Origin of the sequence: Pseudolabrys taiwanensis (genome assembly GCF_003367395.1) — a bacterium.
GTDB classification, from domain to species: domain Bacteria; phylum Pseudomonadota; class Alphaproteobacteria; order Rhizobiales; family Xanthobacteraceae; genus Pseudolabrys; species Pseudolabrys taiwanensis.
Genome location: NZ_CP031417.1, coordinates 4852844 through 4965552, shown reverse-complemented (window position 1 = coordinate 4965552; position 112709 = coordinate 4852844). Strand labels below are relative to the sequence as shown.

The following is a 112709-nucleotide window of genomic DNA, read 5'->3' as shown; positions in this document are numbered from 1 at the left end:
CCTTGTCGGCATGCTCCTCTTCGCCGCGCATCTCGCCTGGCAGGTCATGCGCCTCGACATCAACGACCCGGCGCATTGCCTGATGCTGTTCAAGTCGAACCGCGACGCGGGGCTGATCCTGTTCGGCGCGATGCTGCTCGACGCCGTCGTCTAGGCGACGCTCGAGCGCGTTGACCTGGGTCAACATCCCCCGCGCCAACGCACGTCATCATCGCGCTCGCTCTTCCCGCGTCCGAACGGACCGGCTTGTCAAGCAAATGGGAGGACGACCATGCCCGGACGGTTATCCGCCGGTGCGGCTATTGCCGCGCTATTCTTCCTGATTCACGCGTTCGCGCCCGGCGCCGCACGCGCCGAAGTTTGCTCCTGCGATCCTTGTCCAGGCGCGGCCCGCTGCGCCGACGGCTGCTCAGCCGTGTGCAATCTTGAAACCATGAAGTGTTCGAAGGCTTGCGGCAAGGCGACGTCCAACGCCGTCCGCGCGCTCAAATCGAAACAGCCGGTCGTCATCCGGAAGAAGTAACCGCGGCGCTTCGGCCGGCTCTAGTACGAACCGGTCATCCGGTCCTGGCCGCGCGTGGTCTTGCGTGCCGGCTTGGACGATCCGCCGAACAGGTTGGAGAACCAGCCGCCGCTGCTCTTGGCGGCCTTGGGCGCTTCCGGCTCCGGGACCGAACCGGTGGTGTCGTCGTCCTCGTCGGCGACGAAGCCGTCTTCACCCGGATGCGCTTCCGGCAAGCCCTTGATGAGGTCGCCGATCGAGATCTGCGCTTTGACCGAGCCGGTGTAGTCGCCCTTGCCCTTCGCGGCGTAGATCGCGCGCGCCTTGGCGGCGACGATCTCACCCGGAATGGCGTTGGGCCGGCACGGCCGGCGGCCCGACGCGCGGCGCATCAGGTCGACATGGATGTGGTTGTAGTGCGCGGCGTTGTAGCCGGGCGCCAGCACCGTGGTGAACGTGTCGCAGGCATAGAGCTGCACGTCGTGCAGGAAGCCCTGCTCTTCCGGCGTGCCGCGCCAGCCTTTCATCACCGAGATATGCCGGCCGTCGGCCAGCGTGAAGCCGGCGATGTCGAGCGCGTTGCCGAAGGCATGCTCGGAGATGTGGTTGGTGCCGGCGCCGACCATGCCGCGGCACGAGTAAGCGGAGATCTGTTTGATTTCGACCACCGGCTGGCCGAACCAGCGCATCGCCGCCGGCTGCACGCCGCCACTGACCCAGCGGTCGAGCGCCGACACCAGCGGGCAGGCAAGCGTCGCGGTGGGCTTGAGCGTGGCCGAGGGCGCCGGTCCCAGCGGCCGCTGTGGGCCGAGCGCCGGGCGCTGCTGCGGCGGCTGATAGACCGGCGCGTTGTAGGCGGGCTGCGGCCGCGGCGCGGGCTGACGGCCGCGCCCGGGCACCACGGCATCGTCGGGAATGTCGTCGGGCTCGCTCGCCTCGGGCTCCGACTCCGGCATGACCTGGGACGGCTCGGGCTGGGCGACGCCCGGCGGCGAGATCGACATCGGCTGGCCGGCGGGCGCCGTCGTTTGCGGCGCGTCGATGCCCTGCGGTCCGGGCACCCAGCGCATGCCCTGCCCTTCGATCGGCGGCGGCGCGGGCCGGCTCGGCGGCGGCGCGTAAGCCGGCTGGCTCGGCGGAAAATTCGGCATCGACCCGCGCGGGATCGCGCCGGGCGGGCGCAGTTCCTCGCCGGCATAGCCGATCGCGGCATTGCCTTCGCCGAGCGCCGAGACCTTGAGCGGGAAATCGGCGCCGCACATGCCGGGGCCTTCGATCGGCGAGATCTGCACGACCCCGCTGCCGATCTTCACGGCTCCCGACTTCAGGCAGCTGACCTCGGCTTGATGGCGCCAGGATGCGCGCTCGCCATAGTTCAAGAAGCCGCGGCCGCATCCGGCCACGGCCAGCAAAACGCTCAGCCCCGCGAGTGAAAGCCACGCACCACGCTTCATACTCGCGAAAATGCGAGCGTTACCGTTAATGAGCTATCAACGTTGATTGGGTGCGAATTTGTTAAGGCTAAGAAAGTGTTGACGCGCGCGCCACGGCGGCGGCCATGGCCAAATGAAACGACGCGGAAGCCGTTGTCCGGCTCCCGCGTCGCGACGTTACGCCAAGTGTCTGCTTGTTACTGCGAGGCCTTGATGCCGAGCGTCTGGCCGATACGCGCCACGGCGTCGCGCTGATCCTTGAGGTCGCCGGCAAACTCGTCCGCGGTGCCCGGATTGACGACCTGGCCGGTGAGGCTGAGCTTCTCGCCGACCGCCGGGTCGGACACGATCTCGCGGATGTCCTTGGCGATGCGCTGCTTCGCCGCATCGGGGAAGCCCTTGGCGCCGAGCAAGCCGACCAAGCCGTCGAACTCGAGCGAGGGGAAGCCTGCTTCGCGCGCGGTCGGCACGGCGTCGAGCGCCTTGGCATGCTGACGGTTGGTGAGCGCGAGCACCGTCACTTTGCCCTGCTGCACGCGCGGACGCATGATCGCGTAGGCGCCGACATAAGCTTGGATGCGGCCTTCGGCGAGATCGTTGATGGCCTGCACCGTGTCCTTGTACGGAACCTTGGCCATGTCGAGCTTCTCGGTCTTCAAGAACGCGGCGAACATCAGGTCGTTGGCGCCGGTGACCGAGGCGTAGTTCAGTTTACCGGGCGCGGCTTTGATCTTGTCCGTGAGCTCCTTCACGGTCTTCACGCCGAGTTCGCTCGGCACGCCGAGCGTGATCAGCGTGTTGGTCACGCGTGCGATCGGCACCAGGTCGTCCTGCCTGTAGGGCAGCGAGTCGTGCAGCAGCGGATGCGCGGTGAACGTCGACGCCGGCGCGAACAGAAGCACGTGGTCATCCTTTGCACCGACGACCGCGTTGATGGCGACGATGGCATCGCCGCCCGGACGGTTCTCGACCACGACCGGCTGACCCCAACGCTCGCTCAGCTTGTCGGCGAGCAAACGCGCGGTGATGTCGACGCCCGAACCCGGGCCGAGCGGGATGATGAATTTCACCGGGCGTGTGGGCCACGCGGTCTGCGCCTGCGCGGGCATGGCAACGGTGGCCGCAACAGCCGCGCAAGCGAGCGCAAGAAACGAGCGACGCAAAATGTTCATGAAGTCCTCCCCGACCTGTATTCCGGATTAAATGTTGCCGCACCAATAGCCGCCGTTTTGCGGTGCCGCAATACGGATTCTAATGCCGCGACAGCGAGGCACGTCCGAACGCACAGAGCTGACCCGCAATTCGGCGCATGCGTTTTTGCTGGAGCTTGCTGCCCACCATCGGAGAATAGCCCACTGGTCGACGCCAATCAGGCAATGAACGGAGTCTCTTTCCGCAGTGCACACACGTTTTGCACTGCCGTTTCCGCAGGCATGCCGGTTGATTTGCGCCGAGCATCAAGCAGTTGCCGGCGCCATACGCGGAACGCATGACGTCGGACGCATTTTTCCAGCGCCGAAGACTTAATGCGTTTCGGACCGTTGGCGCGGTGTGCTAGCTTTTAACCACGTCAACAAGGGAGGCGCTGCCGTGGACCTTGCCTTGAAACTGAATGTGCTCGCTGTCGCCGCCGTGTTCTGCTTCGTCGGCGCCGTGCTCTTCGGAGCCTTCTGAACCCGGAGCGCGAGATCGCTCCGTTTTTTTGCGCTCGGCGGCAGACCGAACACCACAGGCGCGCAGGCTTGGATGCGGACTCGATACGCTGCTACTTCGAGTTCGGGCCGATGTTACTGCACCTCGATCGCGCGCCCACGTCCGCTGCCGCCGACCACCACGCGGTTTCGACCTGATTTCTTGGCCTGATAGAGAGCCTCGTCGGCTTCCTCGACAACCGAAGCATGGCCGGCCGCTTCCGCAATTTCGACGACGCCGATGCTGATCGAGGTCCGTATGATCGTCCCATTAAAGGGTATCGACAGCGCGGCGACCGTCTCCCGGAGTCGTTCTGCGATTTCCTGCGCTTTGGCGGCGCCGGCTTGCGGCAATAGAACCAGAAACTCCTCGCCGCCGGTACGAAAGACCTTATCGAACGGCCGCACGTTCGTTTTCATCGCAACCGCGACGGCCCGGAGCACTACATCACCGGCTGCGTGTCCAAGTTCATCATTGATCCGCTTGAAATGATCGATGTCCACGGCAAGCAGCGCGGCCGTCTCGGCGTGCCGCTGCATACGGGCTTGAATATCCGAGAAACTCTCTTCAAACGCGCGACGGTTACTGAGCCCGGTCAAACTATCTTTGTGGGCAAGCTCGTCGAGAGCGGCCTCCGATTCACGAATACGGCCGATCATGTGATTGAACTCTTCGGCGACGCGGTGAAGCTCAGGCGGTAGCTGAATTTCGATGCGATGGGTGCGATCGCCTTCGGCAAATCGCGCCGCGCCCTCGACAAGACGATCCACGCTTCTGGACAGTATTCGGCCGATAATGATGACGCCTAGCGCCACGGTCAGCAACGAGATGGCGCCGGCGATTCCGGCGAGCCACAACGACCTCTCATAAGAGCGCACCGCGATATCGTGATCTTCCTCGATCCTGCCTGCGATGCTCGCGTAGACCGCGGCCAGTTTGTCGTTCGCTGCGGCCACCCCGCCATGATACCGTTGCAACGTGGCGTTTTTCTCGGCGTCACCTGCGCCGTGCACCACTGAAATCAGTTCCGTGGCATGGCGCTCCGCAGCGGTCCATTCGTTACGGGCGCGTTCCAGGCTCGCTTGAACGGCCGGCTCACCGCGCAGGGCGTCACTCAAGGTCGTGAAGCTTGTCTCAATTTGTGTCCGCAGGCTTCGGTAGGCCGAAAGGTGAACCGGGTCGCCGTCTTCGATGAACTCATCGACCGGCGCCAACGCCTCCCAAATCATGATGCGGAGTTTCTGCACCGGAATGATCTGCTGCCGCTGGCGGGAAGTGACGTCGTGGAACGGCACGATGACACCCCAGTTGAGCAGCAAATAACCGCCGGACGCCGATAGAACAATCGGCAGAAGGGCGATGAGCATACCGAGGCCCACCCAGAAGCGCAGAGACTTGGTCTTCAATAGCCCGATCAATGTCGGCTCCGCACATGAAAGTCAGGCAATTAGATATAAACGGCCCTCGTTTCTGAAACGCAAATGAAGCGGGCAAGCTGGTTAGCTCGCAGTAAACCCGGGAACACCTGCGGATCAAGAAAGACCCGCAAAGCGTCAGCCAGTGGCGAGTGGGAGCTACTGCTAAGCCGCCGCCTCGCTCGGCGTTGCGTTCGGGTTGTAGTTAAGGACCGGCGCCAGCCAGCGCTCGGTCTCTTCCACGGTCCAACCCTTGCGGCGCGCATAGTCCTCGACCTGATCGCGCTCGATTTTGCCGACGCCGAAATAGTCGGCGTCCGGATGGCTGAAGTAGAACCCGGATACCGCCGCGCCCGGCCACATCGCGAAGCTCTCGGTGAGCTTGACGCCGATGCGCTCGGCATCGAGCAATTCGAACAAGGTCGCCTTCTCGGTATGATCGGGCTGCGCCGGATAACCGGGCGCGGGACGAATACCGCGATACTTCTCCAGGATGAGGTCGTCGTTGCTCAGCGTCTCGTCCGCCGCATACCCCCACAGCTCCTGTCGGACACGCTGGTGCATGCGCTCGGCGAACGCCTCCGCCAGACGGTCGGCCAAGGCCTTCACCATGATGGCGGAGTAGTCGTCATTGGCCCGCTTGAAGCGATCCGCCACTTCGTCCTCGCCGAGACCGGCGGTGACGGTGAAGCCGCCGATGTAATCGGCCAAACCGCTGTCGCGCGGCGCGACGAAATCGGACAGCGCCGTGTTGTTGCGGCCCTCGCGCTTGGAAAGCTGCTGACGCAGCGAATGCAGCACCGTCAGCGTCTTCTTGCGCGTGTCGTCGGTGTAGACGACGATGTCGTCGCCTTGCGCGTTGACCGGCCAGAAGCCGACCACCGCGCTCGCCTTGAACCACTTCTCGCTGACGATACGGTCGAGCATCGCCCGCGCGTCGTCATAGAGCGAGCGCGCGGCCTCACCGACCGTTGCATCGTTAAGGATCGCGGGGAAGCGACCGGCCAGTTCCCAGGTCTGGAAGAACGGCGTCCAATCGATGTAATCGACGAGCTCCGCGAGCGGGTAATCGTCGAACACGCGCGTGCCAAGGAATGATGGCTTCGGCGGCTGATAGGCGCCCGACCAGTCGAGCTTCACCGCGTTGGCCCTCGCCGCGGTGAGCGGCAGGCGGGCTTTGTCTTCCTGCGCGCGCGCATGCGCGGCGGCGATCTTGGCGTATTCGCCGCGCACCTCGGCGATATAGGTCGGCTTCTGCTCGGACGAGAGCAGCGCTTGCGCTACGCCGACCGCGCGGCTCGCATCGGTGACGTAGACGGTCTGGCCGCGGCGATAATTCGGATGGATCTTCACCGCCGTGTGCACGCGGCTCGTCGTGGCGCCGCCGATCATCAAGGGCAGTTCGAAACCCTGACGCTCCATCTCGGCCGCGACATGGCACATCTCGTCGAGCGACGGCGTGATCAGACCCGACAGGCCGATGATGTCGGCGCCCTCGGCGCGCGCCACTTCGAGGATCTTCGCCGCCGGCACCATGACGCCGAGATCGATGACCTCGTAGTTGTTGCACTGAAGCACGACGCCGACGATGTTCTTGCCGATGTCGTGCACGTCGCCCTTCACCGTCGCCATCACGATCTTGCCGTTCGACGACGAGTGATCGCGGCCATCCTTCTCCTGCTCGATATACGGCAGTAGATAAGCCACGGCCTGCTTCATCACGCGCGCCGACTTCACCACCTGCGGCAGAAACATCTTGCCGGCGCCGAACAGGTCGCCGACCACGTTCATGCCGCTCATCAACGGCCCTTCAATGACGTCGAGCGGCCGCTTGGCGTTGAGCCGCGCCTCCTCGACGTCGGTCGCGATGTACTCGGTGATGCCGTGCACCAGCGCGTGCGACAGCCGGCTCTCCACCGGCTTGTCGCGCCAGGCAAGATCCACTTCCTTGGCCGCTTGGCCGGCGCCGCGGAATTTGTCGGCGAGTGCCAGCAGCCGCTCCGCCGCATCGGGACGGCGGTTGAGCACGACGTCCTCGCAGGCTTCGCGCAGTTCGGGATCGAGCTCGTCATAGACCGCCATCTGACCGGCATTGACGATGCCCATGTCCATGCCGGCCTTGATGGCGTGATACAGGAACACCGAGTGCATCGCCTCGCGCACGCGCTCGTTGCCGCGGAACGAGAACGACAGGTTCGACACGCCGCCGGAGATATGTGCGTAAGGCAGGTTCGCGCGGATCCAGCGCGTCGCCTCGATGAAGTCGACGCCGTAGTTGTTGTGCTCCTCCATGCCGGTGGCGATGGCGAAGATGTTCGGATCGAAGATGATGTCTTCGGGCGGAAAGCCGATCTGCTTGGTCAGGATGTCGTAGGCGCGGCGGCAGATCTCGGTCTTGCGCGCGAAGGTGTCGGCCTGCCCCTTCTCGTCGAAAGCCATGACGACGACGGCGGCGCCATAGCGGCGCACGGTCTTGGCGTGTTCGATGAACGCCGCCTCGCCTTCCTTGAGCGAGATCGAGTTGACGATCGGCTTGCCTTGCAGACACTTCAGGCCGGCTTCGATCACCGCGAACTTCGAGGAGTCGACCATCACCGGCACGCGGGCGATGTCGGGCTCCGACGCGATCAGGTTGAGGAAGGTGATCATCGCCTGCTCGGAATCGAGCAGGCCCTCGTCCATGTTGACGTCGATCACCTGCGCGCCGTTCTCGACCTGCTCGCGCGCCACCGTGAGCGCGGCGGTGTAGTCGCCGGCGGTGATGAGCTTGCGGAATTTGGCCGAACCCGTGACGTTGGTTCGCTCGCCGACATTGACGAACGGAATCTCGGGCGTCAGCGCGAACGACTCCAGGCCCGACAGGCGCAGTTGCTTCGGCACCTCCGGCAGCGCGCGCGGCTTCTTGCCGGCCACAGCCTTGGCGATGGCCGCGATATGATCGGGCGTGGTGCCGCAGCAGCCGCCGACGACGTTGACGAGACCGGCCGACGCGAATTCTTCGAGCAGCTCGGCCATGAACTCCGGGCTCTCGTCGTAATAGCCGAACTCGTTGGGCAGGCCGGCATTCGGATAGGCGCAGACGAAGGTGTCGGCGATGCGGCCGAGTTCGGCGACATGCGCACGCATTTCCTTGGCGCCGAGCGCGCAGTTCAATCCGATGGTGACCGGATTGGCGTGCTGCACGGCGTTCCAGAAAGCGCCCGGCGTCTGGCCGGACAACAAGCGGCCGGACATGTCGGTGATGGTGCCGGACAGCATCACCGGCACGTCGACCTTCAGCTCGTCGCAGATCTCGGCGATGGCATAAATCGCCGCTTTGGCATTCAGCGTGTCGAAGATGGTCTCGATCAGCAGCAGGTCGGCGCCGCCGGCGATGAGCCCGCGCACCTGTTCGCCATAAGCGACGCGCAGCTGATCGAAGGTGATGGCGCGATACCCGGGATTGGAAACGTCCGGCGAGATCGACGCGGTGCGGTTGGTCGGACCGAGCGCGCCGGCGACGAAGCGGCGCTTGCCGTCTTCCTTCTCCGCGAGCACGGCCGCCTCGCGCGCGAGCTTGGCGCCCGCCTCGTTCAGTTCGTAGACGATCTCCTCCATGCCGTAGTCGGCCTGGGCGATCGTCGTCGAGGAGAAGGTGTTGGTCGAAACGATGTCGGCGCCGGCGCGGAAGTACTTGAAATGGATTTCACGGATGGCGTCCGGCCGGCTCAGATTCAAAAGGTCGTTGTTGCCGCGCACCTCGCGGTTCCAGGCGTCGAAACGCGCGCCGCGATAGCCTTCCTCATCCAGCTTGAGGTCCTGGATCATGGTGCCCATGGCGCCATCGAGCACCAGGATGCGCTGCTTGAGCGCTTCGGTCAGGGCGGCGCGTACGTTGGACTTGGACGTCACGACAACAACTCCACTCAAGCGGCTTGTTCCACCGCCGGGCGCATGCCGAGCAGGTGGCAGATCGCGTAGACGAGGTCGGCGCGATTCATGGTGTAGAAATGGAAGTGGGTGACGCCCCGGTCGACGAGGTCGAGCACCTGTTCGGCCGCCACCGCGGCGGCGATCAGCTTGCGCGTCGCCGGATCGTCGTCGAGGCCGTTGAAGCGCTCGGCGAGCCAGTTCGGCACCGTAGCGCCGGCGCGCTCGGCGAAGTTCCTGGCCGACTTGAAGTTCTGCACCGGCAGGATGCCCGGCACGATCGGGATATTGATGCCGCGCGCCCGCACGCGATCGAGATAACGGAAGTAGAGATCGTTCTCGAAGAAGAACTGCGTGATGGCGCGGTCCGCGCCGGCATCGACCTTGGCCTCGAGCATGTCGATGTCGGCTTCGATGGTCGGCGAATCCGGATGCTTCTCGGGATAGGCCGAAACCGACACGTCGAAGTCCGGCGCGATGCGCTTGATGCCGGCGACCAGGGCCGCCGAGGTCTCGTAGCCTCCCGGATGCGCTTTGTATGCGGCGCCCGCGCCTTCCAGCGCGTCGCCGCGCAGCGCCACGATGTGACGCACGCCGGCATCGTGATAGTTGCGCACGATGCCGTCGATCTCCTCGCGCGTCGCCGCGACGCAGGTCAGATGCGCGGCGGGCGTGAGCGGCGTGTCGGAGAGGATGCGCTTGACCGTCGCATGCGTGCGCTCGCGCGTCGAACCGCCGGCGCCGTACGTGACGGAAACGAAATCGGGCGTCAGCGGCGCCAGGCGCTCGATCGAGTCCCACAAAATCTTTTCCATCGCCTCGTCCTTCGGCGGGAAGAACTCGAAGGAGACGTTGAGATGGCGCGGGTCGCGCTTATGGCGACTGAGACGGATTGGAGCATTCATGTTCACGCGACCTCTCGCCGAATGGGCGCCACCAATGTGCGCTTGTCGCGTGCGAGCCACAGCGACACGGCGATCTTTCCTTCACTACCCGGCTCGGGGCTGAGCGACTTGTGCAGCACCGGCTCGAGGCCGGAGGCCGCCATCCATTGCGTCACCGTCTCCGGCGCGAAGCCGAGACGGCGGTGCGCGAACTGTTCGCGCAGGAATTCCTGTTCGTGCGGCGCGAAGTCGACCACCAGCAGGCGCCCGCCCGGACGCAGCACGCGCGCGGCTTCCTTGATGGCGCGGCCGCCATCGTCGAGGAAGTGCAGCACCTGATGCAGGATGACGACGTCGAACGAGTCGTTGGCGATCGGCAGATCGTAGAGATCGCCCTGCCGCACGCTGCAATGCTTGAGGCCGGCGCGCTCCAGCCGGTCGCGCGCGAGCAGCAGCATGTCGAGCGACAGGTCGAGGCCGAGGCCGCGTTCGACGTGCGGTCCGAACAACTCCAGCATGCGGCCGGTGCCGGTGCCGAGATCGAGCAGCGAACGGAACGGCTTTTCGGCCAGCGCGTCCTGGATCGCGGCTTCCACCGCTTCGTCGGCGACGTGCAGATTGCGGATGCGGTCCCACTCCACGGCATGAGCCCGGAAATAGGCCTGCGCCGCGGCGGCGCGCGCCTGCCGCACCGACGCCAGGCGCTCACGGTCGCGGGCGATGACGGGATCGGCGTGGTTGAGCTTGTCGAGCAGGGCGTGGGCGAGCTCGGCGCCGCCGCCATGCTCGGCGAGGCGGAAGAACGCCCAAGTGCCCTCGCGGAAGCGCTCGATCAGCCCGGCCTCGACCAGCAGCTTGAGGTGGCGGGAAATGCGCGGCTGCGACTGGCGCAGGATATCGGTGAGGTCGGACACGGTCAGCTCGGCCTCGGCCAACAGGGCGAGCACGCGCAGGCGCGTTTCCTCGCCCGCGGCCTTCAGCGCCGCATTGAGAGCCTCGAATCCGAGCCGGCCGGTCATCACCTTCCCAATCGAAAGGCCGCCCCTTGGGCGACTTCCCACTATATAAAGATATCTTTATACCTTGATCAAGAGGTCAAGCGGGCGAATCTCGAGAAAATGGGTCGGTGCCAGCGAACCGTCCCGGAGCCTGCCCCCTCTGCGTTCGCGGCCTGTTTTGCTAGTGTTCTCATCCGTTAACGCGACTTAGTGGCGCTCAGGAACCAGCGATGAACATTAAGGAAGAATTCGGCATCCGCCCCGGCGAGAAGGCGGTCGAACTGCCGGCCCAGCCCGACGCGGGGGTCTATTTCATCGGCCGCATTCACACGCCCTGGCGCGCGCGCAAGGACTGTCCGAAGAACGCCCGGGGTTCGGACGCGGTCTGCACGGTCGCGCTCGACCCGCGCTTTGCCGACGGCCTGAAGGACGTCGGGAGCTGCAGCCACCTCGTCCTCCTCTACTGGATGGACAAGGCGCCGCGAAACCTCGTGCTGCAGTCACCGGCCCATTACGGCACCCAGCGCGGCACCTTCGCCCTGCGCTCGCCGGCACGGCCGAACCCAATCGCCATGAGCGTGGTGAAGCTTCTCGGGATCGAGGGCCCTACGCTCAAGGTGGTCGGTCTCGATTGCCTCGACGGCACGCCGCTGCTCGACATCAAGCCTTACTTCGCCTCGGTCGACAGCGCCCCCGAGGCGACGGTCGGCTGGCATCGCGACAGCAAGTAACGGCGGGTCTGGCCAGTCGTCGGCTGCGCCGCGAAACGGTATCCCGGCGCGACGTAACGCCGAAAAAGCCCTGGTGTTCCAAGCGGTTTCGCGCATTTGAGGGTTCCGTGATCAGGAACCATTGAACCTGTCCGCCGCTTCTCTCGACAAATGCGTAACTCAGTTGTCGAGGGTGCCATGTCCTCCTACCGCAAAATTCTAACCGCCGGTTCGTTCGCGCTGATCTCGGCCGCGTTCTTGAGCGGCCCCGTGCAGGCGCAAACCTTCTTCCCGTTCCTGACCCAGCCGGAGCCGGCGCAAGCCGCGCCGCAGCCCCAGGTCGAAGAACAGGCCGCGCCGATCGAAGACGAAGACGCGCAGCTGCCCGCGTACCTGAAGCGTCAGATCGTCGATTACAAAACCACCGAAGTGCCGGGCACGGTGATCGTCGATACGCCGCACACCTATCTCTATTACGTGCTCGGCAACGGCAAAGCCCTGCGCTACGGCATCGGCGTCGGCCGCGAGGGCTTCACCTGGTCCGGCGTGAAGCAGATCACCCGCAAGGCGGAATGGCCCGATTGGTATCCGCCGGCGGAAATGATCAAGCGCCAGCCTTATCTGCCGCGCATGACCAGCGGCGGCCCGGGCAATCCGCTCGGCGCGCGCGCTATGTATATCGGCAGCACCGAGTATCGCATCCACGGCACGAATTCGCCGTCGACGATCGGCAAGCAGGTGTCATCCGGCTGCATCCGTCTGACCAACGAAGATGTGATCGACCTCTACAACCGTGTGCAGGTCGGCGCGAAGGTGATCGTGCTGCCGCAGACGGTCGAGGCCAAGGCGAAGGTGCGCAATCAGCAGGCGCAGAATGAGCCGCAGCCCATTTCGCCCGAACGCGTATCGATGACGCAGTCTTATGCGCCGTCCGCCGAAAGCGCGGCGGCCCGCGCCTGGACGACCATCCGCTGATCTTACTTATCTGAATCCTCCAAGACTTCAGCCCGGCCTCGCGCCGGGCTTTTTTTTGTTTTTCAGCCGTCATCCCGGCGACCGGCGCGCAACCCGGGCCACGACGAGCCGCCCGCCGGCTGGTGGAAAACCGTGGCAAACCTGCCGCTTTCGCGGGGTGATAAAAGGACCGCACATCGGGCCGGGCAAATTTTTGTGATGCTGCCGATCACTTTTATCGGATAGCGGCGCCGGCGAGCTCCGGCTATCGTCGCGCGCTTTTCCGACGGAGGGTCTCGATGCGGATTGCGATCATGGCGGCCGGCGCTGTCGGCGCCTACTACGGCGCGCGGCTGGCGGTGAAAGGACACGATGTCTTCTTCATCGCGCGCGGCGCCCATCTCGACGCTATCAAAAAGAACGGGCTGAAGATCGAGAGTGTGCATGGCGATCTGCATCTGCCCAAGCCGAACGTCACGGACGATCCACGCACGATTGGCCCTGTCGATGTCGTGATCTTCGCTGTGAAATTGTGGGACACCGAACAGGCGGCCGAACAGACCAAGCCGCTGATCGGCCCCAACACCCGCGTCATCACGCTGCAGAACGGCATCGACAGCGTCGACCGCGTCGGCGGCATTCTCGGCCGCGACAAAGTGGTGGGCGGTTATGCCTACATCGCCAGCACGATCAGCGGGCCGGGCGTGATCAAGCATACCAGCCAATTCCATCAATTCCGTTTTGGCTTTGCCGACAACCGCCCCGATGCGACGCTCGACGCCTTTGTCGCCGCCGGCAAGGACGCTGGACTCGATCTCGGCCTGTCGACACATATCGAACGCGAATTGTGGGAGAAGTTCATCTTCCTCACCGCCATGACCGGCGCCACGGCGGCCTTGCGCTCCGGCATCGGCCCGATCCTCGCCGATCCCGACACCAAAGCGTTCTTCCGCCAGCTCATGCAGGAGGCGCTGGCCGTCGGCAAAGCCAAGGGTGTCACACTCGACCCGGCCTATATCGACGAGCGCATGACGTTCGTCGAGACGAAGACCGTGCCGACGATGAAAGGCTCGATGGCCAACGACCTCGATCGCGGCGGCCGGCTGGAACTTGACTGGCTCTCGGGCAAAGTGCGCGCGCTCGGCCGCGAGTTCGGCATCGCGACGCCGGCAAGCGAGACCGTCTACATCGTGCTCAAATTGCACCGCATGGGCACGCAGCACTAGGCGACATCAATTCAGGTTGAACCGCGTCGTACTCCGCTCATTCGCGCGCAAACGGGAATCCGCGCTGGTCCCCACTTTCGCGGAGACCAGCGGAGACAAGCCAGACTCGGGCAACCGCCCGCACAACACGGGTCCGGCATTTGTTCACACTTGAGAGTGACCGCGCGGCTCGCTACTTCAGCCGCTCGATGATCTTGTTCTGCACGGTCGGATCGTTCTGCGCCACCTGCAGGATCTTCGTGTATTCCTCGAGCGACAGCCCCTGATCGGTGACGGCCTTGGCCATCGCCTGCTGCGCCTCGTCGACGATGCGCTTCTTGTCGGTCGTGGATGCCGCCGCCAATTTCTCTTCGTAGCTCTGCCGGACGGCGGTGACGCCTTTAACCGCCGCCGCCGTGGCAGCGAGCTTTTGATCCGGTATATCGGCGGATGAGCCAGGCGATGCGGCCGCTGGCGGAGAAGCTGACGGCGATTGGCCCTGCTGGCTTTGCGCGTTCGCTGCGGACAGCGAGAGAGCAAAGGCCGCCGTTAGCGCAAGAATAGACAAAGAGGAACGCATGCTCGTTTCCTTTTCACGTGGCGCGAGATAGTCCGGCGTCGAAGCGGGGCGAAACGGACGCAACAAAATCGTCACCGCTCCTGCACCCCGTCGGCAGTGAGAACTTGCGGCGCACCGCGACCACGCATCACATCCGGTCGCGGCACGCTCGTACTCGATGAGGCAGAGAGCTAGTTGTGGCGAGCTTCGCCGAGCGACACGACAACGTCCGTCGCTTCGGGCGGATGAGGCGCCAGCTGCGCGTTGCCGCCGTCCGTCCAGTTGGCGAGAGACACGACCACGCCGAGCTGGCCGTCCTGCGCGCCTTGAGCAGGTTCAACGATATTGAGCCCGCCGCCGTCGATGAAATACGTATGATCGCCAAACAGCTGCGTAAGCTGCGGCATCACCGGATGATCGGCCGGAATGGCTTCCGACGGAAACTGACGTAGGGTTCGCTCGATTTGCATGGAGTTCAGCTTCATCGGGCTCTCCTCGGTTAGAGATTTTCATACACGCGGTGAGTCACACGGGAGTTCGTCCTCCCGATCCGATGTAGCTGGGACAGCACCATGCTCGATCAAGGGGGCGCGACGCATTCTCCCTCATTGCCCTGTAATGACCTCGCCTCTGACACGATGCGGACACCTGTTCGCGATGACGTCGATCATGGCGCGCACGAACGACGAACAAAAAAGTCCCGCCGGCGAACCGGCGGGACGTCGACGCGTCGCCAGACTGCGTCAGTCGTACTTACTTCTTGGCGTCCGAGCCGGCCGGCTTGGTTCCAAGGGTCTTCGAACCGGAGTGCGTGCCGCTCGCGCCCGAACCGGTCGTGCCCATGCTGCCCGAATTCATCGAGTCGCGGCCCATCGTGCTGCCCTTCGGCGTCGCCTTCGTATTGCCCGTCTCGGCACCAGCGCCCTGATCCGTCGGCTGCTGCGGAGTCGGGTTCACGCTCGGACCTGACTGGTTCGCCGGAGCAGGCGCGCTCTGCGCGAAAGCGATCGCCGGCGTCACGATCATCGAAGTGGCGAGAACAAGCGTCGAGAGTTTCATAGTGATAGCCTCCCTGTGTGCAATCAACATGAAGCAAACTCACGCGTGCAGTCGTCGGTTCCGAACATATATCGCATGCGTCAATGTCGAACGGCGCAATGGGAACTCGGAACTGGCGCGGCGCGCCCGATATCCTTAAAATTTGCCGGCACTCGAATCGGGGGACATGTCATGCGCGGCTTGCTCGAGCAGATCACCTACTTCGCGACCGCGCCGATACGTTGGTTCGGACGATCGCGCGCGTTCCGCCTGCTGTTCGTGGCCATCGTCGTTCTCGGCGGCTCGTTCATGGCCGCGAACTGGGCGCTCGATTATTTCCTGCCCGAGAGCCAAACCAAAGAGGTGCTCGCGAAAGTGCCGGCACCGCCGCCATTGCCGCAGATCGCGCGCGCGTCGCAAGTGATCGCGCCGGTCACCATTCCACTCGCCGTGATCCGTCAAAGTCTCGATAACACCACGCCGCGCGACTTGGCGGGCAAGAACGACAATCCTGTCAGCAATCTTCTGTCCAAGGCCGATATCGGCATCGCCATCTCGCGCGGCGCCATGGCCGTGACCGGCAAGCCCAACGAGATCACCATCACGACGCCGCTCAACGGCACGTTGAGCATCACCGGCCAACTCGCGACGCAGGCCGGCAACTTGGCCGGCACCATCTCCGGCCTGCTCGGCCAGTCTCTCGGGAAAGAAGTCGGCAATCTGGCGGGCAATGCGCTCAATCAGCGCGCCGACATCCGCGGCCAGGTCATCGTGCGGTCGAAGCCGGCGATCACCGCGAACTGGCGTCTGGAGCCGAATCTCGCGGCGCAACTCGCGCTCAGCGACAGCGCCATCTCGATCGCCGGCATCAAGATCAACACGGCCGGCGAAGCGCGCTCGTTCATCGACAAAGCCGTCAACGACCAAGTCGGCGCGTTGCAGAACCGCGTGCGCAACGATCCCTTCATCGAACAAGCGGCGCGCGAGCAGTGGACGCAGATGTGCCGCTCCATTCCGCTCGGCGGCGGCGCGACCGGTTTGCCGCAGTTGTGGCTGGAGATGCGCCCCGTGCGCGCCGCGGCGGCGCAGCCGCAGGTCGATGCCCGCAATCTGACGCTGACCATCGGCGTGCAGGCCGAAACCCGCATCGTGCCGGCCGCGACCAAGCCGTCGTGCCCGTTCCCGGCGCAGCTCGATCTCGTGCCGCCGATGGAGAACGGCAAATTGTCGGTCGGCCTGCCGATCGACGTCCCGTTCACCGAGGTGAACAAGCTGCTGGAGGCGCAGCTCAAGGGTAAGCACTTCCCGGAAGACGGCAATGCCCCGGTCGACGTCGAGGTCAAGCGCGTGACGCTCGCGGCCGCCGGCGACCGGCTGTTGATCGCGTTGCGGGTGAACGCGCGGGAGAAGAAAAGCTGGTTCGGTTTCGGCGCCGATGCCAGCGTGTTGATCTGGGGTAAGCCCGTGCTCGACCAGAAGCAGCAGATGCTGCGCCTGACGGAGACTTCGCTCGCTGTCGACTCCGAGGCGGCGTTCGGCCTCTTGAGCGCGGCCGCGCGTGCCGCCGGTCCCTATCTGGAAAAGGCGTTGGCCGACAACGCGGTCGTCGACCTGAAGCCGTTCGCCGCCGACGCCAAGAAGAAGATCGGCGAGACCCTGGCCGAATTCGAGAAGAACGGCGGCAACGGCGTCAACGTCAACGCCAACATCAACGACCTGCGCCTCACCGGCATCGCCTTCGATGCGAAGACGCTGCGCGTGATCGCCGAGGCCGACGGCACCGCCAAGGTCGCGGTGACCAAGTTGCCTGGGATGTGACGTCCGGCGCCGCGCACGCGGCACCGGATTATGCTCTCCGGCTAATCGATCACGCCGTATAATTACGACGAGCGAGTGGGTCTGCGGCATCGAGTTGCTGCCGCTCGTGCCGTAGCGCGACGACGACGCCTGCGCATCCTGAATCATCTTCAGGAAGTCCCGCATCAACGGCGCCACGCCGGTGTCGGTCGAGCTGCCGCTCTTCAACCGTGGCACCGGCGAGACCGACTGCATCGATGAAATCGAAGTCATATTCCGATACCTTCGCGGCGCCGGACATGCGCCGGCGCGCCGCAAAGAAACCGCGTTCGTGGTCGATGGGAACGTGTGTCGCCGGACCTCATTTGTTTCGCTTTGTAACGTGGCAAGAACTGGAAACATTCGGATACAATTCGTCCCGCGCACGCGCCCCGCTTCGCCGCTATCCGACATTGCATGAGCAAACAGCCCCACATTCTGGTCGTCGAAGACGATCGCGAGATCAGCGCGCTCGTTGCCCGCTATCTGCGCACCAATGAATGCCGCGTGTCGCTTGCCGCCAACGGCCGCGAGCTGGACCGTCTGCTCGACGGCGCCAAGGTCGACCTGATCGTGCTCGACCTGATGCTGCCCGGCGAGGATGGGTTGTCGCTGTGCAAGCGGCTGCGCGCGCGCTCGCCCGTACCGATCATCATGCTCACCGCCAAGTCCGACGAAGTCGACCGCATTCTCGGCCTGGAAATGGGCGCCGACGACTACATGCCCAAGCCGTTCAACCCGCGCGAACTTCTGGCGCGCATTCGCGCCGTGCTGCGGCGCGCGGCCGGCACCACCGCCGAGCCCACCGCCAACGGCGCGCGCATGCTGACCTTCGTCGGCTGGCAGATCGATCGCCTGCTGCGCGAGGTGCGCAATCCGGCCGGCGCGCGCGTCGCGCTCACCGACGCGGAGTTCGGCCTGTTGCAGGCCTTCTGCGACCGTCCGCAGCGTGTGCTCTCGCGCGATCAATTGCTCGAACTCACGCAAGGCCGCACCGCCGCCGCCTTCGAGCGCAGCGTCGACATTCTGGTCAGCCGCTTGCGCCGCAAGATCGAACCCGATCCGCAGGATCCGAGCATCATCAAGACCGTGCGCTCCGGCGGATATCTGTTCACGCCGGCCGTGGAAACCGCATGAGCGTCATCCGGCCGCGGTTCTTCAACCGCATCGGCGGGCAGATGGCGGTGGTCGTGCTGCTGTCGCTGATCACCATCCACGCGGTCGCCATCACCGCTTTCTACCTGAACCGTCATTTCGAAGGCGAACGTCCCCGTGACGAAAGCCCCGGCCAGTTCGAAGCTCTGGTCAAGCTGGCCGCGGCGGCACCGCGCGGCAGCGATCGCGACGCGGTCATCGCGCGCATCGTCCGGGCGTTTCCGCACCTGAGCATCACGCACAGCCAGGCCGGGCCGCACGTTGAATCGGGGTCGGGCGAGGACCCGCTCGCCCGATTTGTCGAGGAGCGTCTCGGCCCAGGCTTCCACGCGAACGTCCGCCATGCCGATGGCGCCCGCCAGATCTTCATCAGCTTGCCGGACGGCGACGGCATTTCCGCGCGGCTTTCGCCACCGCCGCAACGCCAGCCGTTCCTCGGCAGTCCGCTCGGCCTCACGGTGCTGTTCATCGTCGTCAGCATGTCGCTGCTGCTGTTCTGGGCGACGCGGGCCTTGCGCACGCCGCTTTCCGGCTTCGCGCAAGCCGCCGAGAGCTTCAGCCTCGACCGCCACGATGCGGCATTGCCGGAGCGCGGGCCGGAGGAAATCCGCGCCGTCGCGCGCGCGCTCAACCGCATGCGCGACCGCATCCGCAAACTGGTGGACGACCGCACGCGCATGCTCGCCGCCATGGGCCACGATCTGCGCACGCCGATCACACGGCTGCGGCTGCGCAGCGAGTTCATCCCCGACGAAGACCTGCGCAAGCAGATGCTGGCGGACCTCGACCAGATGAAGGCGATGACCGACGGCGTGCTGTCGTTCCTGCGCGACGGCCACGCGCACGGCGCCATGACCACGATCGACCTCGCCAGCGTACTGCAAACGGTGTGCGATCAGTTCGCCGATATGGGCCATGCCGTCAGCTACGCCGGGCCCGACCACGCGACCGTCGCGGCGCGGCCCGACGATCTGCAACGCGCTGTGAGCAACCTCGTCGACAACGCCGTGCGTCACGGCACCACCGTCGTGGTGCGGCTGACCGCCGGCGGCGACGGCGCCACCATCACGGTGGAAGACGACGGCCCGGGCATCGACGATTGCCGCAAGCCCGTCATGCTGGAAGCCTTCGTGCGCGGCGAGGAAGCGCGCACGATGGACGACCGCACGGGCTTCGGCCTCGGCCTGTCGATCGCCCGCGCCATCGCCGAAGCCCACGGCGGCGCGCTGTCGCTGCACGACCGCGTGCCGCATGGGCTGATCGCCCGCATCACGCTGCCGGCGGCGCTCAATGATGCAGCGCGTTCTTGAGCTGCTGCTTCGACATCTTCGAGCGGCCGGCGATGTGTTCGCGCCGCGCGCGATCATAAAGCTCGTCATAGGTCGGGCCGCTCGCGCGTGAACGGGCGCGGGCGGCGCGCTTGCCCTTGGCGGTGCGATGTCGCGCCTCTTCGCCGCCCATGGCGCGACTGCTCTCGCGCCGGCCGTGTGCGCCGACATGCGACCTGCCCTCTTTCTCCTGCTGCGCAGTCGCGCCGCGCGCTTCCTTGCGCTCGGTCCGCGCCAGGTGTTTGCGGTTCTCGCGCTCGCTTTCAAATTTCGAGGCGCCCGCCTCGTTGAGCGCGATGGCGATCGCCTGGCGGCGGCTCTTCACCTTGCCGCCTTTGCCGCCGCGGCCGCTTTTGAGCTCGCCGTGCTCGAACTCATGCATGACGCGCCCCATGGTCTTGCGTTGACGCGGTGTCGTTTGAGGCATCGGATTCCTCCGCTGGTGATACGTGTGGTTTATCTGATGTGCGTGACCCGCGAGGCGCTGCGCGCGACATCGGGCGGTCTCAGGTTGAACGCATCCGAAACGGCCGCTGTTCCACCGAAACCCGGCCAAGCCTGCGCCGAGCCTGCGCCGAGCCGGCACCTAGCCCGCACCATGCCGCGCGCATGCGGCATCGCCCGTATTCTTGGCGGCGCCGGGTACGCCGTAACCTTTGGGAAGCTTCTTCCTCCCTCACCGCATAGCGAGGGGATGGAGCGCCGCATGGCGCACCGTGTCGTGAGACCGCCGGCGAAGGCGGCCGCGTGCCTTGCGATCGGCACGCTCGCCACGCGGCGCTCCACCTGCGGCGATTTCTGTCTTCGGGTCCGCGCTTCAGCCGCCACCGCACCGATCCGCGAAGAAGCGCTTTGGCCTTTGGCCAGCCTTCTCACCGTGGACGCCAGTTCGGCTCATCGCCTTGTCGCGCCGCGGGCTGCGGATGTGGTCGGCGGCGGTTGCTAGCAGGCTCCCTGCGCAGGAGTCGTAGTGCTCCCAGGTCGGGTCCCGAAGCCTCCCGGGTGCATGCTTGCGAGGCACGCACGCGGGCGCCGCACTCACCGGACGCCGGGTTGCCCCGCCTTCCGGCCCCCATGCGCGATGCCTGTTCTCCGGCACCGCGCCATCGGGCTGCTCCACCTCAGGATCGCCTCTAGAAGCGCCCCTCACGAGCAGGCGAGAGGAATTTAGGCATAGACCGTTATAGGTCGTCAAGGATTATTTTCTTGTGGTCGCGCCAGCGGGAAGGCGCGCCGATCGCGTCCTGCCGAAGGTGGCGCACGACGCACCGATGAAGTGCGCTCAAACTTCTTCACTTGTCACGCGCCGCGCCGCGCCGATCATCCCCCGTCAGCACAGCGCGGAGCATGAACATGACGAAGATCGCGGCCCGACATCTCCTGGTCATGGCTTTCGCGGCAGCGCTCGTCGCGCCGGCCGCCGCACAGGACGCGCCAAAGCTCAGCGTGCCCGCCGCGCTGCGCAACGTGCGCTACTGCGAGATCATCGCCGTCAGACGCGAGCGGTTGACGCTCAATGTCGAGGTCTACAACACGCTGGGTCTGAACTTCTGCCCGGCCGAGGCATGGGGCAAGCTGGACGCCAAAGCGCTGGCGAAGGAGCGCAAGCTCACCGCCGTCAAGCTCAACGGCCCGCGCTATTGGACGATCGACATGATCGAAGCGCAGGGCGCGACGGCGAGCGGCAAAATCGAGCATTTCGGCGGCGTGCCGATGGTGCTGCGCGCGACGCTGTCGACCAAGCTCTGGCAGGGCTCGGTCGGCGACAAGTTCTACACGCCCAACGTCGTCAAGCGTACGACGGTGTTTCACTATCGGGCCGGCCGCCCGGTCTACGAGCTCGTCTCGCCCAAGGGCGAGGTCTACATGATGCAGTCCTACGCGCAGATCGTGGATGCGACGCTGACGATGGACGATTTGCCCAAGCTCGGCGAGCGCCTGAAGCTGCCGAAGGGCTGGACGTTTCGCACGCGCGTGTTGACCGACGACTATGCGCTGACGGCGGACGGCACGGCGTATGTGATCAATGACGAGATGTATAATTCGTATCAGCGGCAGACAAAGTAGCAGACAATGCGCCTAATATGCACGCGCAGAGGATTGCCTAATGGATTGCAACCAGGACCTATCGCACGCACTCGACGCAGCAATGACGATTCAAAATCCTACCGATTACCTCAAGCGAATTGAAGAACTCCGGCAGCAATATGACCACGGGATAACGATCTTGCCTGATGGTGCAGGACGCCTCAGAAATTTTAACTGTTTTGCTTATGCATTCGGCATTTGGGATCATAGCGACTTTATTACGCTTGTGGAGGAGACACTAAAAGGCGCCATCATGAATTCAAAATTTGTATTGTCTGAATTGGCACAAGGATATTTGACCGAGATCGCGATCGCCGACGTTCAAGTTGGTGATGTAGTCCTATATTTCACAGATGAAGCACTAACCCATGCAGGCAAAGTCGTCGCAACGGACAACCGCATAAGAGTCCATTCCAAATGGGGACCAAGCGAGGCGCATGCGCATGGTCTTTATGAGGTGCCCCACGCGTACGGCACGATCACACGTTTCTTTAGGCCGCCAAATCCAGATGAAATCTTGGATCGGCTCTACGACGCCACCTAGCTCGCAGGGAGGGTTGGCCGAAGGCATAACCCGCCGCTCGGCGGACACATAGCGGATTTCGCTTCGCTAATCCGCCCTACTGAACGCGAGCCTCGCCACGCCGTCATTTTGCCGGGCTTGACCCGGCAATCCATGAGGCCACGCCGCGAATTCGACCGTAAGGCTTATTATGTTGCGGCTCATCATGGATGCGCGGGTCAAGCCCGCGCATGACCGTGGGGAGAGGCCGAACGCAATTGCAGGCGCAGTTCGTAGGGCGGTTAGCCGAAGGCGTAACCCGCCGCTCGGAAACACACAGAATGACGCGGCGGATTACGCTTCGCTAATCCGCCCTACGCCGGTGGACGCAAGCGCAGCACCAAACCGTTCCGTTTGCTACGAACCATTCGGCGCGTTACGCTGCGCCGCGCGGCCCTTGGGGCCGCCCTTTGCGACCGTTTGGAATGAGGAGTTGAGCCATGGCGCGCCTGCGGCATTTCGCGATCAGCGTAAAAGACGTCGAGAAGTCGGCCGAGTTCTACGAGAAAACCTTCGGCCTGAAACGCGTCGGGCGCGATGACATCGAGGAGCTCGGTTCCGGCATCTATCTGACCGACGGCGTCATCAATCTCGCGCTGCTGCAGCTCAAGGACCCGAACGCACGCATGGGCGTGCACCACTTCGGCTTCCAGATCGACGATGCCGACGCGACCGCCAAGAAGATCGAAGAGAACGGCGGCAAGTTCTTCTTCAATCTCGGCGACGCCAAAGAAGGCAACTTCGAAAGCAAATACAAAGACCCGGAAGGCGTGGTGTTCGATATCTCCGAGCACGGCTGGCTCGGCACCGACAGCTACAAGGCGTCGGCGTAGCTCGCGGCTCGTAGGGCGGGTTAGCCGATTCGTCCGCCGAAGCTCGAAGAGCGAAGGCGGAAGGCGTAACCCGCCGCCCACCGAGACGCGCCGAATGAAATGGCGGATTACGCTTCGCTAATCCGCCCTCCGGCCGAAATCTCACGCCTTCTTCAAGAACTCGGTCCGCAGCACCAGGCCCTTGATCTTGTCGGTGCGGCATTCGACCTCGTCCGGATCGTCGGTGAGGCGGATGTTCTTGATCACCGTGCCGCGCTTGAGCACCGACGAGGCGCCCTTCACCTTCAGGTCCTTAATGACCGTGACGGTATCACCGTCGTTGAGGATGGTGCCGTTCGAGTCTTTGACCTTGATGTCCATGAGCGCTGGGTTCCTTGATTAGGAACCGGGTATAGGGCGCGCCAGGCACGCCGGGCAACCCCTTCGGTATGCAGGAGAGAGGAAGCGTGATCTTGCCGAGCAATTAGGCTCGTCGCTATTCGGCCGCTTCCGGCACGTAGTGCAAAACCAAGAGCTCGGAGCGCGGAAACGGCTCGACCGCGTAGGCGCGACCATCATCGCCGCTGAATTCCACCAGCAAGGTTTGCGCGTCGAGGTCTTCGACAACAGTGCCGACCTGGCCACGCGCCAACCCGGCCGCCGGCCGATCGGTCAACAACGCCACCACGTCAAGTACATGAGCTGTTCGGTCCTGGTTCGTCATCAAAGCACCCAGCAGGTCACGAAGCGCGGCGCCTGCTCATCGGTTCGCAGTATCCAGAGTGTTCTTACCACAATCCGCCGATCGTGTCGCGCCACCGCGACATCGGCGCGCCAGCGGGTTCCGAAGCTGTCTTTACCAACCTCGGCCGCATCAGCAGTGCGCACTCCTGCCAGCAACGCAAGTCGAAGCCACGCCGCCTCATTGGCCCCGATACCCAACGCCTCGCCAAAGACACGCGCCTTGTGCCGCCCGCGCGTATGTGTCGAGCTCAGGCAATAGTCTTCCAGCTTGGTGAGATCGAGAATGGCGCGCTCGGCATGCGGAAGACGCGCCATGATTCATCAAGACTGGCCGACACCGTGGCCTTTAAGTGCAGTCCCAATCTCGTCCAAAATCACCGGGTCGTCGATGGTCGCCGGCATGGTCCAGGGATCGCCGTCGGCGATCTTCTTGATGGTGCCGCGCAGGATCTTGCCCGAACGCGTCTTCGGCAGACGCTGCACGGTGACGACGAGCTTGAACGCGGCGACCGGCCCGATCTTCTCGCGCACCAGCGCGACGATCTCCTTCTCGATCACATCGGGCGCGCGCGAAACGCCGGCTTTCAGCACGATGAAGCCGCACGGCACCTCGCCCTTGAGCTCGTCCTTGATGCCGAGCACGGCGCATTCGGCGACGTCCGGATGCGACGCCAGCACTTCCTCCATGCCGCCGGTCGAGAGGCGATGGCCGGCGACATTGATGATGTCGTCGGTGCGGCTCATCACATAGACGTAGCCGTCCTCGTCCTTGAAGCCGGCGTCGGCGGTTTTGTAGTAGCCGGGGAATTCCTCGAGATAGGCCTGCGTGAAGCGCGCGTCGTCCTGCCACAAGGTCGGGAAGGCGCCGGGCGGCATCGGCAGCTTGATGACGATGGAGCCGATCTTGTTCGCCGGCAGCTTGTGGCAGCCTTCGTCGACGACGTCGATCTCGTAGCCCGGCATCGGCACGCAGGCCGAGCCGTAACGCACCGGCAACGCGCCGAGGCCGACCGGATTGCCGGCGATGCACCAGCCGGTTTCCGTCTGCCACCAGTGATCGATCACCGGCACGTGCAGCAGGTCCTCGGCCCACTGGATGGTCGGCGGATCGGCGCGCTCGCCGGCAAGGAAGAGCGTGCGGAAACGCGACAGGTCGTAATGCGACAGCTGCTTGCCTTCCGGGTCTTCCTTCCTGATGGCGCGGAAGGCGGTCGGCGCGGTGAACAGCGCGACAGCTTTGTGTTGCGCGATGACGCGCCAGAAGGCGCCCGCATCCGGCGTGCCGACGGGCTTGCCCTCGTACATGATCGAGGTGCAGCCGTGCAGTAGCGGCGCGTAGACGATGTAGGAATGCCCGACCACCCAGCCGATGTCGGAGGCGCACCACCACACCTCGCCGGGGTCGATGCCGTAGAGGTTCTGCATCGACCATTTCAGCGCGACCATGTGGCCGCCATTGTCGCGCACCACGCCCTTGGGGATGCCGGTCGTGCCCGAGGTGTAGAGGATGTAGAGCGGATCGGTGGCGGCGACCGGCACGCACTCGGACGTCTTGGCGTATTCGACCGCGTGCTCCCAGGTCTTACGCCAGTCGTGATCGCGGCCTTCGACCATCGTCGCTTCGCATTGCGGCCGCTGCAGGATCATGCAGGCTTGCGGCTTGTGCTTGGCGAGATGGATCGCCTCGTCGAGCATTGGCTTATACGGCACGACGCGCGCGCCCTCGATGCCGCAACTCGCGGACAGGATCACCTTGGGCTTGGCGTCGTCGATGCGCGTCGCCAGTTCCTTCGCCGCGAAGCCGCCGAACACCACCGAATGCACCGCGCCGATGCGGGCGCAGGCGAGCATGGCGAACACCGCCTCCGGCACCATCGGCATGTAGATGATGACGCGGTCGCCCTTCTCGACGCCGAAGTCGCGCAGCATGGCGCCCAGCAGCTGCACCTCGGACAGCATGCGGCCATAGGTGAAGGTCTTCACCGTGTCGGTGACGGGGGAATCGTAGATCAGCGCCACCTGGCCGTTGCGGCCGCCCGCGACGTGGCGGTCGAGCGCATTGTAGCAGGTGTTACAGGTGGCGCCGGCGAACCAGCGGCCGTAGATGCCGGCGTCCTTGTCGAAGATCTTCGTCGGCTTCTCGTACCAGTCGATGTCCGCCGCGGCCTCGGCCCAGAACACCTCGGGGTTCTGCCGCCAATGCGCGTAGACATCGGGATAGCGGCTGGCGAGAACGTCCATTTTTTGTTTCCTCCTACGCTTAACCCGTCACCCTGAGGCGCCCGCCGAAGGCGGCCTCGAAGGGCGACGGCCCCGGCCGTTCATCCTTCGAGGCTCGCTTCGCTCGCGCCTCAGGATGACGGATCGAAGTTCGATTGTGTCGTGGCCGGCATGCGCAAACAAGGCTGGCGCCTGGCGCGGCCTTGGGCTTTGATCCGGCGCAAATTTTGCTTCCATACCGACTGTCATCGCCCGCGGAAGCGGGCGATCCGGTAGCCACCACGGCCGGGGGCTATCGGATTCCCTGATTTCGCGGGGAATGACGGCCAAGAGTTATCCCTCCCGTGACCATCATCACCGATCCCCTGTTCTATGCGCTGGCCATTCCCGCCGTCGTGGCGCTCGGCCTGTCCAAAGGCGGCTTCGCCGGCGTCGGCCAGATGGCGACGCCGCTGGTCGCGCTGGCCATGCCGCCGCTCGAGGCCGCCGCCATCATGCTGCCGATCATGATCGTGCAGGACGCCACCGCCGTCTGGGTGTACCGCCGCGAGTACAACGCCCGCATCCTCAAGATCATGATCCCCGGCGCGCTCGCCGGCATCGCGCTGGCCGGTCTGCTCGCGTCTTATATTTCCGACTCCGCGGTGCGCATCTTCATCGGCGTCACCACCATCCTGTTCGTGCTGTATTCATGGATCGGCCCGAAGAAGCTCGCCGAGGAGACCAAGACCGCCAGTGTGCCGGCCGGCGTCTTCTGGGGCGCGGTGTCGGGCTTCACCTCGACCATCTGCCAGGCCGGCGGCCCGCCCTATCAGATGTACGTGCTGTCGCAGAACCTGCCGAAGATGGTGTTCGTCGGCACCACCGCCATCATGTTCGCCACGCTCAACTGGGTGAAGGTCATCCCTTACGCCGCGCTGGGGCAATTCTCCTCCGTCGGCCTGATGACCTCGCTGGCGCTGCTGCCGCTCGCCATCGTCACCAACCAGCTCGGCTTCTGGCTGGTGCGGCGCACGCCGCAGAAGGTGTTCTATCAAGTCACGATGGTGCTGATGCTGCTGATCTCGATCGAGCTGACGCGCGAGGGCGTGACCGATCTGTGGCCGCGCTGACGCGGCTTGACGCCGCCGCCCGCGCTCCGACAATGCGCGCATGCTGAGTCTCAAGCCGGTCGTCGCCGCCCCCGCCCCTTGTCCGATCTGCGAAGCGCCCGCGCCGCTGTTCGGCGTCGTCGACTTCAACCGCAATTGCGAGATCCCGGACGGCGTCAAGCTGCCGCTCGCGGGCGCGCCGGTGTATTACCGCCGCTGCACGGCGTGCGGCTTCCTGTTCACCGACGCCTTCGCCGACTGGAGCCACGACGACTACAAGGCGCACATCTATAACGACGGCTACGCGGCGGTCGATCCGGACTACCAGGTGTCCCGTCCGCGCGGCAACGCCGCGCTGGTGATCAAACTGTTCGGCGACGACCGCGCCAACCGCCGCGTGCTCGATTTCGGCGGCGGCAACGACTTCCTCTGCGCCGCGCTGCGCGAGGCCGGCTTCGGCGCCGCCGTCACCTACGATCCCTTCGTGCCGGAGCACGCGGCGCCGCCCGAGGGCACCTGGGACCTCATCACCTGCTTCGAGACGATCGAGCACATGCCCGACCCGGTCGCCGGCATCGGCCTCATCGTCGACAAGCTCGCCGATCCGGGGCTCGTGCTGTTCTCGACGCTGCTGCAGCCGGCGGACATCGAAACGCGGGGCGTCGGTTGGTGGTATGTCGCGCCGCGCAACGGCCACGTGTCGATGTTCAGCCGCGACGCCATGATCAAGGCTTTCGCCAAACACGGCTGCCAGACCGGCTCGTTCAACGAGAACATGCACGTCGCCTTCCGCACCCTGCCCGACTACGCCAAGCACTTGTTCAAATAGCGCGCGCGCCGACCTGCATGACAACGGCCGATTTGCCCGTTAGCCTTCCCCGCAAGAGGGGACCTCAACGATGGCGACGACGCCTTACGATATCGATCTCGACCGCAACCCGGCCAATTACCAGCCGCTGACGCCGCTCGGTTTCCTGGAGCGCGCGGCGTCCGTGTTTCCGCAGCACACGGCGATCGTCCACGGCAGGCTGCGCCGCTCCTACGCCGACTTCTACGCGCGCACGCGGCGGCTCGCCTCGGCGCTGGCCAAGCGCGGCATCACGCGCGGCGACACCGTCTCGGTGATGCTGGCGAACACGCCGGCCATGTTGGAGGCCCATTACGGCGTGCCGATGGTGAAGGCCGTGCTCAACACGCTCAACACCCGGCTGGATGCCGCGATCATCGCCTTCTCGCTCGACCATGCCGAGGCGAAGGTGGTCATCACCGACCGCGAATTTTCAAAGGTGATGGCCGACGCGCTGGCGCTGTGCAAAGTGAAGCCGCTGGTCATCGACTACGACGATCCGGAGTATGCCGGTGCCGGCGAGCGGCTCGGCACTATCGAATACGAGGATTTCCTCGCCGAGGGCGAACCCGATTTCGCGTGGTCCATGCCGGACGATGAATGGGACGCCATCACGCTCAATTATACGAGCGGCACCACCGGCGACCCGAAGGGCGTCGTCTACCATCATCGCGGCGCGCATCTCCTCGCCGTCGGCAACATCGTCACCTGCGCCATGGGCAAGCATCCGGTGTATCTGTGGACGCTGCCGATGTTCCACTGCAACGGCTGGTGCTTCCCGTGGTCGATTTCGGTCGTCGCCGGCACGCATGTGTGCCTGCGCTATGTGCGCGCGGCGGCGATGTACGACGCCATCGCCAGCCACAAGGTGACGCATCTGTGCGGTGCGCCGATCGTGATGGCGACCTTGCTCAACGCCCCCGACGCTGAGAAGAAGCCGTTGCCGCACACGGTCGAATTCTTCACCGCCGCGGCGCCGCCGCCGGAAGCCGTGCTCGCCGCGATGAAAGAGGCGGGCTTCAACGTCACGCATCTCTACGGGCTGACCGAATGCTACGGGCCTTCGGTGGTCAATGACTGGCATGACGCATGGGACGCGTTGCCCGCCGCCGAGCAGGCGGCGCTGAAGTCGCGCCAGGGCGTGCGCTACGGCGCGCTGGAAGCGCTCGACGTGCGCGACCCGGAGAGCCTCGCGCCCGTGCCGCGCGACGGCACGACGCTGGGCGAGGTGATGATGCGCGGCAACGTGGTGATGAAGGGCTATCTCAAGAACAAGGCGGCGACCGACAAGGCCTTCGACGGCGGCTGGTTTCACACCGGCGATCTCGGCGTCATGTATCCCGACGGCTATCTCCAGCTCAAGGACCGCTCCAAGGACATCATCATCTCCGGCGGCGAGAACATCTCGTCGATCGAAGTCGAGGACGCGCTGTACAAGCACCCCGCGGTTCTGGCGGTCGCGGTCGTCGCCAAGGCCGACGAGAAGTGGGGCGAAACGCCGTGCGCCTTCGTCGAGCTCAAGGTCGGCGCGCAGGCGAGCCCCGACGAACTCGTGCAATGGTGCAAGAAGCATTTGGCCGGGTACAAGGTCCCGCGCCATGTGGTGTTCGCGGAAATCCCGAAGACGAGCACCGGCAAGATTCAGAAGTTCAAGCTGCGGGAAATGACGAAGGGGGTGTGAGGCGAGACCGCCCTCTAAGGAAATTACTTACATAATCTAATTATATGGAGTCACATATGACTGCAGCTACTCCACTTGCACGCCTAGAAAGGATTAGCCTTCGAACTGCCTGGCCAAATGAAGCATCCAATTTCACGCCTTGGCTAGCGCAAAAAGAGAATCTCGATCTCTTGGCAGAAAAGATAGGCATCCCGCTGGTCCTCGAAGCGGTAGAGAAACAGGTTGGGCCCTTTTACGCTGATATTCTTGCAAAGGAGCCGGACACCGAGAGATGGGTAATAATTGAGAACCAAATCACGCCTACCGATCACCCGCATTTAGGTCAACTTCTGACGTACGCCGCTGGTTTGGACGCTCGTACGATTATATGGATCGCGGAAGAGTTCCGAGAAGAGCATCGAGCCGCAATTGATTTCTTAAATCGCGCAACAACGGAGGAATTTGCTTTTTTTGGTGTCCAGGTTGAGCTTTATAAAATTGGCAACAGTCCCTATGCTCCCGATTTCTCGATTGTGGCGAAGCCAAATGACTGGAGCAAACGTACTCAGACTGCAAAACAAGCGGCGTCCGAGGCAGAAAACGAATCTCAACGCGCTTGGAGGGAGTATTGGGGCGCGCTCATTGCGGCAGCAAAAGATCGATACGCCGCGCTAGCTGAACGTAGTCCATACCGTAGCAACTGGCAGACATTCGAAACCATTCGAGGCGGCAATCCGAGCTTTGTTCTGAACGCAAGCTTTCCTTGGGATCGCAGTCTTCGCTTAGAGATCTACATAGACAAGTCGCTGGCAAAAACTGCATTTAAATCTTTGCGCGAGCAAAAGGACAAGATTGAAAAAGAGTTCGGATCTCCGTTGGCATGGGAGGAGTTGCCCGACGCTCAAGCGTCAAGAATTGCCCTTTACATGCCAGGCGACGAAAAGCGGAGGGATAGTGGCGACTGGACAAAGCAGCACGAATGGCTTTTGACGTGGGCCCCCAAATTAAGTGCTGCCGCTCGGCCGTTTATTGCCAGTCTTCAATTTCCGGACTTTTTGAAGTAGCGATAGGCCGGCACGTAGTCAGGTGGCGCGAGGCGAAACCCGGGACTGAGAACAGTTGCTCACACCTCGCCCGCGCCCGTCATGCCCGGCCTTGTGCCGGACATCCACGTCTTAAGCAGCAAGGCGTGGATGGCCGGGACATAATGGCGTTTACACCCGTCTTCGACCGGCTATGCCCGGCCATGACCACGGTGTGAGCGCCCCGCCTCCGCGAAACCTGTCACGGTCGGCGCGGCGCGCCGACCCATTGGCTCCATGCGGGCGACGAACGAGCTGCATCGCTTAAGCCGCTTCGATCCTGCAGCAAACCTCACCCCGTCCTCATCCTGAGGAGGTCGCGCAGCGACCGTCTCGAAGGATGGGGCGGCCCATGGTTCGAAACGCGCTCCTTCCGAGCGCTCCTCAGCATGAGGCCGGGAGAGGCTTTGCGTCCGCTTCTACTCGCCGAACGGCCGCGTCGAGCTTCCGCGCATCATCTGATCGAGCATCCGCTTGTGGCCGCGTCCTTCATTGGCGTGCTGGTTCGACCAGCGTCTGCGGCAATCGTCGTACTCCGGGGAACCGGGCTGCAGGCCGGACGAGCGGCAGTTCGCGTCATCGGCCGCCACTTGGTCCGCCGCCGCCGCCTCCAGGTTCGCCTTCCGCGTCTCGTCGTATTGCGCGCAACCGGCAAGAGACGTCAGAACCACGAGCGCCACCGCAAACCGCATGCCAAGTCTCCTTGCACTTCACCTGATCACTCAATCACTCACGCGCACCGGCCGCTGCAAACGCGGCAAGGGCATGGCAGTCCCCTCTCAAGCAACAAGCAAGTAGCCTAAAGGGAAGCGCCCGTGAAATCCGGGCCATCTATCGGTCATCCCCGGATTACGCCGCGCGCACCCCGGCCGCAATCCGTTGCCGCCGGCGTGCCGCCTTCAAATCTTCTCCCCGGGATACACGCCCCACAGCTGCGTCTGGCGGACAAAGCCATCCTTGCCCTTGACGCGGACCTCGCACCACCGGCCGTCGCATCCTTCGACGCTGACGAGGACTTTGTCCTGCAGTTGCGCGACCACCCGCGCGGCCGACGCGGCGCGGCTGCGCAACGGTGCCGTCTTGCCATGCTGCCAAGGCGCGACGAGCGCGGTGCGGCGTCCGGAGAGGAATGCGCCGAGGATCCAGCCTTCGCTGCCGTCCCAATCGCGGACGCGGCGCCACTGTCCGAACTCCGCCGTCACCTCGACCGGCACGAAGCGGCGCACGAAGGTCCATTGCAGCGGATAGCGCACGCCCGGACCGACGCGCACATTCGCCGGCTTCGACTTGACCGAGACGAAGCGTGGAACCGGCAGTCCCGTGACGTTGCCGATCCACAGCGCGCCGGCCATGGCCGGACCACCGATGAGACAAGCCACGATGGCCAGAGGGCGTGCGGATGAATGAAGCGACACTGTTCCTCTCGCCGGAGCGCGCCGCCCCCAGCGCGTGTTGCCGCAACGTTCGGGTTGCCACCGGCAATGCGAATATCCTACAGCGGATTCGGCGCGACGGTAACCCGAACCGATGAAGGCAACACACATGCTTTTAGAAGAACGGATCGCCCGCGGCGCGTCGGCCCTGCTGATCGTCGTCGCGGCCGTCGCCTGCGCATCGCCCGCCTTCGCCGCCGAACCCGCCGCCTATGTGCTCGATGCGACGACCGGCCGCGCCCTCTATGCGCAGCATGGCGAGAGCCGCCGCTATCCGGCATCGCTGACAAAAATGATGACGCTCTACCTGCTGTTCGGCGACCTCGAACGCAAGCGCGTCTCGCTCGACACGCAGTTCCGCGTTTCCAAGCACGCCGCGGCACAGGCGCCGGTGAAATTGTGGCTTAAACCCGGCGACACGATCTCGGCCAGCGACGCCATTCGCGCGCTGGTGACGATCTCAGCGAACGATGTCGCCGCCACGATCGCGGAAAATCTCGCCGGCAGCGAAGTCGCGTTCGCGCGGCGCATGACGCGCACGGCGCGCCAGCTCGGCATGCGGCACACGCAGTTCCGCAACGCATCCGGGCTGCCGGCCAAAGGACAAGTCACGACCGCGCACGATATGGCGCTGCTCGGCGCCGCGTTGCAGGCCCGGTTCCCGGCATACTATCGCTACTTCAAGACGACGCGCTTTGCCTATCGCGGCCGCGTGTATCGCGGTCACAATCATCTGTTGAGCCGCTTCAAGCACGTCGACGGTATCAAGACCGGCTTCACGCGCGCGTCAGGCTTCAACATCGTGACCTCGTTCCGCCGGCACGGCCGCAAGATGATCGTCGTCGTCATGGGTGGCCCGACCTATCGGGCGCGCGACGCACGCGCCGCCGGCCTCATCAAGCGCTATGCGGGCCGCCTGCGCCGCGACAAAGGCTATTTCGCCTCGTTGATGACGGGCGTGCGGCGCGCCGACGCGCATCCGGCAAAGCCAAAGCCGCAGACCGTCCAGGTAGCGGCCGCGGGCGCCTTCAGCGTTCGCGTCGCCGATGTGGTGTCGATCCGCGTCGGCGCCTTGCCGACGCGTGACGCGGCCGAAGCGCTGATCGCCGCGACGAAGCCGGTGGTGAGCCGTCTCCTCGATGGCGCCGAGGCGCAGACCAAACGCGTCGAACGAGACGGCAAGACTTACTTCCGCGCCGCCTACGCCGGATTTGACGATGTCGACGCGGCGAACAAAGCCTGCGCGCTGCTGAAGCGGCACGACTTTTCGTGCTACGCGGCGGTGCGCCCGGCGGCCGCGACGGCGGCGAACTGAGGCGCGATCCGCGGCCAGCGCGGCAGCCGTCTCGCATTGACCGGCACAGTCGTGGCACACTGACGCGCGCGGCCTAACCCGGGCATCGCCCGCCGGTGCGCCGACAACAGCGAAGACAGCATGCCCGACATCCTCATCACCGACGACGGCCCGGTTCGCGTCATCCGCATGAACCGGCCGGAGAAGAAGAACGCGCTGACGCTCGCCATGTATGACGCCATGGCGGAGGCGATCGAGACCGTCGCGAACGACGCCGCCATCCGCTGCCTCGTCATCGCCGGGCACGAGAGCGTCTTCTGCGCCGGCAACGATCTCAACGACTTCGTCGCCATGGCGCAGGGCGGCGGCGGGCTCGGCGCGCCGATCCTGCGTTTCCTGCACGCGCTGGCGCGTTGCGACATCCCGGTGGTGGCGGCCGTCAACGGCGCGGCCGTCGGCGTCGGCACCACCATGCTGCTGCATTGCGACCAGGTGATCGCGGGCGAGAGCGCGAGTTTCTCGACGCCTTTCGTCGGCCTCGGCCTCGTGCCGGAGGCGGCCTCGAGCCTGATCGCGCCGCGGCTGATGGGCCACGCGCGCGCTTTCTCGCTGCTGGTGATGGGCAAACGCTTGAGCGCGACCGATGCCAAGGACGCCGGCATCGTCAACCTGGTCGTGCCGCCGGCCGCGGTCGATGGCGAGGCGCTCACCGCGGCGCGGACAATCGCGGCCTTGCCGGCGGAGGGCGTGAAGATCGCCCGCCGCCTGATGCGCGGCGCGCCGGACGAGATTGCGGCGCGCATCGACGCGGAAGCGGACGCGTTCAAGAAACGTCTCGGCTCGGCCGAGGCGCAGGCCGCCTTCGCGGCGTTTTTCAGCAGGAAGCGCTGATGTCGTCCCGGGCGAGCGCACGCGAAGCCCGGGACCCATAACCTCCGCGCTATCGATAGGTTGCGGCGTATGGGTCCCCGCGTTCGCGGAGACGACAGCGTTGAAGGTCGGCGCGAGGCTTACCGCCCGTCGCGGGCGTAAGGGTCGAACAGGTTGTTCGAATTGTAGCGCTGGTTGAAGGAGCCGCCGCCGGTGCCGGCGCCGCCGAAGAACTTGATGGTCGAATCGCCCGACTGCACGGTGCTGTTCGGCGTGCCGAAGCGCGACGCGGGGATATCGTGCCGCGACGCCGCCGGGTCGAGATCGACATAGCCCTGGGCGTTCCCGGCATTGCCGTTCTGATCGGTGAAGGTGAACGCCTGCGCCGCGCCGGCGGTAAACGCCAGCGCGCCCGCCGCGACGAGACAAAGCCGACCGAAGCGCTTCATGGAACCAACCCCGCGAAATCCGCTCAGGACCAAATCACAGCCGAACAATATGGCCGGACGGCGGCCTTGACCAGTCCTGTCCCCGCGACGTTTCGCGCCCCTATTCCACCTTCAGACCGAGCTTTTTCACCAGACCGCCCCACTTCTGGGCCTCACTGGCGATGTCGGCGGCATACTCCTCCGGCGTGGAGGCCAGCGGATCGCCGCCCTCCATGTGGATGCGCTGCTTCACCTCGTCGGTCGCCACCAGCTTGCGCAATTCCACACTCAGTTTGTCGACGATCTCCTTGGGCGTGCCGGCCGGCGCCAGCACGCCGTAATGCAGCACCGCGTCGAAGCCCGGCAGGCCGTTCTCGTCGAAGGTCGGCACGTCCGGCAGCAGCGAGAAACGCTTCTTGCTGGTGACGGCAACGACGCGCAGCTTGCCCGCCTGAATATTGCCCAGCGCCGGCGGCAACACGCCGAAGGCGACCGGCACGTGGCCGCCGAGCAGGTCGTTCATCACCGGCGCGGTACCTTTATAGGGGATGATGGCGACATCGACGCCGGCGACCGTCTTGAACAGCTCCGCGGCCATGTAACCGCCGGTGCCCATGGCGGACGTGCCGATGTTGAGCGCGCCCGGTTTGTCCTTGGCGAGCTTGATCAGGTCGGCGACGGTCTTGCCCTCGAACGAGGGATGCGCGAGCAGCGCCACCGGCATCGACGCGACGAGGCCGATCGGCGCGAACTCCTTCTCCGGATCGATCGCCAGATTGGTGTAGAGCGCGGGATTGATCGAGATCGTGCCGGTGTGGCCGAGCAGCAGCGTGTAGCCGTCCGGCGCGGCGCGCGCCACGAACTTGGTGCCGACGGTACCGCCGCCGCCGCCGCGGTTCTCGACCACCACCTGCTGCTTCAACGCGTCGGACAGCTTCAGGGCCACCACGCGCGCCATGGAATCGACCCCGCCCCCGGCGGGGTAAGGGACCACCAAGGTGATCGAGCGAACCGGGTAATCGCTGGCGGCGGCAGCCGGCGCGGATACGGCGAACAACGCCGCGACGGCGGCGAGCATAAAAGCGGCGCGAAAGCGCATGGGCATTTTCCTTGGGCGGGCGCGGGACCGTTGATCGGTCGCTCGTTGCGAACGCGGATTATGGTGCAATCGAATTCGCCCGTCGGCAATCCAAAATGCAAAACCGCCGCCTCGCGGCCTGCGAGCCGGCGGTTGAGCGTCAGAGATGACGGGAGGGCCGAAGCCGCTTCAGTGCACGCTGGCGTAAACGTTGATACGCAGACGCGCTATCTCGTCCTTTACCAGCAGCTTTTTTCGTTTGAGTTCCACGACTTTCAAGTCGTCGACCGCGGGGTGGGCCAGGCAATCGTTGATTTCGACTTCGAGTGCCTTGTGCCGCTTTTCAAGTTCCGCAAGGTGCGATTGCATCGACATGCAGTATGTCTCCTCAATCCTGTGACGCTCGCAAAGCGTACACCCGTGATCGCAGCCCCGCAAATCAACTTGAAAGCTGTTGGAATTCTATTGGTTTCGGAAAGACTTGAATGCCCTTGTGGAAACCGCGATAATTGTTCCCGCTTGAGGCAAGCACGAACCGCCTTGAAAGCGATCAGCAAGTGGCGATGACGGAAGAAGAAGAAGGCGCGCTGAGAACGCAACTGGCGCGTTTACAACAGGAGCATCGCGACCTGGACGCGGCCATCGCCGCTCTCGCCGCATCGCCCGCCTCGGATCTGCTCCAAGTGCAGCGGCTGAAGAAGCGCAAACTGGTGCTGCGCGATTCGATTCGGCTGATCGAAGACCAGCTCACCCCGGACATCATCGCTTAGCGTGTCGTCCCCGCAGACAGTGGCTCTACCCAATGTCTGCCATCACGACGCGCAAGTCGGCTGCGGCGTAAGGGTCCCGGCTCGCGCTTGGCCGGAACGACAGCGAAAGATTTCACCCCCTGCGCTCGCGCTTGCGCGCGTACATCGCGCGGTCGGCGGCATCGAGGATTTGCGTCAGGTCGCTGGTCGTCGCCAGCGATACCACACCCGCGCTGGCGCCGACGCTCAAACGCATCGCGCCATGGGGCACGTGGGCTTCTCCGATCAGCTGCTCCAGGGCCAGTGCCTTGGCCACGGCGCTGCTGCCTTCGACATTCCACATCACGACACCGAACTCGTCGCCGCCGAGCCGCCCGACCACGTCCGACGCGCGCACATGGCCGGTCAGCGCCGCCGCCACCGCCTTGAGCAGCGCGTCGCCGACGGCATGGCCGTGGCGGTCGTTGACCGCCTTGAAGCCGTCGAGGTCGATGAACATCAGCGCCGCCGCCGTGCTGTAGCGCTGCACGTAAGCGAGCGAGCGGGCCAGTTCGCGCTCGAAGCCGCGGCGGTTCAGGATATCGAGCAAAGGATCGACGTCGGCCCGCGCCTCGAGCTCGGCGATGCGCCGATGGGCCTCGGCCAGCTCCTGACGCAGCCGCTCGACCTCGGTCTGCAAGGCCTGCTCCGAAGCCGGATATGTCGCGCTATAGGCCACTCACGATCCCCAGCGAATCGCCGCCATTTTACAACCGATAAGAGATGTTTCGCCTTGCCACGTAGAGGTCCCTACCTATAATCCGGCGCTTCCTTCCGCCAGGGGTGGTGCGGAAATAGGGGGCACGATGGCTACGAAACCGGTCGCGATCATCATGGGCAGCCAGTCGGACTGGACCACGATGAAGCACGCCGCCGACACGCTCGACGCGCTCAAGATCGGCTACGACGCGCGCATCGTCTCCGCCCATCGCACGCCGAAGCGGCTCTATGAATTCGCGCACGGCGCGCGGGACGCCGGCTTCAAGGTGATCATCGCCGGCGCCGGCGGCGCGGCGCACCTGCCGGGCATGACGGCGTCGATGACGCCGCTGCCGGTGCTCGGCGTGCCGGTGAATACCCACGCGCTTGAAGGTAAGGATTCGCTGCTGTCGATCTTGCAGATGCCCGGCGGCATCCCGGTCGGCACCCTGGCGATCGGCAAAGCCGGCGCGATCAACGCCGCGCTGCTGGCCGCCGCCATCCTCGGCCTCTCCGACGGCAAAGTCGCCAAGCGGCTCGATCAGTGGCGCACACAGCAGACCAAAGCGGTCGCCAAGCGCCCGAAGGATTGATGATGTCGGGCTATGACCCCGCTCGTCCTCGCGAAAGCGGGGACCTGGAGCGACAGATTTCAAGCTCAGTCGTTATGGCCCTGGATTCCCGCTTGCGCGGGAATGAGCGGAGCGTGTGTTGCTGAAAGTCGGCGCGACCATCGGAATCCTCGGCGGCGGGCAACTGGCGCGCATGTTGGCCTTGGCGGCGGCGCCGCTCGGCCTGCGCTGCCACGTCTATTCGCCGGAAAAGAACTCCTGCGCCTTCGACGTGGTGCATGACTACACCATCGGCGACTTCGAGGATGAAGACGCGCTCGCGCGCTTTGCCGACGCGGTCGATGTCGTCACCTACGAATTCGAAAACGTGCCGGCGAAGACCGCGGCCTTTTTGAGCCGGCGCAAGCGCAAGCCGGTGCTGCCGGATCCGAAGGTGCTGGCGCTGACGCAGGACCGGCTGGTCGAAAAGGACTACGTCGCCTCGCTCGGCATCGCCACCGCGCCTTACGCAGCGGTGAACAGCGCCGCCGAACTCCACGAGGCGATCGACAAGATCGGCCTGCCCGCGGTCTTGAAGACGCGCACGCTCGGCTACGACGGCAAAGGCCAGGCCAAGATCATGAAGGCGTCGGAGGCCGACGCCGCCTGGCGCGCCTTGCGCGGCGTGCCCTGCATCCTGGAAGGCTTCGTGAAGTTCGAGCGCGAGGTCTCGGTGATCGCCGCGCGCGGCGCCGACGGCCAGGTCGAGTGCTTCGAAGTCACCGAGAACGTGCACCGCGACCACATCCTGCACATCTCCACCGTGCCGGCGAAGGTCTCGCCCGCGCTCGGCGCGGAAGCCAAGCGCGTCGCCACCAAGATCGCCAAGGCCTTCGGCTATGTCGGCGTGATGGGCGTCGAGATGTTCGTCGTGCGCCGCAAGGGCGCGCAGCACGTGCTGGTCAACGAGATCGCGCCGCGCGTGCACAATTCCGGCCACTGGACCATCGACGGCGCGACGGTGTCGCAGTTCGAGCAGCACATGCGCGCGGTGGCGGGCCTGCCGCTGGCGAAGCCGCTGCGCCTCGGCAAGAAAGTCGAGATGATCAACCTGATCGGCGACGAGATCCTCGACACCGCGCGCTGGCTGAAACAGCCGGGCACGTCGCTGCACGTCTACGGCAAGGGCAAGCCCAGCCCGCGCCGCAAGATGGGGCATGTGACAAGGGTGTGGCCGGGGAAGTAGCGCGAGCGTCGCGATTTACGCCGCTTTGTACGCGGATATCTTCTTGATCTCCGGTGCCAACTCATCGCTGGCGACCTCTAGGTCGTACTGAGCCTGCATGTTCATCCAGAACGCCGGCGACGTCTTGAAGAATTTGCCGAGACGCAACGCCGTGTCGGCGGTGACTGGCGTCTCCTCCCGCGCAAGCCGCTCGACACGAGTGCGCGGCACCCCGATCGCGGCCGCGACGGCGTAGGGCGTCAAGTCGAGGGGTTTCAGAAACTCCTCCCGCAGGACTTCACCAGGGTGAACGGGTGCAAGCTTCTTGGCCATTTGATCCTCTATTAGAGGTTCGGTCTATTCCGATCCCCCCTTCGACTAGTGATAGTCGATCAACTCGACCTCGTCAGGACCGCTCTCGGTCCAGCGAAACACAATGCGCCACTGGTCGTTCACACGAATTGAGTGCCGTCCAGCCAACTTACCCTTCAGAGCTTGGAGACGCCCGGCGGAGATTTAAGATCGTCAAGCCGCTCGGCATTGTTCGGCATGATGAGTTTCCGCCTCGCCGTCGCGGCGACATCTACCGGAAATCCCTTGGGAACGACCCGTTCCCGAAGGATCGCTTCGGCGAACTTCCCTCTGAAGCCCCGGATCATGCCTTAACGTATCATGACACGATACGTTCCGCAAGGTGACCCGTCAATTCTTCCGCTGCTTCGCCACCACCGCCTGATACGCCGCCTGCAATTTGGCGAAGACCGACGGGCCTTTGTTCTTGCGCTTCATGCCGAGGTGCATCTCGCGCAGTTCGTCCATGAATGCCGCCCATAGTTTCGGGCCGCCCTCGTCGAGCAGCCGCGCGCGGATGCCCAGCTCTTCCGTCACCGGCAGATATTTGTAGCCCCAGGCCGCCATCTGCGCGAGCACGGGCAACAGCTCGATGCCCTTCTCGGTCAGGCTGTAGATGCCCTTCTGCTTATGCGTCGGGTCGTCCTCGCGCGTGAGGACGCCCTGCTCCAGCAGATTCTTGAGACGGTCGGACAGGATGTTGGACGAAATCCCCTCCTCGGACTTGGTCAGCAGTTCGCGAAAATGCCGTCGGTTGCCGAAAATGATGTCGCGAACGATCAGCAAGCTCCACTTGTCGCCGAGCACCTCGAGCGTGAGATTGATCGGGCAGCCGGAGCGATGGGCCTCGTGCATGCGCGTCCTCAAAAAACCGCTTGCAAACTCGCACCAGCAATACCAGAATGCAACTGGTTGCAAAATGAAATCAGTTGGGAGGTGCGCATGTCGAGGCTGGTCGTCAGGGCCTTTTCGGTTTCGCTCGATGGTTACGGCGCGGGGCCCGAGCAGAGTCTCGAGAAACCGCTCGGCGTTGGTGGCGAGACCTTGCACACCTGGGCGTTCGGCACGCGCACGTTCAAGAAGATGTTCGGACAGGAGGGCGGCTCGACGGGCGTCGACGAGGATTTCGCCGCACGCAGTTTCGAGAATCTCGGCGCGTGGATCCTCGGCCGCAACATGTTCGGGCCGATCCGCGGCGATTGGCCGGACGAGAATTGGAAAGGCTGGTGGGGCGACAACCCGCCCTATCACTGTCCGGTCTTCGTGCTCACGCACTATCCGCGCGCATCAATCGAGATGGAGGGCGGCACGACCTTCCACTTCGTCACCGACGGCATTCACGCCGCGCTGGAGCGCGCGACGCAGGCCGCCAACGGCCGTGACGTCCGCATCGGCGGCGGCGCCGCCACCATCCGGCAATATCTGGCGGCCGGCCTGGTCGATGAAATGCATCTGGCCGTTTCGCCGGTCGTGCTCGGCACCGGTGAGCCTTTCTTCGCCGGCATCGATCTGCCCAAGCTCGGCTTCGAGCGCACCGAACACGTGGCGACCGAACACGCCACGCATGTGGTGCTGACACGCCGTCCCAAATAGCTTCGCCGCCCGCGCACGAGGAAAGCCGGCATGCCGCTCACGCTCTATCTCCACCCGCTATCGTCCTACTGCCACAAGGCGCTGATTGCGCTCTACGAGAACGGCACGCCGTTCACGCCGCATCTCGTCAACCTCGGCGACAAGGAATCGCGCACGACGTTCAAGCAGATCTGGCCCGTCGGCAAATTTCCCGTGCTGCGCGACGACGCGCGCGTGGTGCCGGAATCGACGATCATCATCGAATACCTCGCGCGGCATTATCCGGGGCCGGTGAAGCTCATCCCGGACGCCGCCGACCCGGCGCTCGAGGTGCGCGCCATCGACCGCTTCTACGATCTGCATGTTCACACCCACATGCAGAAGATCATCGGCGATCGGATAAGGCCCGAGGGCAAGAAGGATCCGCACGGCGTCGAGCATGCGCTGAACGCCCTGAACACCGCGCTCGGGCTCGTCGAGAAGGACATGGGCGCGCGAACCTGGGCGGCGGGAGAGGACTTCACATTGGCCGACTGCGCAGCGGCGCCGTGCTTGTTCTATATCGACGAGGCGATCGGCCCGCTCGCCGGCCGCTACCCGAATCTCGCCGCCTATCTCGGCCGGCTGAAACAGCGACCGTCCTTCGCGCGGGCGCTGAAAGAGGCCGAGCCCTTCATGCATATGCTGCCGCGCTGAGGCTGCGGACGAGTTAAACTCTTGTTCCGGTTGCGGTTCCGCGCCGTTCGGCGGCCCTGAAACCGCCGGCGCTGGACGCTGGCAGTCCGCCTTTCGACGCTCTATATTGCCGAAAAGCCCGCGCGGAGGCCGTTTTTGGCCGCTCCGCATGGACTCTACCGTCCAATTCTGCTACAGCCCGGCGATTCAAAAGGCCCGCCGCCGCGGACTTTTGACCTTAACCCGTCCGGCCCACAACGAAGGAGCAAGCGTGCAAGTACTCGTTCGCGACAACAACGTCGATCAAGCCCTGAAGGCGCTCAAGAAGAAGATGCAGCGCGAGGGCATTTTCCGCGAAATGAAGCTTCGCGGTCACTACGAAAAGCCGTCGGAAAAGAAGGCGCGGGAAAAGGCGGAAGCGATCCGTCGGGCTCGCAAGCTTGCGCGCAAGAAGATGCAGCGCGAGGGCCTGTTGCCGATGAAGCCGAAGACGACTCCTGGCGCGGGCGGTCCCGGCGCAGGCGGTCGCGGTGGCGCGGGCGGCGGTGCACGCCGGTTCGGCTAAGCCGAACAAGGCGAACGGCCAACACGGGTTTTGAATTTCAAGTTTTGAATGACATGGCGCGGGCCCTTGCGGCTCGCGCTTTTGTTTTTGGGACCGACGAGCGGATGGCTATCGGGGGCCGGACCGGGATCAGCGCACCATTTCCGCCAGCCCGGCAAGAAACGGCTTCACCACCTCCGCCGCGCCGTGATCGTCGAGATCGACGTGATTGCCGTCCGGAAAGCGCACGAAGCGCTTCGGCGCATTGGCCAGCGCAAACAGCCTTTCCCCGAAGCGGATCGGCACGATCCGGTCCGCCACGCCGTGCAGCACCAGCAGCGGTGCGGTGACGCGACCGATGCGCAAATCGGAGCGGAACGGATCCTTCATCAGCCAGCGCACCGGCGCGAAGGGATAGGCGGCGGCGCCGACATCGGCGGCCGAGGTGAACGGCGCATCGAGGATCAACCCGCCGACCGGGCATTCGGCCGCCACCGCGACAGCCACGGCCGTCCCGAGCGATTCTCCGAACGCGACCAGACGCTGCGCCGGATAGTGGGCGGCGGCGAAGTCGTAAGCGGCCTGCGCATCGCGGATCAGCCCGGCTTCCGTGGGCGTGCCGCTCGAGCCGCCGTAGCCGCGATAGGACAGCGCGACCAGGCCGTAGCCCTCGGCCGTCAGCCAGGAAAAGCGGCCAACCCGCAGATTGAGCGCGCCGCCATTGCCGTGGAAGTACAGCACCACCGGCTGATCGCCGCGCGGCGGCACGTGCCAGGCGATCACGGTCTCGCCGTCGCTGGTTTTGAGCTCGACCTCCTGCGCCTGCGGCAGACCGGCCAATGCCGGCGGCGTGCGCGCCGGGTCAGGAAAGTACTGCAAGGAGCGCTGAAATACGTACATCAGCGTCAGCAGGCCGCCATAGCCCAGCACGACGGCGATAAGCAGCCACTTCAGGAACACCATGGTCCTAGAATGCCGCGCAGACGGCCTGGGTGACCAGCCCGACCGATTTCTGCTTGAACCGCTTGATGTAGGCCTGCCTCGCGGCGGCAAGACGCGTGCGCAGCTCGGCGCTGTCGGGCGCGACCAGGATCACGACCTTGCTCGCCTCGCGCAGGATCGCATCGCCCTCGCGCCATTGCCCTTTGCCATCGACGACCGTGAAGCCGCCCGGAAAGCGTGGCGCCAGTTCGCGATCGACGTAGGACTGCCACTGTCGGTCGCTGACGCCGAACCGGTGGCCGATCGAACGGCCGAAGAACAGTTCCGCGCGCAACATCGGCTTGAGGGGATCGGCGCAAGGCTCGGCGAGAACCGGCGCGATCCACACAAGAGCAACGATCACGCCCATCGCGGCGCTCAGACAGGTCCGCTTCGAGGCCGCACCGGCCTTGTGCATCTCACCCTTTCCCAAGTCTTGCTCCAAGTCTTGCTCCAAGTCTTGCTCCAAGGCTCGCTCCAAGTTTTGCCATCGGACTGCCGCCCGGTGCCGCCGCTTACCGTCATGGTCGATTGCGGACAATCAGAACGATTGGGGCAAGAACTCCCTCATTCTCGCCCAGCGTGTAAAATGGTACCAAATTAAGCATTTACCCTCGGCGCAGTGGAAAATCAGCCTGCCGGTGCAACGATATGCGGGCGGCTGCGTTCATGCGGTGATGCGGTAAGGGCGGTCTTCTCCGCTTGACCACCCAGCGCCAGTTGAGGGCCGGGGTAGTGGATTCGAAAGTCAGCTTCCTAGAGAGCGAGTTCGAGCGCGCGGTCGCCACCATGGGTGACGCCCCGCCAAACGACAATGTCGTCCCCATCGCCGACCCGCCCAGCGCCCAGGCGCTCCTGAGCGAGCGCGAACGCCGCTTCCAGGCCTTGCTCGAAGCCCTCCCCACGGCCGTCTACACCACGGACGCCGTCGGCCGCCTGACCTATTACAACAGCGCCGCCGCCGAGATGTGGGGGCACCAGCCGACATTGGGCGTCAGCGAATGGTGCGGCGCCTGGAAGCTCTACTGGCCCGACGGCACGCCGATGGCGCACGTCGACTGTCCGATGGCCGTCGCGGTGCGCGACCAGCGGGCGCTGCGCGGGATGGAGGCGATCGCCGAGCGTCCGGACGGCACCCGCGTGCCTTTCGCGGCGGCGCCGACGCCGCTGTTCGACGCCGCCGGCAAGCTGGTCGGCGCCGTCAACATGCTCATCGACATCAGCGAACGCAAAGCGGCGGAAGACCAGCAAGCGCTGCTGGTGCGTGAGCTGCATCACCGGGTGAAGAACACGCTCGCCACCGTGCAGGCGATCATGGGCTCGACGGCCCGCTCGGCGCGGACGATCGAGGAATTTCGCGACGCCATCATCGGCCGCATCGGCTCGCTGGCGAAGACGCATCTGCTGCTCAGCGACGAAGCCGGCATCGTCGACTTCGGTGGCGTCGTTCACAAGGAGCTCGACGCCTTCGGCATCGGCGACGGCGGACGCATCACGTTGAGCGGCCCCGATGTCGAATTGCCCGCGCAGCTCGCCGTAACGCTCGGCATGGCGATCCACGAACTCACCACCAATGCGGTGCGCTTCGGCGCCTTGTCCGTGCCCGAGGGCAAAGTCGACGTGAGCTGGAGCGTGACGATCGCCGCCAACGGACGTCGCCTGGATTTCGAGTGGGTCGAAACGTGCGGCCCGAAGGTCAAGAAGCCGAAGCACAAGGGGTTCGGCACCAGGCTGATCGATATCGTGCTGCCCGGACAAATCCAGGCGAAGGCCGAGGTCGCGTATCGTCCGGAAGGCGTGCGCGTGACCGGCACCGTGCCGCTGCCGTCGGACGGCACGGTCTGACGCATCACCCGCGGCCGGCCGCGCTCACAGCGCGCCTAGCGTAAAAAGTGCATCAATAATGCGGAGGCGCGGACATCGCGGCGTCCCGCATTTACCGGCGGGTAAGCATAACAGCCGAAGTTCCACGCCAAGGGCGACGCGACCACTGCAGGGCTCACTCCTGCCGGAAGGCGTGTCATGACGGCGATTTCTTCGGTTTCCACCGCGACCAGCTACGCGCAGCAGGGTGATCCGCTGCGTCAGGCGATGAATCAGCTCAGCTCCGCCTTGCAATCCGGCAACCTGTCGCAAGCGCAGAATGCCTTTGCCAATCTGAGCCAGACCGGCGGCACCGACAGCAACAGCCCGTTGGGCCAGGCCCTGCAGCAGATCGGCGACGCGCTCAATTCCGGCGACGTCAACAAGGCGCAGCAACTGTTCTCGCAGTTGAAGCAGCAGATGCAGACGACGCGGCAAGCGCATCATCATCACCACGACAATGACGGCGATGACGCGGCCTCGACCCAGAGCGCCAGCACCCCTGCGCCGACACAAACATCGTCGAGCAGCAACGTCGTTGACGTGACCGCCTAGCAAGAAATCAAGAAAACAAGCGCGCGTCGCGGGGGCGAGGCGGCGCCGATCGTGCACATCATCATGTTCGACACTATCGTCCTGCTGTGCGGGCCGATCGAGCAGACGGCACTTGCCGCCCTGCTCCGGCGCCACAACCCGCATCTGACCCTACGCCTGGCGCAAACGCTCTCCGAACTCGAAGCGTTGCCGCAGTCTGAACTGCGGCACGCGCGCCTGATCGCCTTCCTCACGCCGGTGATCGTGCCGGCGCGCTTTCTCGATGCGCTCGGCTACGGCGCTTACAATTTCCATCCCGGCCCGCCGCAATATCCCGGCTGGCTGCCGTCGTATTTCGCTGTCTATGACGGCGTCGCGCGCTTCGGCGTGACGGCACATCGCATGATCGAACGGGTCGATGCCGGACCGATCGTGGGCGTCTCTTACTTCGACGTCGCGCCGAACACGGGTCCGGTCGCGCTCGAGCAGCGCGCTTTCGTCGAAATCGCGCGTTTGTTCTGGCAGCTATCGGAGACGCTGGCGACGCAAAGCAAGCCGCTGCCCACCTTGCCGGTCGCCTGGGCCGGACGCAAGACGACGCGGCGCGATTTCGTGAACGCCTGCGATATCGCACCGGACATCAGCGCGCCGGAGCTGGACAAGCGCCTCGCCGCCTTCGGCAACGGCGCCTTCGGCATCCAGCCGACGATCACGCTGCACGGCCATTGCTTCCGTTATGTGCCGCCGCAGCTGGACCCATCCGCCGCAGCGGCACCGGCTGCGCCGGCCCGCAAGTCATCCGTCGGGTAAAAAAGAAATGGCCGGGCGATCGGCCCGGCCATGAACGTCTGCGGCGATGGGTGAAGCCTACATCGCCTTGACGATGCTCTCGGTCATCTTCTTGGCGTCGCCCAGCAACATCATCGTGTTGTCGCGGTAGAATAGCGGATTGTCGATGCCGGCGTAGCCCGACGCGAGCGAGCGCTTGATGAAGAACACCGTGCCGGCCTTCCACACCTGCAAGACCGGCATGCCGTAGATCGGCGACGTCTTGTCTTCTTCCGCGGCCGGGTTGGTGACGTCGTTCGCGCCGATGACAAAGGCGACATCGGCTTGCGGGAACTCGGAGTTGATGTCCTCGAGCTCGAACACTTCGTCGTAAGGCACGTTCGCTTCGGCGAGCAGCACGTTCATGTGGCCGGGCATACGGCCGGCGACGGGGTGGATGGCGTATTTGACCTCGACGCCTTCCTTCTTGAGATGGTCGGCCATCTCGCGCAACGCATGCTGCGCCTGCGCCACGGCCATGCCGTAGCCCGGCACGATGATGACCTTCTGCGCGTTCTTCATGATGTAGGCGGCGTCTTCCGCCGAGCCGAGCTTGACCGGCCGCTGCTCCGCGGCGCCGCCCGCCGCCGCCACCTCGCCGCCGAAGCCGCCGAGGATGACGGAGATGAACGAGCGGTTCATGCCCTTGCACATGATGTAGGACAGGATCGCGCCCGAGGAGCCGACCAGCGCGCCGGTGATGATCAACGCCGAGTTGCCGAGCGTGAAGCCGATGCCGGCGGCGGCCCATCCCGAATAGGAGTTCAGCATCGAGATCACGACCGGCATGTCGGCGCCGCCGATCGGCACGATGATCAGGACGCCGAGCACCAGCGAGATGACGACGACCGCCCAGAAGTCGACCGCCGACTGCGAGACGAAGAAACCGTAGATGAAGAAGATCAGCGCCAGCGCCAGCACGATGTTGACGATGTGGCGGGCCGGCAGAAGGATCGGCTTGCCGCTCATGCGCCCGGAGAGCTTCATGAACGCGATAACCGAGCCGGTGAAGGTGATGGCGCCGATGGCGACGCCGAGCGACATCTCGATCAGGCTCTGCGCGTGGATGTGGCCTTCCTCGCCGATGCCGAAGGCGCCGGGCGCATAGAACGCGCCGGCGGCGACCAGCACTGCCGCCATGCCGACCAGCGAGTGGAAGGCGGCGACCAGTTCCGGCATCGAGGTCATCGGCACCTTGCGCGCGATGACCGCGCCGATGCCGCCGCCGATGGCGATGCCGCCGAGCACCAGCACCCAGGCGAGACCGTCGGACGGCGGATGCGAGGCAAGCGTGGTCAGCACGGCGATGGTCATGCCGATCATGCCGAACAGGTTGCCGCGGCGGCTGGATTCAGGCGACGACAGGCCGCGCAGCGCGAGGATGAAGAGGACGCCGGCGACGAGATAAAGCAGTGCGACGAGATTGGCGCTCATGGCCGGTTACTTCTTTTTCTTCTGGTACATCGCCAGCATGCGCTGGGTGACCAGGAAGCCGCCGAAAATATTGATCGAGGCGAACACCAAGGCGACGAAGCCGAGGATGCGCGACCACAGCGGACCGCTGTCGTTCGCGGCGAGCGCAACGCCGACGGCGAGCAGCGCGCCGACCACGATGACCGACGAGATCGCGTTGGTGACGGACATCAGCGGCGTATGCAGCGCCGGCGTCACCGACCAGACGACGTAATAACCGACGAACACGGCCAGCACGAAAATCGACAGCCGAAACACGAAGGGATCGACCGCGGTTGCCAGGTGGTCCATGGCAAAGCCCCCAGTTGGATGATCAGGCTGCCGTCTTTGGCAGGAAGTTCGGATGCACGACGGCGCCGTCGCGGGTCAGCAGCGTTGCTTTCACCAGCTCGTCGTCCCAATTGACGGCGAGTTTCTTTTCTTTCTTGTCGATCAAGGTCTCGACGAAGGTCAGCAGGTTCTTGGCGTAGAGCGCCGAGGCCGAGGCGGCGAGACGCCCCGGCACATTGAGATAGCCGACGATCTTGACGCCGTTCACCACCGCGACCTGGCCGGCCTGGGCGCCTTCGACATTGCCGCCGCGCTCGACCGCGAGATCGACGAGAACCGAGCCGGGACGCATCGAGGCGACCATCTCGGCCGTGACCAGCCGCGGCGCCGGGCGCCCGGGGATCAACGCCGTGGTGATGACGATGTCCTGCTTCTTGATGTGCTCGGCCGTCAGCGCCGCCTGCTTGGCCTGGTATTCTTTCGACATTTCCTTGGCGTAGCCGCCGGCGGTCTGGGCGTTCTTGAACTCTTCGTCCTCGACCGCGAGGAACTTGGCCCCAAGGCTTTCCACCTGCTCCTTGGTGGCCGGGCGCACGTCGGTCGCCGAGACCACCGCGCCGAGGCGGCGGGCGGTGGCGATCGCCTGCAGGCCGGCGACGCCGACGCCCATGATGAACACCTTGGCGGCCGGCACGGTGCCGGCGGCGGTCATCATCATCGGCAATGCGCGGCCGTATTCGGCCGCCGCGTCGATGACGGCGCGGTAGCCGGCGAGGTTCGCCTGCGAGGAAAGCACGTCCATGGACTGCGCGCGGGTGATGCGCGGCATCAACTCCATGGCGAAGGCGGACAGCCCGGCATCGGCCAGCGTCTTCAGCGCCGCGTCGTTGCCGTAAGGGTCCATGATGGCGATGACGAGCGCGCCGCGCTTGTAGCCGGCGACCTCTTCCGCCGTCGGCCGGCGCACCTTCAGAACGATGTCGGCATCGGCCGCCGGGGTGTCGGAAATCGTCGCCCCGGCCGCTTCGTAATCCGCATCGGTGACGCCGGAGGCGACACCCGCACCGCGCGCAACCGCGACCGTGGCGCCAAGCGCCATGAACTTCTTGACGGTCTCGGGGGTGGCGGCGACACGACCTTCGTAGAGATCGCTTTCACGCGCTACGGCAATTCGCATTCGCCCCTCCTGCGGTCCGCTATGTTTGGTTCGAGCTTATGACAGCGCGAGGAAGCCGAAGATCAGGAAGCAGAGCGCGAAGGCGACGTAGCTCGACGTCTTGGTGCCGGTCACGAAGCCCGGAATGGCGCCGAGGATGGCGATGATGAACACCAGGAGCGCCCACAGCCAGTGACCCAGCACGCCGCCGGTCGCCAGACCCAGCACCAGATTGATCACGTGGATCGAGCCGACGAAGGTGAACTGGACGAAGCGCTCGTACGTGTTCTCGTGCGTCGGATAGTCGTTGCCGGTGGCGGTGGCGTATTCGACGGTGCCGTGGTCGGCCATGGGGAAGGATCTCCGAGGTCTCTCAAAAAGGCGGGCCGCAGAGGGGTTACCGCAATTGTGGCGCGAGAGCAACGGCGATGGGATGAGCGCCGGTGGACGATCAGAGCCCTGCGGCGGCGAGCGCGCCCGATTGGCGGGCCGCCACTTTGCCGATATCGAAATCCTCGATCGCCTCGTTGAAGAGCTTGTAGAAATTCAACTCTGCGGCGAGGTGCAAAAAGACCGCGCCGAGACCGATTGCCGCGCGATCCATGAAAACGAATTCGCGCGGCACGGTGACCGGCCCCTTCTCCTTGAGCGCCTGGTGCACGCGGAAGGCTTCCCTGCGCCCGTAGTCGGAGGGTTTCACGCCGTCGGCGATGCTGCGCACGCGGTTGTCCAGCAGCGGGCCGTAGATGAAACGTGCCCAAATGTTGAGCGTGTCGATCAGGTCGCGCGTGAGCCGCTTGAAGCCCCAGGTCTCGTAGGCGTGCACGATCAGATCGTCGTCGCCGCGCTCCAGCCCACGATACAGGTCAACGACACCGCCGACGAAAGACGGCGGGAAGATGCGGATACAACCGTAGTCGAGCAGATTGATGCCGGCCGGCGCCCCCGCTTCGTCGGCGAAGACCGTGTAGTTGCCGAGATGCGGGTCGCCATGGATGACGCCGAAGCGGCTGAACGGGAACCACCAGGCCGTAAACATCGCCGCGCCGAGCGTATTGCGAACCTCCTGCGGCGCGTCCTTGTGCGCCAGGAGCTTGGTGCCCTCCATCCAGTCGAGCGTCAGCAGACGGCCGGTGGACAGCGTGGGCCACACGTTCGGCACCCGCACGGCGGGCCGGTCCTTCAGCATGCCCTGATAGAGCGCGACGTGTTTGGCCTCGCGCGCGTAATCAAGCTCCTCGCGCAGGCGGGCGGAAATCTCCACCGCGATCTCCGAGGTGTCGATCGCCGGATCGAAGCGCTTGCGCAACGAGAGCAGCAATTGAAGCTGGGTGAGATCGGCCTCCACCGCCGACTGCATGTCGGGGTATTGCAGCTTGCAGGCCAAAGGCGCGCCGGAGATCGCCGTGGCGCGGTGGACCTGGCCGAGCGACGCCGCGGCGGCCGGATGATGTTCGAAGCTGCCGAACTTGCTCTGCCAGTCGGCGCCGAGCTCCGCGCTCATGCGGCGCTTGACGAAAGCCCAGCCCATCGGCGGCGCCTGGCTCTGCAGCTTCATCAATTCGCTGGCATATTCCGGCGGCACCGCGTCGGGAATGGTGGCGAGGAGTTGCGCCACCTTCATGATCGGGCCTTTGAGCCCGCCCAGCGCGGACGCAAGCGCCAACGCGTTGCCGGCACGCGTATCCTGCGCACCGACCAGCCGTTGACCGGCCATTCGCGCGGCAACGCCCCCGACCCTGGTGCCGACGCGGGCATAACGCGCGGCGCGGGCGGTGAAGCGGTTTCTTTCGGAGTCTGACATGATTGCCCTGTTTCCCGCTTACATAAGCACGTCAGGGGGCGATGCCAGGCGCATCCAGCGGGACCACATTGTCGCGCAGCCATTGCGCAAGCAGGTCTTCAGCGATCTCACCGGCGGCCAGGCTCAGAATCATCGCCGTCGCGGCCTCCTGCGGCACATCCAGATCGAGCCCGTTGAGGCCGAGAAAGACGATCATCGAAGCCAGAGCCGTGCGCTTGTTGCCATCGATGAAGGGATGATTTTTGGCGATGCCAAAGCCGTAGGCCGCGGCCAGCGACGCGATGTCGTGCTCGCCATAAGCGAACTTGTTCTGCGGCCTCGCCAGCGCCGATTCCAGCAATCCGCGATCGCGCATGCCATCGGCGCCGCCGAACAAGGCCAGTTGCTCGGCATGGAAATCAAGAACGATCTCGATGTCGAGCCACTCGGGCTCGTCGCTCATTTTGCCAGGGCTTTGTAAGTGTCGGCGTATTTGCGGAACGAACGGCGCGCCAGCTCCATCGCCTTGGCGTGCTTGGGATCGTAGGGCGAGAGTTTGACGCCGCGCTCGGTCTGCTCGACGACGTGAAGCTTATCGCCTTCCTTGAGACGCAGGCGCGCAAGCAGTTCCTTCGGCAAAATCAGCCCGAGCGAATTGCCGACCTTCTTCACCTGCAGAAGATAGCCCTCGAGGGCCGACGTGCGTGCCTGATCGTTCATGGCTCGCTCCAATGGAAATCGGACCCTGTATAACAAATGTTATACAGGGTCCGCAATGCTCGGTTGAGCCAGCTGAGCAGCCCTACTTGGCCTTCTCCAGCGCCTCGAGCTCGTCGATCAGGCCGGCGATGACGGACAGGCCGCCGTCCCAGAACTTGGGGTCGCGGGCGTCCAGTCCGAACGGCGCCAACAGCTCGGCGTGATGCTTGGTGCCGCCGGCCGAGAGCATTTCCAGATAGCGTTCGGCAAAGCCCGACGCCGACTTCTCATAGACGGCGTAGAGCGAGTTCACGAGGCAATCGCCGAAGGCGTACGCATAGACGTAGAACGGCGAATGGATGAAGTGCGGGATGTAGGTCCAGAAGGTCTCGTAGCCTTCCTTCAGCTCGATCGCCGGGCCCAAGCTTTCGCCCTGCACCGACATCCAGAATTCGCAGATCTTGTCGGCGGTCAGCTCGCCGTTGCGGCGCTCCAGATGCACCTTGCGCTCGAATGTGTAGAACGCGATCTGCCGCACCACCGTATTGATCATGTCCTCGACCTTGGCGGCGAGCATGGCCTTGCGCTGCTTCTTGTCGGTGGTGGCGGCGAGCAGCTTGCGGAACGTCAGCATCTCGCCGAACACGCTCGCGGTCTCGGCGAGCGTCAGTGGCGTCGGCGCCATCAGCGGACCGTTCGGCGCGGCCAGCACTTGATGCACGCCATGACCGAGCTCGTGCGCGAGCGTCATGACGTCGCGCGGCTTACCCTGATAATTGAGCATCACATAAGGATGCGCCGACGGCACGGTCGGATGCGCGAAGGCGCCGGGCTGCTTGCCCGGGCGCACCGGCGCGTCGATCCAGTTCTTGGTGAAGAACTGATCGGCGACCTCCGCCATCTTCGGCGAGAAGGCGCCGTAGGCGGTGAGCACCGTCGCGCGCGCGTCGTCCCAGCGGATCGTCCTCTGCGGCACCTGCGGCAACGGCGCGTTGCGGTCCCAATGCGGCAGCTTCTTCTTGCCGAACCACTTGGCCTTCAGCGCGTAATAACGGTGCGACAGCTTCGGATAGGCGGCGCGCACGGACTCGACCAGCGCGTCGACCACTTCGCGCTCGACGCGGTTCGACAGATGCCGCGCGTCGGCGACGTCCTTGAAGCCACGCCAGCGGTCGGAAATTTCCTTGTCCTTGGCGAGCGTGTTGGTAATCAGCGTGAACGGACGCAGATTTTCCTTGAAGGTCTTGGCCAGAGCCTCGGCCGCCGCCTTGCGTTTCTTGCCGTCGGCATCCGCCAGGAAATTGAGCGTCTGTTCGATGCCGAGTTGCTTGGTGCCGACCTTGAAGCGCAGGCTTGCGACCAACTCGTCATACTGGCGGTTCCAGGCCGAGTAGCCGGTCACCGACTTCTCGTGGAACAGCTGCTCGACGCGGTCCTCGAGCTGATAGGGCTTCTCCTTGCGCACATCCTCGAGCCACGGCCGGTAATGGCCGAGCGCGGCATCGTCCATGGCGGCGTCGAGCGCGGCGTCGTCGACGCGGTTGAGCTCGAGCGTGAAGAACAGAAGATGGATCGAGGCGGCGGTGATGCGCTCCTGCACGTCGCCGTAGAACTTGGCCAGCGTCGGATCGGTCGAATTGCCGGCGTAAAGCAGCGAGGCATACGAATAGAGCCGACCAAGCCGATCCTCGATCGCCTCGTAGCGCTTGACCGCCTCGGCGAGCTTCTTGCCGGCGTCGGCGCCACCCGCCATCGCTTGCAGCTTGCCCTTGAACGCCTCTTCGAACGCGGCGCATTCGGCATCCGCCTCGTCGAGGTCGCGCTTGAGTTCCGGACTGTCGAGCCCCGGATAAAGATCGTTCAGATTCCACTCGGGCAGGCTGCCGAGCTTGGATGACGGGGCGGCTTTTTTGCGGGCTGCTGTTTTCGCCATTGGGACCGGTCGGATGCGAGGGAAGGAACCCTCACCATATGGCGTGCCGGTTAACGCAGTTCAATGCACCGATCAGAAGGTGGCGGCCGCGGTCAGCCGCAGGGCAAACGGCTCCACCGGGTGGAAATGGACATCGGCGACACCGGCTGCCGGCTCGCCCGGCAGGCGCGACGTGTAATAGTAGTCGATCTGGCTCGCTTGGCTGTTGAACAGGTTGAGCGCATCGAGCTGGATACGCAGGCCGTTGTCGAATTTGTACCCGAGCCGGGCATTGACCAAGGTGGTGGCGCCGGAACGCACGCTTCCGTCCTCCACCAACGGCCGCGGCCCGAAATAGCGCAGCTTCACGGTGCCGAACCAGCCGGTTTCATAGCCGACCACCACGCTCGCAGACGCGACCGCCGCCGGCGCGCCGGGAATGTCGTTGCCGGCCGGATCGTCGTCGGTGAAGCGGGCGCGTGTGTAAGCGAGATCGGCATCGAAACCGAGCCAGCGCAGCGGCTGATAGTGGTTGGTCCACTCGACGCCGAAGCGGCGGCTCGGCCGGCTCGGCTCGGTGGTGCCGGCATCGCCGACGAATAGCAATTCCGACGCGTAATCGAGCACGAACACCGCGATCGAGCTCTCGAGGTTCGGGATCGCGCGCGTACGCAAGCCCACCTCCGCGCCTTGCGAGCGGACCAGCAGCGGCACGCGCAGCAAAGGCGTCACCTTGTCGCTGGGGTCGACGGTAATGGTGGCGCCACGCAGATCGTTGCTGTGAAAGCCGCGACCGGCATTAAGAAACAACTCGGTGCCGGCGAAAGGCCCGAAGATCACACTCGCCTTGGGGCTGGCGATCCAGGCCGCGGCATTGCCGGAATTCTCCGGGGTGTCGCTGTCGACGCGGCCGTCATAGCGGTCATAGCGCAGGCCGACGACGGTGCGCAGCCAGTCGGTCCAGCGCACCATGCTTTGTCCGTAGAGGCCGACGCTGCCTTCCTTCACGTGATCGTCACGCGTCGTCGACGTGATCTGTCGCTGCACCGTGTTGTACAGACCGACGTGAATGTCGTCGTAGCGCGTCTGGATGCCAACCATCGTCTCGGTGTCGAAGGCGCCAAGACGCCCCTTGATGGTGTGGCTGGCATTGAGGCCGAGCACGCTGCGATCGTCCGACTGGCTGAACTGGTCGCCATTGACCGGGTCGTCCAGGTAATAGGTGAAGTTGTTGAACAGGCGCATATGCGCGCGAATGGCATAGGCTTCGACCTTGGTGGCGCTGGTGTCTGTGCTCGTGCTCCAGCGGCCGGACAGACTGTAACGGCTGGCGTCGCCGCCGTCGGTCGGATCGAGCGTGCCGAAGCGGTCGATCAGCCCCGATGTCACGGCGCGCTGCGCGATCTGATCGGTCGAATTCCAGCGGTTCGCATAGGCCATGCCGGTGACGGAGAAACCGTCGCTGGCGGTGCCCTGGCTATAACGCACGACGCCGTTGATCTTGCGCACGTCGTCGGGCGTCGCCCAGGGACCATTATAGGTGTTGCCCTCGACCGCCGTCAGCACCGTCCCGCCATTAACCGGCGCCGAAGCGGCGGCGAGCCCGCGGCGATAGCCGAAGCTGCCGAGCGTCACTTCGGCAACGTTCTTCGGCATGCGGTCGAGATAATCGATGCGGATGGCGCCGGCGGAGGAGAAGTCGCCCTCGTCCGCGAAATACGGACCTTTGCGCACGCGTATCGACTGCACCAGTTCCGGGATCAAGAAATTGATGTCGGCATAACCTTGGCCGTGCCCATGCGTGCGCATGTTCACCGGCATGCCGTCGACGGTGATGGCGAGATCGGTGCCGTGATCGAGATTGAAGCCGCGCAGGAAATACTGGTTGGCCTTGCCCTCGCCGCTGTGCTGCGTGACGATCAGACCGGTCGCCGCCTCCAATATTTCCGCCGGGCGCGCCACCGGATCGGCGAGCACCTGTTCGCGCGTAACGGTCTGCTCGCTGGCGGCCGCCGGCGGCGGCGCGTCGCCCGAACCGGCGATGGTGAGCGTGGGCAAAACGACCGACGTCGACGCGGGCCCGGGCGTCTGAGCCCGAGCACTTCCGGCTGCAAGACACGCAACAGCCATCGACAGGAGAAGCCGGGACACGGCGACACCTCACCAAAATCGGTTAGATTGTTTGGATGACGCCGCCGGAAAAGGCGGCGTGAAATCCCCCGGCCGCTACAGGTTGGGGCGACGGTGTGATGAAGTCAACAAAACATCATACCCTCATCCCCTGGAACGAGGATCATGCAGCGCATCACCATCACGCTCGACGAAGACCTGATCGCGGACCTCGACCGCCTGATCGAACGACGCGGCTATCAGAACCGCTCGGAGGCCATTCGCGATCTCGCGCGGGCCGGGCTCGCCGAAGCCGAGCATGACAAGGGCGCCGGCGGACAATGCGTGGCGGCGTTAGTTTATGTCTACGATCACGCGGCGCGCGATCTGACACGGCGTCTGACCGAGAACTATCACCATCATCACGATCTCGCGCTCGCGACACTGCATGTGCATCTCGACGAGGATCACTGCATGGAGGTGACGGCGCTGAAGGGAGAGGTCGCCGAAGTGCAGCACTTCGCCGATCACATCATCGCCGAGCGCGGCGTCCGTTACGGCCGCGTCGTGACAATACCGGCTGGCACGGGCACAAAGGGCCGCCGCTCGCGCGGGCATTCGCACTGAGAGCCGGCGCGCGCGATTAGACCAAGGCGACGAGTTGCGGCGCCATATGCGACAGCAATTCCACCGGTTCGCCGAGGATCGGCTCCATCCGCTCCTCGATGCTTTCCTTGATCGCCAGCCACACCACCGTCGCGCGCGCGATGATCGCCGCCTTCTTGTGACGCAGCGCGTGGCGCACCTGGTCGCTCAGGCTGCCGATGGCGTCGTGCTCGCAGAGGATGCGGCCCTCGCCGTCCTCCAGCACGTATTGGCGGCCGAGCCGCGACACGCAGAGAACGCATTCATGGTCCGGCGCCGGACCGAGCAGATAAAGCTGCGGATCGCCGCGCTCGGTCTCGCCGATCTCCCAGCCGGTGACCGTGCCTTTGTCGAGCGACTCGCCGGCCGCGGCGAGCAGCGCATTCATTTCGCTGCGCTGCCAGTCATGCGGCAGATCGCGCCCTGGAAATTGGAGGACGTTCATTCCTTCACCTCGAACAGCAGCCGATGAAGCTCGGGGTCGTAATAAGACAAGAGCTTCCGCGCGAAAGACGACGGCTCCTGCCCGAGCGCCCGGCCCCAGGCTTCGATCTGCTCGGTGGGCACACGGCCGAAGCCGTTCTCCACCTGTGAAATGAATGTGTAGTACTTAAGCGCCAATTTTTCGGCGAGCTCGACCTGCGACAAACCGGCGCGCGCCCGGAGCTCTTTCAGCCAGGTTCCCGCTTCTTTCCGCGCCTGGGCTGCTTTCGAGGCAGTCTTGGTGGCGTGCATGGACCGTCCCCGGCGCGGAACTGGTGTTGCGTTTGTCACGTTTCAGAGTTACGAAACTAGTGGATATATATTATGCATCGACGCGTTATGTTACCACAGTCGCGTCGAACGTAAATGCCGGTTGGCTGTTGGCGGAAAGCGCCGACGGAGCAAGAGGATGGATCGTAGAAGCGTTCACCGCTCATGGTCGCACGGGCTGGCCGCCGGCCTGCAGCCGCACATACGGCTCGGCGGGCTGGTCCTGCTCGCCGCCGCGCCTCTCTTTGTCGTTGCCGTCTTTGTACCGCGCGCGCTGTTCCTGCCGAGCGTTGCGCTGGCAGCGCTTGGCGCGGCAGCGACAGTTGCCTTCATCGCCTGGTGGAGCCGCGCGCGACGCCATGGCCAGACCATCACCTTCTGGGACATCGCCGGCGCCTGCACGCTGATCGGCTGCGCCGCGGCGATGCTCAGCGAACCCGAAATTGTCATCACCACGATCGGAAAAAACTCAGAACCTTAGACCCCATCTCCAGACCGGGCCCCTCTGGCAGCCACTGGCTGCGATGTCGGCTGGAAACCTAGAGCAGCGGCCCGCGACGAAAGACCTGCCGTGCAAACGCTTGACCGCGTTGGCGCTCCGCATATGCGGGTTCGGCACGGTGGGATCGGTTCAGCCAGGCGCTGCTCACAGCAAGACGAGGAGCTAGCGCAACATGATGGAAGCCATCACTTCTGAAGCTTTGGTCGCCTTTCTCCAGGTCGTGATGATCGACCTGGTGCTCGCCGGCGACAATGCCATTGTCATCGGCCTCGCCGCCGCCGGCTTGCCGGCCGCGCAACGGACCAAGGCCATCATGGTCGGCATTGCCGCCGCCACGGTCCTGCGCATCGTTTTTGCCGGCATCACCACGCAGTTGCTTCAGATCGTCGGCCTGCTGCTCGCCGGCGGCATCCTGTTGTTGTGGGTGTGCTGGAAGATGTGGCGCGAGCTGCGCAACACGGCACATGAAGAAGTAGAGGCGAACGAAGCGCTCTCGGGCGTCGACATCAATGCCGACGGCACCATCGCCGCGCAGGCGCCGCGCAAGACCTTCGGCCAGGCCGCGATGCAGATCCTGATTGCCGACGTATCGATGTCCCTCGACAACGTGCTGGCCGTCGCCGGCGCCGCGCGCGAGCACCCTTACGTGCTGGTGTTCGGCCTCCTGTTGTCCATCGCGTTGATGGGCATTGCGGCAAGCTTCATCGCCCGCCTGCTGCAGAAGCACCGCTGGATCGCCTATGTCGGCCTCGCCATCATCCTCTACGTCGCGCTCGAAATGATCTGGCGCGGCGCCCTGGAGGTGAAGCCGGCGGTCGCGCAGATCCTGGCATTGCTGTAACGCCGCGCTCTTCCGTCCTTCCGTACTCCGTCGTCCCCGCGCAAGCGGGGACGCAGGCACTGGATCTCGGCTGCCCGGGATGAACGGAGATTGGTGTGGCGCCATCGTCCGGACGGTTACACTTGGCCATCCGGGGTGAGGCGTACGGCGGGATAGCGTGGAAAAGAGGCTCGTAGAGCCCTTTATGTTCCATGTTTAATCACCCGTTAAGCAAGCGCAGCCACATTGCCCCAAATCGGTACACTAGGTAGCCGTGTGGAGTGCGCATGTCGCAAGTTGTGCTTGTCGTCGACGACGATCCGGTCCAGCGCCGCCTGGTCGAGGCCATGGTCCAGCGCTTCGGATACGAGGTCCTCACCGCCGACAGCGGCGATGCGGCACTCACGCTGCTCACCGGCGGCAATCCGATCGACGCCGTCGTGCTCGATCTGGTGATGCCCGACCTCGACGGTCTTGGCGTGCTGGCGCGCCTGCGCGATGCCGGTATCGGCACGCCGGTGATCGTGCAGACCGCGCACGGCGGCATCGACAATGTCGTCTCGGCCATGCGCGCCGGTGCCGCCGACTTCGTGGTGAAGCCGGTCGGCCCCGAACGTCTTCAAGTGTCGCTGCGCAACGCGCTCGCCGCCAAGGCACTCGCCGGCGAACTGCAACGCATCAAGCGCAAGCAGGAGGGCACCCTCACCATCGACGACGTCATTTCTCGCTCGCCGGCGATGCAGTCCGTGCTGCGCGCCGTCGAGAAAGCCGCCGCCTCCGTTATTCCGGTGCTGATCGAAGGCGAGTCCGGCGTCGGCAAGGAATTGATCGCGCGCGCGATCCATGGTTCGGGCGGGCGCCGCGCCAAGCCGTTCATCGCGGTCAACTGCGGCGCGCTGCCGGAGACTTTGGTCGAGTCGATCCTGTTCGGACACGAGAAAGGCGCCTTTACCGGTGCCACCGAAAAACACACCGGCAAATTCATCGAAGCCGATGGCGGCACCTTGTTCCTCGACGAGGTCGGCGAGTTGCCCCTGCCCGCGCAGGTGAAGCTGCTTCGCGCCTTGCAGGAAGGCGAGGTCGAGCCGGTCGGCGGACGCAAATCGGTCAAGGTGGACGTTCGTATCGTCTCCGCGACCAACCGCGATCTCATCGCCGACGTGAAGGCCAGCCGCTTCCGCGAAGATCTGTTCTATCGCTTGCACGTCTTCCCTGTGAACGTGCCGCCGCTGCGCCGCCGGCCCGAGGACGTGCCGGAGCTGACGCGCCATTTCCTCACCCGCATCGCCGCCGAAGAAGGCAAGCGCGTGCGCGCGATCACCGGCGAAGCGCTGGCGCTGCTGTCGCGCTATCGCTGGCCGGGCAATGTGCGCCAGCTCGAGAATACGGTCTTCCGCGCCGTGGTGCTCGCCGACGGCGAGGAGATCGGCGTCAGCGAATTTCCGCAGATCGCCGCCCAGATCGACGACGACAACGCGACCCCCGTGCAGCCCGCACTGGAGCCGGTTACCGCGCTCATCGATCCCTGGGTCGCGCGCGAGGCAAGCCTTGCCCCGGCCGAGCGGCACTCGCTGGCCGGCATGGGCCCGACCTTGCGATTGACCGACACGCGCGGCGAGGTTCGCCCGCTCGAGGATATCGAAAGCGAGGTCATCCGCTTCGCTTTGTCGCATTATCGCGGGCAGATGTCGGAAGTGGCGCGGCGGCTGAAAATCGGCCGCTCCACGCTCTATCGTAAGCTCGAAGAGCTGGAATTGGATGGCAAGGAAGCTCCCATCAAGGTGAACGGAGCCATCGGCGCGCCGTGATAGGGTAAACGCGGGCGCTTTAACTATCCGAGCGTGGCGCGTTAGCCGTGATTGCAAGTATTCGGAAGCAGGCGCTCACTTTCGATACGAGAACGCGTACATTCGGCCGCATAATGGTAGTGGCCGAAGACGCGGCGCCTCCCGTTCCGGCGCGTCGCGCAACGGCATCCGCAACATCCGTTGCGCTGGTGTGTGGGGTGCGAGTGATGCGTAACAAACGCTTCGATCGTCTGCTGGCGGGCACCGTGCTGGGGGCCGCGATGCTGACGCCAACGCTGTCGATGGCACAGCAGGACCGCGTCGAGCCGGCAAGGCCATTGCCGCCGTCGCTCAACGGTCAGATGTTGCGCCATCGCGATCCGGCACCGCCGCCGCAATTCCAGATCCCGGCGATGCAACAGCGCGAAGCAACGCCCGCCCGCGCCCTCGCGACGCCGACGCCGCGCGAGGCCGACAACATCGACCTCAAGGGCTCGCTCGACAATGTGATGGCCGCCAGCGACACGGCCGTCATCGACCGGCTGCGCGCGCTCGTCACCGCCAAACAACTCGACAAACGCATCGACAATGCCACCGATCGCAAGGCGATCGAGACCTTTTATGCCGCCCGCAATTATGCGCCGGTGTGGATCCGCGACGGTCAAGTCACGCCGCAGGCCAAGTCCGCCATTGCGCGCCTGAAGAACGCGGCCGCCGACGGCCTCGATGCGTCCGATTATCCGACGCGCGACTTTGCCGGCAACGCCGATGCCCTCGCCGACGCCGACCTGAGGCTGTCGCAGTCCTTGCTCGTCTATACCCGTCATCTCGCGGTCGGCCGCGTCGCGCCGACGCGCGTCACCGTCGAGGTCGACTACGGCAACCACACGCCGGATGCGGACGACGTGCTCAAGAAGCTGGCGAGCGCGCGCGACATCGACACGACCATCGAGAGCTACAATCCGCCGCACGCCGGATTCCGCGCGCTGAAGGCGCGGCTCGCCGACCTGCGCGCCAATAGCGCGCGCGCCTCGGCCGATGAAAGCCGCATCCCCGAGGGGGCGGCCGTGAAACCCGGCGCCAAAGACGAGCGCATTCCGCTGCTGCGCGAACGGTTGAAGACGAGCGCGCCTGGCGACAGCCGCGTGGTCGTGCGCGAGCGCGGCCGGCAGGTCGTCAAACACGTGAAGGCGGACGAACTCGTCTACGACAAGGCGCTGTACAACGCGATCCGCAACGTTCAGGCCAACGCCGACATCAAGCCGACCGGCATCATCGACAACAAGACCATCGCAGCGATCAACGGGCCGAAGCCCGGTCAAGTCGTCGATCGCGTGCTCGCGAACATGGAGCGCTGGCGCTGGCTGCCGCGCGATCTCGGCCGCGCTTACGTGATGGTCAACATCCCGGACTATACGCTGAAGGTCGTGCGCGACGGCTCGCAGGTCTGGACGACGAAGATTGTCGCCGGCAAGCCGCAGACGCCGACGCCGCTGCTCACCGCCGCGATGGACAACGTCATCGTCAACCCGTCGTGGTACGTGCCGCAATCGATCATTCAGAACGAGCTGCTGCCGCTCTACGCATCGGACCCGAACATCTTCGACCGCATGGGTCTCGAAGTGAAGAAGGGCCCGGACGGCCACATCAACGTCGTGCAGCCGCCGGGCGCCGCCAACGCGCTGGGCCGCATCAAGTTCAACTTCCCGAACCGCTATCAGGTCTATCTGCACGACACGCCGGAGAAGCGCCTGTTCTCGGCCGACAAGCGCGCCTTCAGCCACGGCTGCATGCGGGTGGAGAACCCGACCAAGTTCGGCGAGATCATGCTGGCGATGGCCATCCCCGGCCAGACACCGACGCAGCCGCAGCTCGAACGGCTGATCGGTCATGACGAGAAGACCTTCAAGATGGTCAACAAGCCTATGGTGCATCTGACGTACCAGACGGCTTATGTCGATGACGGCGGCAAGCTCGTGCTGCGCGACGACATCTACGGCTTCGATGCGCGCATCAGGGCGATCCTGCACAGCGACGAGCGCCGCATCGCCGACGTCGCGCCGCCGCAGGACCCCAAGCGCGAACTCGCGACGATGAAGAGCAACCAGGAAATCCTGCGCCGCGTCGAGCGCCGCGAGGCGCAGAACCCGATGGCGTTCTTCGAGCGGTTGTTCAGGTAGCGGTGTCGATCCGTCATCCTGAGGTGTACGCTCTTGCGTGCCTCGAAGGATAACGGCCCCGGCCCATTACCCTTCGAGGCTCGCTACGCTCGCGCCTCAGCGTGACGGGGACCATCACAAACGGTAATCCATTCCACCCCACGCGCTAATTGAGTTCGCCCCGACCATATTCTGCCACGGTCCGACATTACGGTTTGGACATCTCCGGGGGCAATTGCCGAGCGATAAGCGCTCGTTAACCAATCCCGACAACACTCGTCCGGTCGTCGTCGCGGCGGCCGAAAGGGCATGTGGCGGCGATAGTGGGACGATTTTCGCGGAACATTCTTGTGTCAGTAAGTGCGGCGCGTCGGCTGAAGACGACAACTTTTCTCATCAGCGTGCGCCTGAGCCTCGCCGGCTTGGTCATCGTCGGCGGCAGCAGCGCGCTGCAGACCGCGATCGCCGAAGGCGACACCCGCACCCTCTCCTTCCATCACCTGCACACCAACGAAGACATCACCATCACCTTCAAGCGCAACGGCCGCTATGACGAGGCCGCGCTGAAGAAGCTCAACTGGTTCATGCGCGACTGGCGCAAGAACGAAGACGTGCGCATGGATCCGCATCTCTTCGATCTGTTGTGGGAAGCGTATCGCGAGGCCGGTGCCACGCAGCCGATTCAAGTGATCTGCGGTTATCGCTCGCCGGCGACCAATGCGATGCTGCGCGCGCGTTCGAGCGGTGTCGCCGAGGTCAGCCAGCATTCGGCCGGCAATGCGATGGATTTCTTCATTCCCGGCGTGCCGCTCGCGAAGATCCGCGAAATCGGCCTGCGCATGCAGCGCGGCGGCGTCGGCTTCTATCCGACGTCGGGCTCGCCCTTCGTGCACATGGACACCGGCACCGTACGCCACTGGCCGCGCATGACATATGCGCAGTTGGAGAAGGTGTTCCCCGACGGCCGAACCGTGCATGTCGCTTCCGATGGCCGCCCGCTCCCAGGCTATGCCCTCGCGCTCGCCGATGTCGAACGCCGCGGCAACACGCCGAACCGTGTTTCGCTCGAAGCCGCGCACTCGGCCGGCGCGATCACCGCGCAGCAGGAAGCCGAGGCGACCAGCATCGCGGCCGCCAACAAGCAACAGCCGACGCGCAGTCTGTTCGCCGGCCTGTTCGGTTCAGGCAAGACCAATACGGAAGAGGCGGACGACAAGGCCGCGTCGACCACGGTGGTCAAGAGCACGCGCGCGCGCACGGTGGTCGCCAGCGCGGCACCGCCCAAGCCGGTCGCAACCGAGCGTATCGTGCCGCTGCCGGCGGCGCGGCCGCAGATGCCGGTCGACGTCGCCTCGGCTGAACCGCAGCAGGCGAGCTATCAGACCGCCTCGGCCTCGTTCGACAACCGCGGCGTCTGGCCCGCCGTCGTCAACCAGACGGCGTCCGGCAATGCCTCGCCCTTCATGGTCGCCGATGCCACCGGCAGCACGCCGCCGCTCGCTTACGCCGCCCCCGATTCCGAACCGGCCCCCATGCCCCGGACGCGGCCCATGGGCCGGACGGCGCCGCATGTCGCGCGGAATGCGCCGGCGCTTTTGACGCAGACCGCCGACGCCACGGCGAAGGCGCCTCTGCTCGTCGCCGGCACTCAGAACCCGGACAGCCCGTGGCTGCGCGCGGCCATGCTGACGCCGAGCGTGTCCGCCGTAATGAGAGCGACGCAGAGCGGCACCTTCGATCCGCGCCCGTTGCAGTATCTGCTGCACAAGCCGAACGACGCGCTGACCATGAGTTTCTCGGCCGATCCGTCCGGCGGCGTCTTCGCGGACCGCTTCTCGGGCGCCGCGGTGGTGTTCGTCGAAACGACGACCTTCGTCAGCGCGAAGACCGCGGCGCTGCGGTAGCCATCCGCGCGACGTCATGCGCGGGCTTGACCCGCGCATCCATGATGCCCCTCACCTCGAAGAACTTTACGTAAGACCGAGCCGTGTTGCCGCTCGCCATGGATTGCCGGGTCAAGCCCGGCAGTGACCGTGTGAGAGGGTGTCGTCCCCGCGCAGGCAGGGACCGGTACGCCAGGCGGTCTCGATCGTACCGAGATATGGGCCCTATCGGTCCGGGCCCTCGCGTCAAAGACGCCCGGGAACGCGCTTACGGCGCTCGGCCGTGACGACTCACCTACGCCAGCATCCCCAGCGCGTGCATGTAGGTCTCGAGCACTTCTTCCTGCTCGCGGCGCTCGTCCGAATCCATCTTGCGCAGGCGCACGATGGTACGCAGCGCCTTGGTGTCGAAGCCGTTGCCCTTGGCCTCGGCGTAGACGTCCTTGATGTCGTCCTGGGTCGCCTTCTTTTCTTCTTCCAGGCGCTCGATGCGCTCGATGATCGCCTTGAGCTGGTCCTTGGCGAAGCGGTGCGCGCGTTCGCTGTCTTCTTTTTCGGCCGCGGCGGGCATTGCCATCGAACTCTCCTCGACTCTCTCACCGGCGGGCGGACCCGCACCAATCCAAACGAGAGCTTTCGGATTTGCCCGCCTCCGGGTCAAGGTAAGGCGGCGTTCATCCACACTGTTCACACGTGTTGAGAAGCCTCGAGAAAAAGCTTGCCTATCACCGTCATCCTGAGGTCGCCCCCGAAAGATGACGGCGTCAACATGAGTCTCGCACCCTGTGCGGCTCGCCCCTCAGCGTGCGGGGCCTAATGATGCGGCTTGGCCTTCTCGAAGGCGACCTTCTGGTCGGCGCTGGCTTCCTTCTGATACTTCGCGCGCCATTCGTCGTAAGGCATGCCGTAGACGAACTGCCGGCTCTCGTCCTTGCTCATCGGCACGCCCTGGGCGTCAGCCGCGTCCTTCATCCAGTTGGAGAGGCAATTGCGGCAAAAGCCGGCCAGATTCATCAGGTCGATGTTCTGCACGTCGGTGCGCGTGCGCAGGTGCTCGAGCAGGCGCCGAAAGGCGGCGGCTTCGAGTTCGGTGCGGGTTTTGTCGTCCATGGCGAGTTCCTGTGTCCCTGATAAGGTAACCATGCGCGCCCCGTATTTGAAGGCCTCTCGCCGATCGCCTCTCCGCGAAGACAAAAAAACCGCCGCGCTCCCCGCAGGAGCGCGGCGGCTTGTGTCGGGCCGGACGATCAGCCCAGCGCCTGCTTCACGCGATCAGGCGTCATCGGCAGGTGCCGCAGCCGTTTGCCGGTGAGCTGCGCCACCGCATTGGCGATCGCCGGCGCGATGACAGGCACGCCGGCTTCGCCGATGCCGGTCGGCTCGGAGTCGTTCGAGATCACCTTCACGTCCATCGGCGGGATGTCGGACATGCGCAGCACCGGATAGCCGTCGAAATTGCGCTCCTCGACGACGCCATCCTTGATGTGCACCTCTTCCCGCAATGCCGCGCCAAGTCCGAACACCATGGCGCCGCGCATCTGCGCCTCGATGTTTTTCGGCTGCACGGCGAGACCGGCATCGACCGCGGCCCAGACATGATGGACCGTGATGGCGCCGGACTTCTCGTCGACCGAGACCTCGACCACCGCCGCCGTATGGCTGTGCAACGAGTCGGAATAGGCGAGCCCCAGCGCCCGCCCCTGCCGCTTCTCGTTGTACCGGGACATGTCGGCCACCGCCTTCACCACCGCTTGCGCGCGCGGATCGTCCTTGAGCATCGCGATCCGGTAAGCGAGCGGATCGGTGCCCTTGCCGGCGGCCAGTTCGTCGATGAAGGTCTCGATCGCGAACTTGGTGTAGCCCGCCGCGATACCGCGCCAGGCGCCGACATCGACGCCACGCGCGGCGCGCACCCAATCGACGCGATGATTGGCCACGGCGTAGCTCATCTCACCGCCGCCGCCCGAGACTTCATCGCGCATGCCGATCTTCTGGAAGATCGGCGGCGGCAGAACGCGGCCGAGATAGCTCTCGTTGACGATACGATGCCGCCAGCCGACGACGTCACCCTTGGCATCGAGACCGACCTCGAGCCGCTGTACCGTCAACGGCCGGAACTTGTCGTTCATCATGTCTTCGTTGCGCGTCCAGATAAGCTTCACCGGACGTCCGTCGGATGCCTTGGCGAGCATGGTCGCATGCGCGACCGTGTCGGCGTCGGAACGACGGCCGAAGCCGCCCCCGAGCAGCATCGTGTGCACGGTGACATTGGCCGGTGGCACGCCGGCCACGGCCGCCGCCGCCATCTGCTGCGTTACCGGCGCCTGATTGCCGGCCCACACCTCGACCTTGTCGCCCTGGATGTGAACTGTCGCATTGAGCGGCTCCATGCAGACATGCGACAGATGCTCGGAGAAATACTCCGCGGTGAGCACCTTCGCCGCCCCCTTCAAGGCCGCGTCCGCGTCACCCTTCTTGACCATATCGACGCCGGGCTTCGACCAGTCGGCGGCGATGGTGCGATAGTCGGCAAGAACGCCGTCGTTCGAATAGGTCTGCGCGGGTGTCGTTTTGGTCCACGTGACCTTGAGTGCCTCCTTGGCGCGGAAGGCCGCTTCGACCGTCTCGGCCAGAACGCCAACGCCGACCGGCAACGGCACGATCTTGACCACGCCCTTGATCCGCTTGGCGGCGGAGTCGTCGATCTGGACCGGCTTCTCGTGCTGGACATCGCAGTAAAGGATCGCCCCGTACACCATGTTCGGGACCTGCACGTCCATGGAGTATTCGGCGGTGCCATTGGTCTTCGACGGCACGTCGATACGATCGATGTTCTTGCCGATGAGCCGGAACTGCGCCTCCGGCTTCAGATCGGCCTTCGTCACCTCGGGCAGCGGATTCGGCACCGTCGCGGTCTTTGCGAGTTCGCCGTAGCCGATCTTGCGGTTGGATTTGGCATGCACGACCATGCCGGGCTCGGTGGTCAGTTCGCCAACCGGCACCTTCCACGCATCGGCCGCGTTCATCAGCAGCACTTTGCGCGCCTGCGCACCCGCGAGGCGCAACTTCGCGTAATAGCCGGTCACGGCATAGCTGCCGACCGTCGATTGCTGATTACCGAACTTCGGATTGCCGTAAAGCTTGGCGTCCGCGGGCGCCTGCATGACGCGCATCTTGCTCCAATCCGCGTCGAGTTCTTCCGCGAAGATCACGGCGAGCGACGTGCGCGTTCCCTGCCCCATCTCAGAAGCCGGGCAGATGAAGGTGACGATGCCGTCCGCGCCGATGCTGACGAAAGCGCCGAGATCGGCCGTGCCCGCGGCACTCGCCGAACGAAGGCCGCTGCCGAAGGCGACGGCGATGGCGGCGCTGCCGCTGCCGATGAGGAAGCCGCGGCGCGAGAAAGCGGTGGTCTGGATGTGTTCGGTCATGATCAGCCCCTCGCCACGGATTCGATCGCGGCAATGATCTGGCTGTAGGTGCCGCAACGGCAGATGTTGCCGTCCATGTGCTCCACGATCTGCTCGCGGCTCGGTTTGGGATTTTCTTTCAACAGCGACGCCGCCTGCATGATCTGGCCGGACTGGCAGTAACCGCATTGCGGCACTTGCGCCTCGATCCACGCCTTCTGCAGCGGATGCGTGCCATCCGGCGACAGGCCTTCGATCGTCGTGACGTGACGGCCACGCACTTCGGAGAGCTGCGTCTGGCAGGAACGCACGGCCGCGCCGTCGAGATGCACCGTGCAAGCGCCGCAAAGGCCCGCGCCACATCCGAACTTGGTGCCGGTGAGCTTGAGATGCTCACGCACGGCCCACAAGAGAGGCGTATCCGGCTCGGCGTCGACCGTCGCCGCTTTTCCATTGATGGTGAAAGTTATGGTACTCATTGTTTCTCTCCCTCGAGAGGGTGTTGACCCGCCCCGCGCTCCCGCGGTGGCGTCACGACCACTTTCAAACACTACCCGCGCGCGGGCAAGTTTTAGCTAGAACGATTCGAATCAATTCTTGAAGGCCTGGCAGTGATGTCGAGAATGAATGATCGTCTGCGCGGTTTTCTCGTGAGCCTCTACCGCACTGCGGTAGACGCAGCGCACCCGGCAACGTTTCTGCCCACACGACTGCCCGCGCCACCCGCTGGCCGCATCATCATGCTCGCGGCGGGCAAAGCGGCGGGCAGCATGGCAGAGATCGCCGAACACTATTACCTCAACAAGCAAGGGGTTCCTGCCGAACGACTTTGCGGACTGGCGGTCGCGCGGCACGGCTATGGCCGCCCGCTCCAACGCATCGAGATGATCGAAGCCGGGCATCCGATTCCCGATGCCGCCGGTCTGGCGGCCACCGAGAAGGCCCTCGCGCTCGCCGATGGTGGGACCCCCAACGATCTCGTGCTGGTTCTTATATCGGGAGGCGCTTCCGCCAACTGGATCGCACCAGCGTCCGGCATATCGTTTGAGGACAAGCAGTCGGTGACGCGCGCCTTGCTGCGCTCCGGCGCGCATATCGGCGAGATCAACACCGTGAGGAAGCACCTGTCGCGCATCAAAGGCGGCCGGCTCGCGCGCCACGCTTACCCGGCGCGCGTCGTCACGATCGCGATCTCCGACGTACCCGGTGACGATCCTGCCGTGATCGGCTCCGGCCCGACCGTGCCCGATCCGACGACGCTCGCCGATGCCCGCGCGGTCATCGCCAAATACAAACTCGACGTCCCCGCCGCTGTCACACGCGCGCTGAACGACGCTGCTAATGAATCGCCGAAGCCGGGCGACCCGGTGTTCGCAGCGAGTGAATTCCATCTCGCGGCGCGGCCCGCGGACTCGTTTGCCGCTGCCGAGAAGGCCGTGCGCGCGGCGGGATACGAATGCGTCTCGCTCGGCGCCGATGTCGAAGGCGAAGCGCGCGAGGTGGCAAATGAACATGCGCGGCTCGCACAATCGCTGCGCGCGCAAGGGCGGCGTGCGGTTATATTGTCGGGGGGCGAGCTCACGGTGACGATACGCGGTCACGGCAGAGGCGGGCCCAATCAGGAATATGCGCTGGCGCTGGCCATCGCGCTCGCGGGCGTGCCGGGCGTCGCGGCCGTGGCCGGCGACACCGACGGCACCGACGGCGGCGGCGGCTCGGCGACGGACCCCGCCGGCGCCTTTGCCGATGGCGACACGGCGACGCGGGCCCAGGCGCTCGGCCTCGATCCGGCCGCGTTTCTGGCCGACAATAACTCGACAGCCTTCTTTTCCGCGCTCGGCGACCTGCTCGAGCCGGGCCCGACCTACACCAACGTGAACGACCTGCGCGCCATCGTCGTTGACAGCCTGTGACGGGTCACGTCAAAACCCGAAGCAACGAAACCGACGACTGTGACCGCATTGCGATCTTTTCCCGCCTGGCACTCAGCTTCTCGTCGTCTCGCGTGCCTGCTGGTGCCCGCCGTGCTGCTCCTGGTGGCATCGGCGCACCCCGCCCGGGCCGACTTCCGTTTGTGCAACAACACCGGCAGCCGCGTCGGCGTCGCGCTCGGCTACAAGGACGCCGACGGATGGACCACCGAGGGCTGGTGGAACATATCGGCGCGCTCCTGCGAAACGCTGCTGCGCGGGGCGCTGGTCGCGCGTTACTACTATATCTACGCGGTCGACTACGATCGTGGCGGCGAGTGGTCGGGCAAGGCCTATATGTGCTCGCGCGAAAAGGAGTTCACCATTCGCGGCACGGAGAATTGCCTCGCGCGCGGTTACGACCGCACCGGCTTTTTCGAGGTCGACACCGGCGAGCAACGCTCCTGGACCGTGCAACTGACCGAGACCGCGGAACAAACGCCAAGTCCGCTCGGTCCGCGACTACCCGGACCCGGACGTCCGCCTTTGATGATGCCGACGCCGCCCGCCGAAGGCGGGAAGCCATAAAGCAACGGAAGAGACGCCATTCATGAGACGCTTGCGCCGCGCCAAGATCGTCGCCACCCTCGGACCGGCGTCATCCAATCCGGACATGATCGCCCGCCTGTTCAAGGCGGGTGCCGACGTGTTCCGCATCAACATGAGTCATACGAGCCCGGACCGCATGCGCGAGATCGTGTCGATGATCCGCGCCGTCGAGCGGGACACCGGGCGACCGATCGGCATTCTCGTCGACTTGCAGGGCCCCAAGCTCAGGCTCGGCACCTTTGTCGACAAAGCGGTGACGGTGAAGAATGGCGACACCTTCGTGCTCGACTCGGACAACACGCCGGGCGATGCCACGCGCGTGTTCCTGCCGCATCCGGAGATTTTCAGCGCAGTCGAACCCGGTCACGTGCTGCTGATCGACGACGGCAAAGTAAAGCTGCGCGTCGTCGAGGCCGAGCCCAAGCGCATGGTCACGCGCGTCGAAGTCGCCGGCAAGCTGTCGGACCGTAAGGGCGTGAGCCTGCCGGATTCCACCATTCCGTTCTCGGCGCTGGCGGAGAAAGACCGCACCGATCTCGAAGCCGCGCTCGACGCCGGCATCGACTGGGTTGCGCTCTCTTTCATCCAGCGGCCCGAGGACATCGCCGAAGCCAAGAAGATCACGCGCGGCCGCGCTGCCGTGATGGCCAAGATCGAGAAGCCGCAGGCTGTCGTGCGGCTGTCGGAGATCATCGACCTCGCCGATGCGCTGATGGTTGCGCGCGGCGATCTCGGCGTGGAGATGCCGCTTGAAAAAGTGCCCGGCGTGCAGAAGCAGATGACGCGCATGGGCCGTCAGACCGGCAAGCCCGTCGTGGTCGCGACCCAGATGCTGGAGTCGATGATCTCGTCGCCGGTGCCGACGCGCGCCGAAGTGTCGGACGTGGCCACAGCCATCTTCGAAGGCGCCGACGCGGTGATGTTGTCGGCGGAATCCGCGGCGGGGCAATATCCCGTCGAAGCGGTGTCGACGATGAACCGCATTGCCGAAGAGGTCGAGAACGACACCTTCTTCCGCAACATCATCTCGGCACAGCGCGGCGAACCCGAGGCGACAGGCGCCGACGCCATCGCCGACGCGGCGCGCCACATCGCCGATACGCTCGATCTTGCGGCGGTCATCTGCTGGACCTCGTCCGGCTCGACCGGCCTGCGCGTCGCGCGCGAGCGGCCGCGCCCGCCTATCGTGGCGCTGTCGCCGAACATGTCGACGGGACGGCGGCTGGCCGTGGTGTGGGGCGTGCACTGCGTGGTCACGGAAGACGCGCACGACCAGGACGATATGGTCGATCGCGCCTGCCGGATCGCCTTCAAGGAAGGCTTCGCCAAGCCGGGGCAGCGCGTCATCGTGGTCGCCGGTGTGCCGCTCGGCACGCCGGGTGCGACCAACATGCTGCGCATCGCCTATGTCGGCGCCGACGTGGCGAACGACTAAACTTCGTTCCTTCGCATTTTTTTCGCTGACGGGTCGGCTGGCGCACAACGCGCCCGCCGTTGCTATTTTTTGCGCGCGTTGCTCCTTTTATTGCACCGCAACAAAAGCGCGTGCAGCGCACCATACAAAAGTTTGACGTTTAACTTAAGCAGGGGTTTCAAACAGGATTGATGAGTTCATAAGTACCGTGAATAGCAGCCCTGCCAGGCCGACCTGCCTTCGCCCCTCCGTTCAACAACCCGAGGCCACCGACGGCGCACCTGCCGGCACCTGCGCGTATAGAGACCGGAGCGCCTTTCATGACTACCACGACAACCGCCGCTCAAGACGAACGGCTCGATCTCGCCGACATGCGCCGCCGTATTAAGGCGATCTTCATCGGCTCTGTCGGCAATCTGGTCGAATGGTACGACTTTTACGCCTACGCCGCGTTCGCGCTGTATTTCGCTGGCGCCTTCTTTCCGAGTTCCGACCCGGTCGTGCAGCAGCTCAACGCCGCCCTTTTGTTCGCGGCCGGCTTTATCGTGCGGCCACTGGGTGGCTGGCTGTTCGGGCATCTGGCTGACAATTACGGCCGCCGCCTATCGCTGATGCTGTCCGTCGCGATGATGTGCTTCGGCTCGCTCATGATCGCCGTGACGCCGACCTATGCCTCGATCGGCATATGGGCTCCTGTCTTGCTCGGCCTTGCGCGGATCATTCAGGGCCTCAGCCTCGGCGGCGAGTACGGTACGAGCGCGACCTATCTCACCGAGATGGCCGATCAGCGCCACCGTGGCTTCTATTCGAGCTTTCAATACGTGACGCTGATCGGCGGCCAGATTACCGCGCTGCTCGTGCTGCTGTTGCTGCAGAAGGTGTTCCTGACGAACGATGAAATCCGCGCCTGGGGCTGGCGTATCCCGTTCGTCATCGGCGCGCTGCTGGCCGTCACCGCCCTGATCATGCGCCGCAACTTGCATGAAACCGAGGCATTCGAAGCGGCGAAGAAGATCGGCAAACGCACGTCGTCGATCGCGACGCTGCTGAAGTATCCGCGCGAGGTTCTGCTCGTCGTCGGCCTGACCGCCGGCGGCACGGCCGCGTTCTACACCTACACGACCTACATGCAGAAGTTCCTGAAGCTGTCGGTCGGCCTCACCGACGACCAGACCACGATGGTCACGCTGGCGGCGCTGGTGTTCGGCATCGTGCTGCAGCCGATCTATGGCGCCATCTCCGACCGCATCGGCCGGAAATGGCTACTCATCGCCTTCGGTGTTTGCGGCGTGCTGTTCACCGTGCCGCTTCTGACCACGCTGCAGTCCGTCAAAGGCCCCTTCGCCGCATTCCTGCTGATCGCCGCGGCGTGGATGATCGTCTCCGGCTACACATCGATCAACGCCGTGGTGAAAGCCGAATTGTTTCCAACCAATGTGCGCGCGATCGGCGTGGGCCTGCCTTACGCGCTCACCGTGTCGATCTTCGGCGGCACCGCCGACTCGGTGGCGCTGTGGTTCAAGTCGGTCGGCCACGAAAGCTGGTTCTATTACTATCTGACCGGCATGATCGGCATTTCGCTCATCGTCTACCTGTTCATGCGCGACACCAAAGCCAACTCGGCCATGCACCGCCACGAGTGAGCCCGGCCGAGACCGGGCCTTACCCCGTTCCTGACTTGAGACGGTGCCGTCGCAGTCGTGACGGCGACACCGCTGAAGCCGGTTTACTCATTTGCAATAACAACCTGTGATATTAGCCTGGTAAATATCTATTAAGGTCCCCTGGTGTCTGTACGCGGCCAACGGGGAAGTGGGATGCAAAGCGACAGCAGGGTTTATAGCTTGCCGCGCTGGCGCATGACGCGCTGGCTGGTGGATGCTGGCCCCGGCGTGCCCGACGACATTCGCCACGCCCTTGTCGGACAGCTTTACGGCACATTGCCGATCTTCGCCGGCGGCGTCGCGAATACGATCGTCGTATCGGTAGCCATCGCGGCGCGGCTTGGTTCATGGCCCTTCGTCGCCTGGGTCGTCGTCGAAGTGGCGGTCTGCCTGGCGCGCCTGATCGTGCTCATGATCGCCCGGCGAAATGCACTGACGGGCCGCAAGACGCCGACCGACATTTACATCCTGCTGGGCATCGCTTGGGCCGCGACCGTCGGCTATGGCGTAATCGTCAGCCTGGTCAGCGGCGACTGGGTCGCCTCCGCGCTCGCCTGCCTCTCGGCCGCGGCCATGGTTGGCGGCATCTGCTTCCGCAATTTCAGCGCCCCGCGGCTGGCCGGGACTATGACGGTGTTCAGCCTCGGGCCGTGCCTGCCGGGGGCGATGATCGCTGGCGAACCTCTGATGTACATCGTGTTCGCCCAGATACCGATGTACGTCTTCGCGATGACGGTGGCGGCATTCCGGCTCAACAAGATGCTCATCGCCACCATGCGCGCGGAGCGGGAAAACGACCACCGCGCCCGGCACGACGCGCTCACCGGCCTGTCGAACCGGACCGGCCTGATCGCCGCCGTCGATGCGCGGTTGGCGACGGCACCGCGCGAGGGCGAGATGCTGGCCCTACTGTTTCTCGATCTGGATGGCTTCAAGAGCGTCAACGACACCTACGGGCACGCCGCCGGCGATCGCCTGCTCGCCATGGTCGCCGACCGGCTGCGCCGTGTACTTCTGGCCGCCGACATTGCGGCCCGTATCGGCGGGGACGAGTTCGTGGTGCTTGCCGACGGTCTCACCCCTGACAGAGCGATCACGCTGGGTGAGCATCTGATCGCCGCCATCGCCACGTCCTACGATCTCGGCGACAACATCGCCATCAGCATTGGCGTCAGCGTCGGCATCGCCATGGCGCCCGAGCACGGCGCCAAATTCGCCGACCTGCTCGCCGTCGCGGACGCCGCGCTCTACGAGGCCAAGCTCAGCGGCAAATCGCGCTGCTGCATGGCCTCCGCGGAAACCAACCTCGCCGCCCTCCAACGTCTGCGCGGCAACACCGGCAAACCCGGGGCGGTTGGTGCGGCTGCCTAGATGCTGTGCTTGCTGGCACGCGTTCGCGGCTCTAAGCTGAAAGCACGATAAGCCGCGCGAGTGCCGCCCATGCGCAAGCAATCCGCTACAATCATCGCCGTGGGGCTGTTGATAGCGCTGAGCGTTACGGTCGCGCGCGCACAATCGGCCGATCTCGTGCTCTGCGACCGAGTCGCCGCGGAGCCGTCGGATCCCGACAAGCCCGCCGACGTCAAAGGGGTCGCCGAAATCGCGCGCAGCGACGTCGCCATTGCTATCAAATTCTGCAAGTCCGCCTCGGCTGCGTCGCGGCGCGCGCTGTATCAGCTCGGCCGCGCCTACGCGGCGAACAGACAAATGCCGGAAGCGATCGCCGCTTATCGCAAGGCCGCCGGCAAAGGCAGCACCTCCGCCATGGTCGAGCTCGGTGTCATCTACGGCACCGGCACGGGCCTTCCCAAGGACGAAGCCCAGGCGCGCGCTTTGTTCACGCGCGCGGCCGAGGGCGGCAATGCCCGCGGTGTCACCAATCTCGCAGCGGTATCGAATGGGGCGCCCGCCGATCCGACGAAGACGCGCGCGCTGCTTGCAAAAGCCGCCGAGGCCAATGCCCCGGCCGCGCAATACCAGCTCGGCGTGATGATGGCCGATGGTGTCGGCGGCCCGCAGGACGATGTTGGCGCGCGCGCGCTATTCGAGAAGGCGGCGGCGCAGGATCACGCTGGCGCCTTGGAGCGTCTCGGCGCCTTCGCCGAATCTGGTCGCGGCGGGCCGAAGGATCCCGGGGCGGCGAAGACCTACTACGAGAAGGCCGCAGCGCTCGGCAATGCCGAGGCGAGGGCCGCGCTCAAGCGCGCGGAATGTCCTTACGTCATCAAGGACAAGAACGGTAAGTTCGTCACCAATCTCTGCTTCTGACGTCGGCCGCGCGTTACCGCTCTCTTAACCGTGCACGCATGCGCCAGACACATACGCGACACGCGCGGCACCGCCCCATAATGCGCCCTGGAACATAGAAATACAGCGAAGTTCCACACGCCGCATTAAATGTTGTCCATCTACCCAGCTACGCGCCAGCCTGATCATTATCTTTATGACAACGTAACAATAACCGCGTGTGCCGGCTAATCATCAATGCGACCCTTGGATGCCAACGAGCTCGAAGCGCTCAAACTATTTGCGAACGGAAGAAGCGCCGAGGAAATTGCGGCCGAGATGAACGTGAGCCGGAGCATGGCGCAACATTACGTGCGTGTCGCCGCGCGCAAATTGGGCGCCCGCAACCGTGTCCATGCGGTCGCGCTGGCCGTGCGTATGGGAATGTTCGAGGTCGCCGGCGGAGGCAACTGACGGCACGCGCCGCCAGTCGCCGCATTCCATTTCAGGCCGCGTCGCTTTCGAGGAAAGAAGCTCCGAGCCGATAGGCAGCCGGTCCCAGCAAGGCTGCGACCAGACTCTGCACTTCGAGCTGCGCGGTCACGTGCGACATGGTTGGCCGCGTACCCAACGTCAGTTCATCGAGATCGTCGACGGCGGTCAATCCGCGCGGATAGAACTCGCGGAAGATAACGCGCTCCGCCAGCCCTTCGATGCAGCGGAAGTCGAGCCGCTGCGCGAGATCCGCAAGCGCCTCGCCGACCGCACGCTTGTTGCGCGAGTTCAAAGTCGAGAGCCGGTTGCGTAGCACGATCCATTCCAGCTCCGGCTTGCCGAGGCTGCGCCGCGTGGCGCGGGCTTCCTCCACCAGGCCGGCATAATGGCTGACATCGGTGACGGCGAAGGTCTCGGCATCGACATGGCCAAGCACATCCAGATCCACGAAGCTGTCGTTGAGCGGCGTGATCAGGGTATCGGCATAAGTGTGCGCAAGACGCGACAGATAATGATTGTGCCCGGGCGTATCGATGATGACATAGCGATGGTTCTCGCAAAGCCCGGCCAATGTCTTCTCGAAGGTCGCGCGGCCTGCGGCCTCGTCTTCGCTCGTGGTGAAATCGGCGTCCTCGTCGAAGCACACATGGGTTGGTGCCGGTAGCGACTTGCCCCGCTGGCGCGACCACGTCAGCCGATTATCGACGTAATGGGTGAAGCTGCGCTGCCGCGGATCGAGATCGATGGTGGCAACGCTCTCGCCCGCGCGCATCAGCGCGACGGCAAGATGGACGGCAACGGTGGACTTCCCGGACCCGCCTTTTTCGTTGGCGACGACAATGACACTGACGCACGGCGCACTGGAGATCGTTTGATTCATGGGCGTGCTCCCTGGCGTTTTGAACCGCACTTCTCGCGCCTTACTAACGTGAGTGATTCGTGGCCATTTGAAGCCAAGTTTTTTGGGATAGAGATTTTGTCGTGATTTCAACGAGATGATTCGAAACTCCAACATCGAAGCAACAAAGCGGGACGGCTTGCCGGACGACCCAGGCCGTTGATCCACATCAACGCGGATGCGCCGCGCTCGCCTTGAATGGCGCAATGTGTGCCGGATGCAACCCAGGATTTCGTGCCGCCTTGGAAGGACTATCTTGGCCGTCGCGCCGGGGCTTCCTGAAAGGCGCGGCAGCACTGTCCGCGACGGCGACGTTTGTCGCCGAAGCGGTTCCGCCGGCGCATGCCGACGGCAGCATCAATCAAAGTCTGCAGCAAGGCTTGGGCGGAGAGCGTGCGACCGAGGCGCCGGGCCAGCCGGTCGTCTTCATCGCGCGCAAGGTGATCACCATGGAGCGTGGCCCGCTGGACGCGACCGCGATAGCGGTCGCCGGCAAGCGCATCGTCGCGGTCGGCACGCTCGATCGGGTGAAGGCCGCGCTCGGCGCCCGCGCTTATACGACCGACGAGTCGTTCAAGGACAAGGTGGTCCTACCGGGACTGATCGACCAGCATCTGCATCCTATCCTGGGCGCCTTGACATTGGCCGTACCGGTCATCGCGCCGGAGGACTGGGTGCTGCCGAAGGTCGTGCACAAGGCGGCGCTGACGCCGGACGCCTACTGGGCGCGTTTGAAAGAGGCCGAGACCGCGCTGACAAACCCAAGCGAGTGGCTGATCACCTGGGGCTATCATGCGCTTTGGCACGGCCCGCTCGACCGGACCGCGCTCGATAAGCTCAGCGCTACGCGCCCGATCGCCGTCTGGCATCGCTCCTGCCACGAATTCTATCTCAACACGGCGGCCCTCGCCGCGCTCGGCATCGGCGAGGCGATGACTGTCGGCAAAGGCCAATACAGCGAGCAGGCGAACTGGCGCGAAGGCCACTTCTGGGAAGGCGGACTCAATCTGATAATGGCGCCTATGCTGAAGGTGCTGGCGAGCCCGGCCCGGCTCGCTTTCGGCCTCAAGCAGATGGTGGCCTATCTGCATGGCAACGGCGTCACCGCTTACATGGAGCCGGGCGCGCTCTACACGCCCGATATCTGGAAGCTCTACGAGCAGATCCTTGGCGCGCCCGAGACGCCGATGTATGCGACGTTCATCGCCGACGGCCGCGGCATCGTCGACCGCGTCGGCCTCGATCGCGCGCTCGACGCCACCGAAGCGCAGATCGCGGTGGCGCCGGAAGGCCCCGGTAAAAAACTGATGTTCTTCCCCGGCCAGGTCAAATTGTTCGCTGACGGCGCCATCATCTCGCAGCTCATGCAGATGAAGGACGGCTATCTTGACGGCCACAAGGGCGAGTGGATTCTCCAGCCCGACGAATTGGAAAAGCGCGCGCGGCTCTACTGGAACGCCGGCTATCAGATCCACACCCACGTCAATGGCGACCTCGGCCTCGAGGTCCTGCTCACGATCCTCGAGAAACTCAATGCCGAACATCCGCGCAGCGACCATCGCTGCGTCATCGTGCACTTCGCCAACGCGACCGAGGATCAGATCGCGCGGATCAAGAAGCTCGGCGCCATCGTCAGCGCCAACCCGTATTACACCGTCGGCTTTGCCGACAAATACAGCGCGGTCGGTCTCGGCCCCGAGCGCGCCGACATGATGGTGCGGTCACAGTCGGTGCTCGACCGTGGCATTCCGCTTTCCTACCACTCCGATCTGCCAATGGCGCCGAGCGCGCCGCTGTATCTCGCCTGGTGCGGCATCAACCGCATTACGCCGTCGGGGCGTGTCGCCGGCCCCGCGCAGCGGGTTTCCGTGGACGCCGCTCTGCGCGCGATCACGATCGAAGCCGCTTACTCCTGGCGCAAGGAAGACCAGATCGGCAGCATCGCGCCGGGCAAGATCGCCAACTTCACCGTGCTGGAGGAAGACCCTTATATCGTGGCGCCGGAGAAGCTGAAGGACATCCCGGTGACGGCCACGGTGTTCGAGGGCAAGGTGTATCCCGTCGCGCGCGGCTAGCGGCCGCCTTGCGACGCCGTCGCCTCAGCCGATGAACTGGTTGGTGTAGAGCTCGTCGACCGCCACCTTGTTCTGCACGATGCCGTTCTTCAGGTAGAAGTCCTGCAGCTTCGCCAAGCGCGCGCCGTCGACTTCGCCGAGTCGCTTCTGTCCGGGATAGACGTTCTTGGCGTAGTACTCGAACGTCCATTTGATGGCGCCTTCCTTGCCCTGCCAGGACGGCACGAACTTGACGAAATCCGCGGCCGCGCCGGCGGGATCGTCCATGATGTCCTTCATGCCCTGCAGCGCCGCGCTGACGATCTTCTTCACCAGGTCGGGACGCTTCTTGATCATGTCGTCCGAGGTGGCGATGCCCTGCGCCATATGCGGGAAGTAATCTTCCGTCTGCAGGATGTTGACCTTCACGTTCTCGGCGCGCACCGGCGGAATCCAGTCGGGCACCCCCGCCATGCCGGCGGCTTTGCCAGCGGCGACCAACTGCCAGACGCCGGTCGGCCCGGCCGACTGGATGTTGACGTCCGCCTTCGTCAGGCCGGCGCTCGCCAGCAACCCGAGCAACGCATAATAGGTCGTGTCCTGATAGGACATCACCGTGATGGTCTTGCCCTTGAGATCGGCCGGCTTGGTGACGCCTGAATCCTCGCGCACGACCATCTGCATGAAGCCGCGGCCGCCGAACACGCAGACGATCTTCACCGGAATGCCGTTACCGCGCACCAAAATGGGGCCATCGGCGACGATGCCGCCCACGGTGGCATTGCCGGCACCGACCTGTTGCGCCACATCGACACCGCCGCGGCCGACCATGAAATTCATGTCGAGCCCGGCTTTCTCGAAATAGCCCCTGCCCTTCGCCAACTGGATCGGACCGAAAGCCGGCAACACCGGCGGCGCCGGGAAAAGATAGGACGATGCTTCATTGGCCAGCGCCGGAAAACCGGCCACGCTCGACAAGGCGGCGGCGCCAAACACTCCGCAAAAGGTTCGCCGGTTGACGCTCGCGCGTGACTCGTTCGTCATCGTCATGTCCCCTCGAGGCCCGTGGACCGGGCTTTTCCTTCGCGCCGTCGGGCGCGGGCGCATGCTATACTGACCAGTCTCGTTTCGTCATGCCCGTTTTTCCGGCTCGCGCGCGGCGCGGTTCGCAAGCGATGCAACGGTTTCATCGGCGCAAATCAAGCATCGGCATACCGCTGATGGCGATCGCGGCAAGGCTGCCCAACTTCGCAGCAAGACTTACGGGCGCAACACGTGGCGCACGGCGCCGGTAATCCGCGCTTCGACCTCCTGCGGCGTCAACGCTTTGCTGATCTTCAGCAGCACGCGCAGATGGCCGTAGCCGCGCAGAAGCTCGAGGAATTCCTCGGCCGTCCGCGTCGGATCGCCGATGCGGAAGCGGGGGTCGTTGCGGTTCTGCTTGAGATACCGCGCCAGCACCTCGATACAGACCTGCGGGCCTGACGCGTAAAACAACTCGCCGAGCTTGGGAAAGCGGCTGCTCTCGGCGATGACGATGCGATGCAATTCGATCGTCTCGGGCGCGAAAACCGTGTCGATCATGCGCCGCGCGTAGCCGCGCAAGGCTTGCTCCGGCTCCTCTTCGAACAGGCGCTCCAACTCTTTGGCCACGATCGGATTGCAGAGCTCGGTGATAACGCCGGCGAACAAGTCCTCCTTGCTGCCGAAGTGACGATAGACGGTCATCTTCGAGACGCCGGCGCGCGCGGCGACCTCGTCCATGCTGGTGCGCTCGAAACCGGACTTCAGGAATACGGCCATGCCGCCGCGCAGAATGGCCTCGCGCTTGGCGTCGGATTTCACCCGGCCCCGGCGGCTGCGCATCGGCGCGGCCGGCTGCGCGCGCGGGGCGGCGGGAGCCCCCTTGCGACTAACGATACTCTCCGGTATCGTTTCACTATCGCCGGCGACGGTGCGACGTGGCCGGGTTGCTTTGCCAGCAGCCGCACGCGCTTTGATCTGGAGTTCCCGCATGTCGATGACTGCCAATTATTCCCCGGAAGATCTCGCGCGCATGGTCGAGCCTGCTCGCGTTCATCGCCGAATCTACACGGACCCTGAGATCTTTGAACTGGAAATGTCACGGATCTTCGGCACGGCATGGGTGTATGTCGGGCACGAAAGCCAGATCAAGAAGCCGGGCGACTATTTCACCGCCCGTGTCGCGCGTAAGCCGCTGGTGATCGTGCGGGCCAAAGACGGCTCGATCCAAGCGCTGCATAACCAGTGCGCCCACCGCGGCGCCATGGTGGTAGCCAACGATACCGGCTGCACCGACGAATTCCAGTGCTGCTACCACGGCTGGACTTACCATCTCGACGGCCGGCTGAAGGCGGTGCCGCTCAACAACGGCTATCCGGAAGACTTCGACACCAAGAATCCGAAGACCGCGATGGTGCGGGTACCGCGCGTTCAGAGCTATCGCGGCTTCATCTTCCTGAGCCTCGCGTCCGAAGGTCAGAGCTTCGAGGACTTCCTCGGCTACATGAAGACCTCGCTCGACGACATGGTCGACCGCGCGCCGGACGGCGAGCTCGAGATCGCCGGCGGCGTGTTCAAGCACACCTATGACGGCAACTGGAAGCTCTATCTCGAGAACCTGTGCGACGCCGCGCATCCCTGGTACACGCACCGCTCGTCAATCGCCGCCGCTCAGCAGCAGAAGGACGATGTGTTCAGCGACGGCACCGGCGAAATCGCCATCCGGCAGATGCGTCAGAACGGTGCGCCCTACTCGTTCTGGGAAAACCAGGTCGGCATCTGGACCTACGCTAACGGCCACAGCTATCTCGGCGACTACCACGACGACTCCAAGCTGGTCGCCGCGCTGAACGATCCGACCTTCCGCGAGTATCACAGCGCGATGGAGACCAAGAAGGGCAAGGCCGAAACGCAGCGCATCATGGAAGTGCGCCGCTGGAACAGCAATTTCTATCCGAACATGTCGATGATGAGCCAGTTCCAGCAGCTGCGCGTCATTCATCCCATCTCGGTGAACAAGACCGTCGTGCACACCTACTGCTTCAAGCTGAAGGGCGCGCCGGATCAGATGTTCCGCAATACCGTGAGCTTCGCCAACGTCGTCAACGGCACCGGCTCATTGGTGCTCACGGACGACCTCGAGATCTACAACCGCATCGCGCTCGGCCTGTCGAGCGAAGGCGCCGAATGGTTGGAGATCGGCCGCGGCTTCACGTCGGACGAGCCGGATCCGCACGGCGGCCGCAAGGGCAAGAATTCGACCAGCGAGGTCTACATCCGCAACATGTTCGATGCCTGGCGCGGCTACATGTTCGGCGACAGCGGCAGCGGCGCCAAGAAGCAGGTGGCCTGATCATGCTCGACAAGACCAAAAAGATTCCCGCTTTGCCGGACGCCAAGCTCGACGTTCGGGCTTACGAAGCCTTTTTGATCCACGAGGCGCGCCTGCTCGACGAAGGCTTCTTCGACGATTGGGTGGCGCTGTTCACCGACGACGCCCGCTACTGGGTGCCGATCGAGGCCGGCCAGGCCGATCCGTTCGAGACCGTGTCGCTCATGTATGACGACCGCCGTCTGTTGGAGACGCGCGTACGCCGGCTGTCCGACCCGCGCATCTATTCGCAGGAGCCGCGCTCGCGCACCAGCCGCACCGTCAACAACGTCACCATCGAGCCGTCGACCGGCGAACCGGGCGTGATCGTACGTTCGAAGTTCGTGCTGGTCGAATACCGGCGCGAGGATCAGCGGCTGTTCGCCGGCACCTACTTCCATCGTCTCGTCGGCGAAGGCAATGCCATGCGCATCGCCATGAAGAAGGTCGAGCTCGTCAACTGCGACGCGCCGCTCGACGGGTTGGTGGTGCCTTTCTGAACGAAGAGCCGGGCGCGCCGCAAGCGCGCCCGCTCACTTTTTCCGATAAGGGTCGCTGTTTGCCGGAATAGCGTACCCGGCCGCCGGGCCGGCTCGATGTTCCTTCGCCTTGCCCGAGACGCGCAACACGTAGCCCAGCACCTCGGCCACGGCGCGATAAAGCTTCTCCGGAATTTCGGCCTCCAGCTCGACCTGGGACAGCGCTGCCGCGAGCTGCGGATTCTCGTGCAGCGGCACGCCGTGCTCGGTGGCGAGTTCGACGATCCGCTCGGCGAGCGCATCGTGACCGATGGCCGTGACGCGCGGCGCATTCGGCCGCTCGTACTCCAGCGCGACGGCGAGTTTGCGCGTCGTCATGTTTTGCTGTCCAGAAACATGCCGGGTTTGCCGGCCGGCATCGACTGGGCTGGCGCCTCGCCGCCAACACAGGAAAGCGTGCCGGGCTCGAGAGCGGCTTCGCGCAGGGCGGCCTCGAGTTGCGCGACACTGTCGTTGAACAGCGCCGCGCTCTCCGGCCGCTCCGCGCGCAAGGTGACGGAGGTGCGGTCGCCAACGAGCGCGATATGCGCATGCACGCGGCCGAGCGGCTCGATATCGATGGCGAAGCTCGCGCGCCAGGCGGGCTTGGTGGCCTCGGCTTCATTGCCGGCGCCATCCCGCTCGATGCGGAATTGCGCGACGGCGGTGCCCTGCGGCATCGCCATCGGAATATCGAACAGGAGATGACGCCCGTCGGTGCCGGGCTTGGCTGCGGCGGCATCGCCGTCGGAGAGCGAAGCAACCTGCATCAGCGTTTGACGCGCGATGGCGGCCTCGGTGCGATCCAACAGATGCTGCGCAAGCGCCAGATCGGAGACGTCCTCCGGCAACGCTGCTTCGACCGGCGCCTGCGGCACGGTCGGTCCGTTGCGAAAGGGCGGCGGCGGCGCTTGCCGGGCATCCGTGGCCAATGCGCGGCCACTGTTCGCGGCAACCGCCGCCGTCCCGGTTCGCGCCGTATCGGCTTGCTCGTCGTCGCGCCAGTTCGTCAGCGCCCGTCGCATCAAGCCGAGCACCAGATTGAGACCCGCGACTTGTGCCTGTGGCGCGGCCATGGCCGCGGAAGCGCCGGCGTTCGCCGCGGCAGATGGAGCCGCCACCAGGCCAGACTGCATCAGCGCGGCCTTGATCTCGGCGGCACCGACCGTCGACTTGCTCACAATATCCAAAGGCGCGGCCAGCAGCTGCCGCACCAGCGCCGCCACCGGCGCGGGGAGTGACTGCCCGCTTTTCACGAGCGCCGCCAGATCGGCATAGAGCGGCGCGAGGCCGTTCTGCCGCGAGGCGGCATCGCCGATGATCGAGGCGGCGATCTGCTGCGGCGACAGCGCCGCCACCGCTTGTGCCACCGACGAAAGAGCCGCGCCCTCCGTCGGAGGCGTAACGGATGAATTGGCCGCGGCGCCGCCGGCCGTCGCATCGACGCGCGTGCCGGCATCAGCCGCGCCGGAACGCAGCGCCGCCGCTTGCGGCAGGCCGGTGACAGAAGATGTCGCCGTGACGACCGACATCGTTTCCCAGAATCCTTGAGACGTTGCCGACGATGCTAGCCGTTTGGCGTTAATGGCTTGTTAACTGTCGGCTGCGGGCGCGGCAAAGGTGACTGAAGGTGCCAACCTCCGACCTTCGCGGCTGGCTTGATCTAGGCCAAATCACGCCATGCGATTGGCGGTACGATTCATCGGATACGCAAGGGGGACAGAATGAAGTGGGTTTATCTCGTTGTCGCCGTGACCGGCGAGGTCATCGCCACATCGGCCCTCAAGTCGTCCGCGGGCTTCACCAAGCTCGGACCATCGGCGATCGTCGTCGCGGGCTATGGCGTCGCGTTCTATTTCCTGTCGCTGACGCTCGACGTCATTCCCGTCGGCATTTCATATGCGCTGTGGTCCGGCATCGGTATCGTGTTCATCTCGCTGATCGGTTGGATACTGTTCGGTCAGCGTCTGGACCTGCCGGCGATGGTGGGAATCGGCCTGATCGTCGCCGGCGTCGCCGTCATCAATTTGCTGTCCGAGTCGTCGTCGCATTGATCGAGCGTCAGACGCCAAGGCCTCTTGCGCGCGTGCGACCGCACCTCAGATGTCCCGGCCCTCGACCTTCTGCTGGAGCTCTTTCACGAGATCGGGGATGCGTTGCAGGCGGGGATAGACGTTGAGCGCGCGGCGGTAGACTTCTAGAGCCTGTTTGTCGTCGCCGATGTCCTGCAGGATCAGGCCCAAGCCCGATAGCGCGCCGAAGTGGCGCGGCTCGCGGCGCAGCACCTCCCGGATGTCGGAGATCGCGCGGCCGTAATCCTTTTGCATGTAGTAGAGCGTCGCACGCCGGTTCCAGGCTTCGACGTAGTCCGGTTTGATCGCGATGATGCCGTCGAGCAGCTTGATGGCGAGGTCGAGGTCCTTCTGCTCTACCGCCGTGCGCACGCGCGTCATCAGCAGATTGGCAGTGTCGCTGGGCGAGATCATCCAGACCGCCCAGATTCGCTCTTCGACCGCCTTGGCGCTCTCTTCGTTGGGCGCCGCCTTGAGCGCCCCAAACAGAAAGTCGAGATTGCGGAGGCGGTCGCCCTTCGGCGCCTGCGGCAGCTTGGCCGGCGGCCCGACCACATCGTCCGGCGCCGCCTGGACAGGCGCAGCCGAAAGCTCGGCGGCAAGCGCCGCGGCCATCAGGAAAACGTGGAATCGTGTTCCCATGGATAGAGGGTAATGTCTCTATCCATTGCGGCCAAGATGCGACGCCTCACGTTGCGACGAATAAGGGCGCCAGAAGGCGCCCCGGTCGTCCACAGCCGGCATCATGCCAGCCTATGCGCAGGCGTCAGCCCTGGCGCGCCTTGAAGCGCCGATTGGTCTTGTTGATCACATAGACCCGGCCCTTGCGCCGCACGAGGCGGTTGTTGCGGTGGCGGCCGCGCAACGATTTCAATGAGTTACGGACTTTCATGACAATCTCTGGACGCTGTTTGACCGGGTTTCTAAGGGAGGGGGCCCCCCCTGTCAATGTAAACGGCCACTGGTGTTAGAGTGCGGCGCCCCGGCACCCGAACCGGGGGTCCTGGGGAGGCCGAAAGCCATGCAAAGAAGCACTGACCGTTTTCTCACCACTCATACCGGCAGCCTGCCGCGTCCGGACGACCTGATCCGCATCATGTACGCCAAAGAGGAAGGCGTCCCGGTCGAATCGGCAGCCCTGGCCCTAGAGATCAAGGCGGCGGTGGCCGGAGTGGTAAAGAAGCAGGCGGCGTCGGGGGTTGACCTCATCAACGATGGGGAAATGTCGAAACCCTCCTATGCCACCTACATCAAAGATCGCCTCAACGGCTTCGGCGGCACCGGCAACACATTCATCTATCAAGACGTCCACGAGTTCCCGCGGCTCGAACAGAAAGTGTTCGGCGACCCTGGCCGCTCGCGGCGCAAGACGCCCGCCTGCAACGGCCCGATTTCGGTGCGTGACCGCGTGTCGCCGAAGTCCGACGCCGAGAACCTGAAGGCAGCGCTGTCCGAGGTGAAAGCCGTCGGCGGCTTCATGAGCGCCGCCTCCCCCGGCGTCGTCTCGCTGTTCTTCCGTAACGACTACTACAAGGACTTCGAGAGCTACATCTACGCCATCGCCGATGCGATGCGGGAGGAATACGAGACCATCGCCGAAGCCGGCTTCGTCGTGCAGATCGACTGTCCGGACTTGGCCATGGGTCGGCATATTCAATATGCCGACCTCGATCTCGCCGGCTTCCGCAAGCGCGCCCAGCTGCACATCGAAGCGCTCAATCACGCCGTCGCCAACATTCCGGCCGAGCAACTGCGCATGCATCTGTGCTGGGGCAATTACGAAGGCCCGCACCATTACGACGTAGCGCTCGCCGATATCATCGATGTCGTCTTCAAGGCGAAGCCAGTCGCGATTTCGCTCGAGGCCGCCAATCCGCGCCACGCCCATGAATACACGGTGTTCGAAACGGTCAAGCTCCCGGATGGCAAGGTGCTCATCCCCGGCGTCATCGAATCGAAGTCGAACTTCATCGAGCATCCGGAAGTCGTTGCGCAACGCATCGGCCGCTATGCGAACCTGGTCGGCCGCGAGAACGTCATCGCCGGCTCGGACTGCGGCTACGGCACATGGGTCGGACAGGCAGCGGTCGATCCCGACGTTGTCTTCTCCAAGCTCGCCGCCATGGCCGAAGGCGCGCGCATCGCCACGAAGCAGTTCTGGAAGTAGGAAGCCGCAATGTCGTTCGAATTCGCCCGCACCGATCGCCCGGAAGACGCCGGCTTTTCTTCGGCGCGGCTGCAGCGTCTCATCGACGTTCTGTCGCGTGATATCGATGCGAAGCTCGTCCCCGGCGCCGTGGCGCTGATCGCCCGCAAAGGCAAGGTCGTGCTGCATGAAGCCTTGGGCCTGCGCGACCGCGAGGCGAATGCGTCGATGCAGCGCGACAGTGTTTTCCGCATCGCCTCGATGACCAAGCCGCTGACCTCCGTCGCCGCCATGATGCTGGCGGAAGAAGGCAGGCTGAGCATCGCCGATCCGGTAGCGCAGTATCTACCGGAATTCGCGGAGACCCAGGTTGCGGTCGACTCGGATCACGCGGCCACGCTCGCCACCGAAGCCTGCCGCCGGCCGTTGACCGTGCAGGACCTGCTGCGCCACACGTCGGGCCTCACCTATGCGCCGCTGACCGGGCCAGCGCTGAAGCAGGCCTACATCGACGCCGGCGTCGGCGATCTCAAGCACACCAATGCCGAGTTCACGGCCAAGCTCGCCAGGCTGCCGCTCGCGTATCAGCCGGGCACTACTTTCCAGTACGGCTTTTCGACCGACGTGCTCGGCCGCGTCGTCGAGGTCGTCAGCGGCATGAGCCTCGATGCCTTCATTGAGCAGCACATCTGCGCGCGCCTCGGTATGAGCAACTCCGGCTTTGCCGCTGTGGACGCGTCCCGCGCCGCCGAGCCGCAGATCGATCCAGCAACCGGCAAGCGTCCGCCGATGTTGCGCGAAGCAACGATGAAACCGGCCTGGCTCTCCGGCGGCAGCGGTCTCATGTCGACCGCGACCGACTACCTGCGCTTCTGCCAGATGCTGCTGGACGGCGGCGCGCTGGGCGACACGCGTCTGCTCTCGCCTGCGACCGTGCGCCTGATGACATCGGACCACCTTGCCCCCGACAGCCAGCATGGCCCGATGATGCGCACGATGTTCGGCGCGCTGGCGCCGCTGCCGGAAAACGGCATCGGCTTCGGCCTCGGCTTTGCCGTGCGCAAGGAGAGCGGCCGCTGCGCCCTGCCGGGCTCGATGGGCGACTGTTCCTGGAGCGGCGTCAGCGGCACCTATTTCTGGATCGATCCGCGCGAACAGCTCATCGCCATCCTGATGATGCAAGCGCCGCTGCAACGCATGCGTTATCGTTATCTGATGCGCGCGATGGTGTATCAGGCGATGGTAGGCTGAGAAGCTAGACCGCCTGCGGCGCGCGCTCGCGCTGCACGATGCGCTTGAGCTCCGGCAGGCAGGAGCCGCAATTGGTGCCGGCACGCAGCGCCGCGCCGATCGCCTCCACACTGGTCGCACCGCCGTTGACAATCGCGTCGCGGATGACATTGAGGCCGACGCCGAAGCAGGCGCACACCACGGGGCCCGGATCGGCGAGGCCGTCGGCGGCCTTGCCCGACAGCACGGCGCGGCGCTGTGCTTCCGCAAGCTGCTCGCTCTCGAACAAGGCTTTGACCGCGTCCCACTGCAGGGTCGCTGTGGCCGGACCGATGAACACGCAGCCCTCGAGCCGTCCATCGACAAAGGCCGCCATGCGATAGAGATCGCGGGGCGGATCGCAGTACTCGGCGATCTCCGCATGGCCGAAGGCCGCGTGCGCAACGTCGCGCCACATATCGGAGGCAGCCTCGCTCGCGAGGAGATAACCGACGCCACGTCCCACTGTCACGCGCGACCACCACGTGTGAGACGGCAAGGCCAGAGGGGAGCGCGTCAGCACGAAACCGCGATACTTGTAGTCGACCGGCGCGATCGCTACCGGCGTCGCTTTGGCTTCCGGCTGACCGGAAAAAGGATCGGTCGCCGGCATTACCAATTCGCCGACACGCGCCATCGCGGCTGTCTCGTCGCTCCAGTGGATCGGCGCGAACAGCGAACCGCGCTGCTGTCCCTCGGAGACCCGCACCTTGAGCACGCAGGCGCCGTAACGCGAATGCAACCGCGCAAAGCCGTCGTGCGACAGGCCGGCGGCGATCGCATCGTCGGGATGCACCTCAACAAAAGGCTCCGGCAGATGCTTGGCGAGGCGCGGGCTGAGCCCGCTGCGCGTCATGGTATGCCACTGATCGCGGACGCGCCCGGTATTGAGGCGGAACGGCAAGGCATCCGACGTTTCCGCCTGCGGTCTCGGCATTTCCGGCGCGATCATCTTCGCCTTGCGGTCCGACGTAAAGAAGCCGCCTTGCGCAAAGAAGCGCTCCGTGCCGGCCCGCGTCGCGGGCGCCGGCCATAGCACCGGGTCGAGTGCGTCGAACGCCTCGTCGGACAACAGCGCCAGCGCACCGATGTCGAAGTCTCGCGTACCGCCGTTCTCGAACATCGACAGCTTTGCGTGCTCGCGGAAGACGTCGGCCGACGAGCGATAGGCGAAAGCGTCGGCGAAGCCGAGGCGCTGGCCGACCTGTGACACGATCCACCAATCGGGTTTCGCCTCGCCGGGCAGCGGCAGGAACGGGCGCTGCCGCGAGATGCGGCGCTCGGAGTTGGTGACGGTGCCGTCCTTCTCGCCCCAAGCCGCCGCTGGCAGCACGAAATGCGCGCCGGCGCTCACGGTATCGTTCGACAAAACGTTTTCCGACACGACGAACAGATCGAGCTTGCGCAAGGCCTCACGCACAGCACCCGCCCGCGGCAGCGACGCGGCCGGGTTGGTCGCCATCACCCACAACGCCTTGATCTCGCCGCGCGCGATCGCGTCGAACATCTGCACCGCCTTGAGGCCCTCGCGCTTGGCCATGGCCGGTCCGTTCCAGAAGCGGCCGACGCGGTCGACTTCCTGGGGCGAAAAGCCCATATGCGCCGCGAGCTGATTGGCGAGGCCGCCAACCTCGCGCCCGCCCATCGCATTGGGCTGGCCGGTCAGCGAGAACGGGCTTGCGCCGTTCTTGCCGATGCGACCGGTCGCAAGATGGCAATTGACGATGGCATTGACCTTGTCGGTGCCCTGCGCCGACTGGTTCACGCCTTGCGAATAGCAGGTCACGGTCTTCGCCGTTTCGCGGAACAGCGCGAAGAACGCGGCGACGTCATCCTGCGCAAGCCCCGCCAGCCGCGCTGTCGTCGCGAGGTCCGGTGCGATTTCGCGCGCGCGCGCCAGCGCATCCGGAAAACCCGAGACATGCGCATCGATGTACTCGTAGTCGAGCGCCAACACGTCCGACAGGTGCACGAGCAGGCCGGAGAACAACGCGGTATCCATGCCCGGCGCGATGGGCAGAAACAGGTCGACGTCTTCTGCTGTCGCCGTGCGACGCGGGTCGATGACGACGACCTTGGCGCCGCGCATGCGCCGATTGGCCATCATGCGCTGATACAGAATGGGGTGGCACCAGGCGGCGTTGGAGCCGACGAGGACAATCAGGTCGGCTTCGTCCAAGTCCGAATAAATGCCCGGCACGGTGTCGCTGCCGAAGGCGCGGCGGTGGCCGGCAACGGAAGACGCCATGCACAGCCGTGAATTGGTGTCGACATTGGCCGAGCCGAGGAAGCCCTTCATCAGCTTGTTGGCGACGTAATAGTCCTCGGTCAGCAACTGGCCGGAAAGATAGAAGGCGACAGCGTTCGGCCCATGCTTGTCGATGGTGCGCGCAAAGCCGGCCGCCACCTGATCGAGAGCAGCGTCCCACGACGCCCGCGCAAGCGCGCCGTCCGCCCCGCGCCGCATGGGATGCAGCAGGCGGCTCTCCAGCCCCAGCGTTTCACCGAGCGCCGATCCCTTCGAGCACAGGCGGCCGAAATTCGCCGGATGCGCCGGATCGCCGGCGATCACCGCGCCGCCCAATCCGTCGGGCTTGGCCAGCACGCCACAGCCGACGCCGCAGTAAGGACAGGTCGTGCGCACCGCCGGTGGATGCTGGGAGGGAGCGTTCATCGGACGCCTCTGCCCTCTCCCCGTGCTTGTCCCACGTCACCCTGAGGTGCGAGCGGCCGAAGGCCGTAAGCCTCGAAGGGTGGCGGGGCCGTCATCCTTCGAGGCTCGGCGGCTACGCCACCTCGCACCTCAGGATGACGGAACAGAGCGCGGTCGCTCATATCAATACACGTCCTGCTGATAGCGGCCCTTCTTCTTCAGGTCGTGCACGAACATCGCCGCCTCTTCCGGCGTGCGCGCGCCGTGCTGGGAGACGACGTCGACCAGCGCCGTTTCGACATCCTTGGCCATGCGCTTGGCGTCGCCGCAGACATAGATGTGCGCGCCCTCCGCGATCCAGCTCCACAAATCGCGGCCGACCTGGCGCATGCGGTCCTGCACGTAGATCTTCTCGTCGCCATCGCGCGACCAGGCGAGCGACAGGCGCGTGAGCACGCCAGACGCCTTCATGTCCTTGAACTCGTCTTCATAGAAGAAATCGCAAGCGCTGCGTTGATGGCCGAAGAACAGCCAGTTGCGCCCGGGCGCCTTCATTGCGCCGCGGTCCTGCAGGAAGGCACGAAACGGCGCGACGCCGGTGCCGGGGCCGACCATGATGATCGGCTTTGTCGGATCGATCGGCAGGGCGAAGCCGTGCGCCTTCTGCACGTAGACCCGCACCTTGGCGCCGGGCGCGAGGCGGTCGGCAAGGAACGTCGAACAGACGCCGAGCCTGCGACGCTTGGCAATGGTGTAGCGCACGGTGTCGACGGTCAGGCTGACGCGGCCGGGGATGGCCTTGTGCGACGATGAGATCGAGTAAAGCCGCGGCTGCAACGGCTCGAGCGCCTCGATGAAAGCTTCCGGATCGGGGCGCACACCCGGGAATTTCTCCAGCGCGGCGAGCACGTCGAGCGTTGCTGCGTCACCATCCGGGTCCTCGCCGACCGACAACGCCCGGGCCTTCTGCCGCCGTTCGCCGCCGGTGATGTAGGAGAAGAGTTGGAACAGCATGTCCGGCGCCGGCGACAGCGAGACGCCGTCGATCAGCACGTCGCGGAGCGGCCGCCCACCGATGGGGAAATCCGGCGGCGCGCCGAGCGCCTTGATCACGGCTTCGACCAATGCCGGATCGTTCGTCGGAAACAGGCCAAAGGAATCGCCGACGGTGTAATCGAGCCCGCTGTCGCTGAGGTCGAATTCAATGTGCCAGGTCTCTTTCTCCGAGCCCGGCTTGTTGAGCAGCCGGCGCGACAGCAAGGTCGCAACGGCCGGATTGTCCCGCGATCGGCCCGCCTCGCCCTGCGCTATGGGTGCCGGCGCTGCTTCGGCCGCAGCCGGGGCAGCCGCCGGCTTCGCCGCAGGCGCAGGCGCGGCCTTCAGCTCTTCCGCCAGCGCCTTGACCATGCGCGCGGTGTCCTTGCCGCCCGGCACGCACAGATTCAGCCGCTCTTCTTTGCCCGAGGCGATGGCGCCCGAATAATTCTTGCAGTCATAGCCGCACTGGCCACAGTCCTGCTGCGCCATCGCCGCCATCAGCTTCCAGCGCACCGGCTTGCCTTCGGCGAGCTTCATGCGCTCGGCGATCGGCAACGTCTGATCGTGCCACGGCGCGCCGCCATCGTCGTCCTCGTCGCTCTTGGCCGGACCGCCGATCAGCGCCGCCGCCTGATCGCCCGAGAGCGGCGTGACACCGAAACTGTCGAGCGAAACGAAACCGGCGAAGAAGCCGTTGAGCCAGGCACGCTGCTCCTCGGTGAACGGCGCGGTCTCGGGGATCAGCGATGGCAGCGGCGTCGGCACGTTCGTTGTCATTCTCCGCCCTCCGCATCGAACAGGCCCTTCAGCGCGTCGATCTCGTGACGGCGCGAGAACGCGAGAAACGTTTCGTCCGGTGTCGCTCGGTGCGCGAGATAGCCTTTAAGCATGCGCTCCACTGTACGCGGCGCGTCGCTCGCCTTCACGTCGCGGTAAAGCTCGCGAGCGATCGCAGCATCCGGGCCGAAGCCGCCACCGACAAGGACGTGGTAGCCTTCGACCTGCTCCTCGCCTTGTTCAACCTTGCAGGCGATGAGACCGATGTCGCCGATATAGTGCTGCGCGCAGGAGTGATGGCAGCCGGTGAGATGGATGTTGACGGGCGTGTCGATGGTCACGCGCGTCTCGCACCAGGCGGCGATCTCTTCCGCCTGCTCTTTCGTATGCGCGGCGGCGAAGCGGCAGCCAGTGGCACCGGTGCAGGAGATGAGGCCGGCGCGGATCGGCGTCGCCTGCGTGGCGAGACCGAGCGCAACAATCGCCGCCTCCGCCTCGGCAACGCGCGTATCCGGCACGCCGGAAATCAGCAGGTTCTGCCACACCGTCAGGCGGATATCGCCGTCGCCGAACGCCTGTGCGACTTTGGCGATCCCGCGCATGTGCGCCGTCGTGAGCTTGCCGACCGGCAGCAGCACGCCGATCCAGTTCAGCCCTTCCTGCTTCTGTTTGTGGACGCCGATATGCGACGTCCGATCGAAATCAGGCCGGTGCTCGATCGCTTCGGCCGGCAATTTGAGGAGCGCACGCCCGAGCTTCTCCTCGACATGGGCGATGTATTTCGGCAGACCCCAGGCATCGAGCACATATTTGAGCCGCGCCTTGTTGCGGTCGGTGCGGTTGCCGTGCTCGATATAGACGCGGACGATCGCGTCGGCGACCTGTGTCGCTTCCTCCGGCCTGACTACAACGCCGGTGTCCTTGGCGAAGTCCTTGTGGCCGGTGATGCCCCCGAGCGTGAGGCGGAAGTAAACACCCGGCTCGACGCCGAAACCGTCCTTCACCACCACGGCCTGAAAGCCGATGTCATTGGTGTCTTCCAAGACCGGAATGCGGCCGGCGCCGTCGAAACCGACATTGAACTTGCGCGGCAGGCCATAGAGCGCCCGTTCGTTGAGGATATGGAAGTGCCATTCGCGGGCGTAGGGCCGCGTGTCGATCAACTCCTGCGGATCGATTCCCGCCGTCGGTGTGCCGGTGACATTACGGATGTTGTCGGCGCCGGAGCCGCGCGAACAGAGCCCCAACTCCTGAATCCCTTCCACGACGGCGACCGCGTCCTTCGGTTCGATCTCGCGGATCTGCAGGTTCGCGCGCGTCGTGACGTGGCTATAGGGCCCGGCATATTTCTCGGTGAGATCGGCAAGCCCGGCGAACTGCCAATGCGTCAGAATGCCGTTGGGAATGCGCAGCCGGCACATATAGGAACTCTGCGCCGGCGCGACGTAGAACAGGCCATAATAGCGCCAACGGAAATTGTCCGGCGGCTTCGGCGGCTCGTTCTTCTTCGCCTGGTCCTTCAGCCGCTCATAGGCGTCGAACGGATGCTGCTCGCGCTTGAACTTCTCCTGATCGACGAGCTTGCCGCCTTCGGCGACCGTGCGGTCCTGCGCCTTGAAGTGAACCGCGTCGGGCCCGGTCGGCTCACCCGCCGCCGCGCCGCCCGCCTTGCCACGCGCGGAGCGCGCAGCCGCCAACCCCGAGGCAAAGCCTTCGAGATAACGTTTTTGATCGGGGGTAAAGTCGCTGGACATAATCGTCTCACGCCGCCTTCCGTTCGGCGAGGGCACGGCCGAACATGATGTCGTCACGGATGGGTTCGATGGAGGCGCCAGTGCGGATCAACTCGAGATACCAAAGGCCGTCGATCGTATCGCCGTAGAGCACGGCGCCGACCAGACGCCCGTCCTTGATCACCAGCTTCTTGTAGGTGCCGAGGCCCGCGTCGGAGAACACGATCTGCTCCGTACCGGCCGCGCCGAGGAAATCGCCCGCCGAGAACACGCTGACGCCGGACACCTTCAGATTGGTCGCGATCACACTGCCTGGATAAGAGACGGCGCCGCCGCAGAGATGCACCGCCAGGGCCCGCGCCTGCTCGTAAGCCGGCTCGACCAGGCCGTAGCAGATGCCACGATGTTCGGCGCATTCGCCGATGGCGTAGATGTCCGGCTTGCTTGCGCGCAGGGTGTCATCGACGACAATACCGCGGCGAATATCGAGATCGGCGGTCGTCGCCAGATCGATGTTCGGCCGGATGCCCGCGGCAACGACGACCAGATCGGCCTCGAGCGTGCGGCCATCGGCCAGCACCACCGCTTCCGCTTTTTTCCGCCCACGGATGGCTGCGGTTTCAGCCTGCAGATGGACGGCGATGCCACGTGCTTCGATCGCGCTCTTGAGCATCGTCGCGGCGCGCTGATCGAGCTGGCGCTCCATCAGGCGGTCCATCAGATGCAGCACCGAAACTTGAGCGCCGGCCTTGGCGAGGCCGTAGGCTGCCTCCAATCCAAGCAGACCCCCGCCAATCACCACCGCCTTGCTGCCTGGCTTTGCGCTCGATTCGATCGAGGCGACATCGCCGAGATCGCGGAAGGTCATCACGCCCGCTAGATCCATACCGGGAACGCCCAGGCGGATGGCGCTCGAACCGGTGGCCAGCACCAGCTTGGAGAACGGCAACGTCGCGCCATCGGCGAGCCGCACGCGCCGGATTGCCGGATCGATCGACACGGCGCGGCGCCCATAAAGAAGCGTCACACCGCGATCGCGCCACCAGTCGGCCGCCTTCAGTTCGATATCGTCGTGCGACACCTCACGCGCCAGCACCGACGACAACAGCACGCGGTTATAGGCCAGGCGAGGCTCGTCACCGACAACAGCGATGGCGTAGCGGCCGAGCGCGCGCTGAGCGAGCTCCTCGACCAGCCGCATAGCCGCCATTCCGTTGCCGACGATGACGAGCGGTTCGCTCATTGCCTTCTCTCCTTACGCCGCCGCCGGTTTGGCGGCGGGGCGCCCGCCGACGCCGTGCTCGTACTCCTCGAGGAAGCCGAGCAACTCCTGCCGGTATTCGTAGTAGCGCGCGTGTTCGAGCAGACCGCGCCGCGTACGGGGCCGTGGGATTTCGACCGGCATGATCTTGCCGATGCGCGCATTCGGACCGTTGGTCATCATCACCACGCGGTCGGCCAGCAGGATCGCCTCGTCAACATCATGGGTCACGCAAATCGCCGTCACCTGTGTGCGTGACCACACCTCCATCAACACGTCCTGCAACTCCCAGCGCGTCAGCGAGTCGAGCATGCCGAAAGGCTCGTCGAGCAGCAGCAGTTTCGGCGACAGCGCGAAGGCACGGGCGATGCCGACGCGCTGCTTCATGCCGTTCGACAGGTCGGCGGCACGCTTGTCCATGGCGTCACCTAGGCCGACGCGCGACAGGTAATAGCTGACGATGTCGTTGCGCTCGGCCTTGCTGGCATGCGGATAGACGCGGTCGACACCGAGCGCGACATTCTCCCGCGCCGTCATCCACGGCAGCAGCGACGGACTCTGGAACACCACGGCCCGGTCGGGGCCGGCCGCGCTGACCTCCTTGTTGTCGAGCACGATTCCGCCCAACGACACATCGTTGAGCCCGGCGACCATCGACAACACGGTCGACTTGCCGCAGCCCGAGTGACCGATAAGCGAGACGAACTCGCCCTTGCGCATCAACAGGTCGAAACCATCGACCACGGTCAGCGGACCGTTGGGAGTCGGATAGACCTTATGCACGTCGTAGAACTCGACGTAACGCTGCTCGAACGGCGTCTCGCCGGCATTCTTGTACGCCCGCGGCGGGCCCGGATCGAGTTGCAGCGGCGACACGTTCGGCAGTTGGCGCAGGTCCTCGCTGGCGGTCTTCGCCCGCTGCTTTCCGGCCTCGATCAGATATTCGGTGACGCCTGCCCGCAGCCTCTTGAAGGCCGGACTCGTGTTCATCGCCGTGCGATCGCGCGGACGTTCGAACGGTACCAGAAATTCCGGGCCGAAGTTCGCCTCCGGCCCGGGATTGAGCGGGATGATTCGGTCGGCGAGCAGGATCGCTTCGTCCACGTCATTGGTGATCAAAACGACGGTCTTCTTCTCCTGCTCCCAGATGGCCTCGATCTCGTCCTGCAATTTGGCGCGTGTGAGCGCATCGAGCGCGGACAGCGGCTCATCGAGCAGCAGGACCTCCGGCCCCATCGCCAGGGCGCGGGCCACCGAGACGCGCTGGCGCATGCCGCCGGACAGTTCGGCCGGCTTACGCTCCGCCGCGTGCGCGAGACCGACCATGCCGATATAGCGCTCGACGCGTTCGCGCCGTTCGGCCGCGGGCCGGCCGCCGAGCACCGCATCCACCGCGAGCGCGACATTGCCGCGCACGCTCAGCCACGGCATCAGCGAATAGCTCTGAAAAACCAGCCCGCGCTCCGGACCCGGTGCCTTCACCGGCGCGCCTTTGAACAGCACGGCGCCGGTGTCCGGCATCGTCAGCCCCGCCATCAGATTGATCAGCGTGGTCTTGCCGGAGCCGGAGAAGCCGACGATGGCGACGAACTCGCCCTCCTTCACCTGCAATGTCACATCCTTGAGCACGCGGGTGCGCGCCGGATCGTCGCCGAAGCTCTTCGACACAGACTGCAATTCGAGGATGGCCATGTCGGATGCCCTCAGCGCGTGGTGCCGTATGTGAAAGCGGCCTGCAGCGCCATCATGACGCGGTCGAGCAGAAAGCCGATGATGCCGATGGTCAGCACGGCGACCATGATGCGCGAAAGCGATGCGGATGAGCCGTTCTGAAACTCGTCCCAGACGAATTTGCCGAGGCCGGGATTTTGCGCGAGCATCTCCGCGGCGATCAGCACCATCCAACCGACGCCGAGCGACAGACGCAGCCCGGTGAAGATGAGCGGCAGCGACGACGGCAGCACGATCTTCACGATCTTGGTGTACCAGGGCAGCCGCAATACACGGCCGACATTGACCAGGTCCTTGTCGATGGAGGCGACACCGACCGCCGTGTTGATGAGGGTCGGCCACAGCGAGCAGAGGGTCACCGTGATCGCCGAGATCAGGAACGACTTTGGAAACAGCGGATCGTTCGACACGTAGAGCGCGCTGACCACCATCGTCACCAGCGGCAACCAGGCGAGCGGCGACACCGGCTTGAAGATCTGCACCAGCGGATTGACCGCGGTGTTTACGCTCTGCGACAGCCCGCATACCACGCCGAGCGGCACCGCCACCAAGGTCGCGAAGATGAAGCCGGTGAACACGGTCTCCAGACTGGTGAGGATCTGATCGAGATAAGTGGGTGCGCCCGTATAAGGCCTGATCCGCACCTCGGCCTTGGGATCGCGCGCCAGCAGATCCGCGTTGCGCTTTTCCTGGCGCTCGTAGAACACCCGCTCCTTCTCGCGCGCGGCAAGATGATCGGCCCAGAGATTTTGCGCCTGCTGCCAGACCTCCACCGGTCCTGGCAGCGTGCCAAGACTCGTCTTCACCTTCGGCGCGAGGAAGCCCCATGCCGCCAAAAACAAGACGATCGCCGCGAGCGGGATGCCAAGCGTGCGCCATAGCTCCTTGAGCTGCGGCTGCGCACGCTCGCCGGCCGCAATACGCATGACCGGCACCAGCCAGCCGACGCCGAGAATGTTGAGAAAGCCGGCGACCCGCGAAATGCGTCCGAGCCATCGCTCGCGCCGTTCCGCCCGGGAGGCGGAGATGGCGGCAGGTGTCGTGAGAAAATCGCTTGCCGTAGACATTCGGACTTCCTGGCGGTTGCTGTCGAACGCGACGATGAAGGCCGGGCGGTGCGCCGACGCCCGGCCGCGGTCCTCAGTTGGCGACCACTTTCGAACCCGAAATGCGCTGGTCGCCCTTCAGGCCGATCGCCAACCGGTTGAGGTAGTCGTTGGGCTTGCGGCCGTCGTACTCGACCTTGTCGATGAACTCCGCCGTGGGCGCGCGATAGCCGTCGCTGTCGAAGGGGAAGTCCTCTTTCTTCGCCTTGCCGTCCGCGACGAGCAGCTTGGCCGCTTCGAGATAAAGGTCCGGCCGATACACGCTCTTGGCCGTCTCGGCGTACCAGCTGTCGGGCTTAGCATCCGTGATCTGGCCCCAGCGCCGCATCTGCGTCAGATACCAGACCGCGTCGGAGTAATAGGGATAGGTCGCGAAGTAGCGGAAGAACACATTGAAGTCCGGCACCTCGCGCTTGTCGCCCTTCTCGTATTCGAACGTGCCGGTCATGGAGTTGGCGATGACCTTGGCGTCGGCGCCGACATATTCCGGCTTGGCCAGGATCTGCACCGCCTTCATGCGGTTGGCATTGTTGTTCTCATCGAGCCACATTCCGGCGCGGATCAGCGCCTTGGTGGCCGCGAGCACCGTGTTCGGATATTTCTTTTGGAAGTCGGCGGTGAAGCCGAACACCTTCTCCGGATTGTTCTTCCAGATTTCGTAGTCAGTGATGACCGGCACGCCGATGCCTTTGAACACGGCCTGCTGGTTCCAAGGTTCGCCGACGCAATAACCGAGGATCGTGCCGGCTTCCATCGTCGCCGGCATTTGCGGCGGCGGCGTCACCGAGAGCAGCACGTCGGCCATGATCTGACCGGTGATGTCGGTGGACGAATAAAAGCCTGGATTGAGTCCGCCGGAAGCCAGCCAGTAGCGCAGCTCGTAATTGTGCGTCGACAGCGGGAAGACCATGCCCATGTTGAAGGGCTTGCCGTCGGCCTTGTACTTTTCGACCACCTTCTTGAGCGCTTCGGCCTTGATTGGATGCACGAGCTTGCCGTCAGGCCCCGTCGGGATGAAAGGCTTCATCGCCTCCCAAACGGCATTCGACACGGTGATACCGTTGCCGTTCAGATCCATGGAGAACGGCGTGATCACATGCGCCTTGGTGCCGAAGCCGATCGTGGCGCCGAGCGGCTGACCCGCGAGCATGTGCGCGCCATCGAGTTCGCCGGTGATGACGCGGTCAAGCAGGACCTTCCAGTTGGCTTGGGGCTCGACCGAGACGTAAAGGCCTTCATCCTCGAAGTAGCCGTTCTCCTTGGCGATGGCGATTGGCGCCATGTCGGTCAGCTTGATGAAGCCGAATTTGAGGTCTTCCTTTTCGGGTTTGATCGCCGCGCGCGCGATCGAAGGCGCGAGCAACCCGGCTGCAGGCAAGCCGCCGGCCAGCGCGGCGGCACCAACGCTGGATTTCAGAAAGGCGCGGCGATCCACTCCCCGGGCGGGCCGCTTATCGAACTTCTTCGTCATTCGCATGTCCCCTTCGGCGTTGTGCGTTGATCCAGCTCTTCGCCCGGCCGTGCAGTTCGTCTTGAGCCATAAAAAAAGCCGCAGCCCTGCAGCGCGCATTAGCGCGTGAAGGACAGCGGCGTTGCTTCGTGGCCCGTCATTGGACCTGAATGGCGCAGCCAGCGGCCGCGCCTTCGATATCTCCTAATTCAAGGGTCGTGCCAGTTCGGCCCCGGCCACAAAAAACTCTACGTATCAATTACTTATTGGCCGAACAGCGTTTAACGGGCCAAGCCGCCGACCGGCGGCGACTGCCCACTGCAGTCGCAAGCTGCATCCAAATTGTGCTGTGCGATATCAGCGCACCAGAGACAGGCGGGGCCGTCCGGACCGCTTCAATTCCCAGGCTTTGAGATACCCGGCGATGTCGCCCGGCACGAAATCCGGGCCGACAAAGGCGCCGATGCCGTCGCGCGGGCCGCCGTCGTTCGTCGGTGCCGGCCGTCCGAGCGCAGCGTCATAAAGGTCCGCCCGGAACACGCGCTGCGCCGTGGCCGCCGCTTCGTCCGACAGCGGCGTCTGTCCCCATCGCACCATCTGTGCGTAGAACCACGCCGCATGCGCCGGATCGGGACGGTTGGCATTCTCGCGGCCGATGAGAATGTAGTGATCGCTGCCGCGCATCGTGCCGTCCGGCGCGACCTTGAGCAGGCCGTTGAGCGTGCGCGACACCAGCGACGGCTCGACGCCGAGCCGCTCGGCGATCGATGCCGTGACGTTCGCGCGATGTTCGACCGCCTCGATGTATTCAGCTGCGCGCGCCAGCGAACGGATGAGGGCGGCCAGCACATCGGGCCGCGTATCGGCCCAATCCTCCCGCACCACCAGCATCTTCTCCGGCAGCCGCAGCGTCAGTTCGGAGCCGAAATGTTGGATGCAGCCGACGCCGGCCTCGACGGCGACCGAGTTCCAAGGAGCACCAACGCAAAAGCCGTCGACATGGCCGTTGGTGAGACTCTCGACCATGTAAGGCGGCGGCAGAACCACCATCCTGACGTCTTCGTCGGGATCGACGCCGCCGGCCGCCATCCAGTAGCGGAGCTGATAATTGTGGTTCGAGAACGGAAAGGTCATGCCGAAATTGAGCGGGCTTGCGCCTTTCGCCCTGCGTTCGGCGACCACGCGCGCCAACGCACGGGCCGACACCAGCGGATCGGCGGGATCGCCGTCCGCGAAAGCCGCCAATTCGGCATGCAGCGCCGGTGTAACCGTGACAGCATTGCCGTTCAGGGCCAGATTGAAGGGCGCGATCAAAGGCACGCGCACGTGGCCGATGCCGAAGCTGGACGCGATCGGCAGAGGCGCGAGCATATGCGCGGCGTCGAACAACCCGATGTTGAGCTTGTCGCGAACGTTCGACCACGACACCTCGCGCACGAGCTCGATCGCCAGGCCTTCGGCCGCCGCGAAGCCATGATCGACAGCGACGAGCAAAGCGGCAGCGTCGACCAGTGGGATATAACCGATACGCAAGGGGGTTTCGCTCATTTGAACAACTCCGCGGCCGTGAGCAGCGATTGCGCGATCTCGACGATCTTCTTGTTTTCGTTCATCGCCGTCTTGCGCAACAGCGCATAGGCTTGCTCTTCACTCAGGCCCTTGACCTTCATCAGCATTCCCTTGGCGCGGTCGATCACCTTGCGCTCTTCCAACGCGTCCTTGGCGCGGTCGAGTTCCGTCTGCAGCCGCGAAAAGGCGTTGAAACGCGAAATGCAGAGATCGAGAATATTGGTGATGCGCTCTTTTTTCAGGCCATCGACGATATAGGCCGAAACGCCGGCGTCGACGGCGGCCTGGATCGACGCGGCATCGCTCTGATCCACGAACATGGCCACCGGCCGTTTCACGACGCGGCTCATTTGAAACATCTGCTCGAGCGTGTCGCGGCTCGGACTTTCCAGGTCTATGACGATGACGTCGGGGTCGAGCGCGTAAATGCGCGCCAGCAGATTGTGCGTCTCAGGGATGAGCTCGACATGCGTGAGACCGGCCTCGCGCAGACCGTCGGCAAGGATCGCGGCGCGGATCGGGCTTTCATCGACGATGGCGATCTTCAGCGAGGCGTCTCGCTGCTCGCCGGCCGAGGGCGCGCCCGCGCCGGACAGATCCGATCCTTTACCCATCACGGTCAAATCGCTGGTCCCTCGCAGGCCGTACCGCCCCTCGGCGGCCTGGGCCACGGCTCTCACGATCACGGTTTTCATGCAAGACTCGTGCTAAGTGCCTTGGCCGACCGCTTGCGGCGATCGACCAAGGCGCTGATCTAATTTAGCTTTCAGCGGCGGGCGAGCGGCTCGCGGCGCCGTCCTGCGCCGCCGCCATCATGGCCCCCGCCAGGGTCGTGTAGGCTTCGGTCCAGGCCGCTTTGAGCGGCGGCGTAAATTCCGGCCCCAGCCCTTGCTCCAAGGTCCACAACAGCGCCGTACCCACCGGCTCGTAGTGCTGCGGGGTCACGCCGTAAGCAATATGCCGCTGACCGAGGCTTTGTACCGCCGGCAGGATCGTATCGACCTGATGCAGATTGGTCACGGCGGTCGCCAGCATCGCGATCAGCTTTTTCTTCTGCTCGCGCAGATCGGCGGGGAACATCGCTCGCACATCGGGCGCTATGGTGAACAGGCGGTCGTAAAAGAGATCCGCCGCGGTGTCGGCGATCGGCACGACTTTCCTGAAGCTGTCTTGGACCATGCTCACTTGTTCGGGCGTCATGATGCACTCTCTTGATTGCGATAATGGATGTCCGTGCCGCCTGCCAATTTTGGGCTGGATCGGCCGCGGACGACTGAGTGCGGATCGCCGTTGAACCGCGCTGTCTTAGTCGCAGCCCGGCCAAGATCGGCTCACGGGCCACCGAGCTCCATTGCTCGCTGATAAAGTCCAGCAAACTTCGTGCCACGGGCGCGCGGCATCCCGCGCCCTCTGATTTTAAGCGCTTGCGTGGGCGGCCCCCGTGCCCTAATGCGACCGGACCGAAGTCAAACGGCCGATCGCAGCAATGACAGAAAGCAAAATCGACGCTCGCCTGCGCGAGCTCGGCATCGAACTTCCCTCGCCGCCGCCGCCGCGGACCGCGCGCATCCTCATGGCCAAGATCGCAGGCGGATCGCTCTACGTCTCCGGCCAGTTGCCGAGCTGGAATGGCGAGCTTCGCTACGTCGGCAAAGTCGGCCGCGAGTTCACGTTGGCCGAAGCACAGGCGGCAGCACGTCTGTCCGCATTGAATGTGATTGCACAAGCGCGCGGCGCGCTTGGCGGCGATCTCGATCGCATCGCCGAAGTGACCTATCTACGCGGCTACGTGAACGTCACGCCGGATTTCATCGAGATCGCACAATCGGTCAACGGCGCCTCGGATCTGATGATCGAGGTGTTCGGTGCCGCCGGGGCCCACGCGAGGACCGCGATTGGCGTCGCGATGATGCCGTATAACGCCGCAATCGAAGTCGAAGCACAGTTTCTGCTGAAGTAAGCGCTAGAATTCATCTGCCTGGAGATCGTCATGCTCTACATCATCTACCAAGAAGACCGCCCCGACGGCACCGCGATCCGCGACGCGAACCGCGAACAGCACTTCGCTTATCTTGCCAAGCACGAAGACATCCTGGTTCTCGGCGGCGCGCTTCTCGGCGATGATGACAAGAACACGCGCGTCGGCAGCGTTCTCATCGTCAATGTTCCCGACCGCGCCGCGGCGGAGAAGTTTTCCGAGAACGAGCCGTTCCGCAAGGCGGGGCTGTTCTCGTCGGTCAAGATCACCCGTATGCGCCGCGGCCAGTGGAATCCGGCTGCCGCGCCCAAGACCGCCGAAGGCAATTGATGGACGAGGCCTTTGCCTCGTCGCCTTCGTTGAAAGGGTGAACGCGGACATCCCCGCGCATGCACGTACGCCGCTGCGAGCGAGGGTTTTAAGCACCGCGCGAGAATGGAGAGAAGGCGGACCTCAAGGTTTTTAGATTCCGCGAATGACACCGCCATCGACAGGAATGGCCGCACCATTGACGTAGGCCGCCTTTTCCGAAGCGAGGAAGGTGACAACCCCGGCAATGTCCTCCGGGGTCCCAAAGCGCTGAACCGGCACGTCACCGATCTTGGACTTCAGGTACGCCTCGGCGCCGAGCTTCGAACTCTCGACACCGCCGAGAAAACGGTCCGTCATGATGCGTCCCGGCACGATGGTGTTGAATAGAACGCCATCGGCCGCGAGTTCGCGCGACATGTTCTTCATGAGGCCCGCCGCGCCGGGACGGGTGGAATTCGATGCAAACAGTTCGGGAATGGTCTCGCGCACCGACCGCGACTGAACCGTTACGACGCGTCCCCATTTGTGCGCCCGCATGGACGGCGTGACGAGGCGAACCAGCCGGGCGAGCGACAGCACCGTCGCCGCGAAGGCATTCGTCAAATCCTCGTCGGTGATGTCGTCGAACGATCCTCGCTTGGGCGAGCCGCAAATCGCAACCAGAATATCGATGCCGCCGAAGGTGCTCTCGGTTTTGGCGACGAGCTTCTGCAGATCGTCGAGAGAACTGAGATCGGCGGTGTGCGCGAGCACCTGAACGCCGGTCTGCGCGCGAATCTCTGCCGCCGTCTTCTGCAGCTCTTCGTCGCCGCGCGCACAAATTGCGAGATTGCAGCCTTCGGCCGCCAGACTGAGGGCACAGGCACGGCCGATGCCGCGGCTTGCGGCAGTGACCAACGCCGTCCGACCTTTGATTCCAAGATCCACGTTAGACCTTCATTGTTGAAGAGACATTTGCGTCAAAAATGCCGCGACGTTCCAGAGCGTCAAGCACGCCAGGCTCGTAGACGTCGCCCACGGCAAGGAGGCGCTCACCCGCTGCCTTCTGGCTGCACGATTCAATCACAGCTTCGAGGCCGGCGACCGACGGTCGCGGAATGTCGGAGAACCGGGCGGCATAGAATGCGTGAATCCGCGCGATACCATCCACATCGACGAACGGCAGGTGCTTCTGAAGGACGGGAACTGCAATGTCCGGCCGGGTCTTAAACGCGCGAATGGCCCCGGAGTAGCCTTCGACTACGCGTTCGACGATGTCGCGGTTGGCCGCCAGAAATTGCCGTGTGGTTGCCAGGAGCGGTCCCTGAAAGCCGAACTCCTTGCCGAGGTCGGCCAGAACCGACAACGCCCCCTCCGGCGCCGCGAAGCGATAGTCCGCCGTCAACACGCCGCCGCGAATGTCGCCGCGCAGAAGTCCGTCGTAAATTGCCGGATACTTCATCAACTCCGCAAGATCGACGCCGTCCCGCAAATCCCACCGGTCGAGCATCTCCAGCGCGCTGTAGCCTGTTTGCCCGGCGCGCGTGAGTACACCGATCCGGCCGCCCACGAGATCATTGGCCGTGGACACGCCCGGACCGCCGAGGATGTAAAGCGCCGACACTGGCTCAGCCGCCATGAGGATGACGGGATCCTTGCCCTCCATCGCCCACTGCACGACCGGGATCGCGCCGAATTCGGCAAACTCCCAGCGGCCCTGCAACAGGCCGTCGATACCGGCCGGTCCCGCGGTCTCGATCTGCGCAATTTCAAGATCGATACCGCATTGCGCGAACGTATCGGCGGCCAGCCCTACCAGGGACAGGCTTTGTGCGGTCGAACGAAGACCGATAGCCAAACGCACGCGCGAGCGATCCGTCACAAGCGCAGTCCTACTTATCGGAAGACGCTTACGGCGCAGCCCGTCTGCCACGCCTTGATGGGAGCATAGCTCAACGTGCGCGCGGGACGCCCCTTGGTCGCACCGAGGGCGATCGCCCAGAGCCTTACTTCCCAAGTGCCGAAGCCGGCGCGATCGAGTCGCGAGGCCGGGATGTCGAGGATGGCTTTCGGGTTGTCGCTGTCGAGCAGCGCCAGAAACTCCTGATCGAACTCGGGGTCCAGATCATAAGCTTCTGCGGCGCCCGGCGAATGCGATAGCCCGCCCGTACCGATGACGGCGACACGTTCGTTACGGCCGTCGATGACCTTCCGGAGAACCTCGCCGAACTGATAGCAGCGCTTCAGCGACGGCATCGGCGGAATCTGGCAATTGGCCATGACCCAGACGATCGGCAGATCGCGCTCAGGCCGGATCAGGTTCATCGGCACCATGACGCTGTGCTCGAGCTGCAGGCCGCGCGAGAAGGCCGGATCGAAGCCGCTGTCCATCGCCTCTTCGAGCAACTGGGTGGCGAAATCGGGCGCGCCGTTCACCTTGCCCTTCTCGATACGCAGCCACTTCTCGACCGGTCCTTGATAAGCCTCGTTCACACCGATGCAGAAGGCCGGCATCTTGTCGACGAAGAAGTTCGTGAAATGATCCGGCGCCAGGAAGACGAGCAGATCCGGCTTCGCATCCGCGAGAACCTGGCGGAGCTCTGCCGCCGCGCCGAGGAATCCGGCGCGCTCCTCCTCGGTCGCCCGTTCGGTGAAGGCCGCGATACCGGGGGCGTGGCTCATCGCCGCGGCCATAACCAGCTCACCCATGATTGCTTTCCCCTGGCTTCGCGAAACGCCGTTCGCTGTTGAACTTCTGCACGCCCTTCAGAACGTCGAGCCGCTTGTGATAGTCGGGAGGCGCGATGCCGGCGTAACGCGAATAGGGAGCGAGCAGAAGCGGGTGCACGCCCATCCGATACAACGTCTCGACATCGCCGTCGCGCAACGCCGCCAATTCATCCGGATCGAGATCGAAGCCCTCGAATGTGCCGGCGGCGCGCTCCTTCAGCGCGGCTTGGAGCGCCTCATCCTTCTTGAGCTCGAAGATGAACCGTTCGACTTCGAAGCCTGCCACGAATGCCTCCACCACAGCCGCGATCGCTGAAATTAGTTAGATTGCAATCTAGTTATTTTGCCGTTTAGAGTCAAACAATGCCGCCGCCTTTGAGGTACGAAAGCTGGTCCCCACAACGCTATCCGATCACAGGATGTCAGATGCCTCACGACGATGTCGCGCAGAAATCCGCCTCGGAAATGAGCAGGCTGCTTGAACAGAAGCAGGTCAGCGCGCTCGAGATTGTCGATGCGGTTCTGGCGCGCAATGCGCGACTGCATCCGGCTCTGAATGCCTGCATCGACGTCGATGCCGATGCCGCGCGCGCCGCCGCCCGCCAATCCGATCGACGGCGGCGAGACGCGCGTTCGCTCGGTCCCCTCGACGGAATTCCGGTCACCGTCAAAGACAACCTCGCCGTTAAGGGCATGAAAGCCACCTGGGGCAGCAAAGCCCTCGCGCATCGGATCGCGCCGCACGATGACCCTTCCGTTGCGCTGTTGCGCGCGGCTGGCGCAGTGATCTGGGCGAAAACAAATCTGCCCGAGCTCGCACTTGCCGGCGTCACCGACAACGAGCTGTTCGGCGCAACCCGAAATCCTTGGGATACGAGTCTGACGCCAGGCGGATCGAGCGGCGGAGCCGCGGCTGCGCTTGCGGCCGGCATTGGCCCGTTGGCGCTGGCCACCGACGCCGGCGGCTCCGCCCGGCGGCCGGCGGCCTACACCGGCACGGTCGGATTGCGTCCCTCAAACGGCATGATCCCGCGCGGCAGCTTCTTCCCCACCACGACGTCAGACTGCCAGGTCGTCGCGCCGATGGCCCGCAGCATCGCCGACATCCGTATGACTCTCGACGTTCTCGCCGCGCCGCACGTCAACGACCGTACGTCGTCGACGAGCCTTCTGCCCGCGGCAACGCGCCCCCCCAGCGATAGACCGCTGCGCATCCTTTACTTTAGTGCGGTCGGCAGCAGTCCCGTTGATGACCGAATCGCGGCCGCGCTCGACACGGCCGCCGGTCGTCTCTCGGACATGGGGCACGACGTGATTAGCGACGCGGCGCCATTCTCGCTCGAGGAAATAGAGGCCATCTGGTCGGCCCTTATCGGCGCCGGCACCGCCGCGGCCGTCACGGCGAGCGCACTGCCGCTCGCCGAGTTGACGCCGACCATCCGAGGCTTGGTCGATCGCGGAACAAAGCTTTCGGCCGCCCAATATGTCGAGGCCATCGAGAGCATCAACCGCATCAGGCGGCAGTTCGACGAACTCTTCGAACGCTATGACGTCCTTCTTTCGCCCACCTCGCCGTGCTTCCCCTGGAGCACGACCGAGCCCTATCCCAAGGTCATCGGCGGCAAAGATGCCGGACCGCGGGGCGCCGCGACTTTTCTGCCATTCGTCAATGTCGCCGGCATCCCAGCCATCAGCCTCCCGATCGGCGACATCGAAACGCCTCTTCCGGTTGGGATGCAGCTTGCCGCGGCGTTCGGCGCCGACCGATCCTTGCTCCGGCTTGCCGAAGCGATCGAGGCCCGGCACCCCTGGCCCGCCACTGCCCCGGCCTTCGCCTAGGCGCGCTTTGCGGTCGAAGGCCGCCGCTGTGGCTGCCGCACCGGCTTGAAAGTGCCTGAATCGATGTTGTGCCTAATCTTGCGCAGAACGTTGCGGAGAACCTTGAACTCCTCCTCGGTCACGTCCTTGAGCGCGAAGTCGTTGATTTGGCGCAGCATGGGAAGAATTCGCGAACCGATGCGACGTCCCGCGTCGGTCAGGAAGATGCGCATACGGCGCTTGTCCTTCTTGTCTTCCTTGATCGAAACGTAGCCGTCTCGCTCCATGGCGCGCAGCGCCGTCACGGTCGTCGGCTGCATCATGCCAACGCGTTCGCTCAACTCCTTCTGCGTCAGACCGTCCTCCTCGAAGAGGACACGCAGGAAGTACCACATCCCGTAGGCGAACCCCTCGGCCGCGACGCATTCCCGGAAAAGCGGCTTTAGCCTGCGCTCAGTAACTGTGATCATGAATCCGACGCTGTCATCGAGCTTGTACTCGAGGACCCGACGCGCGGGGTTCAAGGTGCGGGACTTTGCCATCCTGTGTACGGTCCGATGTTCGGCCCGAACAACATGGACATATCTCGATGTCACGTTGACGCGCCCTGTCGTTCTTTTACCCGCCAGGTTTCCCCGCTGACAAGACGCTTAAGCCCGACTGCAAAGAAAACCCCGAGCTTGTCACCGCGTCAAATATCGAGCACGAGCCGCGCGGTCTTGGCCCGAGAACAACACGCCGCAAGCTGCGCATTGGCGGCCTTCTCGTTGTCTGTCAGAAAGCTGTCGCGATGGTCGGGAATGCCCTCGATCACGTCGAGCAGGCAGGTGCCGCACACACCCTGTTCACACGAGAGCGGCACGGCCACCCCTGCCCGCGTCAACGCTTCCGCGATCGACACGCCGGGGCCGACCGTAACGGTCACCCCACTCCGTTGCGCCGTCACGGTAAAGGCATCGCCCGCCTGATCGACTGTCGCTGCAAAGCGTTCCAGGTGGATGTTGTCGGAAGGCCAGCCCGCAGCCAGGGCACGACCGACGACGAGATCCATGAAGGCGGCCGGACCGCACAGATAAAGACGCGCTTCATGGCCGCGCGGCTGCAGCACCGAAGCAAGATCGAGTCGTGTCTTCGGGTCATCGTCAGCATGCACTGAAATGCGTCCCATCAACGGGGCCGCGCCGAGCGCTGCCAGCCCCTTGGCCCCATCGGCATTCCGGACGCAATAGTGCAAGTGATAATCGGCCTTCCGACGCTCCAACTCGTGCGCCATGGCCAGAAGGGGCGTGACCCCGATGCCGCCGGCGACAAGAACGAACGGCCCCGCCCCCTCGGCCAATCTGAAGTTGTTGCGCGGCGCACCGATAAAAAGCCGCTCACCCTCCGCGACGGCCCAGACCGCCGCGGAGCCACCCCGCGAGGACGCCTCCAACTTTATGGCCAGCCGATAGCACGCGGGGTCCGCCGGATCGCCGCAAAGCGAATACTGACGTACAAGGCCGCCAGTGAGGTGAAGATCGATATGAGCCCCTGCCGCGAAAACCGGCAAATGTCCGCTGTCCCTACGATGCAGATCGAGCAGCACGACGCCATCCGCGACCACCGCACGACGCACGACGACGACCTCGATGAGCCCAGATTGGGCCGCATGGCCGAGAGTGGACGTCGACTGTTCCAAGCTCATAGCAACCATTATTTGCCAAGCTCCAAAGCACCGCCGCTGGGGACGTTCACGCCAACGCCTTCTCTCTGGCGCTGTTGGCCTGCTCCTCGAGCAGCCGCTTAACCGCACGGCGGAACTGGATCGAGCCGGCGTCGAACGTAATGTCAATCGTCGGCGCGTCCGGCATTTCGTCCATCGTGCGCTGTTGCACTTCCAGCACGTCGGCGTCCTCTTGCAGAGTCAGCACCATCTGGCTCTTCAGCATCTCGCCGGCGGCGGCATCGTCGACCTGAAAATTGCGTACTTCGGTCCAGAACATGTGGGCAGACTTGTCCGTTTCCGGCGTGATGCAGTTCAAGTTCCAGCGCTCGATGCCCTCGCTGCGATTGCCCTCGGCGGCGCCGGTGCCGGTTTTGGCGCCACCGACTTCGAGCCACAGATAGCAAGGCGGCGCGGCCGTCACGATTTGCCAACGATCGATGTTGCCGGTCAGCCCGAACTTGGCGAACATCGGCGGCGGCGGAACGTCCATCATCCACCGCGTCACCTTCACCATGTCGCCTTCACGCGTCGTCCGCACCGCCGTGCGCGCGACGTCGACGGTGCCAATGGTCCGTTCGTGCACGTAGGACAGGTGACTCAGGTCGAGAATGTTATCGATGCCGAGCAGGTAGTTTGCCTTCAGGTGCACCCGGTCCCCGAGCGCAGCCCAACCCGGCCGATCGACAATGCCGAAGTCCGGCATGAGCGCGGGATCACCTTTACCCTCGCCCATCCAGAGCCAAATCATGCCCCACCGTTCAATCAGCGGATACGCCTTCACTTTCGCCGCGGCCGGAATCTTGTCTTGACCCGGCATGAACACGCAACGTCCGTCGCGATCGAAAACAAGCCCGTGATAGCCGCACTGCACGTTGTCATCGACCAGTTTGCCGATCGACAGCGGCACGCTCCGGTGACAGCAGCGATCCTCCATCGCGACGGCCTCGCCCGCCTTTGTGCGATAGAGCAAGACCGGCTCATTCAGAATAAGCCGGCGCAGGAGGCCGCGGCCCACCTCTTCCGTCCGCGCGGCGACGTACCAGTGATTTCTGAGGTACATGGTCGGCTCCTAGTTCATTTACATTGATTGCTATCTATTTATCCGCCCGACAAGCCTCTGTCAAAGCACTGCGGGCGTTAGCGCGCGCCGAGCAGAAGCGGCAGCGCGAGCGAGATGATCGGGAAGAAGAACAGCAATGCGATCCGAACGATATCGGACACGATGAACGGCACGACGCCGCGATAGATATCGCGCGTGGCGATGTGGGGAGCCATCGAGCCGATAATCGCTATGTTCAAGCCGACCGGCGGCGTGATCAATCCGAACTCGACCACCACAAGCACCAGCACGCCGAACCACATCTTCATGTGCTCCGGGTCCATACCGAAGTCCATCGTCGACAATATCGGCCAGAAGATCGGCAAGGTGAGCAAGATCATGGACAGGCTATCCATGACGCAGCCGAGGATCAGGTAGATAACCATGATCACGGCAACGACCATGAAGGGAGAGAGCGAGCTTGTGGTGATCCAGTCCGCCGCTTCCATCGATATCCGTGTCAGGGCGAAGAAGGAGTTTAAGAACTCCGCACCGAGAACGATGAGGAAGATCATGGCCGTCGCCGACGCCGTGCGCAGAACAGCTTCGATGAATCCTTCCCAACGCATGCCGCCACGCCATACCGCGACGGCACCCGTACCGAACGCGCCGATGGCCGCAGCTTCGGTCGGCGTGAACCAGCCAAGATAGATGCCGCCGATAACCAGAAAGAAGATCAAGGCGATCGGCCACGTTTCTATGAGAGCTAGCACCCGCTCCCGCCCGCCGATGCGCTCACCGGCCGGACCGGCTTCCGGATTGAGCCAGACATAGACCCGTGTGGCGACGACATAACCGCAAGCCGCCAATAGCCCTGGGATCAAGGCAGCGGCAAACATCGAAACAATGTTGCCCTCGACGATGATCGCGTAGATCACCAGTGCGATCGACGGCGGAATGAGGATGCCGAGTGTTCCGCCGGCCGCAAGAGAACCGGTGGCCAAAGCGGGGCTGTATTTATATCGCGAGAACTCGGGCAGGGAGACGCGAGTCATTGTCGCCGCCGTGGCGAGCGACGAGCCGCAGATCGCGCCGAAGGCAGCACATGCCGCGATCACCGAAATCGCAATGCCGCCCTTGCGGTGCCCGACCATTGCGGCGGCGGCTCTGAACAAGCTTCGGCTCAAGCCGGCGCCAGCCGCGAACTCCCCCATCAGGAGAAACATCGGGATGACAGAGAGGTCATAGGTCGAAAAGCGCCAATAGGTAGCGGTCTTGATATAGTTGAGTGTATTGCCGACGCCGTTGAGGGCGGCGTATCCGCCAAGACCGACCGATATCATCGCCACCCCGATCGGGATG

At 64.6% G+C, this 112709-nt stretch carries 114 protein-coding genes (2 of these 114 running past the window's edge); 48 read left to right on the top strand and 66 right to left on the bottom strand.

Annotated elements, in window-relative coordinates; genetic code table 11:
• Positions 1–154 carry the 3' end of a 4-hydroxybenzoate octaprenyltransferase gene (gene ubiA / locus DW352_RS23590; RefSeq protein ID WP_115693618.1) on the top strand. The gene continues 767 nt to the left of window position 1, outside the view, so 154 of the gene's 921 nt are visible here — the last part of the coding sequence; the start codon falls outside the window, past its left edge; the stop codon is at positions 152–154.
• A 389-nt stretch (positions 155–543) separates the two neighbouring features.
• On the opposite strand, the gene DW352_RS23585 is transcribed toward ubiA, so the two are convergent.
• The 6 genes from DW352_RS23585 to DW352_RS23560 form a co-directional block, all read right to left on the bottom strand.
• On the bottom strand, positions 544–1815 hold the full coding sequence (locus tag DW352_RS23585; protein WP_245434230.1) for an extensin-like domain-containing protein: 1272 nt from the start codon (positions 1813–1815) through the stop codon (positions 544–546).
• A gap of 317 nt (positions 1816–2132) precedes the next feature.
• The gene (locus DW352_RS23580) at positions 2133–3107 is read right to left on the bottom strand and encodes a Bug family tripartite tricarboxylate transporter substrate binding protein (protein WP_115693616.1); all 975 of its coding nucleotides are present in this window, start codon (positions 3105–3107) and stop codon (positions 2133–2135) included.
• Between the two features lie 615 nt (positions 3108–3722).
• Positions 3723–5045, bottom strand: coding sequence for a GGDEF domain-containing protein (locus DW352_RS23575; RefSeq protein ID WP_162827156.1), 1323 nt, complete (start codon positions 5043–5045; stop codon positions 3723–3725).
• Positions 5046–5207: 162 nt separating this feature from the next.
• Positions 5208–8933, bottom strand: a complete 3726-nt coding sequence (metH, locus tag DW352_RS23570) for a methionine synthase (RefSeq protein ID WP_115693614.1) — start codon at positions 8931–8933, stop codon at positions 5208–5210.
• Positions 8934–8947: 14 nt separating this feature from the next.
• Positions 8948–9856 carry a methylenetetrahydrofolate reductase [NAD(P)H] gene (gene metF, locus DW352_RS23565; RefSeq protein WP_115693613.1) on the bottom strand — a complete coding sequence of 303 codons (909 nt, stop codon included), beginning with the start codon at positions 9854–9856 and terminating at the stop codon, positions 8948–8950.
• A gap of 2 nt (positions 9857–9858) precedes the next feature.
• Positions 9859–10854, bottom strand: a complete 996-nt coding sequence (locus DW352_RS23560) for an ArsR/SmtB family transcription factor (RefSeq protein WP_115693612.1) — start codon at positions 10852–10854, stop codon at positions 9859–9861.
• 209 nt (positions 10855–11063) lie between these two features.
• Here DW352_RS23560 and tsaA point away from each other — a divergent pair, with 209 nt between their 5' ends.
• The 3 genes from tsaA (at position 11064) to DW352_RS23545 (ending at position 13723) form a co-directional block, all read left to right on the top strand.
• Positions 11064–11564 (top strand): tRNA (N6-threonylcarbamoyladenosine(37)-N6)-methyltransferase TrmO, encoded by a 501-nt coding sequence (gene tsaA, locus DW352_RS23555; RefSeq protein WP_115693611.1) that lies wholly within the window; start codon positions 11064–11066, stop codon positions 11562–11564.
• A 177-nt stretch (positions 11565–11741) separates the two neighbouring features.
• Positions 11742–12518, top strand: coding sequence for a L,D-transpeptidase (locus DW352_RS23550; protein WP_245434229.1), 777 nt, complete (start codon positions 11742–11744; stop codon positions 12516–12518).
• Between the two features lie 278 nt (positions 12519–12796).
• The gene (locus tag DW352_RS23545; RefSeq protein WP_115693609.1) at positions 12797–13723 is read left to right on the top strand and encodes a ketopantoate reductase family protein; all 927 of its coding nucleotides are present in this window, start codon (positions 12797–12799) and stop codon (positions 13721–13723) included.
• A gap of 172 nt (positions 13724–13895) precedes the next feature.
• Here the strand turns inward: DW352_RS23545 and DW352_RS23540 are convergent, their stop codons facing one another.
• The 3 genes from DW352_RS23540 to DW352_RS23530 form a co-directional block, all read right to left on the bottom strand.
• Entirely contained in the window at positions 13896–14282 is a 387-nt protein-coding gene (locus DW352_RS23540; RefSeq protein WP_162827155.1) for a DUF4168 domain-containing protein, read from the bottom strand.
• 170 nt (positions 14283–14452) lie between these two features.
• Positions 14453–14746, bottom strand: coding sequence for a hypothetical protein (locus tag DW352_RS23535; RefSeq protein ID WP_115693607.1), 294 nt, complete (start codon positions 14744–14746; stop codon positions 14453–14455).
• 268 nt (positions 14747–15014) lie between these two features.
• A complete protein-coding gene (locus DW352_RS23530) occupies positions 15015–15320 on the bottom strand; it encodes a hypothetical protein (RefSeq protein ID WP_115693606.1) in 306 nt (101 codons plus the stop codon).
• A 171-nt stretch (positions 15321–15491) separates the two neighbouring features.
• Here DW352_RS23530 and DW352_RS23525 point away from each other — a divergent pair, with 171 nt between their 5' ends.
• Positions 15492–17117, top strand: coding sequence for a DUF4403 family protein (locus DW352_RS23525; RefSeq protein WP_115693605.1), 1626 nt, complete (start codon positions 15492–15494; stop codon positions 17115–17117).
• Between the two features lie 49 nt (positions 17118–17166).
• On the opposite strand, the gene DW352_RS26975 is transcribed toward DW352_RS23525, so the two are convergent.
• Entirely contained in the window at positions 17167–17397 is a 231-nt protein-coding gene (locus tag DW352_RS26975) for a hypothetical protein (RefSeq protein ID WP_162827154.1), read from the bottom strand.
• A 155-nt stretch (positions 17398–17552) separates the two neighbouring features.
• Between DW352_RS26975 and DW352_RS23520 the strand changes: the two genes are divergently transcribed.
• A complete protein-coding gene (locus DW352_RS23520; RefSeq protein ID WP_115693604.1) occupies positions 17553–18272 on the top strand; it encodes a response regulator in 720 nt (239 codons plus the stop codon).
• Positions 18269–19600, top strand: a complete 1332-nt coding sequence (locus DW352_RS23515; protein WP_115693603.1) for an ATP-binding protein — start codon at positions 18269–18271, stop codon at positions 19598–19600. Before DW352_RS23520 ends, DW352_RS23515 begins: the two co-directional genes overlap by 4 nt.
• Here the strand turns inward: DW352_RS23515 and DW352_RS27590 are convergent.
• Positions 19578–20045, bottom strand: coding sequence for a DUF6496 domain-containing protein (locus tag DW352_RS27590; protein WP_210209887.1), 468 nt, complete (start codon positions 20043–20045; stop codon positions 19578–19580). The two genes, DW352_RS23515 and DW352_RS27590, sit on opposite strands and share 23 nt — an antisense overlap.
• 24 nt (positions 20046–20069) lie before the next feature.
• Between DW352_RS27590 and DW352_RS26970 the strand changes: the two genes are divergently transcribed.
• The 4 genes from DW352_RS26970 (at position 20070) to DW352_RS23490 (ending at position 23101) form a co-directional block, all read left to right on the top strand.
• On the top strand, positions 20070–20564 hold the full coding sequence (locus DW352_RS26970) for a hypothetical protein (RefSeq protein ID WP_162827153.1): 495 nt from the start codon (positions 20070–20072) through the stop codon (positions 20562–20564).
• A gap of 407 nt (positions 20565–20971) precedes the next feature.
• Positions 20972–21685, top strand: a complete 714-nt coding sequence (locus DW352_RS23500; protein ID WP_162827152.1) for a hypothetical protein — start codon at positions 20972–20974, stop codon at positions 21683–21685.
• A gap of 40 nt (positions 21686–21725) precedes the next feature.
• Complete coding sequence (locus DW352_RS23495; protein WP_115693600.1) at positions 21726–22250, top strand: DUF7689 domain-containing protein; 525 nt, start codon at positions 21726–21728, stop codon at positions 22248–22250.
• Positions 22251–22708: 458 nt separating this feature from the next.
• Positions 22709–23101 (top strand): VOC family protein, encoded by a 393-nt coding sequence (locus tag DW352_RS23490; RefSeq protein ID WP_115693599.1) that lies wholly within the window; start codon positions 22709–22711, stop codon positions 23099–23101.
• Between the two features lie 141 nt (positions 23102–23242).
• Here DW352_RS23490 and DW352_RS23485 read toward each other — a convergent pair whose 3' ends face one another.
• The 4 genes from DW352_RS23485 to DW352_RS23470 form a co-directional block, all read right to left on the bottom strand.
• Entirely contained in the window at positions 23243–23455 is a 213-nt protein-coding gene (locus DW352_RS23485) for an alkylphosphonate utilization protein (protein WP_115694574.1), read from the bottom strand.
• Positions 23456–23576: 121 nt separating this feature from the next.
• Positions 23577–23804: a DUF4926 domain-containing protein gene (locus tag DW352_RS23480; protein WP_115693598.1), complete on the bottom strand. Its 228-nt coding sequence runs from the start codon at positions 23802–23804 to the stop codon at positions 23577–23579.
• On the bottom strand, positions 23804–24139 hold the full coding sequence (locus DW352_RS23475) for a DUF6883 domain-containing protein (protein WP_115693597.1): 336 nt from the start codon (positions 24137–24139) through the stop codon (positions 23804–23806). Before DW352_RS23475 ends, DW352_RS23480 begins: the two co-directional genes overlap by 1 nt.
• 6 nt (positions 24140–24145) lie before the next feature.
• Positions 24146–26065 carry a propionyl-CoA synthetase gene (locus DW352_RS23470; RefSeq protein ID WP_115693596.1) on the bottom strand — a complete coding sequence of 640 codons (1920 nt, stop codon included), beginning with the start codon at positions 26063–26065 and terminating at the stop codon, positions 24146–24148.
• Between the two features lie 323 nt (positions 26066–26388).
• Between DW352_RS23470 and DW352_RS23465 the strand changes: the two genes are divergently transcribed.
• The 4 genes from DW352_RS23465 (at position 26389) to DW352_RS23450 (ending at position 30706) form a co-directional block, all read left to right on the top strand.
• Complete coding sequence (locus tag DW352_RS23465; RefSeq protein ID WP_115693595.1) at positions 26389–27156, top strand: sulfite exporter TauE/SafE family protein; 768 nt, start codon at positions 26389–26391, stop codon at positions 27154–27156.
• A gap of 40 nt (positions 27157–27196) precedes the next feature.
• Positions 27197–27964, top strand: a complete 768-nt coding sequence (locus tag DW352_RS23460) for a class I SAM-dependent methyltransferase (RefSeq protein WP_115693594.1) — start codon at positions 27197–27199, stop codon at positions 27962–27964.
• 70 nt (positions 27965–28034) lie between these two features.
• Entirely contained in the window at positions 28035–29663 is a 1629-nt protein-coding gene (locus tag DW352_RS23455; protein ID WP_115693593.1) for an acyl-CoA synthetase, read from the top strand.
• A 56-nt stretch (positions 29664–29719) separates the two neighbouring features.
• Positions 29720–30706, top strand: a complete 987-nt coding sequence (locus DW352_RS23450; protein ID WP_162827150.1) for a DUF4268 domain-containing protein — start codon at positions 29720–29722, stop codon at positions 30704–30706.
• Positions 30707–31143: 437 nt separating this feature from the next.
• Here the strand turns inward: DW352_RS23450 and DW352_RS23445 are convergent, their stop codons facing one another.
• Both DW352_RS23445 and DW352_RS23440 read right to left on the bottom strand, forming a co-directional pair.
• Positions 31144–31416 (bottom strand): hypothetical protein, encoded by a 273-nt coding sequence (locus DW352_RS23445; protein ID WP_115693591.1) that lies wholly within the window; start codon positions 31414–31416, stop codon positions 31144–31146.
• A gap of 207 nt (positions 31417–31623) precedes the next feature.
• Positions 31624–32076, bottom strand: coding sequence for an SH3 domain-containing protein (locus DW352_RS23440; protein WP_115693590.1), 453 nt, complete (start codon positions 32074–32076; stop codon positions 31624–31626).
• A gap of 190 nt (positions 32077–32266) precedes the next feature.
• On the opposite strand from DW352_RS23440, the gene DW352_RS23435 reads away from it, so the two are divergent.
• Both DW352_RS23435 and DW352_RS23430 read left to right on the top strand, forming a co-directional pair.
• Entirely contained in the window at positions 32267–33472 is a 1206-nt protein-coding gene (locus tag DW352_RS23435; RefSeq protein WP_115693589.1) for a D-alanyl-D-alanine carboxypeptidase family protein, read from the top strand.
• A gap of 120 nt (positions 33473–33592) precedes the next feature.
• Positions 33593–34342, top strand: coding sequence for a crotonase/enoyl-CoA hydratase family protein (locus DW352_RS23430; protein ID WP_115693588.1), 750 nt, complete (start codon positions 33593–33595; stop codon positions 34340–34342).
• A gap of 119 nt (positions 34343–34461) precedes the next feature.
• On the opposite strand, the gene DW352_RS23425 is transcribed toward DW352_RS23430, so the two are convergent.
• From DW352_RS23425 to DW352_RS23415, 3 genes are all read right to left on the bottom strand, one after another.
• Positions 34462–34770 (bottom strand): hypothetical protein, encoded by a 309-nt coding sequence (locus DW352_RS23425; RefSeq protein WP_115693587.1) that lies wholly within the window; start codon positions 34768–34770, stop codon positions 34462–34464.
• Positions 34771–34870: 100 nt separating this feature from the next.
• Complete coding sequence (locus DW352_RS23420; protein WP_162827149.1) at positions 34871–35848, bottom strand: Bug family tripartite tricarboxylate transporter substrate binding protein; 978 nt, start codon at positions 35846–35848, stop codon at positions 34871–34873.
• Positions 35849–36016: 168 nt separating this feature from the next.
• Positions 36017–36202: a YdcH family protein gene (locus DW352_RS23415; protein WP_115693585.1), complete on the bottom strand. Its 186-nt coding sequence runs from the start codon at positions 36200–36202 to the stop codon at positions 36017–36019.
• A 188-nt stretch (positions 36203–36390) separates the two neighbouring features.
• On the opposite strand from DW352_RS23415, the gene DW352_RS23410 reads away from it, so the two are divergent.
• Complete coding sequence (locus DW352_RS23410) at positions 36391–36597, top strand: YdcH family protein (RefSeq protein WP_115694573.1); 207 nt, start codon at positions 36391–36393, stop codon at positions 36595–36597.
• A gap of 112 nt (positions 36598–36709) precedes the next feature.
• Here the strand turns inward: DW352_RS23410 and DW352_RS23405 are convergent, their stop codons facing one another.
• Positions 36710–37255, bottom strand: coding sequence for a GGDEF domain-containing protein (locus DW352_RS23405; protein WP_162827148.1), 546 nt, complete (start codon positions 37253–37255; stop codon positions 36710–36712).
• A 166-nt stretch (positions 37256–37421) separates the two neighbouring features.
• Here DW352_RS23405 and purE point away from each other — a divergent pair, with 166 nt between their 5' ends.
• Both purE and DW352_RS23395 read left to right on the top strand, forming a co-directional pair.
• The gene (gene purE, locus DW352_RS23400) at positions 37422–37907 is read left to right on the top strand and encodes a 5-(carboxyamino)imidazole ribonucleotide mutase (RefSeq protein ID WP_115693583.1); all 486 of its coding nucleotides are present in this window, start codon (positions 37422–37424) and stop codon (positions 37905–37907) included.
• A gap of 115 nt (positions 37908–38022) precedes the next feature.
• On the top strand, positions 38023–39111 hold the full coding sequence (locus DW352_RS23395) for a 5-(carboxyamino)imidazole ribonucleotide synthase (protein WP_115693582.1): 1089 nt from the start codon (positions 38023–38025) through the stop codon (positions 39109–39111).
• 15 nt (positions 39112–39126) lie between these two features.
• On the opposite strand, the gene DW352_RS23390 is transcribed toward DW352_RS23395, so the two are convergent.
• The 3 genes from DW352_RS23390 to DW352_RS23380 form a co-directional block, all read right to left on the bottom strand.
• Positions 39127–39423 (bottom strand): HigA family addiction module antitoxin, encoded by a 297-nt coding sequence (locus DW352_RS23390; RefSeq protein WP_115693581.1) that lies wholly within the window; start codon positions 39421–39423, stop codon positions 39127–39129.
• A gap of 45 nt (positions 39424–39468) precedes the next feature.
• Positions 39469–39546 (bottom strand): hypothetical protein, encoded by a 78-nt coding sequence (locus tag DW352_RS27665; RefSeq protein WP_425374672.1) that lies wholly within the window; start codon positions 39544–39546, stop codon positions 39469–39471.
• Positions 39547–39792: 246 nt separating this feature from the next.
• Positions 39793–40296 carry a winged helix-turn-helix transcriptional regulator gene (locus DW352_RS23380; RefSeq protein ID WP_115693580.1) on the bottom strand — a complete coding sequence of 168 codons (504 nt, stop codon included), beginning with the start codon at positions 40294–40296 and terminating at the stop codon, positions 39793–39795.
• Positions 40297–40383: 87 nt separating this feature from the next.
• Here DW352_RS23380 and DW352_RS23375 point away from each other — a divergent pair, with 87 nt between their 5' ends.
• From DW352_RS23375 to rpsU, 3 genes are all read left to right on the top strand, one after another.
• Positions 40384–41034, top strand: coding sequence for a dihydrofolate reductase family protein (locus DW352_RS23375; protein ID WP_115693579.1), 651 nt, complete (start codon positions 40384–40386; stop codon positions 41032–41034).
• Between the two features lie 30 nt (positions 41035–41064).
• Positions 41065–41709: a glutathione S-transferase family protein gene (locus DW352_RS23370; protein ID WP_115693578.1), complete on the top strand. Its 645-nt coding sequence runs from the start codon at positions 41065–41067 to the stop codon at positions 41707–41709.
• A gap of 250 nt (positions 41710–41959) precedes the next feature.
• Complete coding sequence (gene rpsU / locus DW352_RS23365; protein WP_115693577.1) at positions 41960–42253, top strand: 30S ribosomal protein S21; 294 nt, start codon at positions 41960–41962, stop codon at positions 42251–42253.
• 129 nt (positions 42254–42382) lie between these two features.
• On the opposite strand, the gene DW352_RS23360 is transcribed toward rpsU, so the two are convergent.
• Both DW352_RS23360 and DW352_RS23355 read right to left on the bottom strand, forming a co-directional pair.
• Positions 42383–43195: an alpha/beta hydrolase gene (locus DW352_RS23360; protein ID WP_115693576.1), complete on the bottom strand. Its 813-nt coding sequence runs from the start codon at positions 43193–43195 to the stop codon at positions 42383–42385.
• A 4-nt stretch (positions 43196–43199) separates the two neighbouring features.
• Positions 43200–43631 carry a DUF3574 domain-containing protein gene (locus DW352_RS23355; RefSeq protein WP_115693575.1) on the bottom strand — a complete coding sequence of 144 codons (432 nt, stop codon included), beginning with the start codon at positions 43629–43631 and terminating at the stop codon, positions 43200–43202.
• 317 nt (positions 43632–43948) lie between these two features.
• Here DW352_RS23355 and DW352_RS23350 point away from each other — a divergent pair, with 317 nt between their 5' ends.
• The 3 genes from DW352_RS23350 (at position 43949) to DW352_RS23340 (ending at position 46420) form a co-directional block, all read left to right on the top strand.
• Complete coding sequence (locus DW352_RS23350) at positions 43949–45058, top strand: sensor histidine kinase (RefSeq protein ID WP_115693574.1); 1110 nt, start codon at positions 43949–43951, stop codon at positions 45056–45058.
• 177 nt (positions 45059–45235) lie between these two features.
• Entirely contained in the window at positions 45236–45631 is a 396-nt protein-coding gene (locus DW352_RS23345) for a hypothetical protein (protein ID WP_115693573.1), read from the top strand.
• A gap of 63 nt (positions 45632–45694) precedes the next feature.
• Positions 45695–46420 (top strand): formyltransferase family protein, encoded by a 726-nt coding sequence (locus tag DW352_RS23340; protein ID WP_162827147.1) that lies wholly within the window; start codon positions 45695–45697, stop codon positions 46418–46420.
• A 57-nt stretch (positions 46421–46477) separates the two neighbouring features.
• Here DW352_RS23340 and DW352_RS23335 read toward each other — a convergent pair whose 3' ends face one another.
• The 9 genes from DW352_RS23335 to DW352_RS23295 form a co-directional block, all read right to left on the bottom strand.
• Positions 46478–47872 (bottom strand): NAD(P)(+) transhydrogenase (Re/Si-specific) subunit beta, encoded by a 1395-nt coding sequence (locus tag DW352_RS23335; protein ID WP_115693571.1) that lies wholly within the window; start codon positions 47870–47872, stop codon positions 46478–46480.
• Between the two features lie 6 nt (positions 47873–47878).
• Positions 47879–48202: a proton-translocating transhydrogenase family protein gene (locus DW352_RS23330; protein ID WP_115693570.1), complete on the bottom strand. Its 324-nt coding sequence runs from the start codon at positions 48200–48202 to the stop codon at positions 47879–47881.
• A 22-nt stretch (positions 48203–48224) separates the two neighbouring features.
• Positions 48225–49358 carry a Re/Si-specific NAD(P)(+) transhydrogenase subunit alpha gene (locus tag DW352_RS23325; protein WP_115693569.1) on the bottom strand — a complete coding sequence of 378 codons (1134 nt, stop codon included), beginning with the start codon at positions 49356–49358 and terminating at the stop codon, positions 48225–48227.
• A gap of 36 nt (positions 49359–49394) precedes the next feature.
• Positions 49395–49688 carry an aa3-type cytochrome c oxidase subunit IV gene (locus tag DW352_RS23320; protein WP_115693568.1) on the bottom strand — a complete coding sequence of 98 codons (294 nt, stop codon included), beginning with the start codon at positions 49686–49688 and terminating at the stop codon, positions 49395–49397.
• Positions 49689–49788: 100 nt separating this feature from the next.
• Positions 49789–51141 (bottom strand): ABC1 kinase family protein, encoded by a 1353-nt coding sequence (locus DW352_RS23315; protein WP_115693567.1) that lies wholly within the window; start codon positions 51139–51141, stop codon positions 49789–49791.
• 31 nt (positions 51142–51172) lie between these two features.
• On the bottom strand, positions 51173–51583 hold the full coding sequence (locus DW352_RS23310) for a type II toxin-antitoxin system death-on-curing family toxin (RefSeq protein WP_115693566.1): 411 nt from the start codon (positions 51581–51583) through the stop codon (positions 51173–51175).
• On the bottom strand, positions 51580–51840 hold the full coding sequence (locus DW352_RS23305; RefSeq protein ID WP_115693565.1) for an AbrB/MazE/SpoVT family DNA-binding domain-containing protein: 261 nt from the start codon (positions 51838–51840) through the stop codon (positions 51580–51582). Before DW352_RS23305 ends, DW352_RS23310 begins: the two co-directional genes overlap by 4 nt.
• Before the next feature lie 82 nt (positions 51841–51922).
• Entirely contained in the window at positions 51923–53752 is a 1830-nt protein-coding gene (locus tag DW352_RS23300) for a M3 family oligoendopeptidase (protein ID WP_115693564.1), read from the bottom strand.
• A gap of 72 nt (positions 53753–53824) precedes the next feature.
• Positions 53825–55861, bottom strand: coding sequence for a TonB-dependent receptor (locus DW352_RS23295; RefSeq protein WP_115693563.1), 2037 nt, complete (start codon positions 55859–55861; stop codon positions 53825–53827).
• Positions 55862–56026: 165 nt separating this feature from the next.
• Here DW352_RS23295 and nikR point away from each other — a divergent pair, with 165 nt between their 5' ends.
• Complete coding sequence (gene nikR, locus DW352_RS23290; RefSeq protein ID WP_115693562.1) at positions 56027–56467, top strand: nickel-responsive transcriptional regulator NikR; 441 nt, start codon at positions 56027–56029, stop codon at positions 56465–56467.
• 16 nt (positions 56468–56483) lie between these two features.
• On the opposite strand, the gene DW352_RS23285 is transcribed toward nikR, so the two are convergent.
• Positions 56484–56930, bottom strand: a complete 447-nt coding sequence (locus DW352_RS23285) for a hypothetical protein (RefSeq protein WP_115693561.1) — start codon at positions 56928–56930, stop codon at positions 56484–56486.
• Positions 56927–57220 carry a helix-turn-helix domain-containing protein gene (locus DW352_RS23280; RefSeq protein ID WP_115693560.1) on the bottom strand — a complete coding sequence of 98 codons (294 nt, stop codon included), beginning with the start codon at positions 57218–57220 and terminating at the stop codon, positions 56927–56929. The genes DW352_RS23285 and DW352_RS23280 overlap by 4 nt, the downstream gene beginning before the upstream one ends.
• Positions 57221–57377: 157 nt before the next feature.
• Here DW352_RS23280 and DW352_RS23275 point away from each other — a divergent pair, with 157 nt between their 5' ends.
• From DW352_RS23275 to DW352_RS23255, 5 genes are all read left to right on the top strand, one after another.
• Entirely contained in the window at positions 57378–57719 is a 342-nt protein-coding gene (locus DW352_RS23275) for a hypothetical protein (protein WP_115693559.1), read from the top strand.
• Positions 57720–57912: 193 nt separating this feature from the next.
• Positions 57913–58581: a TerC family protein gene (locus DW352_RS23270; RefSeq protein WP_115693558.1), complete on the top strand. Its 669-nt coding sequence runs from the start codon at positions 57913–57915 to the stop codon at positions 58579–58581.
• Positions 58582–58847: 266 nt separating this feature from the next.
• A complete protein-coding gene (locus DW352_RS23265) occupies positions 58848–60368 on the top strand; it encodes a sigma-54-dependent transcriptional regulator (protein ID WP_115693557.1) in 1521 nt (506 codons plus the stop codon).
• A 206-nt stretch (positions 60369–60574) separates the two neighbouring features.
• Positions 60575–62527, top strand: a complete 1953-nt coding sequence (locus tag DW352_RS23260) for a L,D-transpeptidase family protein (RefSeq protein WP_115693556.1) — start codon at positions 60575–60577, stop codon at positions 62525–62527.
• 329 nt (positions 62528–62856) lie between these two features.
• Entirely contained in the window at positions 62857–64410 is a 1554-nt protein-coding gene (locus DW352_RS23255) for a peptidoglycan L,D-endopeptidase MepK (protein ID WP_115693555.1), read from the top strand.
• A 274-nt stretch (positions 64411–64684) separates the two neighbouring features.
• Here the strand turns inward: DW352_RS23255 and DW352_RS23250 are convergent, their stop codons facing one another.
• The 4 genes from DW352_RS23250 to DW352_RS23235 all read right to left on the bottom strand — a co-directional run bounded on the left by DW352_RS23250 (position 64685) and on the right by DW352_RS23235 (position 68278).
• Positions 64685–64966, bottom strand: coding sequence for a DUF2312 domain-containing protein (locus DW352_RS23250; protein ID WP_115693554.1), 282 nt, complete (start codon positions 64964–64966; stop codon positions 64685–64687).
• A 236-nt stretch (positions 64967–65202) separates the two neighbouring features.
• Entirely contained in the window at positions 65203–65499 is a 297-nt protein-coding gene (locus tag DW352_RS23245) for a DUF1244 domain-containing protein (protein WP_115693553.1), read from the bottom strand.
• 137 nt (positions 65500–65636) lie between these two features.
• Entirely contained in the window at positions 65637–67820 is a 2184-nt protein-coding gene (locus DW352_RS23240; RefSeq protein WP_115693552.1) for a xanthine dehydrogenase family protein molybdopterin-binding subunit, read from the bottom strand.
• A 2-nt stretch (positions 67821–67822) separates the two neighbouring features.
• Positions 67823–68278 carry a (2Fe-2S)-binding protein gene (locus tag DW352_RS23235; RefSeq protein WP_115693551.1) on the bottom strand — a complete coding sequence of 152 codons (456 nt, stop codon included), beginning with the start codon at positions 68276–68278 and terminating at the stop codon, positions 67823–67825.
• A 144-nt stretch (positions 68279–68422) separates the two neighbouring features.
• On the opposite strand from DW352_RS23235, the gene DW352_RS23230 reads away from it, so the two are divergent.
• The 7 genes from DW352_RS23230 (at position 68423) to DW352_RS23200 (ending at position 76096) form a co-directional block, all read left to right on the top strand.
• A complete protein-coding gene (locus DW352_RS23230; RefSeq protein WP_115693550.1) occupies positions 68423–69712 on the top strand; it encodes a glycerate kinase type-2 family protein in 1290 nt (429 codons plus the stop codon).
• Between the two features lie 96 nt (positions 69713–69808).
• Positions 69809–70297, top strand: a complete 489-nt coding sequence (locus DW352_RS23225; protein ID WP_245434510.1) for a DUF1036 domain-containing protein — start codon at positions 69809–69811, stop codon at positions 70295–70297.
• A 22-nt stretch (positions 70298–70319) separates the two neighbouring features.
• Positions 70320–71753, top strand: coding sequence for a pyruvate kinase (gene pyk / locus DW352_RS23220; RefSeq protein WP_115693549.1), 1434 nt, complete (start codon positions 70320–70322; stop codon positions 71751–71753).
• Positions 71754–72052: 299 nt separating this feature from the next.
• Positions 72053–73375 (top strand): MFS transporter, encoded by a 1323-nt coding sequence (locus DW352_RS23215; RefSeq protein WP_245434227.1) that lies wholly within the window; start codon positions 72053–72055, stop codon positions 73373–73375.
• 174 nt (positions 73376–73549) lie between these two features.
• On the top strand, positions 73550–74767 hold the full coding sequence (locus DW352_RS23210) for a GGDEF domain-containing protein (RefSeq protein WP_115693548.1): 1218 nt from the start codon (positions 73550–73552) through the stop codon (positions 74765–74767).
• A 69-nt stretch (positions 74768–74836) separates the two neighbouring features.
• Positions 74837–75664, top strand: coding sequence for a tetratricopeptide repeat protein (locus tag DW352_RS23205; protein WP_115693547.1), 828 nt, complete (start codon positions 74837–74839; stop codon positions 75662–75664).
• Between the two features lie 225 nt (positions 75665–75889).
• Entirely contained in the window at positions 75890–76096 is a 207-nt protein-coding gene (locus tag DW352_RS23200) for a response regulator transcription factor (RefSeq protein WP_162827146.1), read from the top strand.
• A 31-nt stretch (positions 76097–76127) separates the two neighbouring features.
• Here the strand turns inward: DW352_RS23200 and DW352_RS23195 are convergent, their stop codons facing one another.
• Positions 76128–76997, bottom strand: a complete 870-nt coding sequence (locus DW352_RS23195) for a division plane positioning ATPase MipZ (RefSeq protein WP_162827145.1) — start codon at positions 76995–76997, stop codon at positions 76128–76130.
• A gap of 260 nt (positions 76998–77257) precedes the next feature.
• Here DW352_RS23195 and DW352_RS23190 point away from each other — a divergent pair, with 260 nt between their 5' ends.
• Entirely contained in the window at positions 77258–79090 is a 1833-nt protein-coding gene (locus tag DW352_RS23190; protein ID WP_245434226.1) for an amidohydrolase family protein, read from the top strand.
• Positions 79091–79114: 24 nt separating this feature from the next.
• On the opposite strand, the gene DW352_RS23185 is transcribed toward DW352_RS23190, so the two are convergent.
• Together DW352_RS23185 and DW352_RS27515 are read right to left on the bottom strand one after the other, a co-directional pair.
• Complete coding sequence (locus DW352_RS23185) at positions 79115–80113, bottom strand: ABC transporter substrate-binding protein (RefSeq protein WP_115694570.1); 999 nt, start codon at positions 80111–80113, stop codon at positions 79115–79117.
• 216 nt (positions 80114–80329) lie between these two features.
• A complete protein-coding gene (locus DW352_RS27515) occupies positions 80330–80935 on the bottom strand; it encodes a TetR/AcrR family transcriptional regulator (RefSeq protein ID WP_162827144.1) in 606 nt (201 codons plus the stop codon).
• 148 nt (positions 80936–81083) lie between these two features.
• Between DW352_RS27515 and DW352_RS23175 the strand changes: the two genes are divergently transcribed.
• Positions 81084–82445: an aromatic ring-hydroxylating oxygenase subunit alpha gene (locus DW352_RS23175; RefSeq protein ID WP_162827143.1), complete on the top strand. Its 1362-nt coding sequence runs from the start codon at positions 81084–81086 to the stop codon at positions 82443–82445.
• Between the two features lie 2 nt (positions 82446–82447).
• On the top strand, positions 82448–82963 hold the full coding sequence (locus DW352_RS23170) for an aromatic-ring-hydroxylating dioxygenase subunit beta (RefSeq protein WP_115693542.1): 516 nt from the start codon (positions 82448–82450) through the stop codon (positions 82961–82963).
• Positions 82964–82996: 33 nt separating this feature from the next.
• Here DW352_RS23170 and DW352_RS23165 read toward each other — a convergent pair whose 3' ends face one another.
• Both DW352_RS23165 and fliK read right to left on the bottom strand, forming a co-directional pair.
• Complete coding sequence (locus DW352_RS23165; protein ID WP_115693541.1) at positions 82997–83320, bottom strand: EscU/YscU/HrcU family type III secretion system export apparatus switch protein; 324 nt, start codon at positions 83318–83320, stop codon at positions 82997–82999.
• Positions 83317–84513, bottom strand: a complete 1197-nt coding sequence (gene fliK, locus DW352_RS23160) for a flagellar hook-length control protein FliK (RefSeq protein WP_115693540.1) — start codon at positions 84511–84513, stop codon at positions 83317–83319. Before fliK ends, DW352_RS23165 begins: the two co-directional genes overlap by 4 nt.
• Positions 84514–84705: 192 nt before the next feature.
• On the opposite strand from fliK, the gene DW352_RS23155 reads away from it, so the two are divergent.
• Positions 84706–85035 carry a DMT family transporter gene (locus DW352_RS23155; RefSeq protein ID WP_115693539.1) on the top strand — a complete coding sequence of 110 codons (330 nt, stop codon included), beginning with the start codon at positions 84706–84708 and terminating at the stop codon, positions 85033–85035.
• 45 nt (positions 85036–85080) lie between these two features.
• On the opposite strand, the gene DW352_RS23150 is transcribed toward DW352_RS23155, so the two are convergent.
• The gene (locus DW352_RS23150) at positions 85081–85668 is read right to left on the bottom strand and encodes a tetratricopeptide repeat protein (protein ID WP_245434225.1); all 588 of its coding nucleotides are present in this window, start codon (positions 85666–85668) and stop codon (positions 85081–85083) included.
• Positions 85669–85819: 151 nt separating this feature from the next.
• Positions 85820–85945, bottom strand: coding sequence for a type B 50S ribosomal protein L36 (gene ykgO, locus DW352_RS23145; RefSeq protein WP_115693537.1), 126 nt, complete (start codon positions 85943–85945; stop codon positions 85820–85822).
• Positions 85946–86074: 129 nt separating this feature from the next.
• Between ykgO and DW352_RS23140 the strand changes: the two genes are divergently transcribed.
• Together DW352_RS23140 and DW352_RS23135 are read left to right on the top strand one after the other, a co-directional pair.
• Positions 86075–87220, top strand: a complete 1146-nt coding sequence (locus DW352_RS23140) for a cobalamin-independent methionine synthase II family protein (protein ID WP_115693536.1) — start codon at positions 86075–86077, stop codon at positions 87218–87220.
• A gap of 9 nt (positions 87221–87229) precedes the next feature.
• The gene (locus DW352_RS23135) at positions 87230–88450 is read left to right on the top strand and encodes a serine hydrolase domain-containing protein (protein WP_115693535.1); all 1221 of its coding nucleotides are present in this window, start codon (positions 87230–87232) and stop codon (positions 88448–88450) included.
• 4 nt (positions 88451–88454) lie between these two features.
• Here the strand turns inward: DW352_RS23135 and DW352_RS23130 are convergent, their stop codons facing one another.
• From DW352_RS23130 to DW352_RS23085, 10 genes are all read right to left on the bottom strand, one after another.
• Positions 88455–91142 (bottom strand): nitrate reductase, encoded by a 2688-nt coding sequence (locus tag DW352_RS23130; protein ID WP_115693534.1) that lies wholly within the window; start codon positions 91140–91142, stop codon positions 88455–88457.
• 162 nt (positions 91143–91304) lie between these two features.
• A complete protein-coding gene (locus DW352_RS23125) occupies positions 91305–92936 on the bottom strand; it encodes a sulfite reductase subunit alpha (protein WP_115693533.1) in 1632 nt (543 codons plus the stop codon).
• Entirely contained in the window at positions 92933–94690 is a 1758-nt protein-coding gene (locus tag DW352_RS23120) for a NirA family protein (RefSeq protein WP_115693532.1), read from the bottom strand. Before DW352_RS23120 ends, DW352_RS23125 begins: the two co-directional genes overlap by 4 nt.
• A gap of 7 nt (positions 94691–94697) precedes the next feature.
• Positions 94698–95912, bottom strand: a complete 1215-nt coding sequence (locus DW352_RS23115; protein ID WP_115693531.1) for an NAD(P)/FAD-dependent oxidoreductase — start codon at positions 95910–95912, stop codon at positions 94698–94700.
• 12 nt (positions 95913–95924) lie between these two features.
• On the bottom strand, positions 95925–97622 hold the full coding sequence (locus DW352_RS23110; protein WP_115693530.1) for an ABC transporter ATP-binding protein: 1698 nt from the start codon (positions 97620–97622) through the stop codon (positions 95925–95927).
• 11 nt (positions 97623–97633) lie between these two features.
• Positions 97634–98728: an ABC transporter permease gene (locus DW352_RS23105; protein WP_210209886.1), complete on the bottom strand. Its 1095-nt coding sequence runs from the start codon at positions 98726–98728 to the stop codon at positions 97634–97636.
• 73 nt (positions 98729–98801) lie between these two features.
• Complete coding sequence (locus DW352_RS23100; RefSeq protein WP_210209885.1) at positions 98802–100238, bottom strand: CmpA/NrtA family ABC transporter substrate-binding protein; 1437 nt, start codon at positions 100236–100238, stop codon at positions 98802–98804.
• Positions 100239–100574: 336 nt separating this feature from the next.
• Positions 100575–101765: a CmpA/NrtA family ABC transporter substrate-binding protein gene (locus DW352_RS23095; protein ID WP_115693528.1), complete on the bottom strand. Its 1191-nt coding sequence runs from the start codon at positions 101763–101765 to the stop codon at positions 100575–100577.
• Complete coding sequence (locus DW352_RS23090) at positions 101762–102400, bottom strand: ANTAR domain-containing response regulator (protein ID WP_115693527.1); 639 nt, start codon at positions 102398–102400, stop codon at positions 101762–101764. Before DW352_RS23090 ends, DW352_RS23095 begins: the two co-directional genes overlap by 4 nt.
• A 145-nt stretch (positions 102401–102545) precedes the next feature.
• Entirely contained in the window at positions 102546–102986 is a 441-nt protein-coding gene (locus DW352_RS23085; protein ID WP_115693526.1) for a globin family protein, read from the bottom strand.
• A 286-nt stretch (positions 102987–103272) separates the two neighbouring features.
• On the opposite strand from DW352_RS23085, the gene DW352_RS23080 reads away from it, so the two are divergent.
• Complete coding sequence (locus DW352_RS23080; RefSeq protein WP_115693525.1) at positions 103273–103746, top strand: RidA family protein; 474 nt, start codon at positions 103273–103275, stop codon at positions 103744–103746.
• A gap of 30 nt (positions 103747–103776) precedes the next feature.
• Positions 103777–104094 carry a YciI family protein gene (locus DW352_RS23075; protein WP_115693524.1) on the top strand — a complete coding sequence of 106 codons (318 nt, stop codon included), beginning with the start codon at positions 103777–103779 and terminating at the stop codon, positions 104092–104094.
• A gap of 132 nt (positions 104095–104226) precedes the next feature.
• On the opposite strand, the gene DW352_RS23070 is transcribed toward DW352_RS23075, so the two are convergent.
• From DW352_RS23070 to DW352_RS23055, 4 genes are read right to left on the bottom strand one after another with little or no spacing between them, the layout of a single operon-like run.
• Positions 104227–105003 (bottom strand): SDR family oxidoreductase, encoded by a 777-nt coding sequence (locus DW352_RS23070; RefSeq protein WP_115693523.1) that lies wholly within the window; start codon positions 105001–105003, stop codon positions 104227–104229.
• 1 nt (position 105004) lies between these two features.
• Positions 105005–105937 carry an ABC transporter substrate-binding protein gene (locus DW352_RS23065; RefSeq protein WP_162827142.1) on the bottom strand — a complete coding sequence of 311 codons (933 nt, stop codon included), beginning with the start codon at positions 105935–105937 and terminating at the stop codon, positions 105005–105007.
• A gap of 14 nt (positions 105938–105951) precedes the next feature.
• The gene (locus tag DW352_RS23060; protein WP_115693522.1) at positions 105952–106764 is read right to left on the bottom strand and encodes a DODA-type extradiol aromatic ring-opening family dioxygenase; all 813 of its coding nucleotides are present in this window, start codon (positions 106762–106764) and stop codon (positions 105952–105954) included.
• Complete coding sequence (locus tag DW352_RS23055; protein WP_162827141.1) at positions 106757–107071, bottom strand: hypothetical protein; 315 nt, start codon at positions 107069–107071, stop codon at positions 106757–106759. Before DW352_RS23055 ends, DW352_RS23060 begins: the two co-directional genes overlap by 8 nt.
• A 77-nt stretch (positions 107072–107148) precedes the next feature.
• Between DW352_RS23055 and DW352_RS23050 the strand changes: the two genes are divergently transcribed.
• Positions 107149–108624 (top strand): amidase, encoded by a 1476-nt coding sequence (locus DW352_RS23050; protein ID WP_115693520.1) that lies wholly within the window; start codon positions 107149–107151, stop codon positions 108622–108624.
• Here DW352_RS23050 and DW352_RS23045 read toward each other — a convergent pair.
• The 4 genes from DW352_RS23045 to DW352_RS23030 form a co-directional block, all read right to left on the bottom strand.
• Positions 108621–109127 carry a MarR family winged helix-turn-helix transcriptional regulator gene (locus DW352_RS23045; RefSeq protein ID WP_210209884.1) on the bottom strand — a complete coding sequence of 169 codons (507 nt, stop codon included), beginning with the start codon at positions 109125–109127 and terminating at the stop codon, positions 108621–108623. The two genes, DW352_RS23050 and DW352_RS23045, sit on opposite strands and share 4 nt — an antisense overlap.
• 167 nt (positions 109128–109294) lie before the next feature.
• A complete protein-coding gene (locus tag DW352_RS23040) occupies positions 109295–110287 on the bottom strand; it encodes a PDR/VanB family oxidoreductase (RefSeq protein ID WP_115694566.1) in 993 nt (330 codons plus the stop codon).
• Positions 110288–110333: 46 nt separating this feature from the next.
• The gene (locus tag DW352_RS23035; protein WP_115693518.1) at positions 110334–111368 is read right to left on the bottom strand and encodes an aromatic ring-hydroxylating dioxygenase subunit alpha; all 1035 of its coding nucleotides are present in this window, start codon (positions 111366–111368) and stop codon (positions 110334–110336) included.
• Positions 111369–111445: 77 nt separating this feature from the next.
• Positions 111446–112709: the 3' portion of a TRAP transporter large permease gene (locus DW352_RS23030; protein WP_115693517.1), read on the bottom strand. 62 nt of this gene lie beyond the right edge of the window; the window shows 1264 of its 1326 coding nt (coding positions 63–1326); the start codon falls outside the window, past its right edge; it ends in the stop codon at positions 111446–111448.

Coding starts and splice junctions, on each gene's coding strand:
- DW352_RS27590 (WP_210209887.1), bottom strand. CDS start 20,045: ATGCCTCAAACGACACCGCGTCAACGCAAGACCATGGGGCGCGTCATG.
- DW352_RS23035 (WP_115693518.1), bottom strand. CDS start 111,368: ATGTACCTCAGAAATCACTGGTACGTCGCCGCGCGGACGGAAGAGGTG.
- DW352_RS23415 (WP_115693585.1), bottom strand. CDS start 36,202: ATGTCGATGCAATCGCACCTTGCGGAACTTGAAAAGCGGCACAAGGCA.
- DW352_RS23265 (WP_115693557.1), top strand. CDS start 58,848: ATGTCGCAAGTTGTGCTTGTCGTCGACGACGATCCGGTCCAGCGCCGC.
- DW352_RS23330 (WP_115693570.1), bottom strand. CDS start 48,202: ATGGACCACCTGGCAACCGCGGTCGATCCCTTCGTGTTTCGGCTGTCG.
- DW352_RS23295 (WP_115693563.1), bottom strand. CDS start 55,861: ATGGCTGTTGCGTGTCTTGCAGCCGGAAGTGCTCGGGCTCAGACGCCC.
- DW352_RS23110 (WP_115693530.1), bottom strand. CDS start 97,622: ATGGCCATCCTCGAATTGCAGTCTGTGTCGAAGAGCTTCGGCGACGAT.
- DW352_RS23175 (WP_162827143.1), top strand. CDS start 81,084: ATGTCGATGACTGCCAATTATTCCCCGGAAGATCTCGCGCGCATGGTC.
- DW352_RS23500 (WP_162827152.1), top strand. CDS start 20,972: ATGACGAAGATCGCGGCCCGACATCTCCTGGTCATGGCTTTCGCGGCA.
- DW352_RS23490 (WP_115693599.1), top strand. CDS start 22,709: ATGGCGCGCCTGCGGCATTTCGCGATCAGCGTAAAAGACGTCGAGAAG.
- DW352_RS23480 (WP_115693598.1), bottom strand. CDS start 23,804: ATGACGAACCAGGACCGAACAGCTCATGTACTTGACGTGGTGGCGTTG.
- DW352_RS23550 (WP_245434229.1), top strand. CDS start 11,742: ATGTCCTCCTACCGCAAAATTCTAACCGCCGGTTCGTTCGCGCTGATC.
- DW352_RS23470 (WP_115693596.1), bottom strand. CDS start 26,065: ATGGACGTTCTCGCCAGCCGCTATCCCGATGTCTACGCGCATTGGCGG.
- DW352_RS23210 (WP_115693548.1), top strand. CDS start 73,550: ATGCAAAGCGACAGCAGGGTTTATAGCTTGCCGCGCTGGCGCATGACG.
- DW352_RS23335 (WP_115693571.1), bottom strand. CDS start 47,872: ATGAGCGCCAATCTCGTCGCACTGCTTTATCTCGTCGCCGGCGTCCTC.
- DW352_RS23430 (WP_115693588.1), top strand. CDS start 33,593: ATGCCCGACATCCTCATCACCGACGACGGCCCGGTTCGCGTCATCCGC.
- DW352_RS23410 (WP_115694573.1), top strand. CDS start 36,391: ATGACGGAAGAAGAAGAAGGCGCGCTGAGAACGCAACTGGCGCGTTTA.
- DW352_RS23285 (WP_115693561.1), bottom strand. CDS start 56,930: ATGAACGTCCTCCAATTTCCAGGGCGCGATCTGCCGCATGACTGGCAG.
- DW352_RS23560 (WP_115693612.1), bottom strand. CDS start 10,854: ATGACCGGCCGGCTCGGATTCGAGGCTCTCAATGCGGCGCTGAAGGCC.
- DW352_RS23515 (WP_115693603.1), top strand. CDS start 18,269: ATGAGCGTCATCCGGCCGCGGTTCTTCAACCGCATCGGCGGGCAGATG.
- DW352_RS23270 (WP_115693558.1), top strand. CDS start 57,913: ATGATGGAAGCCATCACTTCTGAAGCTTTGGTCGCCTTTCTCCAGGTC.
- pyk (WP_115693549.1), top strand. CDS start 70,320: ATGAGACGCTTGCGCCGCGCCAAGATCGTCGCCACCCTCGGACCGGCG.
- DW352_RS23535 (WP_115693607.1), bottom strand. CDS start 14,746: ATGAAGCTGAACTCCATGCAAATCGAGCGAACCCTACGTCAGTTTCCG.
- DW352_RS23100 (WP_210209885.1), bottom strand. CDS start 100,238: ATGACGAAGAAGTTCGATAAGCGGCCCGCCCGGGGAGTGGATCGCCGC.
- DW352_RS23195 (WP_162827145.1), bottom strand. CDS start 76,997: ATGAATCAAACGATCTCCAGTGCGCCGTGCGTCAGTGTCATTGTCGTC.
- DW352_RS23360 (WP_115693576.1), bottom strand. CDS start 43,195: ATGGTGTTCCTGAAGTGGCTGCTTATCGCCGTCGTGCTGGGCTATGGC.
- DW352_RS23165 (WP_115693541.1), bottom strand. CDS start 83,320: ATGACGACGCGCAAACTCGCCGTCGCGCTGGAGTACGAGCGGCCGAAT.
- DW352_RS23060 (WP_115693522.1), bottom strand. CDS start 106,764: ATGGGTGAGCTGGTTATGGCCGCGGCGATGAGCCACGCCCCCGGTATC.
- DW352_RS23540 (WP_162827155.1), bottom strand. CDS start 14,282: ATGCGTTCCTCTTTGTCTATTCTTGCGCTAACGGCGGCCTTTGCTCTC.
- DW352_RS23085 (WP_115693526.1), bottom strand. CDS start 102,986: ATGACGCCCGAACAAGTGAGCATGGTCCAAGACAGCTTCAGGAAAGTC.
- tsaA (WP_115693611.1), top strand. CDS start 11,064: ATGAACATTAAGGAAGAATTCGGCATCCGCCCCGGCGAGAAGGCGGTC.
- DW352_RS23090 (WP_115693527.1), bottom strand. CDS start 102,400: ATGGGTAAAGGATCGGATCTGTCCGGCGCGGGCGCGCCCTCGGCCGGC.
- DW352_RS23245 (WP_115693553.1), bottom strand. CDS start 65,499: ATGGACGACAAAACCCGCACCGAACTCGAAGCCGCCGCCTTTCGGCGC.
- DW352_RS23140 (WP_115693536.1), top strand. CDS start 86,075: ATGCAAAGAAGCACTGACCGTTTTCTCACCACTCATACCGGCAGCCTG.
- DW352_RS23425 (WP_115693587.1), bottom strand. CDS start 34,770: ATGAAGCGCTTCGGTCGGCTTTGTCTCGTCGCGGCGGGCGCGCTGGCG.
- DW352_RS23130 (WP_115693534.1), bottom strand. CDS start 91,142: ATGAACGCTCCCTCCCAGCATCCACCGGCGGTGCGCACGACCTGTCCT.
- DW352_RS23370 (WP_115693578.1), top strand. CDS start 41,065: ATGCCGCTCACGCTCTATCTCCACCCGCTATCGTCCTACTGCCACAAG.
- DW352_RS23345 (WP_115693573.1), top strand. CDS start 45,236: ATGACGGCGATTTCTTCGGTTTCCACCGCGACCAGCTACGCGCAGCAG.
- DW352_RS23475 (WP_115693597.1), bottom strand. CDS start 24,139: ATGGCGCGTCTTCCGCATGCCGAGCGCGCCATTCTCGATCTCACCAAG.
- DW352_RS23355 (WP_115693575.1), bottom strand. CDS start 43,631: ATGCACAAGGCCGGTGCGGCCTCGAAGCGGACCTGTCTGAGCGCCGCG.
- DW352_RS23460 (WP_115693594.1), top strand. CDS start 27,197: ATGCTGAGTCTCAAGCCGGTCGTCGCCGCCCCCGCCCCTTGTCCGATC.
- DW352_RS23325 (WP_115693569.1), bottom strand. CDS start 49,358: ATGCGAATTGCCGTAGCGCGTGAAAGCGATCTCTACGAAGGTCGTGTC.
- DW352_RS23435 (WP_115693589.1), top strand. CDS start 32,267: ATGCTTTTAGAAGAACGGATCGCCCGCGGCGCGTCGGCCCTGCTGATC.
- DW352_RS23250 (WP_115693554.1), bottom strand. CDS start 64,966: ATGGCAATGCCCGCCGCGGCCGAAAAAGAAGACAGCGAACGCGCGCAC.
- DW352_RS23445 (WP_115693591.1), bottom strand. CDS start 31,416: ATGCGGTTTGCGGTGGCGCTCGTGGTTCTGACGTCTCTTGCCGGTTGC.
- DW352_RS23545 (WP_115693609.1), top strand. CDS start 12,797: ATGCGGATTGCGATCATGGCGGCCGGCGCTGTCGGCGCCTACTACGGC.
- DW352_RS23260 (WP_115693556.1), top strand. CDS start 60,575: ATGCGTAACAAACGCTTCGATCGTCTGCTGGCGGGCACCGTGCTGGGG.
- DW352_RS23115 (WP_115693531.1), bottom strand. CDS start 95,912: ATGAGCGAACCGCTCGTCATCGTCGGCAACGGAATGGCGGCTATGCGG.
- DW352_RS23155 (WP_115693539.1), top strand. CDS start 84,706: ATGAAGTGGGTTTATCTCGTTGTCGCCGTGACCGGCGAGGTCATCGCC.
- purE (WP_115693583.1), top strand. CDS start 37,422: ATGGCTACGAAACCGGTCGCGATCATCATGGGCAGCCAGTCGGACTGG.
- DW352_RS23420 (WP_162827149.1), bottom strand. CDS start 35,848: ATGCGCTTTCGCGCCGCTTTTATGCTCGCCGCCGTCGCGGCGTTGTTC.
- nikR (WP_115693562.1), top strand. CDS start 56,027: ATGCAGCGCATCACCATCACGCTCGACGAAGACCTGATCGCGGACCTC.
- DW352_RS23375 (WP_115693579.1), top strand. CDS start 40,384: ATGTCGAGGCTGGTCGTCAGGGCCTTTTCGGTTTCGCTCGATGGTTAC.
- DW352_RS23280 (WP_115693560.1), bottom strand. CDS start 57,220: ATGCACGCCACCAAGACTGCCTCGAAAGCAGCCCAGGCGCGGAAAGAA.
- DW352_RS23050 (WP_115693520.1), top strand. CDS start 107,149: ATGCCGCCGCCTTTGAGGTACGAAAGCTGGTCCCCACAACGCTATCCG.
- DW352_RS23305 (WP_115693565.1), bottom strand. CDS start 51,840: ATGAACGATCAGGCACGCACGTCGGCCCTCGAGGGCTATCTTCTGCAG.
- DW352_RS23580 (WP_115693616.1), bottom strand. CDS start 3,107: ATGAACATTTTGCGTCGCTCGTTTCTTGCGCTCGCTTGCGCGGCTGTT.
- DW352_RS23185 (WP_115694570.1), bottom strand. CDS start 80,113: ATGACGAACGAGTCACGCGCGAGCGTCAACCGGCGAACCTTTTGCGGA.
- DW352_RS23380 (WP_115693580.1), bottom strand. CDS start 40,296: ATGCACGAGGCCCATCGCTCCGGCTGCCCGATCAATCTCACGCTCGAG.
- DW352_RS23300 (WP_115693564.1), bottom strand. CDS start 53,752: ATGGCGAAAACAGCAGCCCGCAAAAAAGCCGCCCCGTCATCCAAGCTC.
- DW352_RS23150 (WP_245434225.1), bottom strand. CDS start 85,668: ATGGCCGCGGCGCTTGCCGCCGAGCTTTCGGCTGCGCCTGTCCAGGCG.
- ykgO (WP_115693537.1), bottom strand. CDS start 85,945: ATGAAAGTCCGTAACTCATTGAAATCGTTGCGCGGCCGCCACCGCAAC.
- DW352_RS23440 (WP_115693590.1), bottom strand. CDS start 32,076: ATGGCCGGCGCGCTGTGGATCGGCAACGTCACGGGACTGCCGGTTCCA.
- DW352_RS23320 (WP_115693568.1), bottom strand. CDS start 49,688: ATGGCCGACCACGGCACCGTCGAATACGCCACCGCCACCGGCAACGAC.
- DW352_RS23215 (WP_245434227.1), top strand. CDS start 72,053: ATGACTACCACGACAACCGCCGCTCAAGACGAACGGCTCGATCTCGCC.
- DW352_RS23040 (WP_115694566.1), bottom strand. CDS start 110,287: ATGAGCTTGGAACAGTCGACGTCCACTCTCGGCCATGCGGCCCAATCT.
- DW352_RS23275 (WP_115693559.1), top strand. CDS start 57,378: ATGGATCGTAGAAGCGTTCACCGCTCATGGTCGCACGGGCTGGCCGCC.
- DW352_RS23170 (WP_115693542.1), top strand. CDS start 82,448: ATGCTCGACAAGACCAAAAAGATTCCCGCTTTGCCGGACGCCAAGCTC.
- DW352_RS23455 (WP_115693593.1), top strand. CDS start 28,035: ATGGCGACGACGCCTTACGATATCGATCTCGACCGCAACCCGGCCAAT.
- metF (WP_115693613.1), bottom strand. CDS start 9,856: ATGAATGCTCCAATCCGTCTCAGTCGCCATAAGCGCGACCCGCGCCAT.
- DW352_RS23075 (WP_115693524.1), top strand. CDS start 103,777: ATGCTCTACATCATCTACCAAGAAGACCGCCCCGACGGCACCGCGATC.
- DW352_RS23525 (WP_115693605.1), top strand. CDS start 15,492: ATGCGCGGCTTGCTCGAGCAGATCACCTACTTCGCGACCGCGCCGATA.
- DW352_RS23390 (WP_115693581.1), bottom strand. CDS start 39,423: ATGGCCAAGAAGCTTGCACCCGTTCACCCTGGTGAAGTCCTGCGGGAG.
- DW352_RS23125 (WP_115693533.1), bottom strand. CDS start 92,936: ATGACAACGAACGTGCCGACGCCGCTGCCATCGCTGATCCCCGAGACC.
- DW352_RS23240 (WP_115693552.1), bottom strand. CDS start 67,820: ATGACCGAACACATCCAGACCACCGCTTTCTCGCGCCGCGGCTTCCTC.
- DW352_RS23340 (WP_162827147.1), top strand. CDS start 45,695: ATGTTCGACACTATCGTCCTGCTGTGCGGGCCGATCGAGCAGACGGCA.
- fliK (WP_115693540.1), bottom strand. CDS start 84,513: ATGTCGGTCGTCACGGCGACATCTTCTGTCACCGGCCTGCCGCAAGCG.
- DW352_RS23310 (WP_115693566.1), bottom strand. CDS start 51,583: ATGAGCGACGAGCCCGAGTGGCTCGACATCGAGATCGTTCTTGATTTC.
- DW352_RS23315 (WP_115693567.1), bottom strand. CDS start 51,141: ATGTCAGACTCCGAAAGAAACCGCTTCACCGCCCGCGCCGCGCGTTAT.
- DW352_RS23520 (WP_115693604.1), top strand. CDS start 17,553: ATGAGCAAACAGCCCCACATTCTGGTCGTCGAAGACGATCGCGAGATC.
- DW352_RS23230 (WP_115693550.1), top strand. CDS start 68,423: ATGAATGATCGTCTGCGCGGTTTTCTCGTGAGCCTCTACCGCACTGCG.
- DW352_RS23080 (WP_115693525.1), top strand. CDS start 103,273: ATGACAGAAAGCAAAATCGACGCTCGCCTGCGCGAGCTCGGCATCGAA.
- DW352_RS23095 (WP_115693528.1), bottom strand. CDS start 101,765: ATGAGCGAAACCCCCTTGCGTATCGGTTATATCCCACTGGTCGACGCT.
- DW352_RS23135 (WP_115693535.1), top strand. CDS start 87,230: ATGTCGTTCGAATTCGCCCGCACCGATCGCCCGGAAGACGCCGGCTTT.
- DW352_RS23105 (WP_210209886.1), bottom strand. CDS start 98,728: ATGTCTACGGCAAGCGATTTTCTCACGACACCTGCCGCCATCTCCGCC.
- DW352_RS23205 (WP_115693547.1), top strand. CDS start 74,837: ATGCGCAAGCAATCCGCTACAATCATCGCCGTGGGGCTGTTGATAGCG.
- DW352_RS23450 (WP_162827150.1), top strand. CDS start 29,720: ATGACTGCAGCTACTCCACTTGCACGCCTAGAAAGGATTAGCCTTCGA.
- DW352_RS27515 (WP_162827144.1), bottom strand. CDS start 80,935: ATGCGCAGCCGCCGGGGCCGGGTGAAATCCGACGCCAAGCGCGAGGCC.
- DW352_RS23530 (WP_115693606.1), bottom strand. CDS start 15,320: ATGAAACTCTCGACGCTTGTTCTCGCCACTTCGATGATCGTGACGCCG.
- DW352_RS23495 (WP_115693600.1), top strand. CDS start 21,726: ATGGATTGCAACCAGGACCTATCGCACGCACTCGACGCAGCAATGACG.
- DW352_RS26975 (WP_162827154.1), bottom strand. CDS start 17,397: ATGTCCGGCGCCGCGAAGGTATCGGAATATGACTTCGATTTCATCGAT.
- DW352_RS23120 (WP_115693532.1), bottom strand. CDS start 94,690: ATGTCCAGCGACTTTACCCCCGATCAAAAACGTTATCTCGAAGGCTTT.
- DW352_RS23235 (WP_115693551.1), bottom strand. CDS start 68,278: ATGAGTACCATAACTTTCACCATCAATGGAAAAGCGGCGACGGTCGAC.